Consider the following 115,343-nt stretch of genomic DNA (forward strand, 5'->3'; position numbering starts at 1 on the left):
TGGGACAGCGGAAGAAAAAACATCTGATAATTCCACACCAGCGGGCGAATCAACTACCACGGTTCAAGAAGAGCAAGGTAACTCTAACCCAACTGAAACAGGAGAACCCGGAACTGGTGTGCCCGAGTCTTCAACGGAAGATTCAACTGCGACAGAAGAAGAACCTGAATCTTCGGAGAAGGTTTCTACAGAAGAGAAAGTGGAAAAGACGTATCATATGAATGAAAATTATTATATTAAACCAAACGATGAAGCGAGCCCAAGCAAAGTGGTCTTGTTAACTTTTGATGATGGACCCAAAGAAGAAAAAATGATTACTTCACTGATCGACACTTTAGATAAACATAACGCTAAAGCGATATGTTTCGTCAATGGATATCGGGTGAAAAGCCATCCGGAATTGCTCAAACTCATACATGATCGGGGTCAGATTGTAGGCAATCATGCCTGGGATCATGAGGATCTCAAAAAAATGTCCAACGCTGAGGCGGCAAAACAGGTTACAGATGTCCAAAAAATAGTGAAGGATACCATTGGTGAGGAACCGCAATTCTTCCGTCCACCTTTTGGTTCGGGAAATGATGCACTGAAGGCTGCTGTGAAGAAAAATGGCATGTTATATATGACTTGGTCTAATGGTTCTCTCGATTGGGATAAAAGCACCAAAGACAACCCGGAAAAAGTCATCCAAAATGTACTCGATCAGTTAAATCCCGGAAGCAATATTTTGATGCATGAGTTGCCATGGACGGTTGAAGCATTGGATGAGTTGCTGACCAAGCTCGAAAAGAAAGGTTATTCCTTTGTTGATCCGCGTGCAATTGAATTGGAAGCTCGTTAAATTGTAATTTTGCGCATTAAAATAAAACAGCCTTGATCCAATGGATCAAGGCTGTTTCTCTGTGAGTGCTTTTTCCGCGGGCACTCTTAACGTGATGATATGCATCTCCGCAGGACAACTTAGTCGGAGAGGAAGATGATTTGTACCGTATCCTCTGCTAACAAGCATTTTGCCTTCTTGGTAAATGTCCTCCGGACTTCGCTTCAGGGAGTACCACCCGTTCGATACGGGACGATACGCTTTGCTCAGGAACACAGGTCCGAAAAATGGTAAAACCAATTGTCCGCCATGTGTATGACCGCTTAAAATAAGATCTGCATTTTCTTCCAAGCGAAGGGCCTGCAAAGGATCATGAACGATAGCAATTTTGCAAAAACGGTTACTGATCTGCTGTAGTAATACATCGCCCTGTTTGGAACGATAGTCTATGCCGATCAGGCTCAATCTGTCGTTGCCCCTTTGCAGATATTCTACATTATCCTGCAGGAGCCTAACGTCCGATTCCCGAAGGATTCGCGCAAGTTGAGCGGTACCAGCCCTCTTGTCATGGTTGCCATACACCGTAAATGAAGGAGCAATGTTCGATAAAATTTTCATGTTATGTCTAACTAAAGACCATGAGATTCCTTTTTCCGCAACATCCCCACCGATGAGAACCCAGTCCACTTTGTTTTTAACGTTTGCCAGATTCTTCTGCTTCAGCTTGCGCTTGTGCGTGTCGGATACATACAAAATCTTAGCCCCGTCAAAGGATGTTGGCAGATGAGGCACTTCAACCTCTTCTTCAATCATTAGATGAATATGGGCTTCACGCCACATATGAAAAAGCAGTAAAACTCCCATCAAAATGATTAAACCTGCGAGTAAAAGCATTACCACGGCAAGGGAAGAAACGTATTGAGAGCGGGTGCCCCTTCAACCCCCCACCAAACCAAACTAATCGTTAACATGACAAAAATAAAAATGAGTGAATTGACAAACCTCTTGCTCAATTTTAACCGACGTGAAGGATGTAATTCTGTCCGTGTAGGAAGCGAACCCGCTTCGGGGATCGATTCTTCCGTTGTATTTGGCGTTTTCTTGGAGCGTGATGGTGCCCTTTGAGGAAGTACTGGACTTTCCAGTTTTTCTGTATAAGGCTTGCGCTGTGATCTAGGTAAAGAAACGGAAGTAATTGGTGTGATTCCGCCAACCTCAGCAGCTGCTGCCGTTTCAGCAACGATGCTTACTTGAGAAGCCACCTGACGCTCGGATTTCTCTTTTTTATCCGATTGACGATGGCGCTGACTGCCATATGTCTTCATTCTACTTAATGGCTGATTCATGATCCCCTCCGAAAACGTATCGCTAATCCGGACACCAAATCAATTATAAAGTGACATAATATAGGCGCCCATAATGTGCCGGACTGCAAGTAAATCCAACCTAATCCATAACTTGAGACAAACACCCAGCCTGTTGGAATCCAGTGGCGCAAATAACGAATATGGATAACTGCAAATAAAATACTTGTCCAGTAAGGACCGATGGCATGTTGGATGGCTCCACGGAATAATAATTCCTCACACACAGCAACAATGGCTGCTATACATACAATGTGCCAGATCGGACGCCCACGGAACAGCATCTCGTTAATTCCACCGTCATCCATGCTTTCCTGAGGTATAACATACGACAGTACCAAGTCCATAACAAGCATTATTCCTGCAAGACCCAGACCCCACCATATAAATTGGTAATTGTCAGGCCATGCGAGTACATCTAACAAGTTTCGTTTCTGCAATAAGATCCATACAACTCCGATAATCAGTGTCAGACCTTGTGTAAAGTATAGATTGATTAAAAGCAAACGCTCGGTAAGCTGCTGTGGCTCAGCCTTCTGAATCTTGAACTTGGGAAACTTGAATTTTTTCATCGGATGCGTCTGTCCTCTTGAGTTAAATTTGATGGATAACAATTACGTTGTCCAATCGGATAGTATACTAAATGATAGCCAAAAAACCAATTAGGTTCAAGACCTGCCCCAAGTCCTGGTTATATGTCCGTGCCATTACTTCATTAAAGCAGTAAAATTCAGTTCACCAAACAGCTTACTTTCCATCTTCTTGTGATAGGTATATTAACTATTGTATTACTTATGGTGACTCTGTTTATGTGTGAATCTAAAGACATCTGCAAAACATTTTAAAACATTTAAGCCTATTGACATGCTCATGTCAGCCATGATACATTATGAAAAAATTAGTCACGTTAAACACGATGATGGAAAAAAGACGTTGCTTCGTCTTACAGAGAGCCGATGGTAGGTGTGAATCGGTGGCAGGCAAATGGTCTTGAGCGCTCCTGAGTTATTGCATTGAAATTGGAGTAGGTGCAATCGGTTTAGACCCGTTATCCTCTTCGGTCTTCATTGACCGCTAAGACTGTCGTTGCGAAACGGCGGTGAATTAGGGTGGTACCACGACAACTCTCGTCCCTTATTGCGCAAGCAGTATGTGGATTGAGAGTTTTTTGATTTATTTTAAAGGATATCTGTGGGATCACTCTATTTGCTTCACCTTCCCCCTCTGTTGCGACACCGCGTTGTTGGGCGGAAGAATCAACCTGGTTTTAAGGAATACCTCTTCGCTGAGGTCAGACCTTGACGATATAGATACACATACCTAAGGAGGAAGAAACCATGTACAAAGTGTTAGTGTCGGACCCAATCAGTGATCTGGGGATCCAGCAACTGGTGGATGCAAATGATGTTGTTGTTGAGAAGAAAACCGGTCTTAGTGAAGATGAACTTGTTGCCATTATTGGTGATTATGATGCCCTCTTGGTTCGCAGCCAGACTCGTGTTACAGATCGTATTATGACGGCTGGTACCAACCTTAAGGTGATCGGACGTGCAGGTGTTGGTGTAGATAACATTGATCTGGAAGCTGCTACACAGCGCGGTATCATCGTTATTAATGCACCTGATGGCAATACCATCACAACCTGTGAGCACACGTTTGCCATGATGATGGCATTGGCACGACACATTCCTCAGGCATATGCCAAGACTATTCAGGGTACGTGGGATCGTAAAACCTTCCTGGGTGTGGAATTAAGAAATAAAACGCTCGGTGTACTGGGTATGGGACGGATCGGTAGTGAAGTTGCCAAGCGCGCCAAAGCATTTGGAATGGACATTCTTGCTTACGACCCGTTCCTCACGGAGGAGCGTGCCGAGAAGCTGCAAGTGAAGCTGGCTAGTGTAGATGATATCATTCGCAATGCGGACTTCATGACCGTTCACACGCCATTAACACCGGAAACACGGCATATGATTTCACGTCCACAATTCGAAGTGATGAAAAAAGGCATGCGTATCATCAACTGTGCTCGTGGTGGTGTAGTTGACGAGATGGCACTTGTCGAAGCCATTGATCAAGGTATTGTTGCTGGTGCAGCATTTGACGTATTCGAAAGCGAGCCGCCAGCCGCTGATCACCCGTTCCTGAATCACCCAAGCATTATCGTTACGCCTCACCTTGGTGCGTCCACAGTAGAAGCGCAAGAGAACGTGGCTATCGATGTGTCGGAACAGGTGCTTCACATTTTGCGTAACGAACCGTTCAAAAACGCAGTTAACATGCCGGCTGTTGCACCAACCGTGATGAACAAATTGCAACCGTATTTCAAACTGGGTGAAACGTTGGGTAGTTTTGCAGCACAGATTACACAAAATGCAGTGCAGGAGATTCGGATCGACTATGCTGGTGAACTTTCTGAAGTAGATACTTCTCCTCTCACTCGTTACATTGTGAAAGGGATTCTCGCCAGACATTTGGGTGGGGAAGCCAACATCGTTAACTCCATGCATCTGGCCAAAATCCGTGATCTGAATGTGGTTGTAAGCCAAACCTCAACAACTAAAGGATTTACTAACCTGATTACCGTAACATTGGTTACAACTCAGGATGCTGAGGAACGTCGTGTAGCAGGTACATTGCTTGCAGGTTATGGAGAACGTATTGTTCGTCTGGACAAATTCCCGGTAGATATCGCTCCGGAAAGTCATCAAATTTTGATCTCCCACAACGATAAACCAGGTATTATCGGACGTGTAGGAACCCTGCTTGGACAAAACGATGTCAACATCGCATCCATGCAGGTTGGACGTAAAATTATTGGTGGTGCAGCGATCATGATTCTGACCGTAGATAAAGCTGTTCCAAAAGATGTGCTTGTGCAGCTTGCTGCGCTGCCTGAAATCAATACTGCTGTTGAAATTGTTCTGGAATAATTAAATATACTTCTATATGTAAAAGGAAAGACGGGACCCTAGTGGTTCCCGTCTTTTTTCATGTACTCGCTGAAATATCGGTGAAGAAGCTTTCAAACAAAATATTAGTGGAATTGGATATGAACTCCGCTTCTTTTGCTCACTGGGAAATAGTCTTAATACGTAATCGAACTATTAACTTAATTGAATAATGTTTAGTGTAGACCCCGGAGGAGACAGAACGGCTGCGCCAACAAGCCCGAATAATTGTAACTGTATTGTAGAACCAGCGGTAACGGTAACCATAAAGTCAGACTGCAGCTGACTGAGAGAAAGTACTGGAGATACTACACTCGCTGGAATTGCTGCACCGTTAAGTAAAACCCGAGATTGGATAGCAAGTGCAGCTGTCAGATTTATTTTGTATGAGATATAGTAACGACCTGCATTGGTCAGTGTGAAGGTGTCATTAGCTCCATTGACGGTTATACCTGTGCCAATATTTTGGTTATTCGGTAATGGAACAAGTGTACCACCCAATATTACAACAATTGTACCATTAGTGTTCTCAGCAAAAGCCGAATTAGATGTTACAGATGTTCCGGTTGCACCTGTTGCTCCGGTAACTCCTGTACTTCCGGTACTTCCGGTACTTCCGGTACTTCCGGTTACGCCGACTCCCGTTGCTCCTGTTATACCTGTCGCCCCGGTTTCACCAGTGACACCAGTTACTCCAGTACTTCCCGTTACGCCGACTCCCGTGGCTCCGGTTATACCTGTCGCTCCGGTATCACCAGTCGCACCAGTTGCTCCGGTACTTCCCGTTACACCGACTCCCGTGGCTCCGGTTATACCTGTGGCTCCTGTTCCTCCAGTCGCACCAGTTACTCCAGTACTTCCTGTTATGCCGACTCCCGTGGCTCCAGTTACACCTGTCGCTCCTGTTTCCCCAGTCGCACCAGTTGCTCCGGTACTTCCCGTTACACCGACTCCGGTGGCTCCTGTGACACCTGTGACTCCGGTTTCACCAGTCGCACCAGTTGCTCCGGTACTTCCTGTTATGCCGACTCCCGTGGCTCCGGTTATACCTGTCGCTCCGGTTCCTCCAGTCGCACCAGTTGCCCCGGTACTTCCCGTTACGCCGACTCCCGTGGCTCCCGTTATACCTGTTGCTCCGGTTTCACCAGTCGCACCAGTAACTCCAGTACTTCCCGTTACACCTGCTCCCGTTGCTCCTGTTATACCTGTTACGCTTACTCCCGTTGCGCCAGTCAATCCCGTTACGCCTGTTGCTCCTGTTTCCCCTGTAGCACCAGTACTACCTGTTACACTTACTCCTGTGGCTCCTGTGATCCCCGTCGCCCCAGTCAACCCTGCAACACCGGTCGCTCCTGTTTCACCAGTTGTCCCGGTTAACCCTGTAACACCAGTCCCTCCTGTTTCACCAGTACTTCCGGTCACTCCAACTCCAGTTGCACCGGTCACACCTGTTACGCTTACTCCCGTTGCGCCAGTCAATCCCGTTACGCCTGTTGCTCCTGTTTCCCCTGTAGCACCAGTACTACCTGTTACACTTACTCCTGTGGCTCCTGTAATTCCCGTCGCCCCAGTCAACCCTACAAGACCAGTCGCTCCTGTTTCACCAGTTGCCCCAGTTCCTCCAGTTTCTCCTGTTACGCTTAATCCCGTGGCTCCTGTAATTCCCGTCGCCCCAGTCAACCCTGCAACACCAGTCGCTCCTGTTTCACCAGTTGCCCCAGTTCCTCCAGTTTCTCCTGTTACGCTTAATCCCGTGGCTCCTGTAATTCCCGTCGCCCCAGTCAACCCTGCAACACCGGTCGCTCCTGTTTCACCAGTTGCCCCAGTTCCTCCAGTTTCTCCTGTTACGCTTAATCCCGTGGCTCCTGTAATTCCCGTCGCCCCAGTCAACCCTGTGAGACCAGTCGCTCCTGTTTCACCAGTTGCCCCGGTTCCTCCAGTTATTCCTGTAGATCCCGTTACGCTTAGTCCCGTGGCTCCTGTGATCCCCGTCGCCCCAGTCAACCCTACAAGACCAGTCGCTCCTGTTTCACCAGTACTTCCCGTTACTCCAACTCCAGTTGCACCCGTCACACCTGTCGCTCCTGCTCCAGCGATCAACGTGTAGTCTGGCGAAGTCCCCGGCGTTCCCGTTGGCGATGCCACATTTGCAATATACGTACTGCCGTTGAACGTTACAACCTGACCCGCTGGATACGTCGGGGCTACGGCTGGATCGAATGGCACGATACCACTTAAACCTACGCCTGTTGCTCCCGTTACCCCTGATGCTCCTGTGACTCCGGTACTTCCCGTTCCGCCAATGCCGGTTGCTCCTGTAACTCCCGTTGCTCCCGCGCCCGCAAGCAATGTGTAATCTGGTGAAGTCCCCGGCGTTCCGGTTGGTGATGCCACATTCGCAATATACGTACTGCCGTTGAACGTTACAACCTGACCCGCTGGATACGTTGGGGCTACGGCTGGATCGAATGGCACGATACCACTTAAACCTACGCCTGTTGCTCCCGTTACCCCTGATGCCCCTGTCACTCCGGTACTTCCCGTTACTCCAACTCCAGTTGCACCTGTCACACCCGTTACTCCAACTCCAGTTGCACCTGTCACACCCGTTGCTCCTGCTCCAGCAAGCAACGTGTAATCTGGTGATGTGCCCGGCGTTCCGGTTGGCGAGGCCACATTCGCAATATACGTACTGCCATTTAACGTTACAACCTGACCCGCTGGATACGTCGGGGCTACGGCTGGATCGAATGGTACAATACCACTTAAACCTACACCTGTCGCTCCTGTTACGCCCGATGCTCCTGTCACTCCGGTACTTCCTGTTACTCCAACACCAGTTGCACCCGTCACACCTGTTGCTCCAGCGCCAGCAAGCAACGTGTAATCTGGCGATGTGCCCGGCGTTCCGGTTGGCGATGCCACATTTGCAATATACGTATTGCCGTTGAACGTTACAACCTGACCGGCTGGATACGTCGGGGCTACCGCTGGATCGAATGGCACGATACCACTTAAACCTACGCCTGTCGCTCCCGTTACTCCTGATGCCCCTGTGACTCCGGTACTTCCAGTTACTCCAACGCCAGTTGCACCGGTCACACCAGTCGCTCCTGTTACGCCCGATGCTCCTGTAGCTCCGGTACTTCCCGTTCCACCAATGCCGGTTGCTCCTGTCACTCCCGTTGCTCCTGCGCCCGCAAGCAATGTGTAATCCGGTGAAGTCCCCGGCGTTCCGGTTGGTGACGCGACATTAGTTATATACGTACTGCCGTTAAACGTTACAACCTGACCCACTGGATACGTTGGGGCTACGGCTGGATCGAATGGCACGATACCACTTAAACCTACGCCTGTCGCTCCAGTTACTCCTGATGCTCCTGTGACTCCTGTAGGTCCTGCACCTGCAAGCAATGTATAGTCTGGCGAAGTACCTGGCGTACCCTTTGGCGAAGCGACATTTGTAATATAAGTACTGCCACCAAACGTGACGATCTGTCCAGCTGGATATGTTGGTGCTAATGCGGGATCGAATGGCACGATGCCACTTAATCCTGCACCTGTGGCTCCAGTTGCACCAGTCGCCCCCGCAGCAGCGATTAATGTGTAATCCGATGAAGATCCTGGTGTTCCTAGAGGACCAGCTACACTCGTAATGTAAGTACTACCGTTATACGTAATGACTTGACCTGCTGGATAACCCGGGGCGAGCGCTGGATTAAATGCCACGGCTCCTGTCAAACCAGCTCCGGTTGCTCCCGTTACTCCAGTCGTTCCTCCCGACAGCAAAAGAGTGTAGTCTGGAGAACTTCCGGGTGTACCCAAAGGACCATTTACATTGGCAACATAAAGACTACCCTCGTAGCTTACTACTTGGCCCTGAGCATAAGTTGGTCCCAGTGCAGGATCAAATGCAGTAATATTGTTCAAACCCACACCTGGTGCTCCTGCCGGACCCTGTGCTCCCTGTGCTCCCTGTGGACCAACTGGGCCAACCGGTCCTACTGGTCCAAGTCCTCCCGGTGTGCCAGTAGCCCCTTTCACCCCAGGGACTCCTGGGACACCTGGTACCCCCGGGACTCCTGGCACTCCCTGTGGGCCGGCTGGTCCGGTAATCCCTCCAGTTCCAAGAGTTGTCGTCGCACGGCTTAGCGATATGGAGATCGATCGAATTAATCCCACAAGTTTATCTTTTTCTGCAGGAGGTACTTCCAGAAGCAGCGTCACACTTAACAAGTCATCCAGTAAGTTTTGCAAGTTACCTGCGAGATTAATAAGAGGAACAGGGACAACCTCTGAACCTGCAATCGTTAATTCCAATACGGCTTGTAATTCAGCCTTTACTCCGGCACGAAATCCGGATTGATTTACAAAAGTAAGTAACTGGCGTAATCCATTCTGTAATGACAGTATATTGGCTGAAGTCGGCTGACTAATTGCAGCAGGAATAGCCACAGCCAAAGAACGCAGTATGGATTCAAACTGCTCCAGTTCGCTTGTGGTTATTGGAATAAACGGAGAGCCTGCTCTAAAAGATCTGCCTTCCAGGAAAGCTTTAATATTGACCCTTTTTCGATCATCGGACATGCTTAACTCAATCCTCCTCTATCTTGCTTGCTTTTCAAGCTTATGTCACATAGGAAGGAAAATTATCTTGGACACTCTTTTTAGTCAAAAAAAGACCATTCTTGTTCCACGTTGAACAAGATTAAACGGTAGTCTTCAACAAAAAAACACCCTCCATAAGAGGGTGTTTCCGCACTTTTTGTATGAAATTCAGGCTATTTCGATGAATCCAAAGGAAATTGCAAAATAAACTCTGTTCCTTCGCCAAGCACACTATTGACGGTAATCATGCCTTGATGCGCATCAACAATATTTTTCACAATCGCTAAACCAAGCCCCGTACCTACACTTTCTCCCCGAACACGAGCCTTGTCTGCTTTGTAGAATCGTTCGAAAATAAATGGCAAGTCGGATGAAGGGATACCTACTCCCTGATCCTTCACAGAAACTCTGACAAATGGAGCACGAAGATAAGTGACCCGCTCGGCTGAGATCATTACATTTTTGCCAGTAGGTGTATGTCTAAACGCATTATCCAGCAAATTCGTAAATACTTGCTCAAGTCGATCCTCATCTGCCTGTTGAAGTTCAATGGTTGGTTGTTCGAACTTAAATTGCAGTTGAATTCCCTGTTCTTTTGAACGCACAGAGAACTTCCGATATACACGTTCAAGTAGTTCTCCGAGGTCAACTTCCTTCATCACCATGTCCGTGTGTCCAGCTTCCATCCGCGCAAGATCAAGCAAGTCTTTAACCAATCTGCCCATCCGTAGAGACTCATCATGAATGACTTGGATCAGTTCTTCGCTCTCTTCCGGTGAGGTTGCCATACCGTCCAAAAGGGCTTCACTGTAGCCTTGCATCATGGATAGCGGAGTTCGTATCTCATGAGATACGTTAGCCACGAAATCACGCCGCATTTTCTCCAGACGCACTTCTTCTGTTACATCTCTTAAAACAGCCACAGCCCCTCTGACAACACTGTCAGCGTACAACGGTGCCATCTGAACAGACCAGACACCTTGCTGTACGTGAACATTGGAGTTCTGGTCCCCGCCTTGCTCCATCACCATTCTGAACAAAGGAAGAAGGGGCTCAGGTACATCCCGCGAAGTCTTGTCAGACTGCTCGGATTCTTGTCCTTCGTCCATTTTCGCCCAATCGAGATCATACCATGTCTGCATGATCTTCTCTCCAGGCGGATTCGTCAGAATAACTTTGCCTTCACCATCGAATGTAACAACAGCATCAGTCATGCTGCGAAGCACACTCGCCAAATGTTCCTTCTCATGGTTAAGGTTTCGAATATTATCTTCCAGTTGGGCAGCCATATGATTAAATGTGTTGGCAAGTTCACCAATCTCATCACTCGTTACCAGGGAGAGACGTGTTCCGTAGTTCCCTTTGCGAATCGCATTGGCTGCCTGAATCAATTGCTGCATAGGCTGCGTTATTTTGGTGAATAGAAACAATGCAAAAAACGTGGTTAAACTGAATCCGATAATACAGATATAGGTGAACAACCGCTTAATATCTCTGGATTCGGATTCTGCAAAGTTCGTATCAATGTAGGGCAGCAAAAAGAGACCCAGCGCTATAAGTACACAACCCACAAGGCAGATAATAGTGATCCATAACTTCCCGACCAGTGATCTCCAGAAACTAAAACTACTTCGGTACTTCCAGTTTATAGCCCACACCCCACACCGTCGTAATCATGGCCGCCGATTCAGGCGATACCTTGTTAAGTTTCTCGCGAAGACGCTTCACGTGCGTATCCACGGTACGAAGATCGCCAAAGAATTCGTAATTCCATACATCTTTGAGCAATTCTTCTCTGGAGAAAACTTTGTCGGGAGATGTTGCCAGGTAGTGCAGCAATTCATATTCTTTTGGTGTAAGACTAATCTCTTCGCCACCAGCGGTTACCCGGTGGGCGTCATGCTCAATAACTAGATGCGGGAACACGATGTTGTTACTCGAATTGCTCTCCTTGGAGAGATAAGCTGTCGCGGAAGCTCGACGCAAAATCGCTTTGACGCGATAAATCACTTCACGCGGGCTGAATGGTTTTACAACATAATCATCAGCGCCAACTTCGAAGCCCTGAACCCGGTTAATCTCTTCACCTTTTGCAGTGAGCATCAAAACCGGCGTTGATTTCACCTGACGAAGACGAGTACACACTTCAACTCCATCCATACCCGGCAACATCACATCAAGCAAAATCAGCCCGTAGTCCCCTGCTGTTGCTTTACGCAGTGCAGTTTCCCCATCCTCAGCTTCATCGATTTCATAGCCTTCTTTTTCAAGATACATTTTCAAAAGCCTGCGGATTCTCTCTTCGTCATCCACGACCAGTATACGATTCTCATGTTCAGCCATGCCTCTCCAGCCCCTTTGCAATAACTCCTCATCACTTCTATTATGTTCGATCTGGCGAACAATATTTGAATACCCTTCAATAAAAAGGTACATTTGTGTTTCCCGCTTCTAAACTCAACCTTTGCAATACGAGTCTGTCCTAGTCAGCTCCAGCATAAGAATGTAATCCGGCAATGATCAGATTCACTCCAACCAGCGTAAACATAACCACCAGGAAGCCAAGAACTGCAAGCCATGCAGACTTCTGACCTTGCCAACCTCTGGATAAACGCAAATGCAGATACACACTATAATATAGCCATGTAATCAATGCCCACACCTCTTTGGGGTCCCAACCCCAAAAGCGACTCCAGGCAATCTGAGCCCAGATCATGGCAAAAATTAATGCTCCCAGCGTAAATATCGGAAAACCAATGGCAATCGCGCGATAACTTATCTCATCCAGATCATCAGCATCGATTCCATCCATCATTGGCTGTAACGCTTGTCCAAGTGGTCTGCGCACAAGAAGTCGTACAATTCCATACAGGATCAGACCTACAATAAGTGACCAAACCACCGTATTCAGCTTGCGCCCGGCATTTACCCCGTTCATCCAGGAAGGCGTCTCAAGTAAAGGTTTTTTCATGCCAAGAAACGGTGTCATGCTCTCCACTTCGCTATTATATGGTGCAAAAATCGGAGGCATGCGATAAATCACTTTCTCTATTGTACTATTTTCCTGTACCTCTGTGTCAATGCTGACCGTTTTCTGTACAAAAACCGCCTCGTAACCAGCTGTACGAAAGGCAAATACCGTTCCGATAAATCCGATGACTACAACGATCGTAACCAGGGTGAATTCAACCCATCCTCGTTGACGTCTTGAAGATTTGTCTTTACCACTGAAATCAACGGTACGGAGCAAATACATGAATCCTGCGGCAAAACCCACGGCGAAGAATGCTTCACCAAGCGCAGCCAACGTCACGTGAATTTTCAGCCAGATGGACTGAAGTGCAGGGATTAATGGTTGTACCTCCTGAGGAAATACAGCGGCGTACGCCATAATAATAATGGTAAGTGGTAAGGCAAACAAACCCAGTAATGACTTGCGGTATATGGCATATACAACAATAAATGCAACCATGATCATCATGGACAGAAAAGACATGAACTCATACATGTTACTAACCGGGATATGACCTGCCCCAGCCCATCGGGTTACAAAAAATACGAAATGCGCCGCCAAGGCGACAGTCGAAGCGATGAAAGCTCTTTTACCCCAGCGATTCATATGGTCCAGAGGATCACGATTACTCCATTTTTTTCCCATGACCGCGACAGCATATAACAAGAATGCAGCACAATAGAGAAAGAAAGATACGATAAATGCGTCGCTGCTGAAATCCAATAAATTCATGCCTGGTTCCCCCCGTTATCCAACGACTTCTCTTCCACTTCCAGATTCATCTGTTTCAAGACGCCCGCAACTTCACGTCTGAAGCCAAACCAGTTTTTGTTGGTATGTCCACCCAAGGTGAGCTGTCTATCATCAAAACGAATCCAGATGCGGCGATGATGCCAATAAAAACCCATGACCAGACCCAACATAACAATACCGGCTCCTACCCAGACAAAAGGCATTGCCTTATCCACTCTTATATTGAGATAACTTACGGACTGAATAATATCGACCTTGTCCATGCTGTCTACTTCCAGCTGTAAAGGAATGTCAGCTCCAATCAACTGTTGATTAATCGCATCTTGTTGAAACCGTTGTTTATCAATCTGCTTCGCAAAGTACAGATATTGTATCCCCTCTTCGGGCAGATCCGGTCCCTTGATGAGAAAGAGAAAAGCAGGTGCATTAGGTGAAGGCGATTTTGATTTGGGCTGACCATTCTCATCTAATCCAAAGTCCATAAACTTTTCTTTTACCGTGAGCTTATAAGGACCAGCTTCAAATGTTCTTTGGGTATCTACCATATCGATCTTAATTGGCCCATATACTTCACCCGTCTTTGTATTGACCAGATCAGGCGTTACGGAACGAATGGTGGGTGTTAGATCATAATCAAACTGATATGCTTTCAGACCGTTATAATTCAATGGATGATTCACGCGTACATCATGTCTGGCCACCTCAGCTAACTGAGGTTTCTTCGAGAGATCCGAACAATCTGCTGTACATTCATACAAAACAACTTTTGTTTCGAACAGTTTTGGAACGGTCTTATTCAGGTTACGGAATTGCTCGGGTACTTCGTCCTCACTGTAGAATTCAACATTAAACTGTTCATTTTGCAGATACATCGATGTATTCGGGATCTTTTTGATCTCCCCTTCAGGAAAAGCAACGTGCTCGTCCAGATTCAGACCAGGAAGTCCTCGTGCGAGTACCGCCAGCAAAAATATAATGAGTCCAATATGGATGACATATGGGCCCCATCGACTGAATCGTTGTTTCTCGGCAAGTAATGCATCCCCCTGGGTGTGCACACGGTATCCTTTCTTTTTCAACGGCGTAACCGCTTTCTTAATCCAGTCTTCTGGTGCCTCTTCGATGGTACCTTGGTACACCAGACGCTGTCTTGTCAAAAATTGCGTATGCTTACGTATTCTCTGTTTATTCAGTGCTTTGTAGAGCGGTAGGACGCGATCCAGACTGCATATCACCAATGATGCCCCAATCAGCACCAGCAGTAGAATAAACCACCAGGATTCGTATGTATGGGATAAACCCAACAGATAATAGATATGACCCAATTGACCGTATGTTTCTTTGTAATACACGGAAGGATCAATATTCAAGAACGTACTTTCTTGCGGATAGATTGTACCAAGCATAGAACCTACAAGCGTGAAAACAATCATATAGACGGCAATTTTAACGGAAGAAAAAAAGTTCCATATGCGGTCAATGATATTAGGATTACTACGCTGTGAACGGCGCGCCATGCCATCATAACGCATTTCCAGCACTTCATCCGATTTAGCTTCAGACTCCAGCAGCGGTTTTCCACATGCTTCACATAGTACAGTGCCTACCGGATTCTGGTGTCCGCACTCACATTTGGTATTTTGGAACACGAATAGACCTCCTGTCAGGGCTGCTTCGCCAGTTGCGAAATTTGAGCGTCAAGTGTGTCCAAATCAAGTTGCCCGATATGAATGGTAGAGATTTTGCCCGTGTCGGATACAAAGAATGTCGTTGGCATCGGAGAGATCCCAAAATCACGAACCGAGTTTTTGTCCCGGTCAAGCATGATTGGAAACGTAACCCCAACCTGCCGTACAAAATTATCCACGGTCATCTGGTCTTCTCCAACATTAATTCCGACAAATTGTACTCCCTGATCCTTCCATTTGTCAGCTTGTGCCTGAAGTGCAGGCATTTCTTTAACACAAGGTTCACACCATGTGCCCCAGAAATTGATCACCATCGCTTTTCCTTTGTACTCATCAGACGTATGAACTTGACCATCCAGGCCCAGCAGTTCAAAAGAAGGAGACTTGTCCCCTTCCTTTGGCTTGCCATTCGAGCCGGATACCGATGTGGTAATCGCATATCCGCCCAACACCAGGATCAATAACAAAATGACGATTTGCACCGTTCTTCTTGATTTCCCCATGTGCTGCTCCCCTTTTAAGTGACTGTAGCATTCGCATCTTATTGGTATAAGACAACTGTGAACATCCTATGAACAATTATAGCGAATTTCGTCACAAAACTGCGGCGGTTTTATGAAAATTATGTGTCCTCACATTACCTTTTTTTCATTTTTTTGGCTGGCTCTGATTGTGCGAGGGTAATCAGGTTGTTGACTTCCTCTTTGGTCAGATGACGTGTCAGACCACGTTTCAGGTTTTGTAGCAAAATACCACCAAACGAAATCCGTTTCAGGCGGGTTACCGGATGGTTGATTGCCTCGAACATACGTCTAACCTGACGGTTACGTCCTTCATAGATCGTAATGGAAATGACCGACTCATTAGCCGCTGTATCCACATCTTTGTACTCTACCTCTGCAGGAGCAGTCATGCCGTCATCCAGCATAATGCCTGTCTTTAATTTCTCCAAAGCTGTACCATGTGGCACACCTTTAACCGTTGCATGATACGTTTTGGGTACGTGATGCTTAGGATGCGTCAGCAAATGTGCAAACTCACCATCATTGGTAAGGATCAATAAGCCCTCTGTGTCATAATCCAGACGACCTACAGGATATACGCGTTCCTTGACACCTTTCAGGTAGTCGGATACAATTTTCCGACCTTCCGGGTCAGATGCACTTGTGATTACGCCTTTTGGCTTGTTTAACATCAAGTACACTTTTTTCTCACTACGGATCGGTTTTCCATTAACCGTAATCATATCCTCTTCGGGGTTCGCTTTTGTACCCAGTTCGGTTACGACCTCCCCGTTAACTTCTACTTTGCCGGACAGGATTAGTTCCTCGCTCTTGCGGCGGGATGCAATGCCTGCCTGTGCGATAATTTTTTGTAATCTTTCCATGTTTGTCATGTCACCTCACACTAATGATACCCATCACGCAAGGAAATCACAAGGATAATCCATGGATTTTGTAAACTGGAGACACGAATATCCATTTCTGGCTACCTTCCTCCCCCAGATTGCCGCAAAAAAAAGCCTACCTTTACACGACCTGTTGAACACAGATGGCGTAAAGATAAGCCTTTTCCTCAAATCATTTAATTGGAAACTTTGCCGGCAACTGCAACCTGTTTTTTGGCAGGTGTGGTACTCTCTTTAATGAAAGTCTGCAATGTCTTGGAAGTAATATAATAGGTACGTCCACCGTACACAAATGTCATCATACCAATGACCCGGTTGTTCTGATCCAGAACAGGGCCACCTGAATTACCTTGGGCCATGGATTTCACAATACTGCCAATTCCCTTTTTACCTGGAACGTCCAAAGCTTGGGAACTAAACACTCTGCTTTTGGCTATCGTATTGAAGGTAGAAGGAAAATCTTCATCCAGGATGACAAGATCACCAGCAGGATTTTTGGGGAATCCAATCGTATAGACAACCTGGTTATCCCTTGCATTTGCAAATGCGACCGGTTGGGCGTCTATTTCCTTGTCCAGCTTCAGCAGTGCCATGTCTGTGACCGGATCTGTCTTAATAATCTTCGCCTTTACAGGCTTGCTAAGGGAACCCGGACTTGCAACAGTCAGTGTACCTTCATCACCATCAGACAGTTCAGCAAAACTCTGAACGACATGATAATTCGTGAGCACTTCATCCTTCGAGATCAATATTGAGGTACCAACATCATAATATACCATATCGGGTTCATCCTGCTTGACCAAACGTACATTCACGACTGGAAAAGAATCCGCTGTGACTGCCATTTGTGCACGCAGCTGTTTATCGAAGTAACCTGTAAAATGTATCGTCTGAACGGCTTGAGCTGCCGCCAGCCCCGTTGACCCTGCGAGCATTGCAATAGCAAGCACGCCTGACATTCCGACACGGAGCATTCGTTTCCAACTCTTCTGCATGTCTCACTCTCCTCCGCTATTATTCTAGCATATCTAATATATCGGAAGGAAAGGAGATATCTTTTAACCAAAAACGAGCAAACAAATGGCGAGGGCAGCAATAAAACCAACGACATCGGAAAACAACCCTACTTTGAGTGCATATCGACCGTTCCGTATGCCTACAGCCCCAAAATAGACAGTCAGCACATATAACGTGGTGTCTGTACTCCCCTGAATCGTAGATGCCATACGTCCAATCATGGAGTCAGGGCCATGGGTTTTGATTAGATCGGTTGTAAACGCCAGAGAGCCTGTCCCCGTTAAAGGACGCAGTATTCCGAGTGGCAACACTTCGCCTGGAACACCCATCCAGGACACCAGCGGAGCAAACAGACTAATCACAAAATCCAGTGCACCCGAGGCACGAAATACGCTGATTGCGACCATCATGCCCACGAGATGTGGAATAATACTGATTGCAGTGGAGAAACCATCCTTGGCCCCATCAACAAAGGATTCGTAAACCGGGACCTTTTTGGTAAACGCATATAATGGAACAAACGCGATAATAACCGGGATGGCCCAGACGGAAATCCAGTTGATGAAGGTTAACAAAGGTGCTCATCCTTTCATGCCGGGATTGCCACTTTTCTGTATGCGCGGCGGTTTGTGTAAAGCCCTGTTTCGATACCAGCGATCGGCGATTATAGCAGCAAGTGTAGCGATAATGGTAGCCATCAATGTTGTTCCCACAATCTCTGTTGCATTGGCGGAATGATAGTTTAAGCGGATGGCGATCAGCGTTGTCGGAATAATGGTAATGCTAGCCGTATTCAGAGCCAGTAAGGTGCACATCGCAGGAGAAGCGGTTTGTTTGTCCGGATTAAGCTCCTGCAGCTGTTGCATGGCTTTGATTCCCATCGGTGTAGCCGCATTTCCTAGTCCCAGCAAATTGGCACTCATATTGGAGAGAATATAACCCATCGCCGGATGATTTTTGGGCACATCGGGGAACAGGAAGCCCACAACCGGACCGAGCAGCTTGGCAATCCGAGCCAGGAGACCCGCATCTTCAGCCATTTTCATCATGCCCATCCAGAACACAAGCACACTAATCAGTCCAAAACAGACCGTGACTCCCGTTGCCGCCCCATCAAAAGCGGCTTGCGTGACCACTTCGATATTGCCGTTGACGGCTGCAAAAACAAATCCGATTAAAATCATGAGCAGCCAAATTAGATTAATCATGGATTATATCCTCCCTTCAATGGCGATTTAGCTAAGGAGACAACAGGTGGCTTAACACGGCACGCCATGCAGTTGCCCAGGAAGAGACATCACCGATTCCACCCAGCGTTGCATCTTCTGTCTTCGGTTCAGGAGGAATATAACTGCCTTTGCGATACACGGGAATTGAGCCCACAAGTTTGCCGTCAAGTTGCATATCAATGCGACCTGCCAATCCAAACGAAGGATCTGTCGATTGTTCCTTGCCTTCCGTTTCCGACTGTCCTCTATTTTCGTGTAGTATCAATTTCTTGGTCAATGAGCCTTCTTCACTTTTAGCCAGTGGGTACCAGAATCCCCGGCCCGTAACGACATCTGTATTTTGCACAGGCTGTTCTTGCTTGGCGACCTCTACTAACGGGAAGTACTCAAAACCGAAATCTAGCATCCGAGCATGATCGTTCCAATCGTTTCCGTCGTTCAGCGTTACTGCGGCGAGCTGCTGTCCGTTACGTGTAGCGGAACTGACCAAACATCTGAAAGCTTTTTTTGTGTAGCCGGTTTTCACTCCATCCGCACCTTCATACATCCGCAACATTTTATTTTTATTGTGCCAAGAGTATTCCCAGCTTTCATTGGGGTTCGGTGCGGATTTGTCCTCCGTGGCTACGATGCGTTTGAACACCGGATTGTGCAATGCATATGCCGTTAATCGTGCCAAGTCGTTAGCTGTTGAATAGTGACCTTCTGCATCCAGTCCATGAGGGTTCATAAAATGAGAATGCGTCAGACCGATTTGCTCCGCCTTTTTGTTCATTAACAGGACAAAGCCTTCTTCCGATCCACCGACATGTTCTGCGATCGCAGAGGCCGCGTCATTGCCTGAACGGAGCATGAGCCCGTACAACATGTTTTCAAGTGTCATCTCTTCACCTAACTTGAGATAGAGAGAAGATCCTTCTTTGGCAAAAGCCGAGGGAGACACTTTCACTTTATCATCCAGCTTGCTGTGTTCGATCGCTACGATCGCTGTCATGATTTTGGTCAAGCTGGCAATTCGCAGTTCTTTATCCCCATCCTTGCTGTATAAGATCCTGCCTGATGTGACATCAATGAGAGCAGCGCTTTGCGCATGTGTAGACGGACCTTGAATCGTTGCCTGGGCTTGAGTTGCCCCTAATGAAGACAGCAAGAAGACAGGGATAAGCATGCATGCAATGACTTTCGTTATTTTTCGCATCAATTCATTCCTCCGGGTCACTTGGAATCTTGTACTATCTTATGTCCGGACAACTTGGAGTATGTCCCATAGGGCAAAAACAGCAAAAATCCCTCACGCTTGGATGCGGGAGGGACGTTATGTATGAGACATTATATAAGATATGAAGTGCTTAGACGACAATCAAGCCTGATCCTTTTTATCCAGCATTTTAGCTACTTTTCGCATAATTCTAGAGACTCTCATCTGGCTAATGTCTTCCATATCTGCGGTCTGGGTTTGATTAAACCCTTCAACACGATGCTTCAGTACAGTCACTTCTTTCTCACTAAGCTTGCGCTTGACCGAATCAATAACCGCATCAACGTATAACTTGTCCAAAATATCTTCTTCAATATTCTCCCCGCTATAGATGGTATCCATCAACGTCACGGATTGAGTTTGTTGATCATCAGCACCTACAGGCTCATCCAGGTATTTCACACCTTTACCCACTTGAAGTGCTTTATTGATCTTCTCTTCTTCCTCATCAAGCAACAATGCGATTTCATGTGCTGGTGGGAGGTAGCCCATATCGTGCTCAAGTCGATTGATTCGGTTAATTAATTCCGTAGCTGTGCGAGTTGGACGAATAATGCTTGCACTATCTCTCAGAAAACATCTGATTTCTCTGACAATCGCAGTAACACTAAACGAACTGAATTTTACGCCACGCCCCGTATCAAATGCTTTAACCGCTTTGATGAATCCCAGACGGCCCAGTTGAAGAATATCATCCTTCTCCACACAATGATTCTTAATAATCATTTCGGGCTTTCCAATATACTTATGAACAGAATGCCAAATCAAGTTCTCATTGACCAAAATACAATCCCCGAGGAAATGCTCATCGAGCTTACAACGTTCAATATTTTCTACGTCATCCATTGTGTAATACTTCTTGTCTGCCTGCAAATTCGTGCTAATATGTTCTGGAAATTTTCCCATTTGGATCTCCCTATGTAAAATTGATAAACGAATCTTATAGTATTCAAATTCTATTGTTAAATGATGTTTATTGACCTTTTTTGATTATTCCAAGCATCTTGTTATGATGCTCCTGCACTTGATTGTAGTACCAGGAGCGAGCCTTTCCCTTAGCTACATTGCCTTCTCCCTGATTGTACGCAATAATTGCCGTACGAAGATTTCCGTCGTACTTATCCATAAGATATTCCAAGTATATAATGCTTGTCCTGATATTCGTTTCAGGCTGATGTAGCTCCTGTTTACTCACTCCAAACGATTTCGCTGTGCTAGGAAGAATCTGAAGTAAACCAATCGCTCCATGGGATGATACACTTTCCTCTAACATCCGGCTCTCTTGCCACATCATAGCCAGAATCCAGACGGAATCGATATCCGTATCCTTCGAATATTGAACTACCCACCTCACATACTTCAGCAGCTTTGTCCGGCTCACTGTTTTCTCATGGTGGAGTTCTATATACTGTTCAAGCATATCCGTCATTTGTATGTGCGCAGGAGCAACCGATTTAACTTGTTTTTGTTGTTTCTGTTGTTTTCCCTGCTTTTCTTGCTTCTCTTGTTTTTCTTGCTTCATTGGTTTTACTGGCTGTACCTGCTCTGCTTCCGTTGCTTGGTATTGTGAAGCTAATACCACCACCGCAACAACAATACCTATTAATCTTTCTAAAGTGAGCAACAGATTCGCCCACCTCCTTACCGAAAGCCTCTATATTATAGAAGGAATAATCTCATACATACGTTAGGATTGGTCTTGTTCACTTGGCTGATATACAATGATTGCTGCAAATTCCAACGTGTTACTGGATGGATCAACGGTGGAGGTAAACTCCAGTCCGGTAACGAACGTGTGTGGTTTGGATAACATCCATGCGTTGATTAATTTTTCCACACCTGTAGCGCTAGCGGACACAAACGTTTTTACAGCTAAATCCGAGGCGTAGTTTAACACCTTCATTGCTCTTCACCAGATGAGTCTTGTTCCTCTTCCTTTTTCTCTTCAATGAGTTGATTAAACTCCTCTTCGGTCAGTTCATGTATCTCCAATTCGTAAGCACTTGTCAGAATGTACCCCATACCATCCGTTAAATGAACGTTATAAAATGTTTGTGGTTCTTCATGGAAGGTACCCTCTTCGTAGTTGAATCCAATAACGGCTTTTTCGTAACCAGCTACACGACCAGCAAACCATACGTTGGCTTTTGTTGTTGCGCCGGTTGGCGTCTGGATTTCATGCATATTGGTCGGCGCGTGGATATACTTTCCAATCATACTGGCAACGATTTCTTCCGTTAATTTATCATCTTTTGCTTTGATCATATGTGTCATCGAATTATTCCTCCATTAAGTTAAGGTTTAGCGAATATTCTTGCCCTTACATTCTCTATACGTCATATCGGAGCGACAGTTAAATTGGAGGCGCAGATGATGTACTTGTTCCGCTGCTTAGGACCATATAGTTCGTCCGCATATGGTGTACAGCCACGTCCAGATCAGCCATTCGTTTGGAGACAAAATCTTCGATGACAGGCTCCAATGGCCTAAAACCCACACCCAAGATCGGTTTTTTATGTATATAAGCATGATGCATGATCACAATATCAGTAGAGGTCAAATGATCCATATCCAGATTAACCAAGACAGCATCAGCTTGTACCACTACTTTCTCAATGATCAAGGCATACTCCCTGTTGCTTAAATCAGAAGCTGTCGAAGAATCATGACTTGCCCAAGCGATATCCGAATACCCCTCTAGACGTTCCACAGAAAATCCTAAAACCACCACACTAAGCATCCTTGTTCCGCCTTTCTTTCTGTACTAATCTCTCTATACGACATAAAAAAGCACCCAGTTAAGGGTGCTCTCTCTGTTCTATGTATGTTACTGAATCTATCTTCATCAAACTTAGGCTATTAATTGCCACTTATGACTACAAAGCTTCGTATTTCTCACGAATCGCTTTCCATAACTGGGATATACGGGCCTTGGATACACCTAGCATTCCTGCAATCTCTACAAATTCATACCCCGAAGTCCGAAGCTTAAAGATTTGTTTCTCACGTTCGTTCAGCCTCATATTTTCCATAATATCTGTTACAAACTCAAAATTCTCATAAGCAAACCCCGCATGACCAAGCGCTAATGCGATGTCTGAGCTTTCCGATTCATCGCCACCACCCTGATCCGTGCACATGATCTGTACAGCATTAACCACACTGAGATTTTTCTCAGACATACACTTGCGGTACATGTCCTTAATTTTATTTTCGATAAGATGATCAACAAACGTCGACATTTTGGCCTTTTCTGCATCATACTTGTCCAGGGAGTTAACTAATTTGATCATAATCTCCTGGGTCACATCTTCTTTCTCCATCCCGGCAAATGTTTTACCTCTAAGCTTGTGACGACACTTCTCCTGAGCTTTGTTCAGGAACATGTCTATATCCCCAATCTCAAATAAATCATCAAAACCCATAGCAGTTGTAGCAGACATTATTCATTTCCCCCATTAACTATTTAATTATCAGTAATCGTATTCTTTCTTCACAATCTAGTCGTTATCCAGCATGATCTTACTCTACATTCCCGCTTTTGCTCCCGAAATCTCATATACCATATGTAGTCTTGTTACACACAATTGAAGCTAATGAGCCTAATTACACACAAACAATCAAGAAATCTCCCTTTGATCCGCCTCCCCATTCCCATCCTATTACATTCAGAATAACAAATACGAACTAATGTTCGCAACATTTATTTATTTCGTTCGCTTATCTGCCTTTTACTGACTATATACGAAGTATACGGTGAAAGGTAAAGCAGCATTTTTTACAAACAAAAAGACCAACACAGAGCGCACCACTGGAAAATACCAAAATGGTGGAATGTGTCGGTCTTGGTCTGACATCTATTTCGTCCCAATTACCGAAGATATGGCCTTCAAGTTCTTTAACAAGGTTATAGGCTTCGTCAAGATTATTAATCTATTCGATCGCCATAAGGGTAGTATAAGGAAATATGTAGGATATTGTCAACAACAAAATTAGTTCCTAAGAACCTGTCCAGTATTCAAACGTTAGTTAATAGATCTTAAGGCATGTTAATCTCATCATTTTTCAGCAGCACTTCAACATCCTTGTTCATCTTGAAGACTGTAATCTGCTCTGCAAAATCATGACCAAAAAATGTTGTTTCGATGTCTTCGATCTTCAGACCCATGTTGATATAGGAGAAAACGGGGTTGAAATCTTCTCTCATCATATGTGCTAGCTTCATCTTGTATTCGGCGAAAATTTGACTTGAGTGTGATTGCATATGTTCCAGCATGAATGCTTCAGGCTTGGTGAATTTTGCTGTAAACTTTAAGATGATAAAATGATTCATGATAGAGACTCTGGTATCTACCGGCCCGCGCTCAGTAAAATCTTTTCTTATTCTGGATGCCAACTTTGCGAGCTCTCTTTCCAAGTCTTTTATCTCAATGTCCCATCCCTCCTTGCCAATCATCCTGACCCCTTCTACTGCCCCTGAACATATGAATTCAACCTAGTTTAATCAAAACTGCTTGTACAAGACAAGTTTCAATGGATGCATTAAATCAAGTCACTATCAACTTTTCATGAAAAAGGAATAGACCCCAGAACTAGGCTTGGGGTATATCACTTTATTAACTATATTTTATAATTATTCAAATAAACTAACACTTGGTGCTGAAAAGCTAACATTAGTTAGCTTTTACGCTTAATTTATCATTTCATTGGTAAGCTCTATTTTGAGCAGGCTAAACGCAACCAGATTCAAAACGACATTGGCACCATAGTCTTTTTCGATCAAATCAAATGCTTCTTCCGTAGCTCCAACCAGATCCTCCTTATCCGATGTCATCTCCGTAGTGACAATTTCCTCATCATTCAGTGCAAAGGTCAGCCTGTACAGCATCTGTATTCCCCTCCTTAGAGGTCAATTCAATATTTCGCACATCGGTAAGATCAATGATATGAACCACATCGTCTGTATCTTCCAACGTGATCGATTTCCCCTCGTTCTTGTGTTTAGTGAATAGTCGGCGATATTCTTGCTTAACCTCATCCCCAGTTAACGGGATTTCGCGTACGACCTTATCCGAATCTTTCTCTTTCTGTTGTAATCTAGGATTATCTTCTATCCAGTTCACCGTTTTTTTCTTCCCACTTCCCTTGAAATAGAAATGAGCAGTAAGTTCAATATTCATCGTATACTACCTCCCGGAATAATTACGTTCTCATACTACTTTCTCTATACGTCTTGACCAGTTAAATGTTAATGCTAATCTTCAATGCAGATATGGGATACACAAACTATTTCGTTGTTAAAAGAAAAAAAGGACAGCATATGCTATCCTTCCGTATTAGTATTTCTTAACCGCTATACGATTGCCGTATGAGTCATATATATATTGGAAGTTAGTTTGAACAGGTGTTGTTCCCAACCTGGTGATGGACTTGGCCACCAATCTTCCCTCATCATCATACTGATAGATGACATCAACCAAAGTAGGAAGCTGCACGAAGTCTAGACCATCATATCGATATATCTCACCAATCGAAATGACCAAGAAGGAATCATCCTGTGCATAACCTTCTGGAGAAGCCGGCATGGTAAGTACAGGTTCTCTAACAAGCTGCTCGGTGTAGTTGTCTGTAACGACTTGTCGAATAACTCTTCCCTGATTGTCAAAAGCAAAATATGTAACCACATCCGTATAATCTACCAAATCGCTGATCGATTCCCACGGATCAATGACATTCAGGCGTTTTCGTTCACCCCAAGTCATGCTCACATGGGTTTCTCCATCGCTGATCATATCGGCACTGTGTGTGTCAGGATGTGTGTAATGATTGGCCTCAAGCTCGATGTTGGACAACTTTTCACGTTCGTTCAGAGTCATGATAACGTTATGACTTCCATCTGTTAACATATCAGCACTGTGTGTATCAGGATGGCTATAGATCACCGTTTTGGCACCATTAAGATTAATCACTCCATTCTCAGGATGGTTCGAAACTCGATCACCACCCACCTTTACATATTTCCCACCGATGTATGTATAGGTCGTTGATTCATTTTGATTGCTTGAGTCTTGGCGTACCAAATACAATCTTCCTGCTTCACCTACGGTTGGAAGTTCTGTTTTGAGTCTGACCGAGACCACGTTCCCTACTGACACTGCGTCCAATCTGCTATCAAGTGAGGCATAAGAATCCCTGGCTTGTTTAACTTCACGTTCTACTTTGGCAGCTTTGCTGTATGAAACAATATCCATGTGGTGGTCCTCCTCTCACCTTGTAGTCAAACCAACGACCTCAATATCGAAGTTGGCCACATCTGTACCCAGATTTTTTAACGACAAGTGAAGTGTTGAAGTCCCATCTACGTCCTCATATGGCAAATCGATCATATCGTAAATCCCTTCCATAAAATTTCCCGTCGAGTATTGGGCATTGTTGAAATAGAGAACCTCTGGATGTGGACCCGCACTGTTCAAAACATGAACTTCCACATTCGTCTCTCTGGACGGAATGACCCTAATCGTTTTGATCATGAATCGAGGATGTTCCATGGGAATATCAATCATTGCCTTCGCCCCACCGCCAACATACTCTACTCTTTGGGCAAACGATACCGGCAATAGCACTTTTCTCATCTCCTCCATCAGTTTCCATGTCCTGTTCAAGAGCCTTCCCTCCTTCTAGGAATATGTGTATCCGGATACCGTCGTGGACGAAGATGACTATCAGATGTGTTGCCACTTCCGCTGTAGGACCAATCCCCCCACGTTTTCCCCACTAACCCAGCCTGCTGGACAGGAATCTTGACCTTAATACACCAATCGAGCCCCGCATAATTTTGTTTCACTTTGAGGCCTCTTATGGTATCACGAATTAAACCTACTCCACTGGACTGGGTCAAAAATTTATGCTTGAGTATCATATTTTTTTCATCAGGAACTCCCACTCTGGTTCGTGGCCCATAAATATATTTATCCGTAACGTATCCAATCAATTGATCATTATGGTTGTCCAGCATCCTCCATGTACCCCAACGGTAGATGTCAATTAATTCAGCCGTAGTGGATAACGTTCCTAATGAATAGACTATTTCCTTACCTTCAATGGTTAACGGAACAGCATCAAGATCGTATCCAATGCCATGGAGAACTGCCGCCTTACTCTGGGTATAGAGAGAACCGCTCTCGGCGGTCCCTACAACTTTCCCTTGATGTATAGTCATGTCCATCACCACCTTAATTCATCAGGACAGCAACCGTAGCGCCTGATAAGAAGCTCTGTCCACCAATCGACAGCGAGTATACCTTATATGTTTTAGTGCCCACTTTGATCTCATCTCCATGGGAAACTCCGGCAGAAGGTACCGCATAAATATCAATAAGTTCGCCTCTAGGGCCTTCCACACCATTACACATAATAACTGGAGCAAGATGATAAAGAGACCCCCACCCTGGATTAACAGGAAGCATGGCAGAGTAAGCATCATAAATGTTATTCACCATCTGTTTATCTTTATCACGCAACGTCCGGATACCGTTATCCCCGTTGTAGCTGAGGCCAACACTCAAACTCGAGGAATCCGTCTCTGTGGCATACCTGTTCAGAATTCCGAAGTAACCCAGATTGGATATACCGGTAACCGAGTTCACATCCCCCTGCAAATAAATAATAATACGGTTTGGTTGTACTGAAACTTGGTAATCGATTAATAGATTCGTATCAACGGCACTTGTATGACATAGGAAGTCCTTATTCACTTCGGCTCTGCCCAAAGGAATACTACCATCTGTTGCCATCACATCTTCAGCCACACTCACGGTCAATTTGTTTCCCGTAGTTCCCTTCGTGTTTCCAACCTCAAGTCTAAAAAACAGTTTATCTGAACCTGTTGTGCCCACCGATTTCAGCACGATTACACTCGCTGTCTCGTAAAAAATGGACCAGGGAGATCCCGCAATCGTTTTAAAGCCTTGAACAATATTTGCGAATAATTCATTCATCTTAACTTTGCCTGTGAAATTAGCCATTCCTCATAAACACCTCCTATATTTGGAAAAGTAACGCTCTTTGTCCACCACCAAGCAGTCTGGCACCATGGAAGAACTTCGGCCTTGAATACACAGGAGCTAGGTTCGAATTGTAGTAATAACGTCCATAGTCTGTATTCGGATAATCCTGATCTACGACATGAAAGACGTAATACTTGCCATCATTGCCAAGATCGAGGATCGATCCGTCCGGGTGCTGCGCACTGTTTTTAAATACAATGGAACGCATACCCTTGAATTCACCCCTAGCTCCTTCAGATGGATGATAGACCATGAAAGGCGTAACATAGTATCTTGAACCTACACCTGGAGAAGGGATGGACTCTGTCCCAAAATTGTACAGTGCGTACTCCGTTCCATTCCGTGAAGTCATAACGACACCTCTCGGCGTATCATGATCTGATGTGTTGTTATCCGAAGCAGATAAAGGCATATGTGGGAAAACGCCATAAAATTTATTGGCAATCGCCGGGTCTTCTTGCTCTAATGGCTCGCATTTACCTAGGAATATTCGTACTGGGTAAGCTCGTTCCGGGTAGTTCAGACTCTCTCCATGGATAAACAGAATATCCTCATTCGTTATTACAGACCACTTATAGTTCACATTGTACTGCACGTTATGACACAAGAATGGCGTTTCCGTCATGAATTTATCCGTGTCCACTGGCGAATTTACGAATAGATCTGGTGATGCCAAATTGCTTCCCAGGTTCTTCAGTCCCCAGCGAATGTTGACTCCCCTGGCGTGTGCAATCACACACATGGTAAATCGCATGGATGTATTTTTTTTATTGGTAAGCAGCGCATTTCCCCAGTTGGCATAAGTCGTTTCGGCCGTATGTATGGTATCCCAGTAAGGATCGAGTGCATCTTTCAATGTGTTAACAAGCGTTGAAGTAAATAAGCTTAGCGTACTGGTAAACTCGTGTCTGCGAATCATGGTCATGCACTACACCTCCTTCTCGATCTCGAATAGCAGCACCCGTTGTCCGCCACCGAGAAGTAACGCTGAATCGAAGAAGTAGGGTTGACCATTGTAGTAAGCTCCATTAGTTGCAAAAAATCCCTGATGAGTTGCCGGATGCTGCTGAACATTCACATGGAATACATAATAGCGCTCATCCCCCAGGTCAAGAATTGAACCATCCGGGTACATACTCGAATTTCTTAGTACGGCAGTACGTATACCGAAGAACTCTCCCCTTACTCCTTCCGTTCCATGCCAGACATAAAAAGGAGAGATAAAGTACCTTCCACCTAAACCCGGAGAAGGAACTTGAGAACTCGTTGAGAAATGATATAACGCATTACTTGTACCATTTCTTGATGTCCTCACGTAGCCTCTGCCTGTATTATGCTTCAATTCAACACCAGCAATATTCATCCCAACTGGATAATGACCAAAAATTCCCACAAAGTCATTTGCCACAAGTGGATCTTCTTCCTCAAAAGGCTTCATTCTGCCAAGATATAATCTAACAGGATAGGCTGCATCGCCAATGTAATTTTGTGCCTCACCAAATAAATAGATGTAATTAAAATTAGTGAATAGAGTCCACTTCCAGTAAACATTAGGAGCATTAGATAAATTTGAATACGCTTCGTTAATACAAGTATTCAGAGGAATTTCGGTTACAGCTCCTACATTGGTATAAAGATCAGGTTTCACAATCGAACCATTATTTCTCAAACCTGTTCTAAGCATATAACTCCTAGTGCAATCTCTGCTGTAATTGGGTGTATAAAACCTAGAAACATTCATACTAATTGTGAAGAACATACTTGGATCTTTTATATTTTGAGCCGTAAGAGTGCCCAGATTTGCATCACTCCTACTAGGATGAGTCCAACTCCTTGGAATTGAATATTCATTAGATGGTTCATAAGTCCAGTTCCAATGTATATCCCCATATAAATCTTGACTAACTGTTTTGTAAAGCTCTGCAATCAAATTAGAAGAATAAGAATAAAACTCATAGCGACGCAGGGCACCTAACAAAATATTTTCAGCCAACTATCCCACCTCCTTAAGCACCAAATCGGATTTTCATTTCGTGAAAGATGTTCTCTTTAAGTACGGTTAACAAGACTGTTTTCACCATGTCACTTCTCTCTGTTATGAAATTCTCTTGATAAGACTGCTCTTTGTCCCCAGCTCCATCCTCTGTCTCCACACCACTAGCAGCCTCATGAATTTCAGGTAGCCCTTTAAGTGAAGGCAGAAACTTATGAGCCACATTATCAAACAGAATATTGCTTTCAAAAGCAAAGATTAGAATTTCAATTTCCTCTGTACTGAATGGCTCTAAGTGATTGCCCACTAATTTATCCATGATGGTATGTAGTGCAAACTTCACATCCTGCACGGTCCTCGTCACGTCAAATCACAACCTTTCTAATTTTTACTTGTTTGATGTTACCGCTAGCATCATATTCAAATCCCTTCTGAACTCCTTGGCCATCATAGATCAAGGTCTCAGTCTTAACGGTACCGTCTGCATTGTAAGTAAACGATGTTTTCTTCAATAGCTGTGGAGTCAATTCTAATGAGAACACTTCTTCTGACTCAATGTCACCATTAGAGAAGTAGTTATATATGACATCCAGCTCAAGTGTACTTCCTTCAAGAAAGACAAGTCTCCTCCGGATGTCCGTGTCATCGAAGGTAGCACCTCCTTGAAGCACATAATACTCTGCACCATTGTTGATTTCGCGCAGTACTCTACCCGTAATGTCACGCTGATACTCAATGGACTTGATCTGTCCGTTACTCTCAGTAACCTCCTGTCGTTCCAGATTTCCATCCGGGCTATAGAAGTGCTCAATGGTGCGGTTGATCCCTCCATCAATCTTCTCCGTATGCACTTTTCCATCTGGATAATAGGTATATTCGGTTACCGAAGTGGTGTTAATAATTGACCCACGACCAATGACAGTTACTCGGGCTTCTTTGGGCACATCAAAAGTAAACCGTATAAGCGTATCATTATATTCAATGTAATCGTCTCCTGCATCCATGCGTATTCCATCCAGAAATACCTCTGCAGAATTTGAACCAATCACATATCTGGGCACTTGAAAATCTCTAGTCGTCGACAACCTGCTGTTAGGAGCAGAAGTGAAATGGAATACGGATTGATGCTCCATAGTGCCTCGACTCTCAGCGAGTTCAAGACGACTCTGCATGTTGTCGAGTCTGTCCTTGAGAGCATCATAGACGACTCCATTTTTGTCTTCTCTTGAAACCACAACTTCTTTAGCAGTTGCTTCTAATTGGGCTTCCATCGCTTTGATCGCCGTATGATGTGTAACAATTGTTGTGGTTTGCTCACCAACGGTTTTTTCCAGATCATCTACACGAATTCCCAATGCTGACATGTCATTTTCAACAGATCCCTTTGTTAAGAAATACCTGAAATCCAAAGCCGTGAGTGAAGTTGTTGGAGAAACTCCAACATCGAGTCCACCAATGATCATGGCATCCTTGGGCTCTTCTTGATCTGAACTGTAAGAGTACTGCCCATTTTCATGAAGAAAAATATAATATGTCGTATTTGCCACAATGTCTGGAATGCTGAATGTCTGGGTAAATTGATCTACAATAACCTTGTTGATACTGGCTCGTCCTGCATTAATCGTAACTTGGACACTGTTATTTGCATCTAGGTACGTGGGGTTGGTAACACTGAGATCCTGAATGGGTTGCTTCGCTACAACTTCAATCGCTTTCTCCAACGTGTCAAATCGATGATCTATGGATGCCTCTGCTCCACGTGCTTCTTTTATCTCCGTCTCCGCAAGACTCAATCTCTTCTCATGGTCATCCTGACTCTTGGAAATGGTATTGACATCTGCTCTTGCCGTCAGAATATCCTGCTGAACATCATCCAATCGTGAGCTGTTTGAAGTAACCTTAGTCTCGACATCGCCTAATCTCTGCTCATGATCTTTTACTGCATCTCGGCTATCGTGTGCAGATTCTTCTACGAGTGTGATTCGGTCACCTAGACTGAGCGCAGACCCTCTGGCTTCTTCCAACTCTGCAAGATAGGAATCAATCTCATCATGCGTACGGACCCCAATATCACTTAATTCCTTATGACTCTTGGCGGATGATCGATGAGACTGGTTAATTCTTACTGACATTTGACCACCTCCATTCATGCCTTACATGATCTATACGTAATTACTCCAATACGATTAAGTCATATGTATGTCGAATACATCTGTAGCGAAAATTTGACCTGGGAAGCATACCTGTCTTGAGATTCTTCCCTTTCCATTCGCAGCCAGAATGGATAGGACGCTCCTGGTAGAATGGTAAACGCGGTGATCGAGTAGCTGAAAGACCCAGGAATGCCTTCAACATCAGGCGCAATCTGCACTTTATCCGTCCCGTTTGTGAGCGCAAAGGTTACATTTTTAAAGTCTCCTGAAATCATGGGGTTCTTGGCAAACATTCGAACTTCTTGTGTAGCAGAACCACCTGCCGTTAAATAGCCTAGAAACCGATCCGTGTTGGGATAGAGAAGCACATCGAAATCTTCTCCTGTTTCAGGATTTGATTCTTTGTAATATAAATCTGGTGTAACCTCAAAATACATTAGGTCTCCCCTGTATAACTTTATAGAATCCATGGCCTGAAACCGATTTCCATCCGGAAGCCTAATCCCAAAATTGCCCTCAAACGGATATGAATATGGATCCATGTTAAAATGTACAACCGTTTCTTCAGATCGGCATACCCTGGACTCAAGCACAACACCATTCTGATCGATTAGATCAACCACAGTTCCTTTGGTTAGATTGTCTACGGTAATAGATGTTCCTTTGTTGATTCGAATATACTGAATATGCATGGGGTGATCCCCTTCACCCTTCAGATAAAGACCAATTTTAGGGACTCCCACCAGTTCTACAGAACCAATGATGTTCCAAATCACCCCATCATCCGACCAATACGCCGTATAATAGTTATAATCTCGAATCAAACGTATCCACGGGTAAGTCTTAAGCAAAGGCTTTGGCAAGGACATATCCAAAAACTCTTCAATCTCCATGTAGTTATGTTCATCTACAAACACGATAACTCCACCGTAACATCCCTCTGTATCGGGATTGTAACTGTTCTTCACATCCATGACGAATTGCTTCATATCTGTCAAAGGTTTATAGAACATATACAGCGGATCTTGACCATGTTTGAGCACCAGGCTGCCACTACCCGCTTCATAGCGAGTAGCATCGTTAGGGAGTACTTCCCATTTGGAATCCAGGTTGGAGCTTACGAACGCATCCTCATAAATCCTGCCTGACTCTTTCAACCTCACAACACCCATACAGAACCTCCTTTCTTTACGTGAATAGCCAGATACGTTTACCGATCACACACATCTTGGGCCTTGCTTTCCAAACTTCCAGCAAACATTTAATAAGCGCTTCAACACACTTATCTCCACCACCACCTTCGCAGTAAGGAATGACATAGACGTCATCACATATCCAGTTGGTCAGCTCCATCCAGTCCAGATTAGCATATTCGTAACTACGCGTACCCACTTCCTGAAGTGACGTGAACACCCATTTGAATTCATGTTTGCCTTTGGGCACTGGATGTGAAAATGTATAGTATCCACCCTCTTGGGTGAATGTTTTGATCAGCTCATCGTCAATGAAGAAATCGAGCTGACAATCAAATGGCTCAGGTACCCACACCCATCTTTCGTAGGCTTTGAAGTCATGCACCCGGAAGGTGGTTAGATATCGTTTTCCTGTCCAATCGCTGATTTGCCCCTTCTGATCTATTGTAATCTCCACCTTATACTTGCTATAAGGCTTGGGAGCCAGATTATTCAGTTCGAAGCCACGATACCCATCCCCGTAATACTTTTCATCCCATAACACTTTTCCATCCTCGCGGGTAATTTTTACGCGCATATTACTGTTATCGCAGCCGCCCATCCAGATTGGTTTGTTATTCCAAACTTCAAAGTGAGTCACCTCAGCCCAGGATGGATCTAATTTGCTAATATCGTCAAGTTGCATCGATCCGCCCCAGATCATCGCTCCATCTCCCGGGCAGCCCTGTTCAAATCGAATGCGAACCTCATAACTTTTCTTCTGATCTGATGTATTTTCTACCTCAATAGAAATGATTTGGTCATCTTCATTTGTGAATGGTCGAGTATCAATTACTTGGCCTTCTTCAAGAGTTTCGATGACAATTTTCGTTCCGGAACAAGCTCTACTTGTATTTTTATATAAACGAATTACATCGAGCCAGGCATGACTTCCACCATCTGGCGCAGTCGTAACTGGTCCGGGCGGATTCCATGAGTCTTCACTTGGATGTGGAGACTCTCCTTCTCCATACAGTAATCCCTGAGCGTCTCCGCAGAAAGCATCCCATGTCTCTAAAAAGCTACCTCCGCTGAGAGTGAATCCACCAGCATCCAATCCAGAAGCCGTAGTTTCACCCCTTTTTTTATGAAGGGTGTACTCAATTCGATAGGTATGACCAGGTGTTAAAGTTTTAAAGCTGTCTGTAAATTTTCTAGGCTCTCCGTTTAATAAATTATAAGTGGCACTTCCCGCTTGCATATCTAGTGTTAAATCCCATATTACTGCTTGTACTTTCGTTTCATAATCATAATCGGGATACCCAATCAAACTATTTTCATTTTTACTGTAAGGGTCTTCAGTATGTATCTGCAAATTACCAATAGTCGCATGATAGCGGACATTTTGCTTGTTTTGATCATTATCTGGATAGGTATCCGTAACTCCAATACTTACTGTATACCTACCTGGTCGGGGTACATTAATTACATCAGATTGATAGGATGCTGCCGATTTTTCCCAAAATTCATTGGTGAAACTGTCATAATCAACAGTGGTACTATTGTATCCTCTGTTGTTATTCTCTTCATGGATTAGCTTTTTTTGTTTTGACTGACCTTCAGGATAGAAATATACTCTAAGTTTAGCTCTTGGGTTCTTGTCTACAAGGTAACTAATAAATTTATAGTTAAGTCTGAATTTTCCTTCACAATGAAAAGAAATTTCTATTTTTTTCGTGTATTTACTATCAAAATCAGAATTATTATCTCCTGGCTCTGTACCTTTAACGTTTATAGAACAATAAGATGTTCCCAAAAATTTAGGATATCTTACTCCTGAACTTGGAATGATAGTTGGAATAATTTTTCTTAGACCTTGAACTTTTTTATTTTTCACCGGATAAACGGTAATTTGCTCATTGTATAAGATACTTCCAGTAGGTGGAGCTTTAAAATACCGTGTGACTGTCTTACCTTCATCCAGCACTTTAATACCCTGCATACCATTATCACTATAAATTAATCCATCGTTCTTCCATCCCCACTGGCTAGACTGTGCTGAGTTTCCGTCATATGGGACTTGCCCATATTGAATTTTGTGAGTTTGAGTACCTGCTGGAAAACAGCTTTGTCCAAAAGGATCGGTGACTACATCTCTTATTTGCTCATTTGCTGTACCATCTCCACCGGTATTTCCAGAGCCTCCGGAGCCTCCTGAACTTCTCGCACTAGGAGTATATGCCTTCCCATCCTGGTATATCCAGCGGAATATATGATTACCAGCAGGGAGGGGATACATACAATCTGTACCTTTATCACCGTTGGATTGACTTCCTGTCCATACGCTGATGCCATCTATTTGTAGTTCCAACTTCTCCCCCGTATCAAAGTCGCCACCATACTGCCAGCATATATATCCAGAGTTATTCATTGAAGCTGTAAATTCACAAATAAAATTTTGGTTATGTCCCTGCGCCCACATTACACCATCTCCAACCGGGATTGGATCAGGGGGATTGTCAGGGTTATATTGCGGAGGTTTGATATCTTTCCATTTCCAACCACCAATAAATTTCAAAGACGGTTTATACACATCCTTTTTATTAAATAATTCTCCAAATATTTCGATGTCTCTTGAAGTCCCTTTATCTGGGTCATAATTGGAATCCATTGCAGGATAGATTCGCATGTGCTCTTTAATTTTTAATTTGGCACCAGGATTGAGCTCTGCGCTGTATGTAATTGTATCTCCATTTGTTTGTGTAGATGCTCCAGCATCGGTTACATCCCATCCACGTGTCACATCAACATATGAACCTAGCGGTGACGTTGTACGGTATGTATTACCCGTGTTATTACCATAGGTGAACAAATGATTCTTCTGATACTTAAATGGCTCCTCTGTCAATCTATCTTGAATATGAAACTCTATGATGTTGTGTCCAGCCTCTAATGGAATACGCACTAGTTCCCTGGCACTTTGCATGGACGTATAATGTACTAACATTCCGTTAACTTTTACTTCAAAAGCTTCAGTAGGTCTAAGCAAATGCGCGTAACTGAATACAAACCACCCCTCATGATCTAATATCACCTCTGTCTGTGCTATCATATTCCCTTCCGTTGGTTCATCCAAACGTAAAATATCTTCTTTACGGATCCATCTCGGATTTCCCGACATTAACCATTGATATTTTCCAATTCCTTGTCCATAGTGAAACGGTTCCCAATGATCAATCTCTCGCGGAGGACAAGTTACTTCGAGCGAACCTCTCAAGTCCACGGTCGTATCCGGCCCTGCAACAATTTCATATTCGATTTTAGCCTGGTTAGTCTCCGTTTCTGAATATTCCCCATTCAGTCTCCACTCCACACCATGCACTGATGTAGCATAACTGCCATGATCTCCATCCCCGCGCTGAGTGCGTTCAAGCATTTTATCATCAAAAAACAACTGATAATCATGATCGGGATACGGCTCTTCATCCACCCCCATCTTGTAAGCAAATGAAACCGTTCCATCACATTCGTTATCCAGATCCATCGTCATGGTTTTCTTACGCAAATCATCCGTAATGAACTGTCCTTTAAAATGGGCCTGTGCCACACTTTGCGGTGATCTTACAACCCAGTTTCCATACTCATATACGTCCTCACCATCCAGATCGTAATCTTTCGGAGCAGGCGGCTTACGTGTATCCACAATCTCAACGACTTCAACATCCTTAATATAGATGCCATTGTTCTGCCATACTTCAGGTCTCATTTTGCGAATTAACCAGTCGAACTTGTACATCTGTCCTGGCTGCAACGTAAAAGCCGCTTCCTGCCATCCGCTATTCTCGCTCCATTCGCCCCCAACTTGCTGCCCATTAATATAGAACAGCATGCCATTACCGCGCTTGGCACTAGCCAGGTACTTGAACCTGATCTGTCCATAACGCTTCACACGCCAGTTAAATGTGATTTTGGATGAGTTGCCAATCTCCAGAAGCCCTAAATCCAGTTTTAAGATCATCTCTGATCCAGATTGTTCATTTCGGCCTACGGAGTGGACAGCTACCCATTCCTGATCCTCCGTCGATGATACATATCTGAAGAAATCAGGGAATTTATTCGAGAACGGGACGTCCTTTTTCATTGAAAAGAGTGGAATCTCATATACGGTTGCATCAAAATGATTAAAGTAATTCCCACTAAAATGATGGTAGTAGGGTGCCGGACAAACGGGCAATGATACACCATGATGACTACCGCCAGGCTTCTGAGCATTTTCAAGAATCTTGTGAATACAATCTTTAATCATCTGCAGTACTCGCTGATATTGTGTTTTATCTGGAGGCTGCTGCTGTTCTACCCACCATTCAATCCTGCGATACATATTCCACAGTGCTTCACGGCATCGTACACTCGCATACCACGACTTATCTTTCAGATATTGCTCAATGATTTGATCAATACTATTTTCCAGTGCATCCAATTGAACCGTCTGCCATCGTCCTATCTGACCGTAACCTGGATCACCCAGAATAGGATTATTTTCTTCACCATGCCGGTCCGTTTCACTCCTCGGTGCATTGGGACTCTGCGGTAAATACGCAGGGTTATTGGGGTTGCCGTAACTTTCGTCCGCAATCTTCGCTCTCATATTGGCGAACAATACACCTTTCTGTGACTTGGAGAACAAACCAAATGTATGACCCATACCAATCACCTCCCAATCTCTCTATACGACAAAAAGAGCACCGAGTTAATCGGTGCCCGTCAGATCATATTGCAATTTCGAATCTGTGTAGATCTGGAGTTTATTTTTCATGACCGACACGGACAATGTATACCATTTTTCCTTCTCCCACTTAAAGGGTTGCATCGGAGAACCCACTGCAGTTGGATTGCCAGCAACGATTTTATATAGCTGCATCGGCGTTCTCATATCCAGACTGTTATCGCTATCTCCTCCGTGAACCATAAACATCCAATAATTATTTTCATCGAAGTATTTGAAAATAATTCCTGCGCCATTCCCATCCGTACTTGCATCCACCTTGAAATCAATGGAGAACTTATACGTCTCAGCCAGGAAATTATTGCGGTACCATCCACTGATGTCCTTCGTATCTGCCTTAGAATAAAACTTTCCAAGCAATTGATCCCGATCCCAATCGCCTTGACCGAATTTAGTCCAATCGTCAGACTGGGATAATTCCAGCGCATCCATATCCTTGGAATACGGATAGTACACATTAAATGGATCATTCGGATCATAGTCCTCCGGCACACCCAAACCACCTTCCCAATCTTCAGGATCCATCCCTCGATCGAGCAGATCTTCCGAGTAATCGAATATGAGACCCTGTGCCATGGTGTCCATCATCGGAATGTAAGCATCAGCGGATTCCCGTTCAGCCACCGGATGATCATTCAGTGTGAAGCTCTCACGTGGTTCCATCTTGGCTTCGTGATACATTTCCATAAGATGAGCTGTTCTCTCGGGAAGAAACGCGTGCAACTGTTCCAGATACTCTGCTCGTTTCTCAGGTCTTTCAGCGAAAATAAAACCTGTCATGACTTGAGAACAGCGTTCTTCAAATGAAGCCATGAGAGAATCAGGATCTTCAATTTCAGACAATCTGGCGTTTGCTGTTCCAGTCGGCCACTCTCTTTCTATGCTGGATTCACGTTCCTCAGTTATCCCTTTAAAAACATCTTCACTAAGATAACCCGGGTCTATTAACTTACTGCCAAAGCTCTGGCCGTCATTAACAACGTAACTTGTGTATGGCAGACTATTTCCGTAACTTAACTCGTCTCCTGAGAATGCAAACCTCTGAAGCGTGGTCCCGTATATCCCATCGAAATGCTCACCAGCTCGCTCACCCCCAACGCCACTTTCCATTTCATGTGAATGACCATATCGATCTATTTTCTCCGCTGCGAACTGCTCCCAATCCAGAGTCGTGCTTCTTAACAAGTTCATTCCAGAATCCAATTGATGGTTATACGCGTCATAAGAACTTCTGGAGCTCATGAACGAATTATCTTCAATATGAACGTCTCTCGTTTTAAGGTAAGCATATTCGCTTCGGATCAGGTCTAGCTGTTTATATTGGAAGCCAACCAGTTCCATGTCCAAAATGGATTCATTAAATTCCTTGTTTCCGTAGAACATGTCCTGATCCAACGATCCATTTCGCAGTTTCACTACATCATTGATCGTCTCATGGGTATGCGCCCATCTTTCAGCTTTTACCCCCAAAAGGTTGTCATGAAGGAATGCTGACCTATCCTCTTTATTTAACTCAAGCGTTTGGATCAAATCAGCTTCATTACCGTTTTTAAACGCATGAATATGCTCATCAATAGTGGATTCTTTGGCATTTTTCAGACCGTACATGTTCTCTTCCAAATATGCATATTGCGGTTTGTCGGCGAGCAGATTCTCTTCCATATTGCCGTACTGGGGTTTGTCCGCTGAGAGTACAATCTCTGTTGTTCCATACTTCAAGTTTGTTCCACCAACAATCTCAACCGGAACATCACCGTACTTCAGATTTGTTCCGCCAACAATCTCTACAGGTATATCTCCATAAGTGAGCCCCGTCCCACCCACAGATTCCACTGGAACATCTGCATATTTCAGATTTGTACCGCCTAGTGGTAACGTGAGGTCAAGGTAACCATTTTGCGGTTTATCCGCTATAAGTTGTTCTTCAAGATTAGCAATCTTTTCAATCGTGCTATCAGTTGTCTCATGAAGGTAAGCGTCATGAGTATGCTTGTATGCAAGAATCACATCATGATCCAGTGCTGAATCCTTTTTACTCTTTATCGAATCATAGATCAGTTCGACCAAGTCAGTATCTCTGATACCTTTACCACCGTACCAACCCTCACCATGCAATTCACTCAAGCGTAACTTGACAACTTCACTCTCAATTTCATGAACTGATGCCTCTTTCACGATTCTTGTAAAATGGTTATCTTCAAGCATGAGGGATAATCTGTTCATGTTATCCGAAATGATTTCAACGTTCAATTGTCCTTTGCGCATGATTGAATGAGCCGTCAGCATATCGTCAAGATTCGCAGATTTCATTACAGTAGTGGCTAGAGATATCTCATCTTGCACCGATCCATATCGATCTACCCTAATCGCTTCAGGAGTAATATTTACCAACGTGGATTCCCAAGCTTGCCGCATACCTTCGTTAAACTCAATATCCATCGCACCTTCTCTTGCCCACGATGAACCAAGCGTATATCCAATCTCAGCTACTCCATCTCGATATTTCGAGCTGCTTATGGAATAATCCTCGCTGAGCAGCGCAGATCTCCATTCCAAAGTCGCCAGTGAGTGATCTATATCAATAGCTGCCTGACGTGGTTCAATCATGCCAATAGAATAGCTCTCATTCAAATACAACTGTCTGATCTTGGCTGTGCCTATGGAGTACTCACCACTGATTAAACCTTCTCTTATTGGATTAGTAGCCATAAGTTGTTGATCATACGAGTATCCCTCACGAGTCTTTGACGTTCCAATAGCATATTCGCTGTTCAAAAGCATCTGGCGTAAGTTCGTGCCACCCATGGTGTATTCATCATCAATTATTCCATATCGATACCGGGAAACCCCGCCCATATTAAATTCGGTATGAATCACACTCTCACGGTTCATGTTGGAACTCACGATATGATGGTCGAGAGCCATTCCGTCCCGTTTATATTTTGCGCCTATCCCGTACTCATCAAAGGTTTGTCCTCTGCGTTCAACTTGACTTCCTTCATACGCTGGGTCATCCGGGAATAATCCCCCTCCAGGATTCAGGTAACCTAATGAATCTTCAAACTCAATAATAGCCGGTCTTGCATTAAAATCTGCGCCGTAAATGACTTCCGTAATTTCGCCATGCTGATCTTCCTTTACTTTCACTCCCTCGAAAACGTCTGTCTCTAGAGTAGAATTACGTCTGTTCAGTTCAGCCGATGGAGATTCATCCTCAAGTACTGTTATGCTCAAATCTTTGGATGCTTCTGAGAGTTCCGTCCCTATATCACCAAGCTGAGATTCCTTCACACCTTCGAAATTAAAGGAAATGATGCCTGATCTGCTTCCTTCTTTATCAGCTGTTAAGATCCCACAATCGATTAACGCATCTACCCGCTCTCTAACCCCAGCCAAAAACGGTTCATCAAAATAAACCGAAGCGTCTGCATTATTCACAGCTTCCATCATCATTTCCAGGATGACTGCCGGACTGTTCTCCAAGATCTCCCCTACGATAAATTCCTCGTCCAGATATCCAGGGTATGCTTTATTCCCCAACCATCCTCCACCAACCAAATTGTCCAAAAGCTCATCCCGAATCATGGTTGGTCGGCTATTATCTCGGATGGATTGCAGGATTGTTTCCAGGTGTAGCTTTTTAGACTCTCTATGTGATACAAGTGGTTTGTCAGTCAGATGTACATACTTCTGTTCATCGTTCTTTCCATACAAATTTAGCTTTTCGAGCATGGTAGAACGTAATAATTCTTTGTCAGCCAAATGGTCCTCAGACTCAGGTAACCACAAATCATGAGCCAACGCTCTTTCTGCCGTTGTTGAACCAGCCGTATAACTTTCAAAGGATGCTTTTCTTTCTGCGCCTTCCTCGCTGTTCGGGATGAACAAATTCCTTTTTTCTGTTTTTGCAGTATGGAACTTGTCCTCAATATAGCTATCGAACTTGCTTTCCCTTTCACCAAGTGATTGCTTGTTGAGTATTTCAAGAGCCTCTGCAGTCACTCGTTTGCCTAACCTACTCTCCTTCTCTACATACCCAGGAACCTTACTGATCCTTCTGCTCTCCTGCAAATCTCTGAAAACAAAACCGTGCTCCTTACTTTCACGATAAGCCTGTTCTGCATGACGGTCCACCTCACTATGAACCACATAAATTCGTCGTGCCTTAGGACGCTTATGCTCAATATACATTTTCTCCACATAAACTCTTTGCCCCGTAGTCAAATCACCTATGACGTTCATATCTTCTGCTTGATCTCGAACAGCCCAAGGAAACTGTCGTTCCACATCCGTAATAGTCCCTATATCTCTGGATGCCAAAATGATACCGGATGCTGTAGTTGCCGGATGTTTGTCTATAATTCTGTGAGCTTGGAGCGGATGCCACAGGGTATCACTCGGACGAAAGACTAATGCATTTCGATGTTGGTCACGGCTGCTATGACTGAGATCATCATGAAAGTATAGTTGCTTGTCGACTTCTCGCGTACTTCTCATTTCGGTATGCAGAACTGTGGGGTACTGACGATCCTTCAGTTTGGCAAATACATTCTCATGATTTGTCATTTCATTCTCAATTACCCGCGTAGCCTGATTCAGTTGTGAAAGAAACATATTCTCATCGATGTCTCTAATTGCTTGAACAATTTTGCCTGTAGTCGTTCCGCCAAACGTTGCTGCTCGCATAGCTGTTCCCAGTGTCCGCATGAGTGTCAATTGTGAAGTGTTATACACTCTTTGGGCTAACGGCAACGTGCGATCAAGGTGCATATACTTTATTTCCTGAAATCGACGAATATAAGCAGTTGACATATCAGAGAGAATGGATAATTGCTGATGATCATCTACCCTTTTCCCAATCATGGTAGCTTGTTCAGCAAATGTTTCTTTATGAACATCACGTAAACCTAGCAGATCCTGATATAGAATTTCCACGTCTTGTTTGCTTACCTTCCGGGATTGAAGGCTTCTCTCCAGTTCTGTACTTCTGAAGTGGTCTTGAATGGCTTCTAACAAAAAGTCATTTTGTGCCCGGCGTCCAATGATCTTCTCCACTTTCTCGAAAACCTCTGCCACATCCATATCCGGTTTATCGTTTCGAACAGAGTGTATCAATTGTTTAATCACCAGTTCAGAGCTGTTATCTTGCTCTGCACTATCTGCATAGTCCGCAATCATCCCAAATTCACTAACCCTGAAACTGATTTTTCCAGGCTCCAGCTTATCCAGATTCTTAACAAAGTTACGAGTTAAACCCAAATTACGGACAATCTTTAGCTCTTTATCGTTATCTACGCGCCAGCCCTCTGACATATCTTCAGGAATGAATGAGTCCTTTAAACCTCCGGGTCTGTGGCCCTCATCTTGATGATCCATCTCCAAAGCTTCAATTAACGCAGACCGCTGCATTTCAAACGAAAATTCCATGACATCGCCTTGCTTGGTACCTGAGCTCGATCCTTCCATGGAACTGTGCAGAAGTCCTTCTTTATCCTGTTTAGCTTCACTTAGGACAATAAATCGTTCTTCTCCTTCCAGATCCTTGCGAATCGCTTCCACAAGTTGATGATTAAATCCATGTGAGATCGATCTTGCCATGTAAAAATCAAGCATCAGGACACTTGGATACCGGCTGTAAGGCATGTATATAAATCGATAATCCTCAGGCCTGCTTCCTGTAGTTCCGACTGTAAACAGGTAACCGTACTGAGTTGTCGTGTAATCTATAACGGTGAAATCAAACTTATTGACTACTTGACTCACGTCACTGCCCCCTTCCAACTAAAAAAAGGGAACCCCTGAGTGGAGTCTCAGAAAGTTCCCTCTCACTGAATCTATACGACTCAGCTTTGATTCAGTTTAACTTACGCCGTATAACGGACTTCCTTCAGAATAGCCACACCCATACGTTGGTTGGCAGACAGATTCATGAAATTCTGCGCTGTATCGGTATCGAAGTAACGATACACTTCTTGGTCCCAGGACTTGCCTTCCACATCAATAATTAACTCATCCAGGTGAAGGATATTATGCTTCGTAACCGCGATGCAGTTATCGAATTGACCGCGGTAGCCCTCGTAAGGGTGAACCACGTAGATCGGAGACAAGTGATATTTGGATGTCCATTTGGACGCCTGGAAGCCTTGAGGCTCCAGTTCCAACCCCGTATCCCCCAATTCCGGATCTTGATAAGCTTTCCCCTTCGGTGGAGCTTGAGTAATAAAGGAAGGATAGTGCTGCTGGAATTCAATACCTGATTTGGTTTTCAACATCTGAAGTGTGTTGTTACCTGCAGAAGTATATTGACCGTAGTAATACGTTCCTGTTGTTGCAATCTGAGAGATATCTGGTTCTTCGATTACTGCTCCAGCTGTCAGCATTACATTTCCGTCTACGTCATTCAGGTTGTATTTGAACGGTTTCAATGCACCTGCATACAGGAAGGATTTTTTGTAATCAAGGAAGTTTACTGCTGGGTCCGCAACGAGAACCATCGCCAAACGATTGTTCATGACATTTACATACATGTATACAGGTTTTTCTTTATTCCGATCCGTTGGTGTATAGTTTTCCAGTGCCCATTGGTAGAGTACCGGATGTCCTGTTAGCTTGAATGTAGGGCGAGTGGTAACTGGTAGTGTAGTTGGTTCGCTGCCTTCCAATCCTTCAAGCAGCTGAACAGTCAACGTACTATGCTCCTCATAGGCTGGAACTGGTGCAACGACGCGTGGTACCAGAGCATGATTAATGAAACTAACATAGAAATGTTTAGTAATCGGTGTTGCTTGTGTTCCAATGGTCATGATCCCGCGAAGAATAAGTTCCTGAATACGGTCACTACTGTCCTTTTCTTCGTAAAATACTTCCCACAGATTTTGTTCCTGAGACTCGCCTGCAGTGGATTCAAATGGGAAACTCTTAAACCCTGTAACTTCCTCTTTCAGTTTTGTCAACACGTCCTGTGAAGTAGTGATTGTTTCTACATATTTAAAATTTGCCATTATGTAATCCTCCTTATTTTATCTCTTTCAAAAATGCAATCGTAATTACATCTGGTGATGGGGAATGCTTGAATAGATTCAACGGACTCTTGATACTGAAAAACTTGTAAACCTCTGTCCACGTACCCAACGCAGGTTTGGAAGGATCTTTCAGAATTTCTGTATCTACGATTAATTCATCGCGATTGACCAAATTATGGTCGTATATCGCAACTACACCGTCCATATAACCCCGATATCCTTCTGCCTGATGCACAAGGTAGATTGGGCTTGCGTGATACTTTCCTGTCCAGAGAGATTTCTGGAACCCATCCGTATCTACAATCAATTTCGAGAGGCCCGGGGGAAGTTTACCCACAGAAGGATAGTTCGGAAGATGCGAAATAAATGCCGGGTAATACCGCTGGAACAAGACATTACTGCGTGTCTTCAACATGGACATGGAGTCCATACCATTTGAAGTGTACTCACCGTATTTGGCATAGATATCCGGATTAAGATCCGTGAGAATATCATTTTTCGTATAACCTGTCATATCTGTTCGCAGATCACCCATGCCAACGGTGACACCAAAGTTTCCTCCATGGTCGTAATCATTGAACGGAACGATCTTGCCTATGTATCCAAAACTGCGGTAATAGCTATGAATATTCGGAGAAGGATCACCTTCCAGAACAAGAACTACTCGATCATTGTTTACCGATAAAGTGTAAGCTACCAGGTAATCCGGTCTGCGTTTTTTGTTAGGCAACCATGACGTGGTAGAATGTCGTCCGTGGAAAAATCGAGCTGCCGGGCTTACGATCTCTGTCTTGCCGTCATAATCCAGCTTCCACTTCGTGGATGGTGGGATGAAAGGTTTAATGGCTGATGAATCATTCCATGTCAAATACATATAATGTGCCTTCAATTGGTCAATGACTGTAGGTGCTTTCCCAATCGTAATGGTTGCAGGATCACAGATCCCATCATACGTTTCGCTCTGGCTTCCTTGAGCAACTTTCCCCTCGAAACCTTTTCCATAGTAGATGTTAATGTAATTCCAGTCATGGGCTGGCTGCTCAAACATGACATAATAATCACGAACTTGAATCCCTGTGGGAACCGTAGGCGTTGCTTTCACTACTGTCTGAGCAGTTACATTGTTCAGTATATCAGCTGTATAGAATAGTTCATCAAATTTGTAAAGTTGCTTTACAGGTTCATAAAAACTATCAACAATTGCTCCCCACGCCCAATACGGACTCCTGTCATAATAATTATCTGGTCTTGAAAAGTTGTATTGAAACTTTCCTTTCGGTGCAAGCTTGATTGCGTATGCCCAATCAGTTGGCATTTCTGTAACAATCTCAAACTGGTTCCACTCTTTTGATGGCTTTGTTGTTCCATCGAGTTTTCCAATTACCTGACGCACCAGATACGCTCTGTACCCGTCTGGAACTGAATTATCTAAAACAACGGTTACCAAGCAGCCAGGAACATCAACATATTTTGTTTCATTTGTCTGAGTGTCTTGGTAATTAAATTGTAAAACCTGAATTTTACGTCCTGTCTTATAATTGCCGTAAGTTTTTCCGATGTTTGCTGTGCCTGGTTGAGTCATGCCTTCCACTGCTTCGTCAAAATAGGTTTGCCTTACTTCCCATAAACATCCATCCGCATCTAGAGCAGAGTCTCCTGTGTAACTTTTGGCTTCCGTCCAATCCGGAATTTTGTATACTTCATACTGATTTCCATCCGAATGGGTGTACATGCCAACAATTCCTTTGTGATAACTTTTACTGTAGGTCACCCACTCAGCTCCGCTAGATTCGTAGACTTTCTCCCAGCGATTGGCGTCAAACCCGCCCTCTACTTTGGGAATATCAGCACCTACGATTTCATCGGCCAGCGTGTTAATTAGTTTTTGTGCTTCCGACTCTCCGTCAATATAAGCGGCAAAGTTCGTCTGCGGTTTTTGCAGTGCCATCGTCACCCTCCTTATCTCAAAAATTTGATGTTGTACCAGACCGACTTGGCTTCAGCCACCGCGTTAAAAAAGTCAAACGTGATGGTCGTTCCCGCCGGAATCGGGTAGACAATTCCGAAACTGTTACCCATGGAAACCGACTCGGGAAGTTCCTTCGTATAGATGGTACGACATACCTTCTCCGTCCCGATCATCAGCTCCCAGTAATCGCCGACACAGTAGTGGCTCGCAGCAAATGCAATGCTCAGAAACTCTGTGTCATACGCCAAGGTGAACGTATCAGACTTGGTGGTCTTGGCCGCCGGAATGTCCAACATCTGTCCCCGAATGAACGGGATCGTCTTTTTACTGAAGTGTGGGTACGGCAGCTCGCGCACTTTGTCGATGACGCCACCCGCGATGTAAGATACATTAAATGCCATGGAACCACCTCCTACATGTTATATACGACTTACGCTCGTTCCAGTTAAGCGTCCTTCGTCATCATAATTTAGACCAATATTGTAAGTGAACATGGACTCTCCACTCGGATCATATGTACGGGCCGTCACCTGCGTTAACCTGAAATACTTGTAATAATCATAATCCGGGTGGGAATAGCCCACTCCGGAAGGAAAGTCTTCCTCATCCTCTGAGCCAAACTTCATCCAGATCGAAACCTTCCATGCCGATTCATACAAGAGGTCTGCTCCAGTCACCCTGTCCGGGTCCTGTATGTGCTCCCGATATAATGTAACGGAAGGTTCACCTTCAAGGGGAAAAACATTCGAATTGGAGATACTGCTATATTTGCGAAGCTCCCGGTGGATTAGATCCAGCACGGGAAATACAATATTTTCATTCACAATGCCGGCCATTACACCATCACTCCCTTTCTTGCCCACATCATATCAATGACCTGTAACATGCCACGGTCAACCGAATAACTGGTTTTAATACTTTTAATCGTATATACAGCTCGTGTGGTGGTCGTTTTATCCGTCACAATGACGTTGTCGAGCAGATCAAGCGCAGGATTCGCAGGAATGGACACCTGTAGCGTACGGCACATCCGTTTCATATCAAAAAAAGCTCGTTCTGCCACCTGTCTCTTGGCTTCAACCGTCTTCGCCCAAGGAACGGCCAGCACCATGGTTCGGATTTCTCCTTTGAGTTCGAGTAAAATCTCCTTGTCTACGAAACTGCTCTGACTATCATTCGAGTCGATAACAACAATGTGGCTTCTTCCTCTGGACCAATCCGTGGATTTGGTAATGGAGATCAGATTGTCATTCTCGGAAAACTCTGCCACGACCGGTTTGTCATAATTCAGGCGCTCCAGTCGGTACGTACCATAACGGTCACAATAGCTTCGATAGGGAATCTCCGAGATCACCTCCTGAACAGCTTCCGTAACTTTGGCAGACCATTGCTCAAACGTCCTGCCATACTCCTCAATAAATGGATTAAGCCATCCGTTCGGTGTCAGCACAGTGCTTGCGTCCTTGACTTCAAACTCACCTTCCTGACCCGGTACGGGGACAATGACCCTGCCCGTCTTTTGATTCACTTCAATCAGATAGGTCTCGTCAATCACGTAGTCAGGATAAGAGCGATCCTCACTGGTTGCCCGCCAACCCACCATACCCGCATGTTTAACCAGATCTAGTACAACCGTTGATTTGACCCAAGCCGGCTTTTCAAATTCTACAGGCTGAGCTGGTGTTGGTGTAACTTCCGGGGTGGAGGTTGCTGTAATGTTCCAGCTTGCCGGATCTGCGAGCATCTCCTGATAATAGGTCCATACCTTGTCCACCCAATTCTCCCGATCTTGACTCCAGGTCATGGGAGCAATGTCTCCACCATTGTGGAAATAAAGTACATCGGCTTTTGAAGTCACTTTTTTACCTCTGGAAGCTAGTGCTTTGGACATCCGTTCTGCTCCGCGCTTCATTTGCTCCTGAATTCCCTTGTAAAGGGGATTGCACTCGCTTTTACTAGGACAGCCATATCCAAGAATAAAGCTACCGTTCTCATCTTTACCCTTCCCCTGTGTTCCGAGAACGGTCTCGTGCCTGCATATCGCAAGCAAAAACTTATGATCAGGCACACCATACGCTGCAGCTTGGGCCTGTGCAGCCTGAATTATGGATGATGTCCGGTCCGTGCCAACTGCTGCAGGCGGCACCGGATCTGGCACATTATCAATCTCTTCTACCTCTGGATAGGCTTTTTTCTCGGAAATGACTTTCTCGATAATGCGCTTGTACATATCTCGGGCCGTAATCTCCAGCGTGGAGCCTTCGCCATTGATGTCCACCTTGTCAATCAGTCCCGTAAATACCCGCATCATGTGCTGACCATATCCCATATATATGCGTATCGGTGTATTTTCACTCAGAACCCCGATATGGAATCCGTTTGCAAAATAAGACCATGGAGACGGTACACCACCAAGCTCGGGAAAATGAGCAGGATTATAATCCGGAGAGAAGAATCCTCTTGGATTGGAGATGGTCAGCCGTGCTTCCCGGGCTTCAGAATCAAACTGATCATCGATTTCGGCACTAATGATATTGGGAAGAACCTGCGTGTCCATATAGACAAAAGACCCGACCTGAATAACATCCGTCTCTGTCCTTCTATTATTAATAAAATCTCCGTAGCTGTTGGTTTGATAATATCCTTTAGATGGATCGAGCCCTTCTTCACTCTTTTGATTCTTCAACGGAGCAGGCACCAACTCTTGTATGCGAATATAATCAATGGCGAATTTTTTATACTTCTTACTTGAAGCAGGAACAGACCCGGTTGGGACAGTGGAGTTTTGTTTGCCCCCATACGTCACCTTAATCTTGATACTCTTGGCTTTTGCAGGGATCACAATATTATTCAATTCCGTCAGTTTGGTCAGATCATAGGCCCCGTTAAACTTATTGACATAGGCATACGTTTTACCATCGATCACCACGGCGAAAGAATCCCCTTCCGCATCACTAAAATTAGTCCCCATTCCAATACTAAGCAGCCCTTGTGTAGGCATACTCAGTTTTGTCACGTTAATCTCAAATTCAGCTACGGCAGCTTTGCCTTCAAAGGTGTATAGCAACTTGCCTCCTGAATCAAACATAGTCCAACCCGATTCAATCTTGGCATAATCCGAAAATTTCAATCCGGTTGTATAAACGTTTTTCTCATGCCAGTTTCGCTTGTCGAACTTCTCATTCAGTTTGATCTCTCCAGGATATCCTTCGACCTGAACCGGCTTTATATCAGTAAATGTTGTTTTCGCATTTCCGTGCAACTTGCGCTGTCCCTTGAAATACAATTGAGGATTAACTGCCTTACCACCTTCTCCAGTTCTGGTTGTTGGATTGACTCCTTCCCAAATTTCAAAATGTAGATGTCGTCCCTTGCCCGCCGCACGTTCAGCCGCGGACACCTTATGACCACCCGTATATACGCCACCCGTATTGCCTAGTGTTCCAATGACAGCCCCTTGAGCTACCTCATCATCCACCGAACAGAGAATTTCTTTCAGATGAAAATATTTGGTGATAACACCATTATCATGTCTTATATTTACGGCATTACCGGCACCTTCTGTTTTATTCAAGGATGTTCGGACTACTTTTCCAGCCCATGCAGCCAAAATCGGCGTTCCAATCTCATCAAACAAATCAATACCTTTATGAATTCTTGTACCTTTATCACGAGGAGAGCCAAAATTATCTGTAACTGTAATACTATCAATCGTTTTACCCTTAACCGGAAAAAAAATCTCCTGAGCATTCGCTTGAGTCGAACCGTTATACATACCATTACTCGACTCATCCACCCAAACGGATTCTGTACTGATGATGGGTACCTGCTCGGTTACGATATGCCTGAACTCTTCTGTCCGTCCCGGGATAAATGCCAGCCGATCTACTTCGACCCGGATATTGGGAAGCGCTCCTTCCCCCAGCTTCAGACGCTGGGATAGCACATTCATAACCTCATCCGAAATTGGAATCATATTGTAATCTCCCCCTTACTTGAATCGCTCGATGGTCCATTTCATGAATCGGTCCAGGAAAGCTGCGGCTTCAGCCCGTGTCATAGCGGAATTTCCAAGGAACCATATCTCTTCCTCGTCCGTACCACCTACAGGTCTTCCCATATCCGTGACTTCCGCTGCACCATCCACCTTTTTCTTGATAGGAATGCCATTAATTAGTGGATCATTGTTCGCAAATGTTTCGTCTTCCATTTCCGAGACGGCTATTTTCCAGAAAGCGTCTTTGGACTGCTCTACCCGCTCACCTTTGGTTTGATAATAAATGGCTGAAGCTTTGCCGATATCTGCAAACCTCTCGCTCAAATCTTTGAGATAATAGAATGTCACTTCGTCGCCTTCTGAAAAAGGTTGATTAAATACAACCGTGTGGTTGTCAATTTCCGAATAAGCCGGTGTTTCTGGGACGTTATCTTTTTTTTCGTCTTTAAATTTCACTGTAATTTTAAGTTTCTTTTTACCTGCCGGATAATTGCCATTAAGCCTAAACACCCGTTGACCCTGAAATGCCGTAATAGGCTGATTAATCTCCGTCGTTGGTGCTTCCATGTCCGTAAATCTGGCATAGAACACTTTGCGCAACTTGTTAATCAGATGAAATGCTTCTCCCCGCTGTATAATGGCATTAGGAAAGAAACAATTGTTGTAGGCCGGTTTGAGTGTTGTCGCTTTGATATCTTCACTCTTGAATTTGTTATTCTTCGTCCAATAATTGAACTTGCAAGTGACACCGTTCAGATTAAAAGGAAGAAACACCGATCCCCCTGGGCTGACACAATATACATCCGTTCGGTAACCAATAGCCTTTGTTGCAATTTTGGTTACCGCCGCGGCATCGCCCATGGTATCACCCCATACCTCGGAAGGAATACTGAGTCTGCGAAGCGGTTGGCCTGCTGCATACAAATATTCCTGATGATTACGACTGAATGGATCGTAGAAATAGGTCGTCGCTGCACTAAGTTCAGCTCTGGGCAGATCTCCAGTCCAGGACACGGGCGGCCTTTTCCAAGCACTGTCCAGCAACGGTTCACCATAACTACAGAAGGACACCACTTGTCCTGCTGTCACACCGGTATACAACTCTACATGGGTTAATCCCTTACTATTGGTTTCAGCCGTTTGGTAGATCGTTTGAACACCATCAATAAACACATACAGTGGATTGTCATCTGTTGGTTTAATCAGCACAGGCAGACTAAATGAGGTTTGCCCCGCTTTCCCTTTGATTTCTTCATATACAAAAGGCTTGCCTTCCTCAAACTTGTTATAGTTGATTCCTGCCACAAAGACTTCACCATCTTCCAAAACCATATTCGTGGCTTCCATAACATCGTTATAGAACCAGTCCCCTTCGTTTACATCAACCCATTTTCGTATGATAAACACCTCCTATCTTTAGAATAGACAGAAAAGAGAGTAGGTCACCCTACTCTCGAATTGTTCGTTCCAGCAAACGCTTAGTACGCATCAGGAAAGTAACAAACTCTGCTCTGGTTATGAAGTTTTCCGGTCTGAAATATAGAATGGGTGTGCCATCCAATTGTGTTACAACCGTCAGTCCCAAATCAGCCAAGCGTTCAATGGAATCTCTTGCCCAGTGGTCCTTCCCTTCTGTCGTCTGTAAATCCTGAAACTGTATCGCACTCTTACGGTCATATCCATCTTTTTTGATAAGGGTCATGGTCAATTCGACCTTGTACCCCTTCTGATCCTTATCCATCGTATCCTGATGGTAGAAAATAGGGTCAACTTTGATGGACTCTACAACACCAACATAGATATTACCCTTCTCATCATAAAATTTGTGTGTCCAGCCTACGTACATCGCGTAGTCGTGATAGGATTTCTTATCCTTAAACAAGATGTTAATGATGGCCTTGTACGAAGACACGCCCATCTGATGAAAATGTGAGGGAGCATTAATCATTTTAATTTCCCTCACTTGCGGATTGGGCGAAGGTGAAGAGTACGGATCAATAATTCTTCCGTTCACTGGCTCGAACTTCATGCCTGTATCTACATACAGCTTTCTTTTATACCGGTCATTAACTAAGCCAAACGGATTTTGCTGAGTCATATCAGATGCCCTCCTAACCTATTTTATCTGGGGATATGATTGCTTCCCATTCTTGCACCTACATTGCTGGCCATTCGGTTTGCAATACCAGGACTGTTCTGCCGTAGTGTCTTGTCCAACGTAGATGTAAGTCTCTCCACATCTTTTGTGCTGCCTGTCATATTATCGATGTTCACATGAACCGTGACATCACCTGAGCCAACCATCACACTTTTATGTGTATTGTTCGTCGTCATGTAATCAAAGTAATCCATGACCTTAAGACCTGCTGGAATGTTGAATGAAGAAATCGGTTTATCCATTTTTTTGCTAATTTCATACAAATTTTTGGACTGTTCTACACCCAATGCCTGGATTTGTTTAAAAATCTGCATATATTCATCCGAGCCCGGTTTAAACACACCACTATTCAACAGATTCTTCCAATCTTGCTTGATCGAACTTATTTGTGAGTTCATTTCAGATGCACGCGATTTGTTCAATGCAATTAATTCTGGTGCATCTTCCTTACCTCCATTAGCCGCCAGGAGATCATACATTCGTTTATCATAATCCAACTGCGTCAACTCAAACTGATCATTCATCTTGCGTCTAAGCTCATCAATTTGGCTGTTTTTGACACCATTCAGTTCAAGCTCTGATTGTGCCTTCTGCTGTTTCTTCTCATTGATCTCCAGGCCCAGTTCATCTTTATCCTTACCTTCAGCCATCTTGTCGTACGTCTTCTGTAAACTTGCAATAGCCTTATCGAAGAACTTGATATTCTCTTGCAAATATTTCTCCATTAGCGCGCGCATCTGACCAGAATCTTCGCGAACACCACTAATCAATAGACGGGATCGAGTGACTTGGTAATTGGTTTCGTTATCACTTGTCGATTTGTTAAGCTGCCGATTAATCTTGGCGATCATTTCATCAATACCATTGCTCTGTGGCTGAGGCGTATAGCCGTTAGCAATGGTACCTATTCCGCCCACAGCAGGAATATACTGCATTTGAGGTTGAATGTATTGTATCTGCGGTTGTTGTTGTTTGTTGTCCCCAGGCGGTTTTCCAGACTCTTTATCCATTTGAATCTGGGCTTCTTTTTTCTCCTGCTTGTAGTTGTATTCCTTGCCCAGTTTCTTCTCAACTGCATCTCCGCCATCTTCACTCCAAACCGCCTTAAATCCCTTCCAGTAGTCCCCGAACTTGTTATTCGTTGCATTGTTACCAAATAGGCTGCTGATTCCTCCCTTAACAACTGCATCCATTCCAAGGTTAAGGCCTTTCCACACTTTACCTACAACTGAAGACTGCTCCATATCTTTAAAATCCTTGGCCAGTTCCTCTTTATTTGTTGCACGAATACTTTGCTTCTCCGCTTCTGACTTACCCATATTACTCAGCGGATCAACAAGACCGGACACTACATCCACAGCAGTCATGGCAGCCCCAAGATAAGGAACGGCTTTTAGGGGTTTCAGTATAGACTTACCGAACTTGCCGAGCTTTGCTAATTTCCCTGGAATGTCTCCTTTTTTCTTACGCTCGCTTGTAATATCACGTTGGGTAAGGATATCTCCAGGGGTTCCATCAGGTTTATCTGGACCTCTTAGTACGTTCCCGTCCTTGTCACGAATAGGTGCATGACCGTTAAAAAATGCTTTTTTACTACCGACTTCTTTCATATCTTCGAATCTCTGTTTGATCCCTCGTCGCTTCGGCTTGTCCTTCTTCTTCTTGTCTGAACCAAAATCCATAACTTCCTCAATCTTTGATTTAGCCATATCCTTAATTACGTCATTGATAAAATCTTGATGTCTCTCTAAAAAAGGCTTGTTTGCTGAGTCTTCCTTGTCATCCTTAACAGGGGATCCAGGGGATCCAGGGGATCCAACACTTCCTGCACCTTGAGTAACTAACAATCCTCCTGGACCACTCATCATACTCGCGAGTTGAACCTGTTCAAGTTCCTTCAGTTTGGATATGTATGCTGTAGCATCGATCATGCCTTGTCTAAAAGAAGCATTTAACTCATTGACTTCGGTTCTCAATGTGGAGAGAGCGTCATTCAATAGAGTTGACTGTTTACGCAGCTTCTGGATCTCGGATTCGTAGCGCTGAACATCGGTTGAACCGTATGTAAACTCAGCATTAAGGAAATACAACTTGTTTCGTAGTTCAACTGCATCCAGGTCCATATCATCCATCGCCATCATCAAAACTCTAGCTTGGTGTTCAAGTTGCATCATTGCTCTACTCGTGTCATCCAGCTCTCGCCCAAGAAACTCAAGACTTCGCTTCGTCTTTGCAATCTGAATATCGAGTGAATGCATTTCTTCTCGCAACAGAAGAAGTTCTCGACTATACGTTTTGACTCGCTTCTCAGCTTCGTCACGTTTTTCTGCATGAATGGGAGAAGCCGCTGTATCCCCATTTTGTATAGCCTGATTGTACATTTTATGTTGATGATCTCGGTTAGTCCGTGCCTGAAGTACATCATCTTGCTTGGAGGCGGCCCTACTTTGAATTTCTGTTCTGCGATGTTCCAGCGTCTGCAGACGACTCTGCTGTCTGCCCATTTCTTGCGCTACACCAGCACGTTGCACATCCGTGACTCGAAGTGGCTCGGGAACATCGCTCCCCGTATTTTCGACTTTCCCTGGATCCGCATTTGTAGCACTGTATCGCTTCTGATCGCCTTCATTCATCACTTCACCGAACTTATCCCACGCAACCTGAACTCCGACTTCATCCATAATTCGGTTAAGCACTTCCATATGATCAACAATGCCACCCGTACGATCTCCAATTAACCGCATGACTGCGATAAGATAATCGCCCAGCTCGGCAAATTCCTCTTTCAACCCTTGCATCGCCTCATGTGTTGCAATCTGAAATGCGATTTCGATCTCTCGTTGTCGGAATTGAAGGTTGTCTCTGCTTCCAGTGCGCTGATGGACCGACGCGTTTGCATCCGTAGCCTTCAATTGTTCAGCAAGAAGATCGAATCTAACTCGATTCGATGCAAAGCCCTGCTGAGGATGATCTCCTTTTGACTGAACCAACAATCCAGCCTTGCTAATCCAGTTGGCTAATGCATCCTCTTGTGCAAGCGTTCCATCAGGGTTACCAGCCATTGGAAGGGTCTGACGCATCATATCCATCAAGTCCTGAATGCCAACATCCAACATCGTTGAAGCTCTGATCATCATGTCTGTGACTTGGGACAGATCAAAGCTACTGCTTCCCCATGCCGGAGTAACAGCTTCCAGACCTGTTGCCGTCTGTTCTACATCCATATTGCCCACTGAATGCAGCTTGGCTACTTCTTCAGCAAACGCGACAGCTTCAGATGAATGATCATAATTACGAGAACCAATACGATAGGCAAGACCTACATCTTCCTGATCCATACCATGTTTCAGTGCAATTCGTTGCAGATTTTTGACCGTTCCGGTTTGTGTGAATTTCCCACTGCCATTTGTAGTCCCAGACGATCTAAGCTCCAAATTTTGGTCGGCCCGGCTTATCTGTTGATCCATCTGCTGCGACGAGTCAAGGGATTTCTTAAGTAATGTTGTTGAATACCCCTTGGTTTCACCTGCTGAAATATATTTCATCGTATTCATCACGGAGTCTATCAACCCCTGTGAGCCAGCTGCAGATACATCCTTCATTTCACTGAACGCTCCACGATAAAAGTGCTCCAAATCGGTCGTCAGTGTTTCAATCATTTGCGACTGCATATCACTTCTGATTGTCTCCACTCGTCTAATCAGTGTGCTAACGCCTGAAGGGGAACTCTCTTTCAGTACTGCGTTTTGTCCAGTTAATTGATCCTTATCCGTTAATATTTCTTGTGTTAAGGAATGTTTATCTCCTTGTCCTTCTGTTTCAGTCAAAAGAATCACCGCCTTTATGCATAAATCCCGTTCTACCTTCATTTAGGCAAAACGGGATATCTCTCTCTTATCCTCCGAGCGCTTGTGCAAGCATACCGATATCATCTTCTGATATCTCTGCGTAATCCTCGTCATTGAAGGTTCTTTTACGTCTGACGGTCCCATCTTCTTCGACTTCCTCGCCCCCACCGCCACCGAACATGCGAAGAGGTGCTGTCATAAGCTCAACCTCAAATTGAATATATTTCTCGGCTGACTTGCACAGCTCCGCAACCTGAGGGAGTGTGTACTCCCAAATCTCCCACTTGTTCAGCCCACAGTGTTTATGGAGGGTGAAGAAGATTTCTCCCCAGTGAACAGGTTCCTGTGTTTCCGTATCACGGATTTCGGTTCCCTCCAAAGACTCCCCCTCGGTGCGTTCTACTTTTTTAAACCATTGAGTCCAATGAGCATATCAATGACTTTGCGAGCTGTGTTCAGATCAAGGTACTCATCCAGATACTCTCGATTGATGGTATACTCACCATGCTCATCTTTGGTCACGATATGTGGATAGTTTTTGAATGCCATTGCCAATACATCAAATAAATCCTGCTGCCGCTTTTCATCCAGTTCATCATTCTCAGTCGGAATGAAGTTAAGAATAATGGCATCGATATTCACCGTTTTTAGCAACTTCATCAGACGGCGGGCATCCTTCAGGTTACATGGCGGAATACGATATTTCCGTCGATCCCTCAGCGTAATAATCTCATCATCTTCAAAGAATGCACGCTCAGCAGCTTCCACTTCCTCCGGAGTCACCCGTTTGTTTTCCGGATCATCTTTGATTCGTTTCGCCGCTTCCTCATTCAGCTTTTCCGCAAGCTCACGCTCGGCTTTTTCTTGTTCTGTTTCCATGAATTTAAAGACCTCCTCAGGACATTCTCCCCCATATAATAAAAAACCTGGCAAGGCAAGGCTCTGTGAAGGGGAGGACACAGATGCCGTTTGATACCTTGCCAGGAGCAATCAACTTTATTTAGATATTAGATCTTGCTTGGTGCGCTGAAGCGTTTGATACTGCCGATTTTTCCATCAGCACGTTCAGGGTCAAGAATCTGCAAAGAGATTGCAGATGCAGAAGCGGCAGCGCGCTGGGCATTGATGCTGAATGTACCTTTTGCACGGCACATGTACAGCTCGGTTTCAACACCTGCATACGAACCATCTTTTTGCTGGAACGTCCCGTGATGAACGACAGAGATTGGGAATGGTACTTCGTCAACCAACAGATCAACCATGTCTACAATTTGATCTCGCTTGTAGTTCAACACAATCTCTTTACCGATATGGAACGCATTCAGGATGACTACACCGTTCGCTTCGTCGTAGAAGAACGCATTGGGTTCCACGGCTGTTCCTTTAGTAGTGAGTTGTTTCAGCAACGTGTTGGAATCTTTGAGACGAACCGTAATGTCACCGTTACTTCCATAGATATCACTTACATGCTTCGGTTTGGCTTCCGCAAATCCAGAATTGGAAACGCCTGCAGCCACTGTAGACTGCTCATTCAGCACCCATACATAAGACTTCACTTGCTCTTGTACCGTTGAACCCATCATCAGCTGGATCGCATCCAGATCGAATTTAGCATCTGTTGCCGATACTTCGATCGATTTCGACTTCACCAGTACATCAATGGCGAACAGACCGTCACCACCAAAGATGTCCTCAAGCTCCACGTTAAGGTCAATTTTCAGATCTTGCAGGGTGCCCAGGGTAACTACCTCAATTTCGCCCATCGGATCTTTTGGAAGGCGTTTAGCCATAAACGTACCTACACCTTTGATAATCATTTTTTTAGCCATTGAACAGTCCACTCCTTAGGATAGTATGTATTTTTAGCTACGGAGACTTGCTTAAGCCGGGATCAGGTTAAAGGACTTGATGATCGGGAGATCCATTTCGTTTAACCCGTCTGGCTGTTCGCCGTCTCTGCTTTTTATAGTGTAGAACGCTATCTTCAATCCCTAACGATAATGTAAACGAAATATATTGAAGCACGATTAGCCCCGTCATCTTTGCAAAAGGAAAGGTCTATATACGATCAAAGAAAAGACCCCTACATTAGAGGGGCCATTCTGTTTGGCAAAGCATCTATAATTTGCGCTACCTGTTCTGCACGTTCCTTGATCTCAAATTCATCGGCAGTAACCAGATGAACATGCGAGCAATATTTGCCATGCTCATAGATTCTCTCGGGTGTAATGAAGACAACGTCAGCAACAGCTTCCATCTTGTGTTTGTGCTTCTCGTACTGATCCGGATCAGTCAACGAATCAAATACGACTAGATCAGGATATGCTGTCTCGACAGAACTTGCCAGCCGGCTATCGTTCACCCAGTAGATCACGCGATCACCCTGAAACAGCGTACGGACATTCTGGCCCACACGGGCTACGACAAAGTTTGGAAGCTCCGGATATGGATACTCCAAGGCATCAACCTGATAGAACTCATCACTGGAGTTGATATATATTACATTGTAGCCTACTTCCGCGAGTGCTTTTAACAGCCGTTGTGGTCGACGCCCGAATCGTTCACTATGGAAATCGATCGCAGGCAGATATACAATCGTTGTATCCGTGTTTGGGGTGTATGTCGTAACATTGAACTCCGTCGCGTCAATCTCTATTTCTTCAAGCTCAATTGTCGGTGTAGTCGATTGGCTACCAAACATTCGTTTAAATATCTTTTTCATTTTTCATACCTCCTATGACCTGATTAATCATCTTCACGGCATCCATTGCCCTGCCATCCCAACTATTAGACTTAGCCACCCTTACTCTTGCCGCAATTTTGGAAGCACTATTCTCACGAATCGCTTTCTCCAACATCAATCCACAATTATGCTGATTCATAAAGTAAGTTACATCGCTGTACTTATGAACAATTTCCTCCATACGCGTTGTCAACACAGGTTTGCCCGCAGACAAATATTCATAATACTTGATCGGATCGCAGCCACGGATCATCTCTGTCAACTTAAATGGCACGATACAAACATCGAATTGAGCAATGTAGGCGGGAAGCACTTTATAATCTTTGTGCGGAAGACAAGTCACATTGGGATGCACAATATTTTTTTGATAGAGGGCATTGTTTCCAATCAAAACAACACGATAACCTTTATCTGCAATAGCGGTAATCAGCGAATAATCCACCCACGATGCCATTGCACCGTGGAAACCCACAATCTTTTGCCCATCATGAACATCGGGGAAGTCGGCCGGTTTGGGCAGAATTGTCCGCGCTTTCTCAAAATGTTGGTAATCTGCCCCGTTAGGGCACATAAAGATTGGTTTGCCGTCATGTTTATGTGCCTCGTACATCACCTTCGCAGTCGTCGCAATAAGATCTGCACGGTCAAAACATTTCGGGATGTAGGATTTCCACACAGCAAACTCATCAGCCGAATTATCAAGGTAATCAAATACGGTAAAATCAAACTTCCGTCCATCCGAATAATTGTACTGACCTGGATTCGAGAACCAGAGTACCTTCTTTCCTTTCACCAGGTGATCGTAGTTCACACCTTTCTGCACAAGGAACAGATTCTCATTTAACTTTTCAATCGGGCGGGTCTGCTTTCTGTACGTTTCTTCATTGATAAATATAGCCCGTATACCTGGAATATTAGAGAAGGCGGTCATCAATTGCTGCGGACGTTGGAACAAGAGGTTCCAGTCAAGTGCAGGCGGGTAAACAATGGTCATTTCTATTCTTTCAAAAACCGGATTTTCTCGTTGTTTTCTACGAAGCAGCCAATTGAGCAATCAACTCCACCCCTTCCGCATAGGCATGAACGGGACGCAACCGAGTATCTACAAACAATTGAAATCCCAATCTTCTAGCTTGCTCACAGAATGGTGTATCTTCACCTGTTGGATGGGAACCATAACGAACCCCAGCTTCGATCACTTCACGCTTAATCAAATATACGGCACCTGTCAGTTCTACCGGGAACAAACCCGCTTTGAATTCAGGTATATGTTTTCCGCCGCTCATTGCATTATGAGCCTTCAATTTTGGGTGATTCCGTATAAGCATTGCGCATATATCTTTGTCATTATCCATTAACTGCCGTAGGCTACCCTCAGGAATGATGATATCCGTATCAATTGAGAACAGATAATCACAGTCCGATTTCAGAAACTCATCTAGAAGCATATTCCTCAACAACGCCAGGTTGTGATAGGAATATTGTCCACGTATATGACCATATGTTCTCCCCAGATTATGAGTCAGATAAGGAATCTGATGACAATCAAGGATATGCTCAGTCTGATCTTCACTATCATTCAGGATGTACATATAATGCTTCTGCACTGCTTGTTGCTCAAGTGATTGCAAGTGCCGTTCCATAATCCAAGCCCGATTACGTACAGGACTACCTATAAATACGTTTTTCACAGTCCATCCCCTCTCCCTTTTTACATAGTCTAGACTGTTGCTCAATAACCTTCGCACATTGAACCAAAAAGGAGTGATTCCTCAAAAGAAGAGAGAGAACGAAGCATTTTTCCTATTCTAGTACAGAAGGAGTTGATGAATATGTATACCAAAGAAACCATTATTCACACATGGGAAGAAGGTGACAGGCATGCTGGGGAGTGTAGAACTAATCCACAACTGGTTCCAAATGGCCTCTGATGGAGAAGCCCATGCTTCTGTTCGATTTGGGGATGCTTCCAACACCATTCTGGCCCACGATACCGTTCTGACTATGGATTTCATCAAGTCTCATTACGGCTGGTTGAACGACCCTACCTATTGCGGGATAACCTTACCCAATGCAAGTGCGAGAGAAATTATCGTACACTGCCTGCGAAAAGCGGATTACGTCGGACATCTGATCCAGACAGATCACTGGTATTTCAAGCCGTTATTCGATATGTGCCTTGAATATTACAAAGTTGAGCCCAGAGAGACCTTCTATGCTTTTGAGAATAATTACATCGCCCGATTCAAGTTATTCTACGAAACATTCAAGACCATGCCTATTCTGATCTGCGGAGCCAAGGCCGAGCAATATCGAGAAGTTCTGGAGCGGAGATACGGGTGGACAAGCATCGTAGGAACGGTGGACTGCCCCTCGTGGTCTCATGTGAGCACAGCATCCAAACAAATGGAACATATCTACCAACAGACACCGTGGAAGCTTGCTTTGGTGTGTGCAGGTGCACCCGGCAAGGTACTGGTTATTAAGGCCAAAGAACTGCAAACCGTAGGTGTTGACTTTGGTTCCGGAGCAGATGTTACCATTCAAGCCGACTGCGAAAATCTGAACGCATGGGATTACAACGGATTTCCTGATTATTGGGAAGGCAGACCCAAAAAATGACCCTCTCCGGGTCTTTTTTGCTGGATAAAACTGTGATTCCAAATCCGATTTTATTGACTTAGTAGCTGTTGATAATTTAAACTATCTGCCTTATTATTGTTAAGATAACTCCTAATCTAACCTGGTTTAAACTTGCATGAAGAGGAGCTCTGCTAAGATATTCAAACCGTTGGAGGGAAATGTAATGGCGTACTCGCAGTCAAAGACCGAAATAGTAGCAACTCATTTACGAACAAGATTTATGGAAGGTAACGTGGAGGGACATGAGATCGTTGTTGCCTTGATCAGTATGGTCAAAGCTGAGAAGATTAATTTAGATGAAGTTGCCCCTATTCTCTCTACAGTCTTTTTTGAACAACCGCAAGGTATTCTATTGGCACTCGAAAAAGCTAGCACTCTGATTGATGATGAATTAATTGATTCCATTCTCCACGAAGTAAACGAAAAAGCTTAATCTTACATACAAAGGAGAGCTTATCATCAGATTTTAATTTACAACAACCAGTTATTCTCTCCACACTTTTAGATTGAATAGATTCATCACTGAGAAATTGGAATTTCTCGTTATTTTCTGTCCTCCTCTGCTTATTCTAGTAGTATTACGAAGGAGGGGACACCAATCGAGACAGTGAATAAAGCCATTTTATTTTTAGCAGTTATTGAAACCATGCTTGAAGCGCTCCACCATACAGAAGTAGATCAGACAGAACTTGTGGATTCGCTTGTCATGTTAGGTTTTGATCCCATTGAGATGTTGTATGAGACAAATACCATTAGATCTTTCCAAAAGATATGCAGGGCTTTCGCAGAACTCCATCTTACAGATGAGGCCCTGGACACGTTCTCAAAAGAGTAGTTACATAACCAGAACCCCACATCACATTCGACGTGGGGTTCTGGTTTTTTTTGAATTTGAACCTTTTTTTGAAACGGATCAGTTTAACCTTCCCCATCCTGCCTCGTATAGGTCATCTAGGGACCATGGACATCTCCATCGCCCCTGTTGACTCTGACTTAATAAACGAAAGGATGGTTGTATGAGCTCACCCACACCAACACATGTGATCGAAACAAATCAACTCGCTGTTATTGGAGTCGTCGATGAATCCTCGATTCAGACCCAATATGAACTTGAGTATCCTGATCATATCGTGATTATACAACATTTTTATTTTTTGAAAGATCCGGCACACTTTAACTCCTGGTTAACCAGCAGACAGGCATAACCTCTATATGAGATGTACTTTGGGTCAGGACTTGTTACGTCTACGCTCATCAATTAAAACCTTCAGTAACAGCAACTCTCCATAGGTTAACTTCTTCTTGCGTACCTTCTCTACCCATGCCCAATCTTCAATCACCTTGTCGTTGTAGGCATCTCCAATGTACTGATCAAGTTCATTCCAGGCCCATTGTGCATAATCCAGAACCGTATTCATATCATCATCCTCCGTGACTGCTACTTCTTGTAGTGGGTTTAATTTTATATGTACTGCTTGCTTAAATCTTTCATATTCACCTGGTTGTTTAATCCATGGCAGCGGGCATTCCTTCCATCCAACCACTTCTTTATGTGTGAAGAAGACGGGTGGAAAGCCCCGTTCCCTGATTAGGTATACCGCGAGGTCTACAACGTTATTAAATGTATCTTCATGAATACTGCCATCCTTTTCAATGCACATCTCAATGCCCACTGTACTATTGTTCGGATATGTCCCAAGTTCGGCTAGCGCTTCCTTCGTGTATGTTGCACTCCCGCAGTGGTAGGCCAGTTCATCATCCGGTAGACTGTTATATATCGAAGTTCGATCTACCGAGAAGTGTGCGCTTGCATAACGACCTTTCACTGCTTTATTGGAATCCTGCTGTGCCAAACTTGCAAAGTATTTGCTAATGTTCTTCGCGGGCGCTCCGGGAGATGCCGTATAATGCATCACAATTCCACGTTTCGCTTTTAATTTAAGTCCGGCCCGACTGTATTTATTAACAGGTATGTAATCCTTGGTGATCTGTATCATGACATCTTCTCCTTATCTTCAACTTGATCTTCATTGCCTCGAAGCTTAAAGAGTGCTGAAGTGATAAACTTCGGTACAGGCAGGCCCAGTTTCCCCATGTTCTCCAAAATACTGATTCCTTCGGTACCAATGATGAACATTAACATTGCATCTCGCATAAAATCATTGGAATTGCCTGCAACCATATCCAGTTGATGTGCAATAATGACAAAAACAAATGTCAATGACTTACGAGCAAGCCCCCACCATCCAACCCTGCTGGATAACTCCTTCCTATACCATGCAGACAGCACCCCTGTGATGTAATCCAGCCCCACAAAGATGGTCACTGCAATAAACAGGTGATCAATTCCTCCTACTAAATACACGACTGCCGATAGCAGCCAGCCAAACAAAACCATAAAAACGGTGTCTCTGTGCATTAACGTTCCCCCTTCAATAACCTATTTCATGTCTAGGTTAGGCGGATCACAGATATAAGTCTCATACGATACGGAAACGTCCGAAAAAACACTCACCATTCGCTATACAAACAGCAAAAATCCCTCACGCTTGGATGCGGGAGGGATCATGACGAAATGATTCAGCTATACGTTGATGGATCTGGTGTAACTGGTACACCTGTTGTATTCGTTGGTGTTGTATTCCGTTGGAACATGCCTTGAATTCGGTCCAAAACATAAGGGGTGGAGTCAATGAGTTTCTCAAACAGATGTGTGGAGTTATCGAGTGGTACAATGTGTACCCCCTGTTTACCTACCACCAGGAACGCGATAGGACGTATGGATACACCGCCGCCACTACCGCCACCAAATGGAGAAGCTACTTTAGCTGAACTCGCATGTTCAGCAGAGGTACCCGTAGCACCACTTTTGCCACTTCTTTCTCCATTAACGTGAAAATCACTACCACCGGCAGCAAATCCGAATCCCACCTTACTGATTGGCAGAATCACGGTACCATCTGGTGTTTCGACTGCATCGCCAACAATTGTATTGACATCCACCATGGCCTTGATATTTTCCATTGCGGTTTCCATTAAGCCTTGAATTGGATGATCTGACATTTAAATTCCCTCCAGTTTCAATGTAAGCTAGGTTTGATCTAACCATATCATCCCCAAACTTGAAGGGACTTATGTAATAAGCATTTTAAATACACTCACCAAATCCCAACCTTACATTCCCAAAAACAGACCGACTATGATGGGTTTTTATACTGTTGTCCCACTAAGTTTCTTCTTTTGCTTCTCCTTATGCCTGCGGCGCTGTTCCTGAAGAAGCTTGAACCACATCCGCCATCCGCCTTCGACTTGAAGCACACGGGTGAGTAGTGTAACTCCAGCGATCAGGACGGCTGTAATCCGAATTTTCACTCTGAAATCAAGTTCCGTTCTAAATTCCATTTCATCGGACCATACCGGCATAACCTGAAGCACAGGTGTTTCATCAAAGCGGATCTGATAGGTGAGAAAACCAATAATAATGGACTTGATACTCCACACCCAGCCCGTCAGCACCGCTGTATATGCTGCATCACCAACGCCGATGTGGGTAGCCCAGGACAGTTGGGTCATATGTACGCGTGTAAGTGTTTGCTTCAGCCACAGCTTGAGCGCGTCCGTTGCCCTAAGCATAATTTTCACATCTTTAGCCCACTTCTTGACTTTGCGTTTGTTGACCCGCTCGCTTCCCTGGGCCTCGCCTCTCGAATGATTCATGGATTGTTCGGTCTTGACCAGAAAACCTTCCTTCATATTGCGAAAAACAATACTCGGGATCTCATAGTTAATCCGCACAATTCCATAGAGAAGACGAACATTAATATTGGCGTAATCATCACTTTTATGTTTACTGAATGTAAAATGTACATGAACATTTGAGATGAGGACTGCGGCAATCAGCAATGCGAACAACAAACCGATTCCTCCAAGCCAAATCCACACAGGCCTTACCTCCAAGCCCTCAATTCTTTTCTCGTCTAGTATGGCACTCTGAATAGGAAAAAATTCACGTCTGACCTAAAAATCCCATTTAATATTTGTTTGGAAAATGTTTTACACACCATTTATCTAAGAACAATGCACAAAAAAACCGACTCCACTGATGGGTGTCGGTTAGTATTAATTTGCAAATTAGAATGATGAATCCGTATTATCGTCTTCGTTGTCGATATGACTTAGGTCATCCGCCGGATCAGCACTTTCCGGTTCCAGTTGTTGCAAATCCAGTTTGTTGAATAATAGTTGTGTCTCTTCCTCCAGGTTTTCGGAATCTTCGAACAAGCCTGGTTCCGGAAGGTCTTTAATTGTTGCCAATCCGAAATAATCCAGGAATGACTTGGTCGTTCCGTACAGAATTGGTCGTCCGATCGCCTCGGCTCGTCCCACTTCAATAATTAGATCCTTATTCACAAGCGTATGGATGGCCCGCTCCGATTTTACACCGCGGATTTCCTCAATCTCTACCCGTGTAATGGGCTGCCGGTACGCTACAATGGCCAGCGTCTCCAGAGCCGCTTGGGATAAGGACGTGCGTGCGGGAGAGTATGCCAGTTTCTCGAAATATACAGCGTGGTCAGGCAAGGTGCCCAACTGAACTACACCAGCGATCTTGAGAATCTGTACACCTCGTCCCTGCTGTGAAAATTCATGAATCATCTCCTCAATCGCATCCGTTACAAGCTCCACTCGCTGGTCAACGATCTCGGCGATTTGTTTGATACTCAGACCTTCTTCTCCGGACAAAAACAGCAGGCCTTCAATAATCGATTTCAATTTCGGAAAATCCATGATTCTTTGTTTCCCCTCTCCACTCCATAACGATATCCTCAAACATCCGTTCCTGATAACAGACAATCTGCTTCATCTTCATCAGTTCCAGCACCGCCAGAAAAGTGACAACAATCTCATGGCGATAGATATGTTCATCCATCAACTTGGAGAATAACAGCCTGCCTCCCGGCCCCATACTTTCCAAAGCGCCGATGACATCCCGTATCCGGTCCTTAACCGATATTTCATCCCGTTTGATCCGGGTTACGGTTGTGCGCTTCTCAGCCTTACGTAGCGCCTTCTGAAAGGCTGCAATCAGGTCAGAGGTGTGTAAACCCTCAACCGGATTCGATTGGGCTTCTACGGGCATATAGGGGCGCAGATCCTCGGGCTCTTTGGAAAATATAAGGCTGCGTTCCCACTCCCGTTCATGAAGATGACGCGCAATTCCCTTGTATTTGCGATATTCTATCAGACGTGCAATCAGCTCTGCACGTGGATCATAATCTTCTTCTTCCATAAAATCATAATCCTCGAAGTCCTCAATGACCGGTGGTTTGGGCAATAAAAGTTTGCTCTTGATCGCCAGCAATGTTGCTGCCATGACCAGAAATTCACTCGTAATATCCAGTTCCAGTTCCTGCATCGAATGCAGATACGCCATGTATTGATCGGTAATATCGCTGATGGGAATATCCTGGATATGAATTTCAGCCTTATCAATCAGATGAAGCAACAGATCCAAAGGCCCTTCAAAAGTCTCCAGTTTGTATGTAACTACCGTCACTAGACGAATCCTCCCGCCAGAAAAATACAAAACCCTGCTAAGCCGTCCGAATCCGGTTTCCCGTGTTCGTCTGCGCAGAGCAGGGCACTACTATTAAATAAGCACTATTTTAGCTGTTTCGTCAAGTTTGCCATCTCAATTGCCGCCGTAGCTGCATCCCAACCTTTGTTACCCGCTTTGGTTCCGGCACGTTCAATCGCTTGTTCAATATTTTCTGTTGTAACCAGTCCAAAGATCGTAGGCACGCCAGTTTTCAGGTTAATTGCTGCTACCCCTTTAGCCATCTCGTTGCACACATAATCGTAATGCGTAGTTGATCCACGAATAACGGTTCCCAGGGTAATCACTGCATCATACTTGCCGCTCTCCGCCATTTTCTGCGCAATCAAAGGGATTTCGAACGCACCTGGAACCCAGGCTACATCCACTTCATCATCCTGAACGCCGTGACGTTTGAATGCATCGAGTGCTGCGCTAAGCAATTTACTGGTAATGAATTCGTTAAAACGTCCAACGACAACTCCATATCTGGATCCTTCTGATACTAAATGTCCTTCAAAAAATTGTGGCATTCAAGTCATCTCCCTAACGGTATAATGTAATGTAAGTAACGGAAATCCCTAAGTAATCTCTTCCATAAATTACATGGTGAACGTTATTCATCTAAAATATATTTACTGTTCGTTCTGCTCGATATCATCAAACTTGAGCATATGCCCCAGCTTGGCTTGCTTGGTATGAAGATACACCGTATTGTCCTCGTTCTCCTCCATCTGGATCGCGACACGCTCTACGACTTCAAGTCCATATCCTTCAAGGCCTTTAATTTTACGAGGGTTGTTAGTTAGCAGTCTGATCTGACGAACCCCAAGGTCTTTCAGAATTTGAGCGCCAATTCCGTAATCACGCAAGTCAGCAGCAAAACCCAAACTCAGGTTTGCATCAACAGTATCCATACCTTCCTCTTGCAGCTTATAGGCTTTGAGTTTGTTGATCAGGCCAATACCCCGACCCTCTTGTCTCATATAAAGCAGTACACCATTGCCTTCCTCGTGAATCTGTTTGAGTGCTGCATCAAACTGCGGACCACAGTCACAACGATGAGAATGGAATACATCACCTGTCAAACATTCAGAGTGCACTCGTACAAGCACAGGTTTCGAACCATCAATTTCTCCTTTGACCAGAGCCACATGTTCCTTATTGTCCACAGCATTTGTATAAGCCACCGCTTGAAACTCACCAAAGTCCGTTGGCATACGCACAGCTACTTCACGTTGAACCAGCTGCTCTTTTTCGTTACGGTAACGAATCATGTCCTGAATACTGATCAGCTTCAGATCATGTTTGCGGGCAATCTCCTGCAGATCCGGAAGTCTGGCCATCGTGCCATCTTCCTTAATCACTTCACAGATAACGCCAGCAGGGTAGGAACCACACATGATAGCGAGATCTACAGCCGCTTCCGTATGTCCGGCACGCCGAAGTACACCGCCGTCTTTTGCAATCAGCGGGAACATGTGACCAGGCTTACGGAAGTCTCCGGCTTTCGCTTCAGGATCGATCAGACCTTTCACGGTAATAGAGCGTTCATGTGCCGAGATACCTGTTGTTGTATCTTTGTGATCCACAGAGACGGTGAAGGCTGTTCCATGGAAATCCGTATTTTGTTGAACCATCGGTTTCAGGTTAAGTTCGTCCGCACGTTGTTGTGTAATCGGAACACAGACCAGACCTCTACCTTCAGTAATCATGAAATTAATGACTTCAGGCGTCGCCTTTTCGGCCAAAGCAATAAAATCGCCTTCATTCTCCCGATCTTCATCATCCACAACAATGACGGGTTTACCACGCATGAGATCATATATGGCTTCTTCTATTGTGTCCAGAATGGATTGTTCTGACATTGGTCCACCTCCAGTTAATTTCTGTTCTCTATTTATGCAAATCCGTGATTGGAGAGAAAATCTTCACTGATACTGCGCGGCTTGCCAGCACCCGTCTCCCGATGTCCTCTCCCATACTGGAGCAGATGATCCACATATTTGCCCAAAATATCGCATTCGATATTAATGGTATCCCCTGTCTTTTTCACATTTAGTACAGTTTCACCAATGGTATGCGGGATAATGGAAACCGTGAATGCGGTATCCGATGTATGGACAACGGTCAAGCTAATGCCATCCAGTGTAACTGATCCTTTGGGGATCAGATATTTGAACAACTGGTGATCATCAGGCTTGATCTCAAACACAATTGCATTCTGATCACGTGTTATACTGCCGATCACTCCAGTACCATCAACATGGCCCTGAACGATATGGCCGCCAAAACGACCGCCTGATTGCATGGCCCGCTCCAGATTAACTTTACTGCCAGATTGCAGCTGACTGAGATTGGTATGGCGATAGGTTTCAGGCATTACATCGGCGGTAAAACCTCCACCTTCGAGCGTTGTCGCAGTTAAGCACACGCCGTTCACTGCTACACTATCACCAATCTTCAGATCGTCCATAATGGCGGAAGCTCCGATATTCAGGACCATCGCTTCGCCTTTCCGACCAATACGCCGGATCTGACCAACTTCTTCCACCAAACCGGTAAACATGCCGCCGCCTCCCTTTTTCAAGTTATAAAGAACCTAACTTTCTACTTTCAAATCCATTTATTTATTCAGGCCACACCGGAATACCGCCAATGCTGATATTATCTCCAACTTGTTCGATCTCCAACTGATTCAATTGAATCGCCTGATTCATACGTTCCACACCCTCGAAGCGGAAGCTTCCAGGTGTATCATAACCGCCTACAATCTTCGGAGCGATAAACATGAGCAGTCGATCGACCAACCTTGCCTCCAGCATGGCTCCATTCAAGGTGCCTCCACCTTCAAGCAAAATTGATCCTATATCACGTTCACCCAACTTGCTAAGTCCGCTCAACAGATCCACACGTGGTCCAGGACCACAGCGTATAATCTCGACGCCGTAGGCTTCCAAACGTTCAGCAGCTTCAGGACTGGCTTCGTCTGTTGTCAGCACCCATGTTGGAGCAAGACCATCCTTAACCATTTTGGCACCTACGGGAAGACGTAACTTGGAATCCACTACAATGCGCACTGGACTAATGCCTTCGACTTGCAAACGGGTAGTAAGTTCCGGATTATCGGCGATTACCGTGTCGACGCCAACCATGATTCCCTGGTGACGATGACGAAGGGCATGCACAATCTCACGAGCGGGCTCGTTAGAGATCCACTTGCTGTCTCCGCTGCGAGTAGCAATTTTCCCATCCAAAGTAGTAGCCGTTTTCAGTGTCACAAAAGGTAGACCCGTTGTAATAAACTTAATGAATTTTTCATTCATGCGTCTTCCTCGCTCACGCAGTACGCCAACTTCAACTTCAATGCCTTGTTGACGAAGCATGCTTATACCCCTGCCGGATACTTGCGGATTTGGATCTTCACAACATACCACAACACGTTTCACCTTTTCATGAATCAGACGTTCACTACAAGGTGGCGTCTTGCCATAATGACTACAAGGCTCAAGTGTAACGTATACCGTACTTCCCTCTGCATCACTGCCTGCCATGTTAAGTGCATGCACCTCTGCATGACCGGTTCCACGTTTCAGATGGCTCCCCAGGCCTACAATACGGCCTTCTTTCACAACTACACATCCAACAACCGGATTAATCCCCGTCTGTCCCTGTGCTCGTTCCGCCATATCCAATGCCAGTGCCATATAAAATTCATCATTGATCATTTCCAAATCCGTTCACCCCGCGGTTTAAAGTCTTGTTTATTAAAAAATCCCCGTCGAACAATCAGTTCGATGGGGATGATGAGAGACAAATGTCACCAGCAGGAGTGAAATGGATACAGCACGCCAACACTTTGCCCAAAACTTCATTTCGGGCAAGTGAAAATAGACACATACCTTAATGAACATCATTTACAGGTAAAGAGCTTTTATAGTGCGGCATATGTATGGAACTGTCCGGCGTATCCGGATCTTCCCTGCACAGTGCAAGACATCATAAAATCGTGACTGTGCAGCAATACTCCTGCTGAATGCAAACCTGTTAGGTCTGCACCTCTCCTTCTCCCATCCAGACTATACTGTCGGTTCTGGAATTACACCAGATCAGCCATCTGCCAATGGCAGACAGGTCACGGACTTTGCATCAAGTGCTGGACACATAGGTCCTTACACTTCCTGCATCACCGCCGGTAGGGAATTGCACCCTGCCCTGAAGGATTGCTTTCGTTATTACTTGGATGTTAGCACTTTAATGCCAAAAAATCAATTGTTTTTTGTTCCTTTTTGTCACATACTAACTTTTAATAAGCTAAGAAACAACAAAAAACCGCTTCCTCTCAAGGAGGCACGGTTTTTGCTTGGAGGCACATTTCACATCCATCGTATCATTCTACATATCAGGAAAACACCAGCTCGCCATATGCTTTAATTCTTTGGCATTATGGAATGGAGTGCGATCAGGTTCTTGCAGGGGCGAAGTCGGAAGCGGGAACTCTCTTGCCACCCTTCTGACCCAACTTGTGGAATCGATCGCAATAGCCGAGCATTTCCAGCGTCCATTCGCTCTCGGTCGAAACGTCCCATGCAAATCTGCTTTACCCGGCATCTCTGGAAAGACACCATCCAGATATTCAACGATGACGCGCTTGTCTCTGACTTCATGACAATATACAGTCACCCATACACCTTCTCGGACCCGAACAGCATACACATCGCCAGACTGTACCTCCCCGGTACCTGCATCAGGAGATGCCTTTGGTACTTTTCCACGAACACTTCTCTTCTTCTCCAATGCCCCTAAGATCGTGTCCTTTAGAGCTGGACTCTCATCAGGCTTATCCGCAAGAGATATATTATTCAGATCAAAATCATGAAATATCTTGTTCAGGTTGTTCTCATTAATTCCGACAGATGAGTCCCACCACGCCAGAGGGGCCTGCACTTCCACCCGCACATTGGGGCGTGCGTCACGCTGCATATAAGAGGTGAATTCCGTGATCATTCCGGGATGTTCCGGCGTATCCAATATGCCAATCAGAGCTAACGTCTCAAGCAAATCACGGTAAGCATATTCCTTCTGTGTAGGCAAAAGACGTTCCTTCTTGAGCGCTACTGCTGCCTTGCTGTAACGTGTTTTGGGAGGTAATTCGCGCAGCACCGTTAACACCGCACGGAATGTCCAGCGGTCGTACTCATTGGGTATTGGAAGCTCCTGTGCGGTAGCCAGCTCTCGAAGTGCCAACACGCATCCAAAAGGATCACCGTCCAACGGGGTTCCATTGGTCATCCGCCAATACCATTGCAGCGTTGTGTCGGTTGCTTGATCTACACTTAATCCGCAGATCTTACAAGTGTTCGAAGATGGATATGGCGTATGTTCATGACTTGGCATACTGCTCGCAATAAGCTTGCCCGTAAGCAACGAGCGCCAGATCATGGGTGCTGACCACAAAGAGGATACAAAGGCCTGCGCTGCATCATTGATCGTCCATTGATTCGCAACTTTTTTCAGCTCAGTAATCGTTTCATCATGTTGCGGACATACAAAGCGATTCGGTTCATGCCCGGCTGTCTCAAGCGCTTCTCGATCCTTTACGGATAGACTATCCGGAACGACATGGCGCGATGCCTGCAATTCTTCATCCCACAACGTGCGCTCACTATAAATTTGTTTTAACAAGCTTAGCTGAGTAACCATATCCAAGGTTTTATTCATCCTTTCTAATTATCGATTTGAAGTATGTAAAAATAAAAAAAGTGCTTCTATAAGAGAAGCACTTCATGTTTGGATCCAGTTAAGGTGAAGGTATTAAGCTTCTACAACTTCAACAGTTTCCATTTTGTCTTTACCTTCTAAAGCGTCCACGAACTCCATACCTTTAGTTACTTTACCAAATACAGTATGTTGTCCATCCAAATGTGGTTGCGGTTGGTAGCAGATATAGAACTGGCTTCCACCTGTGTTACGGCCAGCATGTGCCATAGCAAGTGTTCCGCGCTCATGTTTGTTTGGGTTAATTTCACAGTTGATTGTGTAACCTGGGCCACCTGCACCGCTACCGTTAGGGCATCCGCCTTGAGCTACAAAGCCCGGGATAACGCGGTGGAATGTAAGACCATTGTAGAAACCGGAATTAGCCAGTTTCTCAAAGTTTGCTACTGTGTTTGGAGCTTCTTGATCGAACAGATCGATCAGAACTTCTCCGCCGTTTGCCAATTTAATTTTCGCTTGTTTCGCCATATGTAAATGACTCCTTTCGTATTGACCATCGTTAATGGTGCCAGAACGCATGACCCTGGGCCAAGCATTACAGCACTTTTCTTAGTGTACACCGAAAATGTCTGGATCGCAAAAAAAACGGCAACTTTTTTCATGAATCAGCTTAAATACGCAAAAAGCAGACGAAAAAGGAAGTTCCCTTTTCATCTGCTTCAACTGTAAACGAACTAGCGAGTTACTGGCTGTTTGCCAATGCGCGCTGGTACCAGGTCATTCTGGATGATATCTTGATACGTCTCACGGCGTACCACGACATCTCCTTGACCGTCTTTGACAAATACAACGGCCGGACGACGAATCCGGTTGTAGTTGCTCGCCATGGAGTAGTTATACGCGCCTGTGCAAGCTACAGCGAGTAGGTCGCCGCTTTCCACTTTTGGCAGGTCCAGATCCCAGATCAACATATCGCCACTCTCGCAGCATTTACCCGCAACGGATACCGTTTCCTGAGCAGCCTCATTCGCACGGTTAGCAAGCACAGCTTCGTACTTGGATTCATACAAAGCAGGACGTGGGTTATCGGTCATACCACCATCCACGGCAACGTATTTACGCACGCCTGGAATGTCTTTGCTTGTTCCAACGGTATACAGCGTTGTTCCCGCTTCACCCACGATGCTGCGGCCTGGCTCAACCCAGATCTCAGGTACGGCATAGCCGATTTGAGCAAAATGATTTTTAACGGCATCTGTAATAGCCTTCACGTATTGTGCAACTTCAAGTGGCGTATCTCCATCGATATAACGGATTCCGAATCCACCACCAAGGTTAACCACTTTGAAAGCAACATTAAGACGCTCATATACACTTGCTGCAAATTCAGCAACACGTTGAACCGCCATCTGGAAGCCTTCAACTTCGAAGATCTGGGAACCGATGTGGGAATGCACACCGAGCAATACCAGATTAGACTGCTTGGAAGCCAAGTCAATCGCTTCAAATGCCGTACCATTACCGATATCGAATCCAAATTTCGAATCCGTCTGACCTGTGGAAATATATTCATGCGTATGTGCCTCAACACCAGGCGTCACACGAAGCAAAATGTTTACTTTACGATTTTTGTCCGCTGCTACAGCCTGCAACAGATGCAATTCATTGAAGTTATCAACAACAAAGCATCCAATCTCTGCATCAAGAGCCATTTCGATCTCTTCCAGCGTTTTGTTGTTACCGTGGAAGTGAATGCGCTCAGCCGGGAATCCTGCTTGCAGTGCAGTAAACAGTTCACCGTCAGATACGACATCCAAGGAAAGTCCTTCTTCAGCTGCAAGGGCACACATCGCCATTACACAGAATGCTTTACTTGCGTAAGCAACCTGGAAGCCAAGTCCGGAAGCACGGAATGCTTCCATGTACTCTCTGCAACGCTCACGAACCAATTGCTCGTCCACAACGTACAGGGGAGTTCCAAATTGTTCTTTCAGATCTGTTGCATCAACTCCGCCAATCTCCAGATGCCCTTGCGCATTTATTTTACTTGTACCATGTAAATACATAATCTGCATTCCTCACTTTTTATATACTGGAACAATTGATATTCCAATGATTTTACACCAGTATATCAAATTAGGCAGCGAGATGAATGGATTTTTCGGAAGATCATTTGTGTTTTTTACTTTTTTGCAGTTCCCCGTCCGGATCATCCGACATTTTGGTGTTGTCACGGGTTTTATTGAATGATGGACGTTTTTTATTTTCCAGCAGCGGAAGCCGGAATAAAAAGTTGCCCAAGGCCTTCGCATTAAACGGTATAAAAGGCCAGAGATACGAAGAATTGTACGACCGGTGAACGGTGAGCGCCAATATGAGTAATGTACAGCCCACGACCAACCCCGGAACCTTGAATATCGCAACAGCGACTAGCAGAACCAGCCTGACCAGCCTATTGGCGAGACCCAACTCGTAACTCGGCGTGGCAAACATACCGATGGCTGCTATGGCCATATAGAGCACAACCTCATTGACAAAGTATCCTGTTTTCACCGCGATATCCCCGACTAGAATGGCCGCGATTAAGCCCATAGCCGATGCCAGAGGTGTAGGCGTATGGACCGCTGCCATCCGTAATAAATCGACGCCTAGTTCGATCAGGAGAAACTGTAGAATCAGCGGTAGCTTTACATTTTCCTGTGGACCAATGAAGTCAAGTCCCATCGGTTTAATCGAAGGGTCAATAACCATGAGAAGCCATAATGGTAGCAAAAACAACGAGATGAGAATCCCTGCAAAACGCACCCATCGTAAATATGTTCCCATCAAGGCCGTCTGTCTGTTCTCCTCCGCATGCTCACATAGGTCGAAAAAGGTCGTTGGTAGAATCATCACACTGGGGGAAGTGTCTACGAAAATGACGACTCGTCCTTCCAGCAAATGAGAAGCTGTAACATCTGGTCGTTCCGAATAACGAACGAGTGGGAACGGATTCCAACCCTTGTTGATAATCGCTTCCTCCAGCTGTTTATCGGCTGCGGGAATACCATCGATATCTACTCGCTGAATTTTTTCACGAACTGAATCGACCTGCACTTTATCCACAATATCATCAATATACACCACGCAGACATCGGTTTGTGTTCTCCGCCCTACCTGCATAATCTCAAACTTCAGTCCCGGGTCGCGTATTCTGCGACGCACCAGGGTCACGTTAGTCAGGAGTGTTTCGGTAAAGCCGTCTCTGGAACCTCGGACTACCCTTTCCAAGGAAGGTTCTTCGGGTGAACGTACTGGATAACTCCGGGTATCCATAATTAAGACCGAGCGGTCTCCTTCAACGAACATTGCGCTCATACCGGTAAGAACCTTGTTGATGACCGCACTCATCTTCTCGACTTTCTCCACCTGAATATGGGGAATGTAACATTCAAAATAAGATTTGAGAGCATGTCCGGACACGTCATCCGGCGTGAGATAGGTCAGTCTTTTCAACACTTCAAGCAAAATCTCATCCTTGGCGAAGCCGGTGATCATCAGCAACCCAACGTGCTTGCCACCCAGAACCATTTCCCTCATATTCACGTCGAAGGATTCTCCGAGCCCCAGTACCTGTTGCAGTGTATATCTATTCTCACTCATGCGTGGGGAGATATCATCGTTTTCCTGCCAATATTGTACAGATTCCTCAATGCTGTCGGACATCTCATTTTGTTTTTTCTTACTGTACGCTTTCTCCTCTTCTTCCTTCTGAATCTCATAAGCAGACTTGTGTAACATCTCTTCCGTTATACCTTCACTATTTTCCTGGCCTGTGTGCTCCGTTCGTTCATCCATCTTCCATCCTCCTATGGCCACGAGTTACCGTTGATATATAAAAAAATCAAACAGGGAACCTGTCATTTTACCCAAAATCATGGCGAGCAGTAATCCAAACAAATAAGGTTTCATGCCCAATCGTTTGGCTAGCACGGGCAGTACATTGAGTACCTCGGTGAGCGCTGCGGCGAGCAGACCGATGAACACGCCACAGAACAAACCAACGATTGGGCTGAGCAGCAGCACCCCATGCATTTTCCAATGCCAGAAGTCCGCCACCGTCCCGAGCAGTGAACCACCAATTAGCGCCCCTTCGTACCAGTGAGTCTTGTCATAAGATTGCGTAAGTTGAGCCAACCTGGGAATCATATCGAGCACCAGAATGAGCGCAATTACGCCGCTCCCTACGGCAATTCCACCTGCAATACCCAATACAATGCTGATTGCTCCATTAAGAACGCTCATCCGCATTCATCTCCCTGCGTTCCTGCTCATGCATCCGTTCGCTCTCTTCAATCACCACATATTTATCTACATTTTGCTGGTATAGAAACATCTCCACTTCTAGCGGGGTAGGTTCCTCATTCCACTTTTTCTTGAACAAATGATTAAAAAATACTGCCATTCCGAATCCAATGCCAATGGAATACGCCACTTGGAACAGATAGGGATGTTCGTCCCGATGCCCAGTAAGCATCTCCACAATACGAATCTGTACTTCCTGCATGTTCACATCGGCATGAAAATTCATAATGGTTAAGGCCGATCCGAAGAACAGCAGCAGCCAAACCAATATGAACAGAGACTTGGAAGGTTGACCATTTCCCGCAATGACTTCAACCAACGTATGGCCTGATCCTATCAGTTCCACACTTACCTCCGGCAAGATGTGCCGAATTTGGGGAATAATCTGCAATATATCAATGAGGATCAGATTGCCATCCTCTGGTCCAGGGCTTAGCAGTTCAAGCTCCAATAGCCTGCCCTCTTGGTCTTCTGAAGAGGTCAGTACATGTGCAATGTCTCCAAGCTTGACTGCTCTGCCCCTCTGGATGCGAATACGGCTGCGCAGACGAATATAGACCATTGGAGTGGGTGTCTGGGACATCCATAGCACTCCTTTACTGCGTAATTTAGGTTAGTATTTGAAGAATGTGCAAATTTATTACAAACTGGTTGGAAAAAAGGTGGAAGGCTGAGTTGGCGCTGCGGGATGGATCGGTCATTGGTCGCTGTTATCCCCGGATTTCTTGAACTCTCCTTTTCAAGGAGGAAATCCAGTGCTAAAGGCGAACGCTTCGCTCCTTTTGACCGATTCCATCCCTCCGCTACCCATCGTCCTCCCGTTTCCAAAGGTTTGTAATAAATATGCTGGAGGAGTAGGCAGGAAGGGAATTGAAAGATGAGCTTTTTGGGGTTATTTTGCGCAAAATTCTATGACTTTGGAGTTGTCTTCTGCATGCGTCTTAGACTACAGTTGTTTAGAAAATTTGGAGACAAAGGCGCACGCTTCGCTTCTTTAGGTCTAATCTGCCGCCTGCGTTGCTTATGTATCCTTAGATGAACCCTCACGCTTCGCTCCTTGTGACCGATTTGAGGCGCAACTGAGTGTGAAGCATTATTTTACATATCAAAAAAGGTCGCCGTATGGGCGACTCTTCGGTATTGGTAGATAGGTCACGGATCATATACAATAACTCAAGAATTATGTTCTTTTTCTCTTTTGTTCAATTCCCTTCTAAATCGTAAAGGGGTTGAATTCATTGTTTTGCGGAATTGGTTAATGTAATAACTCGTGCTGTTAAAACCGACCTCATAGGCAATTTCGGTGATGCTACGCTTGGAGGATTGCAATAGTTCAATGCTTCTTTGGATGCGGTACTCGATCACATATTGCATGGGTGTGGTTTTCAGGATTTGCTTGAAATAACGGCATGTCTCCGATCGACTTAACTGTCCAGCCTTTGCAATATCTTCAAGCTTAATTGGATCGGCATAATTGAGATTAATCCATTGCAACATGTCTTTCATTCGGTTGTTTCTGCTCATCTCTGATGGATCATGTTCAAGAGAATATCCGTTCATAATCAGCAGTTTCCACATATTAAGCACCGCCGAAGCAATATTCACTTCGTAAAAAGGAACTTGGTGCACTAGCTCCTTTCTAATCCATGCAACAGCATCCAAGATCTGTTCTCCCCAAGCGTTAGCTCTTTCGATATACAGAAAAGGCAAATTAGTTGCTGTTACATATGGATGTACGTACTTTATATACAAATCCGCAGGCATGATAACGTGTGGGGACAAATTCAGACATAAATAAATGCAGTTCTCGCTCACCCCGTGATCTTCGGCCATATGCATTATTCCACTGTTGATAAAAACCCCGTCACCTTTGGACAAAATCATCTTTTGATCGTTGATATGGAACAACGCCTTACCCTGAAGAACGGCAACAAACTGCAATTCATCATGCCAGTGGAGAGGAATATGTCCGTGAACATTTTGAACAATGGTTGTCTCATAACAGGCTATAGATAATGTATCGGTACGGTGTTGCGTCATTTCTTTCAAATGTTGATCAATGATAAATTCGATCTTCTGCATGGCCCTCATCTCAATATAGTTATATTTTTAAGTGTAATATTGATATAAATGTATCGCGTTTCTCCTTAATATAACACTATTCTTATATTTAAGGTGAGGCGAACAAGAATGACAACTTCTGCAAAATCCAAAATTTCAGGTATCGTACTCGTTCTGACGGGAGCCATCTGCTGGGGCATTGGGGGTACGGTATCTCAAAAACTGTTTCAACTGGATGGAATTGAGGTCAATTGGTATGTCACTGTACGATTGTTGATTGCTGGGTTACTATTACTGGTTATTCAATCGTTTACAAATGGACGATTTCAGATTTTTGATGTATGGAGAAATAAAAAAACGGCTGGGCAGATGATCATTTTTGGATTGGTGGGCATGCTTGCCGTTCAGTATACGTACATGGCATCCATTAAACACGGCAATTCAGCGGTGGCTACACTCCTGCAGTACCTGTCCCCTATTATGATCATGATTTACATCGCACTCCGTAAGCAGTCTGTCCTCACACGCAATGACCTTGCATGCGCCGTTCTGGCTCTCAGTGGGTGTTTTCTCCTGCTCACGAATGGCTCGCTCACGCAGTTATCTGTCTCCTGGCTCGCAGTGATATGGGGGCTGTTATCCGGGGTTTCAGCTGCATTTTATACGCTGTATGCCGTGCAACTGATTAAAAAGTTCGATTCACTTGTTGTGGTCGGATGGGCTATGATCATCGGTGGTTTGGGAATGAGTTTTATTCACCCGCCCTGGAAAATGAATTTTGCTAGCATCACGCTTGAAACCTACGGTTATTTGATATTTACGATCCTTTTTGGAACCATGATTGCTTTTTGGTTTTATATTGCGAGTCTCAAAAGTCTTACACCCAAGGAAACTAGCCTGCTCGGGAGCGCAGAGCCACTTGCTGCTGTTGGAACAACTGTCATATGGCTCCATGAACCTTTTGGCTTCTATCAATGGATTGGTATGGCATGTATTCTTGGCATGATGCTGGTCATGCAGTCCAATCGTTCAGGGTCCAACCATAGTAACAACAAATAACCTCCCTCGCCATAATGCGCGATAGAAGGTTGTTAGTTGTCGTATATTGGTGCATAAGCGCCAATATTGTTGTTGCAATCCATGAAATCACTGCGCGATCTGGTCGCGGATGGATTGCAGTATTTTTTTCTCCAGACGTGATACCTGCACCTGAGATATACCCAACCTGCTGGCAACCTCGGACTGGGTCTGATCCCGGTAATACCGAAGATAAACGATTAACCGCTCCCGCTCACTGAGACCACCGATCGCTTCGTTCAGGGCCAGCTTGTCAAACCAACGTTCCTGAGACTCGTCGGCAATCTGATCCATTAATGTAATGGGATCGCCGTCATTTTCAAATACGGTCTCATGGATGGAGGTCGGTGGTTTGTTCGCTTCCTGGGCAAATACAACTTCCTCCGGGGTTACCCCCAGCTCTGCGGCAACTTCCTTAATCGTTGGCAGACGATCCAGATGTTTGGACAGTTCGTCCCTTTTTTTACGGACTTTATTCGCCATCTCTTTCAGTGAACGACTGACCTTCAGGGTACCGTCATCCCGCAGGAATCGCTGGATTTCTCCGATGATCATCGGTACCGCGTAGGTTGAGAACTTCACGTCATAACTGAGATCGAATTTGTCCACTGACTTGAGCAGACCGATACAACCAATCTGGAACAGATCTTCCGGATCATATCCCCTGTTCATAAAACGCTGTACGACGGACCAGACGAGTCTGATGTTGCAGTTCACCAGCGTATCCCGTGAGACATGGTCACCCGACTGACTGAGCGCAATCAGCCGTTTGACCTCGGCATCGTCAAAATAGGTCTGTGAAGATGGTTTCACTTCAGCATCCATAAGAATACCAACCCCTAATTATACAATGCTTTCTTGGATTCAATCCTTTTTTTCATCTTGATGGAGGTGCCTCTGCCGGGCTCACTGCTGACTTCGAATTCATCCATAAAGTTTTCCATAATGGTGAAGCCCATGCCCGACCGCTCAAGTTCGGGTTTGGACGTATATAGCGGCTGCTTGGCCAGTTCAAGATCTTCGATTCCTTCACCGCGGTCTTCCACAATAATTGTAATCATGTCTTCCCGAATCTCGGCCTGGATGGACACCACACCTTCGGAGTTGTTGTTGTATCCGTGGATGATGCTGTTGGTCACGGCTTCGGAAATGACCGTCTTCAGGTCACTGAGCTCGTCCATCGTTGGATCAAGCTGGGAGATAAACGCAGCAACGGTTACCCGTGCAAACGACTCATTCTCTGACTTGGCCGCGAATTGCAGATTCATGAAATTTGTCCCTGTTCCTTCATTCATGAGACGACCTCCAGACCTGAGAGAGCAGTTCCCTCATTTTCGTATATCGGCATAATTTTAAACAGCCCCGACATTTCCAGCAAACGGTACACTGGCGAATTGACGTCACAGACCACCATCTTGCCACCTTTATTCTTAATGAGCTTGTATCTTCCCAAAATGACACCCAGACCTGAACTGTCCATAAATTGCAGATCTTTCAGGCTGAGTACGAGATGCTCGCTTTGTCTCCGCTGGATGGCTTCATCCATTTGCATCCGTACCATGTCAGCTGTATGGTGATCCAGCTCCCCGGATAATCGTACAATCAGAATCCCGCGATGGTGTTCCATTTCCACATGCAAGTTCACGTTTGCTCACTCTCCTCCCTGTCTTAGAACAAGGATTTCTACGCTTCCGAAGGCTTTTCCTGCCCCCCGACAAAACTAGAAGAAAACCCCTATTTAACTACAAAATATGTTCGAAGGATGCGTGCAACTCGCGGAAATCGCCGTTTAGTCAAACAGGTTGGACGTTGTCCGCTTGAACAGCTTCCACCAGCCAGCCTTATTCACATCCTGCGGAGCCTGAATGTCGAACTCCTTAATGACGTCATTACCCTGATAAACCACCAGTTTACCTATACTTTGCCCGGCTTTGATCGGAGCTTTCAATTCTTTGGCGACCAGCAATTCATGCCGGATGTCATTGGATTTGGCTCCTTTGCGCATCAGCACACTATAATTTTGCGTGGCATTCAGAGGCAATTCGGCAACTTCACCTTTTTCGATCTTCAGACTGCCCAGCAGATCCCCTGCCTTATAGAGAGCCTTCATCGTATATTGACTGAACGCATAGTCAAACATCGAAGATACTTCGCTGTTCCGTGTTTTAGTATTTGGTTCACCAAGTACCACGGAAACGACACGCAATCCATCCTTGGACGCTGTTGCGGACAAGCAGAATTTCGCTTCGGATGTGTAACCTGTTTTCAAACCGTCTGCCCCTTCATAAAAACGAACCAGCTTGTTTGTATTCACCAGCCAGAATGGCTTTTCCGTATCTTTGCGAAGGTAATCCTGATATGCACCGGTGTACTTCGTAATCCCGGAATGTTTCAGCAGTTCACGGCTCATGACGGCAATGTCATGGGCGGAAGAATAATGATTATCGACCGGGAGGCCGTTACAGTTGGCAAAATGAGTATCCTTCATGCCAAGCTCCTTCGCACGCTCATTCATCAGCTGTACAAAGGCCTCTTCCGAGCCAGCGATCTTCTCAGCCATCGCTACCGAGGCATCATTGCCTGAAGCCATCGCGATCCCTTTTAACATATCATCGACTGTCATTTCTTCCCCAGGCTCCAGGAAGATCTGCGAACCGCCCATGGAAGCTGCATATTCGCTTGTTCTTACTTTGTCCGTCAGCTTCAGCTTGTCTGAGTCGATCGCTTCAATTGTAAGCAGCATGGTCATAATCTTTGTAATGCTCGCTGGAGGCAGCTGATCATGACTGTTTTTCTCATAAATGACCGTTCCCGTGTCAGCATCCATTAAGATCGCAGAGCGCGCCGACGGGGCCAGATCAGTTCCTCCCGCTGCCTTCGGTGTTTCTTCAGCCAATGCTGTTGATGCCATAAGGGACAGCAGGATACAAAGGGTCATGAACGATGCCATTATTCTTTTCTTCACAAGGTTACCTCCTCAAATGACTTGCTTACTGCATGTTCCATGCATGTACTGCTAATCATTGTCGGCCCGTTTCCAGTAAATTATTCCATGTAAAGCATGATTTCCCGAACTTTTATTGAAAATGTGGTCAAAGCCAAAAAAAACGCACTGCACTCAAGGAATGAGTAACCGTACGTTCAACACAACAAAAAAAGGTTACCCCCCTATGATTTCTCATCTAAAGAGGTAACCTTATCTACTCAAATCTTGCTTACATTTGTGGAATAACTGCCACTACCAGCGCCAGGAACGACTCACGCACACGTTCCGTCGTCTCCATAACCTCATCATGTGACAGCGGCTGGTCCAGAATTCCAGCAGCCATGTTGCTGATACAGGAAATACCGAGTACTTCCAGGCCCGCGTGGCGTGCCACAATCACTTCAGATACAGTGGACATGCCCACTGCGTCTGCGCCCAGTGTGCGCAGCATTCTGATCTCTGCCGGTGTCTCATAGTTCGGACCGAGCATACCTGCGTATACCCCTTCACGTACGTTAAAACCTTGTGATGCAGCCGTATCCTTCGCCAGCGCACGCAAACGGCGGCTATATGCTTCGGACAGATCCGGGAAACGCACGCCCATTGCAGCGTCATTTGGTCCGATCAGTGGATTTTTGCCTGTGAGATTTAAGTGATCCGAGATCAGCATCAAGTCTCCAGCTTCATACGACGTATTCACACCGCCTGCAGCATTGGTTACAAGCAGGCTACTTACACCCAGTTCTTTCATAACCCGTACCGGGAAAGCTGTCAATTCCGGACCATATCCTTCGTACATGTGGAAACGGCCTTTCATCATCACGACTGGACGACCTTTAATGGTTCCGACCAATAGTTCACCTTCATGTCCTTCTACTGTGGACACCGGAAAATGCGGAATATCCTGATAAGCAATACTTACGCCATCTTCAATCAGTTCTGCCAGTACGCCAAGACCTGAACCCAAAATCAAACCGACTTCCGGCTTGATGGAGCTTTTGCTTTGAATATAAGATGCTGCTTCCGAAATCATTTGTTGGTTTAATGCTGTCATGCGATGTATGTTCCTCCTTGAGTTGAAACGATCCGTCTTATGTATAACGGCGTTTGGATGTATTCAATTTATTTTATCCTAAATCGGCCCAACGTTCCGCATTTATTTGTGAATGCCATGCGTCAAATTCTATCTTGCCCTCGGATGATGGGTTTCATAGATTTCTTTCATGGTTTTGCGACCATGATTGCCATATTGTTGTCCAGGCTGCTCCACGTGACCCAGCATGTCTTGAACCGCACGTGTATCCGCCCCATTGGCAATCAGGTGTGCTGCAAACGAATGACGAAGGGTATGCGGCGTAATTTCTTCCGAGATTCCCGCATCCACCGCCGCTTTTTTGAGCAGCTTCCAGAAGCCCTGCCGGGTTAAACGTCTACCAGATACATTCACGAATAGTGCCTGCTCGTCCGAATCGGTTTTGAGCAACTTGTTGCGGAATTCCTCCACATATACACTTGCCCAATGTGCAGCTGGTGCACCAATGGGAAGGATACGTTCCTTGCCCGCCCCACCGCATCGTATAAAGCGCATCCCTGGCTGTACATCCCGAATGTCAAGGGCAATCAGTTCCGAGACCCTAATGCCTGTAGCATATAACAGTTCAAGCATCGCTCGATCTCTCACACCCTGCGGTGAACGAGTATCAGGCGCTGTCAGCAGTTGTTCGATCTCTTGGATACTTAACACCTGTGGTGGCGTCTTGTCCGCCTTGGGAGCTTCCACATCAAACGTAGGGTCCTGTATAATATCACCCCGCCGCATCAAAAAATGAAAGTAGGAGCGCAGAGATACGATGCTGCGGGCAATGGTTGCATTGGCACGTCCTGCCTGTTTGAGCTGACCTGCAAACAGGACGACATGTGTACGTCTGACCTGGTCGGCTTCGCGTATGCCATATTCCTTATCTGCAAATTCAATGAACTTGTCCACGTCTCGGAGATACGATTCAAGCGTGCTGCTCGACATCCCTTTATCATCTTCCAAGTATAAGGCATAGGCGTGTATCGTCTGTTTCATGTACAACGCTCCTCAACTGACAGATCTGCCGCTCTGGCAGACTGCTCCCGTATTTGCATCCCTGGCTGTTCGAAGCTACTCTCCGTACCAATAGAACAAACGGAGACGCTCTGCCATCGTAGGACGTCCTTCTCCATTACCCGGCCAATCCGTTTCCTGAAATACTTTGATTGCATTGCCAGTCGGCATCTGATACTGATCCACAGGTGAGATCCAGCCATTAAACAGATCCAGAACATGATAGAACAGATAAACTAATGCAGCAAAAAATATGATAAATCGAATAAAACGGAGCCCTCTCCGCACTGATATAATCATGGGCGCGTCCCCTCCTGATTCGAATCCGGTATTGTCCTTGAATCAGGGTATGTCCATAAACACAGGTTTATGCCATTCGGGGGAAACTCCAGATCATGTCCGGTGCCAAAAAAGCTCTCCCGTCAAAACCGCCGGTGAGAGCTTGAAGATATGCTATGTTATTCTTCATCTTTGGGTTTCTGTTCATTTTTAGCTTTGCAACGATAACAAATTCCATGAAAGTCCAGTCGGTGATCTACTACCGAAAAGTTGAATTCCCGCTCCAAACGCTCTTCAAGCGGTCCAAGCCAGTCTTCACGTATTTCATCCATACTTCCGCATTGAACACAGATTAAGTGATGATGGTGATGCTTGGATGTATCTCCGCGCAGATCATAACGCGCTACACCGTCGCCGAAGTTGATTTTCTCTACAACATGCAGCTCACTCAGCAGTTCGAGGGTACGGTACACGGTTGCCAGACCGATTTCGGGAGCCTTTTCTTTAACGAGCATGAATACATCTTCTGCGCTCAGATGATCTTCTTCATTCTCAAGAAGTACTCTTAAGGTGGCTTCCCGCTGGGGCGTTAATTTATATCCTTGGGACTGTAGTTGCTGCTTAATTTTATCAATCCGTGCTTCCATTTTCTCCCTCCCCCTAGGAAATCACTGCACACTGCAACTTAACCCACTCTTTTCATTATAGGGGGAGTGCGTAATTAAAGTCAACATTTTACACTATACGGTACACGTTAGGCCGGTAGTAACATTGGCGTGACCCAACGCATCATTGCAGGTGTAACCCATGTTTCAAAAGACGCCACACCGAGCAGCAGTGCAGCCATAACCAAAGTTAACACTATATATGAAGCAAAAGGCCTTTGTCGGCCAGGTGTTCGCTGCATCAAAACACGATTACGAATGATGTATAACGAGAACGTCATCGCCGCTACACTGCAGATCAGGAGGATCGGAATGACAAATAGATTATGCGGTGCCACGGACACCAGTGCAAACAGCAGCCCTTTCCAGGAATACTGTCCAACAAGGTACCCCACTGTGAATCCAATGAGCACACCTTTCAAAAAATCCAGAACCAGTATACCGGGTAGTCCAACAACGGATAAACCCAGAATAAAGATCAGACCCACCCATTTCAGATGGAGCATGGCAATGTCCCAATATGCCCCGGTCTCAGTCACTTGTGCACTGTGCTGCACGGTCATGAAGAAATTGCCGAGATAGCCCTCCAAATCCTGACGTTGCTCGAGAGACAATGCGTTGACCATGAGCGCGCCAAAAATCACGCCGACCAGAAACAAGACAGCCACGAATACATATAACGAAGTCTGACCTTTAAATGTAAAGTAGGAAGAGCGCATACAGATACGAGTCCCCTTTCCGGTATCATGCTACAAGGATTTTCATTTACATCCTCATAGTCATTCTTATGAACCGGAATGCACCTGTATGACTTCTTGTCCAGATTGGACCTCTGTATAGCGAAAGCTATATGAGTTGAACTAAAGATTATTTACACCGGTCACTCCGAGGCTTTTTCCTGAACAGCAACCTTTCCGTACGTACCGCCACCTCCGGAGGACAGCTCCAGTTGTCCGTTTCGTGCAGCCACAATCAGGCCTGCCAGCACAGGCCCAACAACCGCAGCAAGTACTTCCTCACTGGTGCGATGAAGTACGTTCATTTCCGTACCAAAATGGTCCAGTAGCTGGCGCAGTTTGGCTTTGCCAAGTCCCGGAATGAACTCCAGTGGCACCTGATAATGATAGGCTGGTCTGTTTGCAGGAACATGAGGATTCTCCCGATCAGAGATCGTCAGGATGCGATCCAGCACCCCCTGCACCAGCTTCAGACTGCCACAGTGCGGACAGCGCTCTGCTGACATCGCTTGCTCATCCATAATGATGCCACATGCTGCACAGTAGGTACGATGATATTTGCCCAGCCTTGGATTCAGTCCATAATTGGCAGCAATTTTCCTGCCGACTTCTCCTTGAAGTGCCATACGGAATTCATCAAAAGAAGGGGCAGCCACTTGCAGTTCGTTATACTCCCGTCCAATCTTACCGAGAGAGTGGGCATCCGAATTGGTCAGGAACGGAACATGATCCAGCTCCCGAATATAACTTGCCATGGATGAGTCCGAGCTTAACCCCAGCTCTACCGCATCCACGAGACTAGTATCCAGCACATCGCCCATACGGGATGCCGTACTGCCATAGATGCCTTTATGCGGTGTAAACACATGTGCAGGAACAATAAGTCCACCACGTGCCTTAATCTCCGCCTGCATCTCAAGAGCGGGCACGTAGACACGCTGAGAACTGAGGTTCACATTTTTCATATAACGTTTCATCCAGTCCGTGAAGGACTTCATCGTTTTCAGATCACGGAAGTACGCCAGCATATGGAACTCACGCATTCCAGGCTCACGCAGCTCAATCTCTGTACCCAACAGAATGGTCGTGTCCTGGTAGGCAATGCCGCCGCCCTCAATCTCGGACATGGTACCACTCTCCAGCAATTGCTCGATATCCATCTGTACAACCGGAGAATGACAATCAATAACACCAAGCAAATGAATTCCTTTATGATCCGATGCTTCCCGAGCAATATTCTCAAATGTCAGATCCCGACTGCCACTGATTTTAACAGCCTCACCCCGAGAGGTTCGTCCGATATGGATATGCAGGTCTGTATAACAGGGCTCCCACATTGTGGACGTTTCCAGTTGGTCTTGCATGCCTAGAACCGTCCTGTCGTTCTGTAGAGGTCCCACGCGTACACGGCCATCATCGTTTTGGCATCGCTAATCCGGTTCTCGTCCATAAGCGCATAGGCTTCCTCCAGAGTTATTTCGGCAACTTCAAGGAATTCATCTTCGTCCAGCGCCATGTCCCCTGCTTCCAACTCTTCAGCGATGTAAAGATGAATGATCTCATCTGCGAACCCCGGTGACGTGTAAAACGAACGCAAATGACGCAGCGACTTGGCTACATATCCCGTCTCTTCTCGCAATTCACGTGCTGCGGCAACCTCTGGCTCTTCTCCCGGGTCCAGTTTTCCCGCAGGAATCTCCATTTCGGTGCGTCCCATTGCCTGACGATACTGATCCACAACAAGCATGCGATCCCCATTCAGAGCGAGTACAGCTACCGCTCCAGGGTGCCGGATTATCTCACGTGTAGCCTTCTGGCCATTCGGTAGTTTAACGGTATCGACTTGAAGCGAAATCACTTTGCCCTCGAAGATTGGCTTAGTGGATACGGTCACTTCATCTAGTTTTGGATTGGCAGGTTGCGCCGCGTGGATGGATTGGGCAGATTGATTTGGTTTCATTGGTTCTTCAACTCCATATCGTAGGATTATATATAAATGGACTAAAAATATTTACACTAACCACTCCGATGACAGAACAACCCTTCGATCGCTGTTATCCCCAGATTTTTTTGATTTTCTTTACTAATAGATAAAATTTGGTGATAAAGGCGAACGCTCCGCTTCTCTTGGTTATTTCTGTCCTCTCCGTTCTTGTGTAAAGGATTAGCTCAATTTATATATTTGGTGAATGTATAAATCTCTGATTTTGGGCATATGGTGAGCGTATAGAACTCTCACAGCAAATATAAACGAATCAGGGGGACTTTCAATGAATAGTTATATGACGCCTCAATCCTTACACGTGGTAGGACAAGCCCGGCAAGTACAGCTCATACTCAAACAATGGTTGCGCGAGTGGGGCCCGGATGCCAAGTTAATCGATCTCCTCGCTGGACGCAAATGAATGAGTCATTGATTTCAATTTGATCCTAAATTAACGAGTCTTCTCACTTGAAATATAACATGAATTCACAAAAAGTCCGAATCCGATACAGATAGACCGGGTTCGGACTTTTGTCTAACAACATGTGAGGTAACATGTGCTCTATATTATTTCTTGTCAGCTACCGTTTCCTGAATAATAGCTACGACTACCTGGGATAACTTCACAATGTCTTCGGCAAGAATACGTTCTTTGGTTGTATGAATATCCTCATACCCTACCGCCAGATTCACTGTTGGAAGGTCGAATCCGTTAAAGATATTGGCATCACTGCCACCACCGGAAGCAAACGTACTTGTCTCCAGCCCAATACTGCGAATGGCACGCTGTGCAAGCTTTACAACTTCGTGTTCATCATGGAAGCCAAATGCAGGGTAAAGGATCTTACTTCTGAATTCAGCTGTTGCACCGTATTTGCGACATGTCGTTTCCAACGCGTCACGCATCTGTGCAACCTGCAATTCAACTTTCTCCTGAACAATACTGCGAGCTTCCGCTTCAAGCTGTACAAAGTCACATACCACGTTGAGTGCTGATCCACCTTGGAATTTACCGATGTTCGCTGTCGTCTCATCATCAATTCTGCCCAGTGTCATCGCTGCAATCGCTTTGGCTGCAACTTGAATGGCGCTGATCCCGTCTTCCGGATTCACGCCAGCATGGGCAGACTTACCATAGATGCTCATTTGAATTTCAGCTCTCGCTGGAGCAGCAACACAGATCGTGCCTACAGCTCCATTAGAATCCAGCGCATAACCGAACTCGGCATCGATATCCTTCGGATTCATGGCACGTGCACCCACCAGTCCAGACTCTTCGCCGACCGTAATGACAAATTGAATTTTACCATGTGGAATCTTGTTTTCCTGGATCACACGAATCGCTTCGAACAATGCCGCAATACCTGCTTTGTCATCTGCTCCCAGGATCGTTGTTCCATCACTGCGAATCCAGCCATCTTCACCCAGTTCAGGTTTGATTCCCTGTCCCGGCGTCACGGTGTCCATATGACATGTGAAAAAGATCGGTGCAACCCCTTCAGTTCCTTCGGCTTCCCAGGTAATGACGAGGTTTCCGGCGCCATGTCCGGTTTGCTCCATGGTATCATCCTCATAGACATGAAGCCCAAGATCTGTAAACTGCTCTTTTAACACCTTCGAGATGTTCTGTTCATTTTTCGTTTCACTATCAATCTGCACCAGTTCCATGAACTGATCGATAACACGTTGTTGTTTAATCATAGGACTTTCCTCCCTCTCGTGGATACGGTACAATACAATTACTATGGTTTGTTTACTTTATGAGGTTGTTCAAAAAGTCCGCTTTTGATTACGAAGGATGCCTCGCGGCATCATCAGCATCGAATATGGAATTCAGCCGAAATAAGCGGGAGGCTTACGAAGTATGTTTCCTTTGGAAACATTGTGGTTGCTCACGTAGTTTTCCCTACGCTCCGCTACTCCATTTCTAGCTTCATCCCATCTTCTTGGTACTGAAAACCAGTCTTTTTGAACACACACTTTATGTTGAAAGGAGTTCTCTCATCAATGCAAAAAAAGAAATGGTTCAAAATCATCATCTATCTCATGCTGATCGCCATGATCGGGTCCACCCTTTTCATAGCTCTCGAACCGTTGCTGTTTGGATAGCAACCTAAAGCCTTTCGACGACCTGTTTACAGACGTTGAAGGGCTTCTTTTTCCGTGACCCAATTAATTTGATATTGAAAAATACGATTAAAGTACGGAACAATCTCCTGCGCTACTTGCTCCACCGCATAGGACTTGCCCGTTATATCCTCCAGTGAGGTAACGCCATACTGTTCAATCCCACAAGGAACAATCCCCTGAAAACCTGCATGTTGAATGCCTGAGCTGATGTTAAAAGCAAACCCGTGACTGGTCACAAAACCGCGGCGGTGTTTGCAACGATTAAACTTGATGCCGATTGCAGCAATCTTCATATCACCAATCCACACACCCGTGTACCCCTCTTTGCGTCCAGCTTCAATGCCCTGGTCTGCGAGATAATCCATAAGCACCTGCTCAAGTTTCCGTAGATAGCCGTGCAGATCCAGGTCTTCATCCCGACCAAGAATCAATAACGGGTAACCTACCAACTGGCCCGGGCCATGATAAGTAATATCACCGCCACGGTCAATTTGAAACAAAGAAATCCCTTGCTCACGCAACTCTTCCGGACTGAGAAGCAGATGCTCCGGATGATTTTGTGAGCCGATCGTATACGTTGGTGGATGCTGTAAAAGCAACATCTGCTCCGCTCCCTCGCCCTCGTCCAATCGCTGCACAATCGCTTTCTGGCGGTTCCAAGCCTCTTCATAATCAAGCATTGGTATGTATGCAACATCCAGCGGCTTGCTCATGATTCCCCACACCCTTCTGCTTCAGGTTCAGTGTACAATTGAGCACCTGTCCGTAGACAGCAGGAAAAGTGCACGGCCTCCGGCACATACACTTTCCCGACAACTATTTACTTAATACACCTTGGTCTCCATGGTATATCCTTCAAGGTTTTCTTTGACACGTTGCAAGAAACGTCCGCTGATTACACCATCCAGGATTCGGTGATCCAACGACAGACACAGGTTAGCCATCGAACGAACAGCGATCATATCATTAATAACCACTGGTTTCTTGACAATCGACTCGAATGTAAGAATCGCTGCCTGCGGATAGTTAATGATTGGCTGGGACAGGATCGAACCAAATGAACCGGTGTTGTTCACCGTGAACGTACCACCTTGCATATGGTCCAGCTTTAACGTACCTTCACGTGTTTTGCGAGCCAGTTCATCCACTTCACGGGCCAGACCTGCGATATTACGCTGATCGGCATGTTTGATTACGGGTGTAAGTACAGAATCTTCGGTTCCTACCGCCATGGACAGGTTAATGTCCCGTTTGACGATAATTTTGTCCACTGCCCATACCGAGTTCATAATTGGGTAGTCTTTAATCGCGTTAACGACTCCCTTCATCATGAAGGACAGATATGTCAGATTGATGCCTTCCTTACGCTTGAACTCATCCTTGAGTTTATTGCGTAGCATCACAAGATTGGTTACGTCCACTTCGATCATTGTCCATGCATGCGGGATTTCCGATACGCTTTGACGCATATTCCGGGCAATGGCATTACGCACAGGGGTAACATCGATGAAATACTCCGATCTTCCCTGGCCGCCACCTTCCACTTCGATCTGTGGAATTTTCGGACTTTCGGTTAGATGAATGCCTGAATGTCTCACAGGAACACCTGCATCGGACGCCGAGATCGCTTCTCCAGCGGTCAAACCCATTTCTCCATTTCCACGATTCACTCCGCTGAATGGAGAAGCAGACGGCATACTAGAAGGTGTATGCTGAACTGCTGCAGATGATGCTTGTGCGGACGATCCAGCCGCGTTACCTCCCTGTGCAACAAATGTCAGCACATCTTTGCGGGTAATACGCCCACCGGCACCGGTGCCTTGGATGCTTTGCAAGTTCAAGCCATGCTCTGCTGCCAAGGATTGCACTGCCGGGGAATACCGATTACGCATCGGCTGGTTCGGATCATGTCCTGCTGTATTTGACGCGGCAAGAGGAGTGGGGCTCGCATGTTGCTGCACTTGCTCCTGTTGCTGCGATACTTGTGTTACTTGCTCAGCCGCTTCTTCGTCAGAAGCTGCGACCTGCATGCGGCAGATTGCTTCACCAACAGCAATCGTTGTGCCCTCTTCCACCAAAAGGTCACCCATAATTCCATCCACAGTGGATGGAATCTCGGCATTAACTTTATCAGTGATTACTTCACAGATCGGCTCGTACTGTTCCACACGGTCGCCCGGTTTTTTCAACCATTTGCCTATGGTAGCCGAGACCAGCGATTCCGCCAATTGCGGCATAATGACCTCGATCCATTTCATACGTTCAGCCATTTGATTATCACTCCAAACTTTACTTTTAAACGATCCAAAAAACGAAATTAAAACTCGGCAAGTGTACGCATTGCAGCTTTAGCTTTGTCCTTGCTCAGCATGTAGAATTTCTCCAATGTTGGGCTAATTGGCATGGCCGGCACATCAGGTCCGCAAAGACGCTGAATCGGTGCATCCAGTTCAAAAAGACATTCCTCACTGATAATCGCGGCAACTTCGGCACCTACACCACCCGTTTTGTTATCTTCGTGTACGATCAGCACTTTGCCTGTCAGACGAGCGGAAGCAATAATCGCTTCACGATCCAACGGTTGCAATGTGCGCAGATCCAGAACGTGTGCTGTAATGCCTTCTTCACGCTCCAGCTCCTCAGCAGCCTGCATAACAAAATGCAGCGGCTGGCTGTAACCGATCACGGTAATATCCGCACCCTCACGAAGTACATTGGCCTTACCAATCGGAACGATGTAATCATCTTCAGGCACATCTTCCTTAATAAGTTTGTAGCATTTTTTATTTTCAAAAAAGAGTACCGGGTCCGGGTCGCGAATAGCAGCCTTGAGCAGTCCCTTAGCATCGTATGCCGAGTAGGGAGCTATAATTTTCAGACCAGGCGTACCAAAGAAAATCGATTCCGGACATTGGGAGTGATACAACCCACCGAAGATCCCGCCACCAATCGGCGCACGGATAACAATCGGACAGCTCCAGTCATTGTTGGAACGATAGCGAATTTTTGCCGCTTCACTAATGATCTGGTTGGTTGCTGGCAACATGAAGTCCGAATATTGCATTTCGGCAATCGGCTTCATGCCATACATCGCTGCACCAATCGCAACACCTGCAATAGCAGATTCAGACAATGGTGTGTCCATCACTCGCATTTCGCCAAACTGATCTTGCAGCCCTTTAGTTGTGGTAAACACACCACCTTTGAGACCTACGTCTTCACCAAGGATAAACACATTTTCATCCCGTTCCATCTCTTCTTTCATCGCGAGACGGATTGCATCAATATATTCCATCACTGCCATACTTACCGTCCCCCTTCTTCGCTGTCCGCATAAACGTGCGTCAGAGTGTCCTCAGGTTTAGGATATGGCGCGTTGTCTGCATATTCAGTTGCTTCTTTCATTTCCAGCGCAAGCTGGGAAGCCAGATCCGCATCCCGGGCTTCGTCCCAGATGCCGCAATCGATCAAGTAGTTCTTCATACGAGGAACGCCATCTTTCTTCCAGTTCTCCTCAACTTCCTCTTTGGTCCGGTAAGCCAGATCATTATCGGAGGTGGAGTGAGGTGACAACCGATACATCATCGCTTCAATCAGTGTCGGGCCTTCTCCGGCTATGGCACGGCGACGCGCTTCCTTCACTGCAGCATATACTTCTAATGCATCGTTACCATCTACACGAAGTCCGGGGAACCCGTATCCTTGTGCTCGATCGGATATTTTGCCGCTCAACTGTTTGTGAATCGGTACCGAAATTGCATATTGATTGTTCTCACACATAATAATGACAGGCAATTTATGCACACCTGCAAAGTTGGCTCCCTCATGGAAGTCACCCTGATTGCTTGATCCTTCGCCAAACGTAACAAAAGAAACAAATTCTTGCTTCTTCATTTTGGCAGCCAGTGCAAATCCAACAGCGTGCGGAACCTGTGTTGTAACCGGGCTGGAACCCGTCACAATCCGCAGCTTTTTGTGACCGAAGTGACCCGGCATTTGCCGACCGCCACTATTCGGATCTTCTGCCTTCGCAAAAGCAGACAACATCAACTCACGCGGAGTCATGCCTACCGCCAGTACAAAACCGTAATCGCGGTAATAAGGTAAATAATAATCGTGATCCCGATCCAGACCAAAAGCAGCGCCTACTTGCGCAGCTTCCTGTCCTACACCGGATACGTGAAAGTTAATTTTGCCAGCCCGTTGCAAGAGCAAGCAACGCTCGTCAAACTTGCGCGCGAGCAGCATGTATTTGTACATATCCAATACTTCACCATCGCTAAGTCCCAGCTGTTGATGCCGGTGGACCGCGTCTGCAGTACCTTGTGAACTCATATGAGGTACCTCCTTTTAATCAGAGCCTGTGCCACTCTTACTACCCGATCTTATAACCTGGTACTAAGACTTGGCTTAACCTTATTATAATCCCTTTTACCCAAAAAAGGAAAGGACCTTTCTCATAAGCTTGTTTGGCTTACATTCCAATGGCCTTTCCATCGACCGCCAACATGGCTTCACCCATAATTTCCGACAGAGAAGGGTGCGGATGAATGGTTTGTCCGACTTCCCAAGGTGTGGCATCCAGCATCTGAGCCAGAGAAGCCTCAGCGATCAATTCCGTCACATGGGTGCCAATCATATGTACCCCCAATATATCATTCGTCTTGGCATCTGCGATCACCTTCACGAATCCATCCCGACTTCCGTGAATAAGCGATTTGCCAATGGCCGAAAATGGGAACTTGCCTGTTTTAATGTCATAGCCACGTTCTTTGGCTTCACGCTCGGTGAATCCGATGCTTGCTGCTTCCGGACGTGTGTACACACAGCGCGGGATACGGTGGGATTCTACGGCATGTACCGTTTTGCCCGCCAGATGATCGACAGCGAGAATGCCTTCATGACTTGCGGCATGTGCAAGCTGCAAACCGCCGATGCAGTCCCCAATGGCGTAGATGTGACCTTCACCGGTCTGTAACTGTTTGTTCACAGCGATGAACCCACGCTCCAATTTGATATCTGTATTTTCGAGTCCGATATTTTCGACATTAGCCTGACGTCCAACCGACACGAGCATTTTCTCCGCTCTTAGCGTTTCCTGCTTATCTTCACCAAGCTGCACATCAATCTCAATGCCCTCTTGATCCGTGTTATATGTTTCGGTTAGAACGGTGGCACCTGTCAGGAAACGGACACCTCGTTTGCCGAGCAATCGCTGCATTTCTCTGGCAACATCCTCATCCTCGGCAGGCAACACGTGAGCAGCTGCTTCTACTACTGTGATGTCTACGCCAAAGTCATTCAGCATGGATGCCCACTCCAATCCAATCACACCCCCACCAACAATGATGAGTGATGCAGGAAGTTCATCCATACGCAGTGCTTCGTCGCTGCTCATTATGAATTTGCCGTCCGGTTCCAGGCCCGGCAACACACGTGGACGCGAACCAGTGGCAATGATGAGATTGGTTGGAACTACCGTATCCATCTCGCCATCTTCAAACTCCACAGCGACTGCTCCGCTCTGCGGTGAGAAGATGGATGGTCCGATGACGCGACCTTTCGCGTGTACAACCTGGATTTTATTTTTTTTCATCAAATACTGAACGCCCTGGTGGAGCTGTTCGACAATTGCATCCTTGCGCGCCTGTACTTTGGGAAATACAAGTGTGGCTCCATTCGTCTCGATACCATACGTCTCGCTCTCCTGAATCTCAGCGTATACTTCCGCGCTTTTCAGCAAAGCCTTACTCGGAATACAACCACGATGCAGACAGGTTCCACCAAGCTTGTCCTTCTCAATAATAACGACCTGTTTTCCCAGCTGTGCAGCCCGGATCGCGGCTACATATCCACCGGTCCCTCCTCCAAGAATTGCAACATCACATGTAATTGGCATCTCTCATGCTCTCCTCTATGAATCAAATTTCAATATAATTTATGATGGCTTAAATCATGGTTTAGCTTATACCCTCTATATGCCATTGTACTCTCCTTGAGCGGTCAACTCAAAGTTTGAACCAATCACACATGGACAGCCTATGCATTCCAAGCTATGATGGAATCAGGTATGATCTGTAAGCGTAACCTTTATTTAATGTCGACTTTGGCAGAAAGGGTATAATGCTCATGAATACAAGATTGGTCTTTGCGCGATTTTTGGCAATTGTTGTTCTGGTCATCCCCGGGTTAATGGCTATGAAGGGTTTTCTGATGATGAAAGATGCCCTGTTCCTATATTATGCCGAGCACGGGAACGAACTGATTTCACCAGGATTCCAGTGGCTTTCCTTTGGCGGTGGACTTGTCCTTTTTGCCGCAGGTATGAGTTTTCTGGGAGGCTGGATCTTGTTCCGTGACCGCAAGCGTAATTATGTAGGTCCCCGTTTCCGGTCCAAAAGTGTACCCGAAAAAGCAGAGACGCCCGGAAGGACTCCATGAGTCCGGGCTTTTTGTGTGTTTATACAACACACCGCCTACTTTACATAGACAGGATGGATCATCATGGTATCATTTCTAATCACGTTACAACGATTGCTCAAAGGCATTTTCCATGCGTTCAAAGACCCTAAGTTTCTGGCTCTGTTCGCGTTAACGGCAGCAACGTTGCTATCAGGCACTTTATTTTACACTCGTGTTGAAGGTCTGCACTGGATCGATGCGTTATACTTCTGTGCGGTTACCCTGACTACGGTGGGACATCCTGAATTTGTGCCAACCACCGGATTCGGCAAAGCCTTTACCGTAATTTACATGTTTGCAGGCATTGGTCTCACCTTTGCCATGATTGCCAGAATTACAGCAGGTATTCTATTCCCTCGCAAATTAAAGACAGAAGAGGACCCGGAGTAATCTCCGGGTCATTCGTATAAGGCATCCCGCAGCTTGGTAGACATACGTGATTCTTTGGAAGATGACTTCAAGATCGTTCTACGCAAGGTAAGGTTACTTGCCTGCAGTCTCTCCGCTTCTGCGAACAGTTCTGCAAATAACGCCTGCGCCGCTTCATCTAGAGATCCCTGTTCTTTCAGGCTTTCATATCGCTCTTGAAGTGATGATAATGCTTCACTCATACTAAAACACCTCTTTTCACAACTCCTGTTAACTAGCTGCCGTAACCAATACCTTAACATTCCATATAGTAACACAAAGCTGCGCAGATTAGTTCTGGCTCTTTCCAAAGATTTTGTGGTACTCTGTAAAGGTCGCTTTTTTTGTTGAATCCCGTATGTGAGAGGAGTAGCAGCACCGTGCAAACAGGACGTATTACCGTAATTACTGGACCCATGTTCAGTGAAAAATCCGGTGAACTCATTCGCCGTTGTCAGAAATTAATACAATTTGGCCGTCAAAAGGTTGTGGCCTACAAACCAGCCGAGGATAATCGGTTTGCCCAGGACGAGATCGTAAGCCGAATTGGTTATCGACTCCCTGCCCATTCCATTCCCCGGCAATTAACCCCGGAATCCGTAGAAATGATCTTGAACCAAACCATAGATGCTGATGTTGTTGCATTTGATGAAGTACAATTTTTCAGCAGTGCCATTATGGAACTTGTCTCGGAGTTAGCGTATTGTGGCAAACATGTCATTGTGGACGGACTTAATATGGATTACCGTGGTAAGGAATTCGGATATGTCGGTGGTTTGCTTGCCATGGCAGACGACATTGAGAAACTCTCGGCTTTCTGTGCGGTATGTGGCAGCCCGGATGCAGCCTTTACGCAACGTATCGTCAATGGGGAGCCTGTTACCTTGGGTCCGGTTGTCATGATTGGCGATTCAGAAGCTTACGAGCCACGCTGTCGTTGCTGCTTCATTCCTCCTCACAAAGTTGAATGCTCATCATAATTTCCAAAAGATCGATCTTAGATATCTTCCAAAAAGGCCCCTTGGGGCTTTTTTTGTTATAGAGCAAACATTCGTACAAAAAAGCACCGCTTCGCAGCGATGCTTCCAGAGTCACTTCCCGCTAGTCCCGGGAAACAAAATATTTGTTGGTCATGTAGTAAGCGTCACCACGCGACGTTTCCACCATTCCTTTTTTGGCATCCAAAAATACAATCTCTTTACACTTTGTACAGTACCATTTTGTGCGCTTGTATGGGGATTCCGTCACATAAGCCGTGCCACATTTACAATCAATCTTCATTAATAACTCGGTTGATTTATAAGCACTGGACAAGCGTTCCAGGTTATCCTGTTGCTGTGTAGGCATAATGGTCTGCTGATAATCCGATAAATGATTTTGAACCTTGAAGTCTGCTACCAATCCTGCATTCAATCCAAAAAACTCCTTGCCGATTTCGGTCACGAAGCGCTTCTCATTTCTGTAGCAATCCAGCCACTCAATAATCTGCTTATTAGACAGTGGAACCGTACCCTTGATACCGCTGTTTAAGGTGTAGGTCATGATGTATAAAGTATCGTCTTGTCTACCTGAGTACATTAGAATCCTCCTTCGAATACATTTGCTAATGTACTACAAAAACGCGCATAAATCAAAAAATTCTTATTTCCTGAGCGCATCTCTTCTTATTAAATGGGAAACATTCCACGTTCATCCGCTAAAGACTTACAAGAACTGCATACACCTGAAACATTTCCCTGTGGCGCGGCATAATGCACGACCGATTTAACGTTTTTCTTGCATATGGAACAGTAGTGCCTCCTTTCCTTTTTTGGGATATAATCCGATAGCTTAACCACGTTTTTGTTCGGTCGGAATCGTTGTAAGAAACCCGGCCATTTCATCTCGCTTCACTCTTTCTTGTTCGTCTACTTCGTAGTCATTTTTGTGCTCTGGGCTAATAATCATCTCGTCTTTTTTTATGTATACGATTCCAAGTTGTGCGTGCCTATCTCATAATCTATTCGACGTTTTGAGCGTTTTTCCTGTTTTAATCTCTACACATATAAAAAAAACCGACAGAACCTGCTCTCCTTTTTTTCGGAAGAACAGTATTTTAGTCGGTTCCAGCCTTATTTATAAAAAGTTCCCAGAACGTCCAGCTCTGATGAACGCTCAATTCGAAATGGATAGATATAACCCTGATTCATTCGGGTAAATTTGCGGCTCCACAGATCCAGTCCCGATGTGAACTGATAGGCCTGATATATAAACTTGGAGCAGTAATTGCGCTCAATACTGCGCAGATTGGTCTGCAAACGGTAGAATTTTACCTGCTTGTAATGGTCGTGTACCCACCCGGCTGCTTTCATTCCTGCCTCATTCAGTCTGGAACGGAATACAATGAAACGATCTCCTTCATAAAAACGCGTGAGATACCACTCTAATGAATCAGCAAATACAGGCCCATAAGGGTGCACATGATACACCTTGCCGTCGAGGCCAATAATGCCCATATGCCCGGCGTAATACGTCGATTCTGAGCTTGGCGTGTACACAATATCCCCTGGCTCTAGCTTCATCTCGCCCAACACGTTAATAGGTAAGTCCTGATGCAGCCGTTTGGCTGCTGAACGTTCACGCCGCCCTTCAACCAACAAGCGATGAAGCGCACCAGCAAGTGCGAGATACATTTCAGACCATTTGATCTTTTTTTTATCAGATCGTTTGAACCACCGCTGGATGAAGGTGAAACCTCGTTGTGGCTGTGATCCCTTTTTCATACGCTGCACTCCACTCTGACCTAGTTATTGTATCTATATAAGTTGAATTAAAGTTTATTTACACTGACACTACGATGACAGAACAATCTTCCAATCGCTGTTATCCCCAGATTTTTTCGATTCCCTTTTTCTTAAGGGAAAATCCGGTGATAAAGGCGACCGCTTCGCTTTTTCAGATTTTTTCTGTCCTCTCCGTTATCGTGTAAATGATTATTTCAACTTATATAGTGTCATTCTACAGTTTCTCAGCCTTATTATAGACATTTGGTGGTTCATGTTCAATTCTAAGCGTGTTCTATCTTGTGCCATTATGCCTTCTTATTACCCATTTTATGCAAAAAAGATGACTTCGGAATGAACCGAGGCCACTGAAAAAGTCCAACATCTATAAACAGATATCCCTCCTCATTTTTTTGAGGAGGGATATTTGTTTTCCTGTATAATTAAATGATTAATTTCAGGTGGTGTCTCGGATGATTTCAAACCAACAATCTCTTAAGCTTAGTGCATTTATGGACATATACGATATCGTCGTACCTAAAGATAATATGCTTCGTCAAATCAATGATCTCGTAGATTTTTCATTTGTTCAGGTAGAATTGCAGCATAGATACTGCCTCGACAATGGTCGCAATGCAGTGCCTCCCATTCGAATGTTCAAATACCTATTGTTGAAATCCATTTTCGATGTATCCGATGCGGATGTTGTGGAACGTTCTAAATATGACATGTCCTTTAAGTACTTTTTAGATATGGCGCCTGAAGATGAAGTCATTAATTCTAGTTCACTAACGAAGTTTCGCAAGCTTCGCTTGAAAGATGTGAACCTCCTCGACATACTAATTCAAAAGACCATGAAGATCGCGTTGGAGAAAGAAATTATCAAAAGCAGCGCAATTATTGTGGATGCCACCCATACGAAAGCGCGATTTAATCAGCTATCACCCAAAGAAATATTAATGCAAAAGTCTAAGTTGTTGAGAAAATCCGTTTACAAGATCGATGAAAAAATGAAGGATAAATTCCCACCGAAAACAACGACGAACGAATTATCTGATGAACTGGACTATTGCCAAAAAGTTGTAGATGCAGTAGAAAAAGAAGAATCTCTCCGTGAATACCCAAAGGTGAAAGAAAAGCTGAACTACTTAAAAGAAATCATAGCTGATCACCATGAGCACTTTCAACTCAGCAATGATCCAGATGCACGAATAGGTCACAAAACGGCAGACTCCTCGTTCTTCGGTTACAAAACACATTTTGCTATGAATGGAGAACGAATTATTACAGCTGCGGTAATTACGACTGGTGAGAAAAGTGATGGAAAACAACTCCAAACTCTCATTGAAAAAAGTCGTGACACAGGTATGAAGATCGATACCGTCATTGGAGATACTGCCTATTCTGAAAAAGATAATATTCAATATGCCAATCACAACGAACTACAATTAATATCAAAATTAAACCCTAATATCACACAAGGAACTCGTAAAAAAGAAGATGAATTTGAGTTTAATAAAGATGCATGTATGTACGTTTGTAAAGCTGGACATATGGCGATTCAAAGAGCGCGCACAGGTAAGAAAGGTATGAATAATAACCAAAAGAATACCTACATGTTTGACATTGAAAAATGCAAAGTATGCCCAATGAAAGACGGGTGCTATAAAGAAGGTGCGAAAAGTAAAACCTATTCTGTAACCATCAAATCGACCGAACATAAGGAACATGAGGCATTTCAAAGTAGCGATAGTTTCAAAGAAAAATCGAAAGAACGTTATAAAATTGAAGCGAAAAATAGCGAACTCAAGCACAGACACGGGTATGATGTTGCATCGTCCTCGGGTCTTGTTGGCATGCAAATGCAAGGTGCCATGGCCATATTTACTGTTAATCTCAAGCGAATCATTACACTCATGGAAGACTCAAAGTAAAAGGATAGAGAAAAAGGCTATATTCCGTTCCAATGTGAACGAAATATAGCCTTTTTGATTTAAAATGAATCTTAACAAATTAAAATCGTAAGTTTTTCAGTGGCCTCGAATGAACCCGAAGTCATCTTAATATAACCGATCGCAGACCTTTATTCTTCTACAACGCCAAGGGCTTTATTTTTCTCTTTAAAGCGACTGTTATGGGAAGAAACATAAGCCACTTTTTCCGCTTCAGGGTCCATGTATAGCTTCGCACTGTTTACCGCTAGGGCTGCATCTGTGAAAGTACCCGCAATCAGGTACAGTTTGCTACCATAATCTACAAAATCGCCTGCGCCAAACACGCCGGGAATATTGGTTTGCAATCTCTCTGTTGTAGTGACATGCCATTCGCCAAGATCAAGTCCCCAATCCCGGATTGGACCAAAGTCACTCTTCATGCCATGGTTTACAATGACAGCATCGACTTCAAGCAGTTCAGTTTCACCTGTATCCACGTGTGAGATGGTCACCTGTTCAATCACATCACCACTCATACTATGCAGTGTCTCTACCGCATATGGTGTACGGACATCTACAGAGGATTCTCTCATACGCAGTACATTACGCTCCAACCCGCCAAAGCGGTCACGACGATGCACAACCGTAACTTGCTCTGCCAGGGCTTCCAGTTCATTCGCCCAGTCCACAGCAGAGTCGCCTCCACCCGAGATCAACACACGTTTACCACGGAATGGCTCCAGTTCTTGCACAGTATAGTGGAGATTGCTAACCTCGTAACGGTCTGCACCTTCAAGCTCCAGCTTGGCCATTTTATATATACCATATCCGATTGCCAAAATGACGGTACGTGTCCAGTGTTGCTCACCTGTTGCAGAAGTTAACAGAATTGTGCCATCAGGTTGACGCTCGAATCCTTCGATCTGTTGTTCAAATACGAGGGTTGGCTCAAAAGTTCTCGCCTGTTCTTCCAATTGTTTGATCAGATCTTCACATAGAATTGGCGTCACACCCCCGACATCCCAGATCATTTTCTCCGGATAAAAGAGCATGCGACCTCCCAATCTGTCACGTGCCTCAATCAACTTGGTCTTCATATCTCGCATGCCGCTATAAAAGGCAGAGTACATGCCCGCAGGGCCACCGCCGATAATGGTTACATCATAAAGTTCCAACTGCTGATTCATATTAAAAATACCTCCGTTAATTCGATCCAGAACATCGAGTATTTGATATCGATTCTCATTATCACTTAAATCCTAGTGTAATGGTAATCTTATCAAAATACAATGGCTAAAAAACAAACATTTCTTGTACAAAAATTCTACGAACACATCTGCTCTTTACTATTGCGCTCTTGGAGCCGCCAACAACTTTCCAACAACAAAATCAAGTTGTTTATTAATTGAATAGATATCCGAATAGTAGAAGAAATCAAAATCAATCTCAATTAGGCGACCTTCTTTAACAGCCGGGATGCTACTCCATATTGGATCATCCGTAAGGTTATCTGCCCCTTCATACACCGAACGAAACACGTAGTCCCCGATATACTCAGGCAGTACTTCCATGGATAAATTGGAGCCTCCCGCTTCCGAAACTACATCAATTTTCTTTTGTACCACTTCAGGTGCTTTCATCCCCAAGTATTCATATAATGCCTGAGATCCTCGGCCATATTGCTTGCTCTCTACAACGACCATACCTTTCAAACCGCCCTCCACAATGGAAATCGTTTTGTCTAATATGCCTGCGTCTGCTAGTGTTTGCTTACTCTCTTCGACTTTGCTATTGAGATTATTGATTAATGTCTCAGCTTCCTGTTCTTTTCCAAAAATACTCGCTATACTCTGGAGTCTTTCTTCTGTTGTCATTTTCTCGTATGGAATATATACCGTAGGTGCGATATCTTTTAACAACGTATACGTCTCTTCTGAAGGAACAATGATCAGATCCGGATCAAGATCAATGACAGCTTCAGGATTCGGTTCGAACCAGGTGCCTAGTGAATTTACACCTTCAAGCTCACTCTTGTAGGCAGCCCCGTTGAATACTTCAGATGTAGCAATTGGCTTAATTCCAAGCGCAACGACGTCTCCCTGGAGATATAGTACAACAACCCTTTTCGGATTCGCTGGAACAACTACGTCGCCCTTAACCGTTGAGACCGTGCGTGTTTCATTGTCTTTGTTTGTCTGGCTTCCTGTGTCTGATGATACTGCCGTACTGCTGTTATTGGAACTGGCACCCGTTCCTTCGCCAGCTGCTGGTGTTGTTGCTGTACCCGAAGAGCAGGCTGCGAGGAGCATCGTTATGCTCAATAATGCAACCATAATCATACTGGAACTTGTTTTTCTTCTTTTCATTGGTGTAGACCCTCCGTCTATATATTGATAATGATTCTCATAATCAATATATCCCGACTTCCATCTTCGGCCAATGGACGATTCAGAGATTACCAATGGACGATCCTCTGTTCTCGCTTCTTCTCTCATCTTTCGTTGATACTGTATCGGAGAGATCCCCACATGTTTTTTGAAGATACGACTAAAATAATACACATCCGAATAACCTACTTCTGCTGCAATTTCACTCAGCGTTGCATCAGATCGCAAAAGCAGATTGCGAGCCTTAGCGATTCGGGTCTGAATTAAATAATCAATGGGACTGTGACCCGTCTGTCGTTTGAATTGCATGGATAAATGACGGGAGCTGTAGTTAAACTGTTCAGCCAGGAAATCAAGCGTGACCTGTTCCCTATAATGATTCTGTATATAACGAAGTGTTTGTTTCACCGGGTCAGCAAGCTCTGTTTTGATCTCCTGCTCTGCCAATTGAACCATCATTTCATGAATGAACTGGTAAAATAAACTTTTTGTATGAAGCAGATCCAGACTGCCAGATTGACTCCATGCACCCTCAAGCTCATCAAGGTAACGTAATAACCCCAGCGGACTACTCGGTGCAAATCCATATTGCAAAGAGAACGGTGCAACTTCCGGCTGTGCCAATAACCACTTTTTACGATAACTAGGAAAGGCAAGAAATGCTCTGTAATAGAGCAGAATATATTCAAAATCTTCGTTGGTTTGGATATCTAGTGAAGATCCTTTGGCCCCATGAAGCATGTAGAACCGCTCTGCCTTGTATGTTTGTCCATCCAACTGAAGCACAGCAGATCCTCGAATCGTATATATAAAACCATTTGCCGGAAGTGTGTAGGAACTCAGTTGTGCCCCTGCCTCCATAACGATTCGGCGTATATCCAGAACCTTAACAGCGGCATGATTCCAGCATTTCATCTGTTCGTCTAATTGCATCGAATACTCTCCAATCCCAACCTCACCCGGAACAAAGGCCTTACAAGGTCATCATTCTGCCACACATCCGATAACATATGCCTAGCAGTGGTTCACTAATATACCTTCATTATAAATGATAATAATTTTCATTATCAACTGTAATTTAGAGTGGAATTGGATTTCATCTCATCAATCACTTGTTAGACTTAATTTGGTTCAGAGATCTTCGTAAACCACGCGGCCAATTCCTCTGTTTGATCCAATGTTGCAATCGGGTCAAAGTACCATGAACGATCCGGGCTCCAGATAAACACACGATCATTTTTAACCGCATCTAGTGAACTCCAGACCGGTTTCGATTTCAACTCTTCCAGGGTCAGATTATCTGCTGTTAGAATGATGTAGTCTCCGGCAAATTCAGGAATCGCTTCCGATGAAACTTCAACCAGTTGATCCTTCATTAAGATCTCTTTTTTATCTGCAGGAGGATTCAAACCAAGCGCGCTGTAGACTGCCTGACCTCCCCGACCAAAATTATCACCAAAGGCCAACGGTGCTTTATCATAGAACTGCATGACCGACACCTCGGCCTGCGGATCAATTGCCTCACCAACACGTTTCTTGGCATCTGCAATTCTTGCGTCATAATCGGCTAACCATACCTCAGATTCTTTTTCTTTATTTAGCACTTCACCGAAATAGGCAATTTCTTCGTGGGTGTTTTTCAATTCGCCATAAGGTACAACCAAGGTAGGTGCAATCTTGCTAAAGGAATCAAATAAATCAGGATTACCTGTCACAATGAGATCCGGTTCAAGTTCCAACACCTTTTCGAGAGAGATGGTTTCATATTCACCAATATTCTGCACGCCCTCAAGTGATTTGATAAAATAAGGATTTTTCAGGTTCATCTCGGGTGTACCCACAGGTTTGATCCCCAGGGCGATCAGACTTCCCAGATACAAGTCAACCACAATCCGTTTAGGTTCAGCAGGGATTGTAATATCTCCCTTCACCGTTGAGATTATACGTGGTTCAGATGTTTTGGTGTGATTATCCGCTGTTACTGTGTTTGTGGAACTTGATGTACTTTTGCTTCCAGAAGCATCCCCGCTCGAATTACTGGCAACACCTGTTGAGCAGGCACTTAGCAGTAACGTAAGACTTAGTAAAATGCTAAGCAGCATTCCCGTTCTTGTCTGTCTGTTCATATTTATTGACCCTCCGTGTTTATATTGATAATGATTATCACCATCAGTATAAACATACCTTCCACTTCCACCTCTGAAAATGTCATTTCGCGCCACACCTGATGTCAGATCAGGCCAATATAGGGGTGCTGAGGTCTTTTCTTTAAATTGCAAAGGAGAAAGACCTGTATGTTTCTTGAACATACGCCCCAAATAATATCCATCCGGATAACCGATTCCTACAGCGATCTCATCCAACGTGGCGTCCGTTTGCAGCAACATCTCTTTGGCTTTGAACAAACGAAACTGAATCAGATAATCGATGGGACTGGTTCCAGTCGACTGCTTGAACTTGCGTGACAAACTTCTTGGGCTGGTGCCAATCATTTCTGCCAAAACATGAAGTGTAAGTGGCTGGGTGTAAGAAGACTCTACCATTTTAATGACTTTGCTGACCTGATCCAACATACTTGGATAGCGATTGGATATACGAGGAATCTGTGATGAGATCTGCTCCACAAATGCATAGAACAAACTCTTGGCCTGAAAGTGCTGAATAGGGTTCTTTTGATCCCACAAAAAGTGCATCTTTTTCCATTGCTCATATAGAATGGTTGGCATATCGGGGGTAAAGCCATAGTTCATTTGGAACGGATTGATACGCTCCATTAACCTTCCCAGATCATTTCTCCCTCCACTAGGCAGGTTTGCTTTGTACATCAAGTAATATAGGTGCAATCCGGATTCGCCTGCTCGAATCATCAACTTACTCCCTTTTCCCCCATGGAAAATATAAAAGCGACTCACTTCATATGTTTGATTGTCAATCGTCACTCCAGCATCACCCTGAATGGTGAGTACAAAGGTACTTGTCGGAAATTTGTATTTCATCTCTTCATATGCCTCTAATTCCATGTAACGGATATCTGTTATACTCACCGCAGCATAGTTCCAGAGGATATAATAATCATTCCACATTTTGCTAACCCATCTCCGTCTACATAAATTGTGTCTGTCTCCACTCACTTATTGATAACCATTATCAATTATTATGATGAAGTACGCAATACAACCTATGTATATGAATCCATTCAGACGAAAAAGAGCTATTCAAATCCTTCTCTTAACATCCGATATATGTAAATAGAACCATGATAAAGCAGATAAGGAGAACAGAGGATATGAATTCAATCTCATCTGCAACCAAAAGCAGTTTCACTCCCGGGAATCAAGTCTCCAATCGGGATAAAGAAATTCAGGGACTCATGCAGCAGAAGATCCGGCTCAATGAAGAAATGCAAGGTGTAAAAACCAATGACGAGTTGGATACCAAAACCAAAGCTCAGCGAATAAAATCCCTAACAAGCTCTATTTCCCAGATCGACAGCCAGATTGCCCAAATTAAAGCTGAAGAATTGCAAGAAAAGAACAAATTAAGACAGCCCGAAAAGGCTCAACAGCAACAACCCAAACCAACCGACGAGGCACAAGCCCCTTCACTCGATCACCTGATCAAGCATAGTCAGACTTATGATCAATTGGGTAAGCTGGTCGGTTTGCGTGATCGCATGCAGGGCTCCATTCAGACCACCGAAGGAGAAACCCGCTTTGACCGACTTGTTCTCGAGATCAATCCTCCCGCAAATGATCTTGATCTAGGCAAATCAATGATGTTGGAAAATTCAGAACGCACCGTCTTTCAGGCAAAGCGAGAGACCGTCCAGGACATCAACTCCCAGTTAAATAAGGTCAATCAGAAGATTGGGGAACTGGTGGAAGAGATCCATCAGCCCGTACCTAAAAAAGGAGTACAACCACCTATCTCTGCAACATCTGGAGAAGAAGAACAGGAAGTAAATGAAGGAAAGAAAACGGGAAGTAAGGAGCACCCATCAGATGGCGGAACCACAGATCAGGAATCAGGAAATGGTCCGCAAACTACGGCTTCTACATCTCCTGCTGCTTCATATCCATCCGTTGATATTCGAATCTGATACGCATTGATCAAACATACTTATATGTGTACATACTGAGCTTAAAGATTAAAATCGCTCGTTTGCTACACAACCTTTGACTCGCATCCAATGATAGAACCGCTATTACAGGTGACTAACTCCTGATAAGTAGCGGTTTTTCTGTATTTTAACGTTATGGGTATAGAGGCGAAGCCTCAGCTTCCGAAGAAGCTTTCTTACAGAAAGCTTTTAGACCCACATCTTCAAGTTCTCTCTGTCCTCTACGTTCTCGAAATTTTATGTCTAGCACGGAGTAGTGGCGGTATCATTTGCACAGATGATACTTCCAGCAATCGCTTTACAACCTTTTTTGATGCGTGTGGCCTCATCAATAATCTGATCTATGTTTTCATATTTTCGCTTGCTATTGGTTACAACGGCGATGGATACCGACACCAGAGGAATGGGCCGATTTAGCCCGGAACGTCCTTCCCCCAGAACATATTGATGATGCCAATCATGTTCGTTGTAAAATGTCTTTTTCATTTCCTCAAAACCTGAGATGACTTCCTCACTAATATATTTGTAATCATGGTGATTCAGGATCGTAATAAAATCATCACCACCGATATGTCCAAGAAAAGCTTCAGGGAGAACAAATAGCTTGCGAAGCAAGTTAGCTGTCGCCTGAATAAGCTGATCCCCCATTTTGAAGCCGTAGCTATCATTGTAGGATTTGAATTGATCGAGATCAACGTACAGTACGCTAAATTGGTCCATCTGAAGAGCCTGAGACAGCCTTTCATCTATGATATGATTACCAGGAAGACCAGTCAGCGGGTTCATAAAAATCGCCATTTCAGCCCGTACATCAGCAACAGCGAGTAGCAAACGCCGAATACTCACAGCTCCAAAGAAACTTTCTCCTGACGTGACCAACACAAGATCATATATATCCCCTTCATCTCGATCCATGGCTAGAACACTGACATCTGTAATCTGTTCCGAATAATCCACGACCAGTGCCTGCGTATTCATCACCAGTTCTACAGGACGTCCCATATACAGATTATAGCCATACTGGGTGCCAATCTGCTGAAAGAATCGGGGCCGCATCATTAATGACACATCCTTCTCCCCCATAACAGCTATACCTTCCAGACTAGGATTGGACTTGAAAAGATGATAGACGATATCACATTTTGTATCAGATTGTACTACAGGAATTGGTTCAGCAATCTCGCCTATTTGCGTAAACATACTATTCTACTCCTCTGTTCGTAGCATCATATCCGAACTTTTCAAATATATATGTAGGTCTTTGTCAATGGTCACATCGTACCACTTTCTACTTGAAAAAGCGTTAACTGAGAGTAAAAGTTTATGAAATATTTCCTTTTCTAAACTTTGCTATAGTGAGCTTATTTTAATGCTTGATCTCAAAATTTTGAAGCAATCATGCAACACTAAATTTCATCATCATGTTCTGTGTTATTTCGTTATGCAAAAATACCGTCATTTACTGGATATCTTTAATCCAATAAATGACGGTATTCGTTGGCATATATTACAGAAGTTTATCGGCATGAAATGAACGAATTCAGATATAGGCCGCCAAAAATCCATTTGGCTAGAATCAAATTTGAATCCAAACTATACTTGCCAGCTCACTACTCCTGACCCTTTCAGCTTACCTTATGCTCAATTCTCAGCTTGTCAGCAACCATCGCGATGAACTCGGAGTTCGTCGGTTTAGACTTGCTGATGTTGATCGTATAACCAAACAAGTGGCTGATGCTGTCGATGTTACCGCGAGTCCATGCCACTTCAATGGCATGACGGATCGCACGTTCGACGCGGGACGGCGTGGTTTTGAATTTTTCGGCAATCGCCGGATACAGTGTTTTTGTGATGGCTCCCAAAATTTCGATATTGTTATACACCATCGTAATCGCTTCGCGCAAATACTGATATCCTTTAATATGCGCAGGAACGCCGATTTCATGTATGATGGACGTAATATTTGCATCCAGATTTTTGTGTTTGCCCATTGGCACAACATTGGATGATTTCATGAACATGGATGATCCGCTGCTTGTGGACATCGCCGTCTGTGTTCCCACCAGTTGACGCACACGATTCGCAAGCACTTCCATGTCAAACGGCTTAAGAATATAATAAGAAGCTCCGAGTTGCACGGCACGCTGTGTGATATTCTCTTGTCCGAATGCCGTAAGCATAATGACTTTAGGCTGTGGAGACAGGTTCAGGTCGCGCAAGCGCTCAAGCACACCCAGTCCGTCCAGGTGAGGCATGATAATATCCAGAATCAATACATCCGGCACATCCCGAGTTTGCTCCAGCAATTGCAGTACTTCTTCTCCATTGTATGCAATACCGGTTACTTCCATATCTTCCTGCTCAGATATATATTCGGCAAGCAAATTCGTAAATTCACGATTATCATCGGCCAGCAATACCTCAATTTTTTGCAAAACGGTATCCTCCTTTAAATTAAACATCGTTTCGTACATTTCCTTACACGTTTAATTTTCGACACAGCCAGTTAAATTCCTCCTGTCGAAAATTATTTTTCTTTATTTTTTTTTCTTGATCCTATATAATAAATAATTTATTTCATTATCCGATATATTATGTTTGCTTTCGACAAAAAAGAACCTCAGGGCTGTTTAGCCAGCCTTGAGGTTCTTATCGTTTTCCTTTTTCATCATAACGCCAGCATCTTGTAACATCCATTCAATGAAGCAACCGTAACCCGATTTTGGATCATTCACGAATACATGAGTAACCGCACCGATCAATTTACCATTTTGTACAATGGGGCTGCCACTCATCCCTTGAACGATACCTCCGGTCTTATCCAGCAGTTTCGGGTCCGTAATTCGAAGTACCAGACCTTTTGTTGCTGGTTCAGTTTGATCTGCCACATGAACAATGTCAATGGAGAAGCGTTCAACTTGTTGACCGTCAACCACGGTAAGTATTTCGGCCGGTCCTTCCTTTACTTCATGAGAAAAAGCGACGGGAATGCCTTTCGAATACAGACTGTGCTCAGGATTTCCGGACATTTTACCAAAGATACCAAAAGCCGTATTACGTTCAATATTGCCCAAAATTTTGCTTTCCTTGAGGAAATGAGCACGTTTTTCACCCGGATCACCGGTCTCACTTTTAGAAATGGACGTCACATTGGATTGAACGATCTGACCACTACCCACAACAATAGATGTCTGTGTGTTCATATCTGTAATGACATGGCCCAGTGCGCCATATACGCCCTGATCGGGTGCATAGAAGGTAAGTGTGCCAACACCGGCTGCAGAATCACGAATGTACAATCCAAGCCTCCACGCTTGATCCTCGGAGTCATACGCCGGAGTTAATCGTGTCTTCACCGTTTCCTTGCCCCGTTTTAACACAACATCAATACCTTTTTTACTTTTCCCTGCAAGTTCAACGGCTTCAGAGACACCTGCTACGCCATCCAGACGTTTTCCATCCATATGCGTAATCAGATCTCCGAGCTTAATGCCCGCTGTTTCTCCGGGCGATACACGCTCATCCTGACCGGAACGGACCAGATGATGTCCAACCACCAGAATGCCTGCCGATTTAACCTTGACGCCAATCGTTTGTCCCCCGGGTACAACACGCAAATCCGGTATCACATTCACATGAACTGTTTTGACCGGAATTTTACCCCACAACTTCAACGTTAATTTGGCATGTCCCGTCTGTTGAGGGTGAAGATGCAAAGGTTGTTGCCTGGTAACATGCATCGCTGCCTGATCATCCAAACCAACGATATCAGGACGATCTACAACGGCGCTTGAAGCAGCAGGTACAGCGAGCCGGACATCCGCTTGCCTGCCAGCAAACACCTGCAATTCATCCGGCAGTGAAGCATAACTTTGCACAGGCTGAATGGCCTGGCTAATCACACAAAGAAAGAAGGCAAATAAAAGACCTAGCAATTTCTTCCTGAGGGGGGAATTCAATGGCTGTCACACTCCCTTTGCTTCTTTCGCTTGACGAAAGGTGGTCGCCAATTGCGTACCTATAAGATAACCTCGCCCCCAGGCTTTTATTACTGTCAATCATTACGCCAGCCGTCCGTTTCACCCTTTTTTGGCTTCCGCCAAATTCAGCATTTCCTGTGCGTGATGCAGTGTTTTTTCTGTAATTTCCACGCCGCCCAACATACGTGCCAATTCCTTCACTCTGCCTTCGTCTGACAGCGATTCCACCTGCGTCATTGTCCGTCCATCGTAGACATGTTTCTCAATGAGATACTGATGATCTGCCATACAAGCCACTTGTGGTAAGTGCGTTATTGAGAAAACCTGACAAGTCGAAGACAAGCGGAACAGTTTTTCCGCAATGGATTGAGCTGCTCTACCGCTAACTCCGGTATCAACTTCATCAAAAATCAACACAGGTATCCGGTCATGTCGCGCAAAGATACTCTTCATCGCCAGCATCATTCTCGATAACTCACCACCTGAAGCAATCTTGCCAAGTGGTCTTAATGGCTCGCCCGGGTTCGGTGAGATTAGGAATTCCGCATTGTCCGCACCATGACGATTCAGACGAATACGACGTCCATTCCATTCAATCCCCTTTGGATCTTCGAAAGGAGTAATCTGAACACGCAGTGTAGTCCGCTCCATTTGCAGATCCTTGAGCTCGCTTTCCACCTGTGCAGCAAGTTCCTCGGCGCATTGTTTGCGAATCTTGCTGAGCTCTTCAGCAGACTCCATCACAAGGTTAAGCATTTTGTCACGTTCAGCTCGCAATTTCTCCAGCCGTTCGTCCTTGTTCTCCAGTTGGTCTGTTTCATGGCTAATCTGATCATAATAACTCAGAATAAGTTCAACACTGTCCCCGTATTTCCGTCTGAGGCCAGAAATCAGATTCAGCCTTTGCTCCACTTCTTCCAGCCTTGCCGGATTAAATTCAATCTTCTCCCGGTAATCCCTTA

Annotated in this window: 106 protein-coding genes, 1 riboswitch and 1 other annotated feature (2 of these 108 cut by a window edge); of the genes, 14 read left to right on the forward strand and 92 right to left on the reverse strand. The window is 44.9% G+C overall.

Annotation, left to right across the window (positions count from 1 at the left end):
• Window positions 1–841, forward strand: partial view of a polysaccharide deacetylase family protein gene (locus V6668_RS19175; protein WP_338706453.1) — the 3' portion only. 56 nt of this gene lie to the left of the window's left edge; only the last 841 of its 897 coding nucleotides appear in the window; the start codon falls outside the window, past its left edge; the stop codon is at window positions 839–841.
• Between the two features lie 45 nt (window positions 842–886).
• Here V6668_RS19175 and V6668_RS19180 read toward each other — a convergent pair whose 3' ends face one another.
• Genes V6668_RS19180 through V6668_RS19190 form a run of 3 tightly spaced genes read right to left on the reverse strand, consistent with a single transcriptional unit; the run spans window position 887 to window position 2,756 of the window.
• Entirely contained in the window at window positions 887–1,684 is a 798-nt protein-coding gene (locus V6668_RS19180; protein ID WP_338706454.1) for a metallophosphoesterase, read from the reverse strand.
• Between the two features lie 29 nt (window positions 1,685–1,713).
• The gene (locus V6668_RS19185; RefSeq protein ID WP_315372560.1) at window positions 1,714–2,166 is read right to left on the reverse strand and encodes a hypothetical protein; all 453 of its coding nucleotides are present in this window, start codon (window positions 2,164–2,166) and stop codon (window positions 1,714–1,716) included.
• Window positions 2,163–2,756: a CPBP family intramembrane glutamic endopeptidase gene (locus V6668_RS19190; RefSeq protein ID WP_036607728.1), complete on the reverse strand. Its 594-nt coding sequence runs from the start codon at window positions 2,754–2,756 to the stop codon at window positions 2,163–2,165. Before V6668_RS19190 ends, V6668_RS19185 begins: the two co-directional genes overlap by 4 nt.
• A gap of 335 nt (window positions 2,757–3,091) precedes the next feature.
• Window positions 3,092–3,322, forward strand: a binding site (T-box leader).
• Window positions 3,323–3,521: 199 nt separating this feature from the next.
• On the opposite strand from V6668_RS19190, the gene serA reads away from it, so the two are divergent.
• A complete protein-coding gene (gene serA, locus V6668_RS19195) occupies window positions 3,522–5,117 on the forward strand; it encodes a phosphoglycerate dehydrogenase (protein ID WP_047843574.1) in 1,596 nt (531 codons plus the stop codon).
• Between the two features lie 174 nt (window positions 5,118–5,291).
• Here serA and V6668_RS19200 read toward each other — a convergent pair whose 3' ends face one another.
• The 45 genes from V6668_RS19200 to V6668_RS19420 form a co-directional block, all read right to left on the reverse strand.
• On the reverse strand, window positions 5,292–9,722 hold the full coding sequence (locus V6668_RS19200; RefSeq protein ID WP_338706455.1) for a BclA C-terminal domain-containing protein: 4,431 nt from the start codon (window positions 9,720–9,722) through the stop codon (window positions 5,292–5,294).
• A 194-nt stretch (window positions 9,723–9,916) separates the two neighbouring features.
• A complete protein-coding gene (locus V6668_RS19205) occupies window positions 9,917–11,314 on the reverse strand; it encodes a HAMP domain-containing histidine kinase (RefSeq protein ID WP_017687665.1) in 1,398 nt (465 codons plus the stop codon).
• A 55-nt stretch (window positions 11,315–11,369) separates the two neighbouring features.
• On the reverse strand, window positions 11,370–12,086 hold the full coding sequence (locus V6668_RS19210) for a response regulator transcription factor (protein ID WP_036607918.1): 717 nt from the start codon (window positions 12,084–12,086) through the stop codon (window positions 11,370–11,372).
• A gap of 139 nt (window positions 12,087–12,225) precedes the next feature.
• Entirely contained in the window at window positions 12,226–13,488 is a 1,263-nt protein-coding gene (ccsA, locus tag V6668_RS19215) for a cytochrome c biogenesis protein CcsA (protein WP_100527214.1), read from the reverse strand.
• Entirely contained in the window at window positions 13,485–15,158 is a 1,674-nt protein-coding gene (gene resB, locus V6668_RS19220) for a cytochrome c biogenesis protein ResB (protein ID WP_338706456.1), read from the reverse strand. The genes ccsA and resB overlap by 4 nt, the downstream gene beginning before the upstream one ends.
• A 14-nt stretch (window positions 15,159–15,172) precedes the next feature.
• The gene (locus V6668_RS19225) at window positions 15,173–15,700 is read right to left on the reverse strand and encodes a redoxin family protein (protein WP_036607739.1); all 528 of its coding nucleotides are present in this window, start codon (window positions 15,698–15,700) and stop codon (window positions 15,173–15,175) included.
• Between the two features lie 134 nt (window positions 15,701–15,834).
• The gene (locus V6668_RS19230; RefSeq protein ID WP_036607741.1) at window positions 15,835–16,584 is read right to left on the reverse strand and encodes a pseudouridine synthase; all 750 of its coding nucleotides are present in this window, start codon (window positions 16,582–16,584) and stop codon (window positions 15,835–15,837) included.
• Between the two features lie 197 nt (window positions 16,585–16,781).
• Window positions 16,782–17,600 carry a S1 family peptidase gene (locus V6668_RS19235; protein ID WP_036607743.1) on the reverse strand — a complete coding sequence of 273 codons (819 nt, stop codon included), beginning with the start codon at window positions 17,598–17,600 and terminating at the stop codon, window positions 16,782–16,784.
• A 63-nt stretch (window positions 17,601–17,663) separates the two neighbouring features.
• Window positions 17,664–18,197, reverse strand: a complete 534-nt coding sequence (locus V6668_RS19240; protein ID WP_017687658.1) for a spore maturation protein — start codon at window positions 18,195–18,197, stop codon at window positions 17,664–17,666.
• Between the two features lie 6 nt (window positions 18,198–18,203).
• The gene (locus tag V6668_RS19245) at window positions 18,204–18,830 is read right to left on the reverse strand and encodes a nucleoside recognition domain-containing protein (RefSeq protein WP_036607746.1); all 627 of its coding nucleotides are present in this window, start codon (window positions 18,828–18,830) and stop codon (window positions 18,204–18,206) included.
• Window positions 18,831–18,861: 31 nt separating this feature from the next.
• Window positions 18,862–20,049 (reverse strand): D-alanyl-D-alanine carboxypeptidase family protein, encoded by a 1,188-nt coding sequence (locus V6668_RS19250; protein WP_338706457.1) that lies wholly within the window; start codon window positions 20,047–20,049, stop codon window positions 18,862–18,864.
• A 162-nt stretch (window positions 20,050–20,211) separates the two neighbouring features.
• The gene (locus V6668_RS19255; protein WP_253501438.1) at window positions 20,212–21,015 is read right to left on the reverse strand and encodes a sigma-70 family RNA polymerase sigma factor; all 804 of its coding nucleotides are present in this window, start codon (window positions 21,013–21,015) and stop codon (window positions 20,212–20,214) included.
• A gap of 67 nt (window positions 21,016–21,082) precedes the next feature.
• The gene (locus tag V6668_RS19260; RefSeq protein ID WP_338706458.1) at window positions 21,083–21,733 is read right to left on the reverse strand and encodes a lytic transglycosylase domain-containing protein; all 651 of its coding nucleotides are present in this window, start codon (window positions 21,731–21,733) and stop codon (window positions 21,083–21,085) included.
• 63 nt (window positions 21,734–21,796) lie between these two features.
• Entirely contained in the window at window positions 21,797–22,012 is a 216-nt protein-coding gene (locus tag V6668_RS19265) for a hypothetical protein (protein WP_338706459.1), read from the reverse strand.
• Window positions 22,009–22,383, reverse strand: a complete 375-nt coding sequence (locus V6668_RS19270; RefSeq protein WP_338706460.1) for a hypothetical protein — start codon at window positions 22,381–22,383, stop codon at window positions 22,009–22,011. The genes V6668_RS19265 and V6668_RS19270 overlap by 4 nt, the downstream gene beginning before the upstream one ends.
• A gap of 79 nt (window positions 22,384–22,462) precedes the next feature.
• Window positions 22,463–22,849 (reverse strand): hypothetical protein, encoded by a 387-nt coding sequence (locus V6668_RS19275; protein ID WP_338706461.1) that lies wholly within the window; start codon window positions 22,847–22,849, stop codon window positions 22,463–22,465.
• A 136-nt stretch (window positions 22,850–22,985) separates the two neighbouring features.
• On the reverse strand, window positions 22,986–23,552 hold the full coding sequence (locus V6668_RS19280; RefSeq protein WP_051447053.1) for a sigma-70 family RNA polymerase sigma factor: 567 nt from the start codon (window positions 23,550–23,552) through the stop codon (window positions 22,986–22,988).
• A 596-nt stretch (window positions 23,553–24,148) separates the two neighbouring features.
• Complete coding sequence (locus tag V6668_RS19285) at window positions 24,149–24,565, reverse strand: Na-translocating system protein MpsC family protein (RefSeq protein WP_036607758.1); 417 nt, start codon at window positions 24,563–24,565, stop codon at window positions 24,149–24,151.
• Window positions 24,566–24,799: 234 nt separating this feature from the next.
• The gene (locus tag V6668_RS19290) at window positions 24,800–24,997 is read right to left on the reverse strand and encodes a hypothetical protein (protein ID WP_036607761.1); all 198 of its coding nucleotides are present in this window, start codon (window positions 24,995–24,997) and stop codon (window positions 24,800–24,802) included.
• A complete protein-coding gene (locus V6668_RS19295) occupies window positions 24,966–25,289 on the reverse strand; it encodes a hypothetical protein (RefSeq protein ID WP_036672275.1) in 324 nt (107 codons plus the stop codon). Before V6668_RS19295 ends, V6668_RS19290 begins: the two co-directional genes overlap by 32 nt.
• Before the next feature lie 156 nt (window positions 25,290–25,445).
• Window positions 25,446–26,360 (reverse strand): hypothetical protein, encoded by a 915-nt coding sequence (locus V6668_RS19300; RefSeq protein WP_036672277.1) that lies wholly within the window; start codon window positions 26,358–26,360, stop codon window positions 25,446–25,448.
• A 15-nt stretch (window positions 26,361–26,375) separates the two neighbouring features.
• Complete coding sequence (locus V6668_RS19305) at window positions 26,376–26,771, reverse strand: hypothetical protein (protein ID WP_036672279.1); 396 nt, start codon at window positions 26,769–26,771, stop codon at window positions 26,376–26,378.
• Entirely contained in the window at window positions 26,768–27,328 is a 561-nt protein-coding gene (locus V6668_RS19310; protein WP_076328294.1) for a hypothetical protein, read from the reverse strand. The genes V6668_RS19305 and V6668_RS19310 overlap by 4 nt, the downstream gene beginning before the upstream one ends.
• A 13-nt stretch (window positions 27,329–27,341) precedes the next feature.
• Window positions 27,342–28,133 carry a hypothetical protein gene (locus tag V6668_RS19315; protein ID WP_036672283.1) on the reverse strand — a complete coding sequence of 264 codons (792 nt, stop codon included), beginning with the start codon at window positions 28,131–28,133 and terminating at the stop codon, window positions 27,342–27,344.
• A gap of 16 nt (window positions 28,134–28,149) precedes the next feature.
• Window positions 28,150–29,100: a hypothetical protein gene (locus tag V6668_RS19320; RefSeq protein ID WP_338706462.1), complete on the reverse strand. Its 951-nt coding sequence runs from the start codon at window positions 29,098–29,100 to the stop codon at window positions 28,150–28,152.
• Between the two features lie 3 nt (window positions 29,101–29,103).
• Window positions 29,104–30,168, reverse strand: a complete 1,065-nt coding sequence (locus V6668_RS19325) for a hypothetical protein (protein WP_143781244.1) — start codon at window positions 30,166–30,168, stop codon at window positions 29,104–29,106.
• Window positions 30,169–30,181: 13 nt separating this feature from the next.
• Window positions 30,182–30,487 (reverse strand): hypothetical protein, encoded by a 306-nt coding sequence (locus V6668_RS19330; RefSeq protein ID WP_179087859.1) that lies wholly within the window; start codon window positions 30,485–30,487, stop codon window positions 30,182–30,184.
• 46 nt (window positions 30,488–30,533) lie between these two features.
• Window positions 30,534–32,300 carry a hypothetical protein gene (locus V6668_RS19335; protein ID WP_036672288.1) on the reverse strand — a complete coding sequence of 589 codons (1,767 nt, stop codon included), beginning with the start codon at window positions 32,298–32,300 and terminating at the stop codon, window positions 30,534–30,536.
• Between the two features lie 59 nt (window positions 32,301–32,359).
• Entirely contained in the window at window positions 32,360–33,493 is a 1,134-nt protein-coding gene (locus V6668_RS19340) for a hypothetical protein (RefSeq protein ID WP_051449829.1), read from the reverse strand.
• Window positions 33,494–33,509: 16 nt separating this feature from the next.
• A complete protein-coding gene (locus tag V6668_RS19345) occupies window positions 33,510–38,198 on the reverse strand; it encodes a hypothetical protein (protein ID WP_076328287.1) in 4,689 nt (1,562 codons plus the stop codon).
• 45 nt (window positions 38,199–38,243) lie between these two features.
• Entirely contained in the window at window positions 38,244–44,042 is a 5,799-nt protein-coding gene (locus tag V6668_RS19350; RefSeq protein WP_338706463.1) for a hypothetical protein, read from the reverse strand.
• A gap of 101 nt (window positions 44,043–44,143) precedes the next feature.
• Window positions 44,144–45,280, reverse strand: a complete 1,137-nt coding sequence (locus V6668_RS19355; protein ID WP_036607790.1) for a hypothetical protein — start codon at window positions 45,278–45,280, stop codon at window positions 44,144–44,146.
• 13 nt (window positions 45,281–45,293) lie between these two features.
• On the reverse strand, window positions 45,294–47,249 hold the full coding sequence (locus V6668_RS19360) for a hypothetical protein (RefSeq protein ID WP_338706464.1): 1,956 nt from the start codon (window positions 47,247–47,249) through the stop codon (window positions 45,294–45,296).
• Between the two features lie 11 nt (window positions 47,250–47,260).
• A complete protein-coding gene (locus tag V6668_RS19365; RefSeq protein ID WP_076251166.1) occupies window positions 47,261–47,671 on the reverse strand; it encodes a hypothetical protein in 411 nt (136 codons plus the stop codon).
• An 18-nt stretch (window positions 47,672–47,689) separates the two neighbouring features.
• Window positions 47,690–48,106, reverse strand: coding sequence for a hypothetical protein (locus V6668_RS19370; RefSeq protein WP_338706465.1), 417 nt, complete (start codon window positions 48,104–48,106; stop codon window positions 47,690–47,692).
• A complete protein-coding gene (locus V6668_RS19375) occupies window positions 48,106–51,246 on the reverse strand; it encodes a M23 family metallopeptidase (protein ID WP_338706466.1) in 3,141 nt (1,046 codons plus the stop codon). The genes V6668_RS19370 and V6668_RS19375 overlap by 1 nt, the downstream gene beginning before the upstream one ends.
• A gap of 15 nt (window positions 51,247–51,261) precedes the next feature.
• Window positions 51,262–52,674: a hypothetical protein gene (locus V6668_RS19380; RefSeq protein ID WP_338706467.1), complete on the reverse strand. Its 1,413-nt coding sequence runs from the start codon at window positions 52,672–52,674 to the stop codon at window positions 51,262–51,264.
• A 40-nt stretch (window positions 52,675–52,714) separates the two neighbouring features.
• Window positions 52,715–53,365: an S-layer homology domain-containing protein gene (locus V6668_RS19385; RefSeq protein WP_338706468.1), complete on the reverse strand. Its 651-nt coding sequence runs from the start codon at window positions 53,363–53,365 to the stop codon at window positions 52,715–52,717.
• Between the two features lie 23 nt (window positions 53,366–53,388).
• Entirely contained in the window at window positions 53,389–57,252 is a 3,864-nt protein-coding gene (locus V6668_RS19390) for a hypothetical protein (protein ID WP_338706469.1), read from the reverse strand.
• A 67-nt stretch (window positions 57,253–57,319) separates the two neighbouring features.
• On the reverse strand, window positions 57,320–57,652 hold the full coding sequence (locus V6668_RS19395; RefSeq protein ID WP_235200726.1) for a hypothetical protein: 333 nt from the start codon (window positions 57,650–57,652) through the stop codon (window positions 57,320–57,322).
• 20 nt (window positions 57,653–57,672) lie between these two features.
• Complete coding sequence (locus tag V6668_RS19400) at window positions 57,673–58,152, reverse strand: hypothetical protein (RefSeq protein ID WP_076251155.1); 480 nt, start codon at window positions 58,150–58,152, stop codon at window positions 57,673–57,675.
• A 128-nt stretch (window positions 58,153–58,280) separates the two neighbouring features.
• Window positions 58,281–59,102 carry a hypothetical protein gene (locus tag V6668_RS19405; protein WP_076251153.1) on the reverse strand — a complete coding sequence of 274 codons (822 nt, stop codon included), beginning with the start codon at window positions 59,100–59,102 and terminating at the stop codon, window positions 58,281–58,283.
• A gap of 254 nt (window positions 59,103–59,356) precedes the next feature.
• A complete protein-coding gene (locus tag V6668_RS19410; protein ID WP_036607811.1) occupies window positions 59,357–59,995 on the reverse strand; it encodes a hypothetical protein in 639 nt (212 codons plus the stop codon).
• On the reverse strand, window positions 59,979–61,010 hold the full coding sequence (locus V6668_RS19415; protein ID WP_338706470.1) for a glycosyltransferase: 1,032 nt from the start codon (window positions 61,008–61,010) through the stop codon (window positions 59,979–59,981). The genes V6668_RS19410 and V6668_RS19415 overlap by 17 nt, the downstream gene beginning before the upstream one ends.
• Before the next feature lie 37 nt (window positions 61,011–61,047).
• Window positions 61,048–61,707, reverse strand: a complete 660-nt coding sequence (locus V6668_RS19420) for a hypothetical protein (protein WP_338706471.1) — start codon at window positions 61,705–61,707, stop codon at window positions 61,048–61,050.
• A gap of 190 nt (window positions 61,708–61,897) precedes the next feature.
• On the opposite strand from V6668_RS19420, the gene V6668_RS19425 reads away from it, so the two are divergent.
• From V6668_RS19425 to V6668_RS19440, 4 genes are all read left to right on the forward strand, one after another.
• On the forward strand, window positions 61,898–62,638 hold the full coding sequence (locus tag V6668_RS19425) for a GT-D fold domain-containing glycosyltransferase (protein WP_036672303.1): 741 nt from the start codon (window positions 61,898–61,900) through the stop codon (window positions 62,636–62,638).
• Between the two features lie 184 nt (window positions 62,639–62,822).
• A complete protein-coding gene (locus tag V6668_RS19430) occupies window positions 62,823–63,092 on the forward strand; it encodes a hypothetical protein (protein ID WP_036607821.1) in 270 nt (89 codons plus the stop codon).
• Window positions 63,093–63,266: 174 nt separating this feature from the next.
• Window positions 63,267–63,494: a hypothetical protein gene (locus tag V6668_RS19435; RefSeq protein ID WP_036607823.1), complete on the forward strand. Its 228-nt coding sequence runs from the start codon at window positions 63,267–63,269 to the stop codon at window positions 63,492–63,494.
• A gap of 181 nt (window positions 63,495–63,675) precedes the next feature.
• Window positions 63,676–63,864, forward strand: coding sequence for a hypothetical protein (locus tag V6668_RS19440; RefSeq protein ID WP_036607825.1), 189 nt, complete (start codon window positions 63,676–63,678; stop codon window positions 63,862–63,864).
• A 24-nt stretch (window positions 63,865–63,888) separates the two neighbouring features.
• Here V6668_RS19440 and V6668_RS19445 read toward each other — a convergent pair whose 3' ends face one another.
• From V6668_RS19445 to V6668_RS19525, 17 genes are all read right to left on the reverse strand, one after another.
• Window positions 63,889–64,656 (reverse strand): peptidoglycan recognition protein family protein, encoded by a 768-nt coding sequence (locus V6668_RS19445; RefSeq protein WP_338706472.1) that lies wholly within the window; start codon window positions 64,654–64,656, stop codon window positions 63,889–63,891.
• Window positions 64,653–65,078 (reverse strand): phage holin family protein, encoded by a 426-nt coding sequence (locus V6668_RS19450; protein ID WP_036607828.1) that lies wholly within the window; start codon window positions 65,076–65,078, stop codon window positions 64,653–64,655. The genes V6668_RS19445 and V6668_RS19450 overlap by 4 nt, the downstream gene beginning before the upstream one ends.
• Window positions 65,079–65,239: 161 nt before the next feature.
• Window positions 65,240–65,722 carry a GerW family sporulation protein gene (gene ytfJ, locus V6668_RS19455; protein ID WP_338706473.1) on the reverse strand — a complete coding sequence of 161 codons (483 nt, stop codon included), beginning with the start codon at window positions 65,720–65,722 and terminating at the stop codon, window positions 65,240–65,242.
• Between the two features lie 147 nt (window positions 65,723–65,869).
• The gene (locus tag V6668_RS19460) at window positions 65,870–66,601 is read right to left on the reverse strand and encodes a DUF2953 domain-containing protein (RefSeq protein WP_036672305.1); all 732 of its coding nucleotides are present in this window, start codon (window positions 66,599–66,601) and stop codon (window positions 65,870–65,872) included.
• A 189-nt stretch (window positions 66,602–66,790) separates the two neighbouring features.
• Window positions 66,791–67,447: an SMC-Scp complex subunit ScpB gene (gene scpB / locus V6668_RS19465; RefSeq protein ID WP_338706474.1), complete on the reverse strand. Its 657-nt coding sequence runs from the start codon at window positions 67,445–67,447 to the stop codon at window positions 66,791–66,793.
• Window positions 67,416–68,216 carry a segregation and condensation protein A gene (locus V6668_RS19470; protein ID WP_127551006.1) on the reverse strand — a complete coding sequence of 267 codons (801 nt, stop codon included), beginning with the start codon at window positions 68,214–68,216 and terminating at the stop codon, window positions 67,416–67,418. The genes scpB and V6668_RS19470 overlap by 32 nt, the downstream gene beginning before the upstream one ends.
• Before the next feature lie 104 nt (window positions 68,217–68,320).
• Entirely contained in the window at window positions 68,321–68,788 is a 468-nt protein-coding gene (gene ribE / locus V6668_RS19475) for a 6,7-dimethyl-8-ribityllumazine synthase (protein ID WP_017687651.1), read from the reverse strand.
• 102 nt (window positions 68,789–68,890) lie between these two features.
• A complete protein-coding gene (locus V6668_RS19480) occupies window positions 68,891–70,123 on the reverse strand; it encodes a bifunctional 3,4-dihydroxy-2-butanone-4-phosphate synthase/GTP cyclohydrolase II (protein WP_076318983.1) in 1,233 nt (410 codons plus the stop codon).
• A gap of 32 nt (window positions 70,124–70,155) precedes the next feature.
• Entirely contained in the window at window positions 70,156–70,824 is a 669-nt protein-coding gene (gene ribE, locus V6668_RS19485; RefSeq protein WP_036607839.1) for a riboflavin synthase, read from the reverse strand.
• Window positions 70,825–70,885: 61 nt separating this feature from the next.
• Complete coding sequence (gene ribD, locus V6668_RS19490) at window positions 70,886–71,989, reverse strand: bifunctional diaminohydroxyphosphoribosylaminopyrimidine deaminase/5-amino-6-(5-phosphoribosylamino)uracil reductase RibD (RefSeq protein ID WP_047843583.1); 1,104 nt, start codon at window positions 71,987–71,989, stop codon at window positions 70,886–70,888.
• A 324-nt stretch (window positions 71,990–72,313) separates the two neighbouring features.
• Window positions 72,314–72,482: riboswitch (FMN riboswitch) on the reverse strand.
• A gap of 168 nt (window positions 72,483–72,650) precedes the next feature.
• Window positions 72,651–73,940 (reverse strand): hypothetical protein, encoded by a 1,290-nt coding sequence (locus tag V6668_RS19495; RefSeq protein WP_338706475.1) that lies wholly within the window; start codon window positions 73,938–73,940, stop codon window positions 72,651–72,653.
• Window positions 73,941–74,069: 129 nt separating this feature from the next.
• The gene (locus V6668_RS19500; RefSeq protein ID WP_017687646.1) at window positions 74,070–74,501 is read right to left on the reverse strand and encodes a peptidylprolyl isomerase; all 432 of its coding nucleotides are present in this window, start codon (window positions 74,499–74,501) and stop codon (window positions 74,070–74,072) included.
• Window positions 74,502–74,707: 206 nt separating this feature from the next.
• Window positions 74,708–76,039, reverse strand: coding sequence for a diaminopimelate decarboxylase (lysA, locus tag V6668_RS19505; RefSeq protein WP_017687645.1), 1,332 nt, complete (start codon window positions 76,037–76,039; stop codon window positions 74,708–74,710).
• Window positions 76,040–76,142: 103 nt separating this feature from the next.
• Complete coding sequence (locus tag V6668_RS19510) at window positions 76,143–77,810, reverse strand: spore germination protein (RefSeq protein WP_036607848.1); 1,668 nt, start codon at window positions 77,808–77,810, stop codon at window positions 76,143–76,145.
• Window positions 77,811–77,834: 24 nt separating this feature from the next.
• On the reverse strand, window positions 77,835–78,263 hold the full coding sequence (locus V6668_RS19515) for a stage V sporulation protein AB (RefSeq protein WP_026080996.1): 429 nt from the start codon (window positions 78,261–78,263) through the stop codon (window positions 77,835–77,837).
• Window positions 78,244–78,900, reverse strand: a complete 657-nt coding sequence (locus tag V6668_RS19520) for a stage V sporulation protein AA (protein WP_017687642.1) — start codon at window positions 78,898–78,900, stop codon at window positions 78,244–78,246. The genes V6668_RS19515 and V6668_RS19520 overlap by 20 nt, the downstream gene beginning before the upstream one ends.
• 590 nt (window positions 78,901–79,490) lie before the next feature.
• Window positions 79,491–80,399, reverse strand: coding sequence for an AraC family transcriptional regulator (locus tag V6668_RS19525; RefSeq protein ID WP_338706476.1), 909 nt, complete (start codon window positions 80,397–80,399; stop codon window positions 79,491–79,493).
• 108 nt (window positions 80,400–80,507) lie between these two features.
• On the opposite strand from V6668_RS19525, the gene V6668_RS19530 reads away from it, so the two are divergent.
• A complete protein-coding gene (locus V6668_RS19530) occupies window positions 80,508–81,437 on the forward strand; it encodes a DMT family transporter (RefSeq protein ID WP_338706477.1) in 930 nt (309 codons plus the stop codon).
• Between the two features lie 87 nt (window positions 81,438–81,524).
• On the opposite strand, the gene sigF is transcribed toward V6668_RS19530, so the two are convergent.
• The 11 genes from sigF to V6668_RS19585 form a co-directional block, all read right to left on the reverse strand.
• Entirely contained in the window at window positions 81,525–82,280 is a 756-nt protein-coding gene (gene sigF / locus V6668_RS19535; protein WP_338706478.1) for an RNA polymerase sporulation sigma factor SigF, read from the reverse strand.
• Window positions 82,281–82,294: 14 nt separating this feature from the next.
• Window positions 82,295–82,750 (reverse strand): anti-sigma F factor, encoded by a 456-nt coding sequence (spoIIAB, locus tag V6668_RS19540; RefSeq protein ID WP_036672324.1) that lies wholly within the window; start codon window positions 82,748–82,750, stop codon window positions 82,295–82,297.
• Window positions 82,747–83,100, reverse strand: a complete 354-nt coding sequence (gene spoIIAA / locus V6668_RS19545) for an anti-sigma F factor antagonist (protein ID WP_017687636.1) — start codon at window positions 83,098–83,100, stop codon at window positions 82,747–82,749. The genes spoIIAB and spoIIAA overlap by 4 nt, the downstream gene beginning before the upstream one ends.
• Before the next feature lie 144 nt (window positions 83,101–83,244).
• Window positions 83,245–84,366, reverse strand: a complete 1,122-nt coding sequence (locus V6668_RS19550) for a D-alanyl-D-alanine carboxypeptidase family protein (RefSeq protein WP_338708977.1) — start codon at window positions 84,364–84,366, stop codon at window positions 83,245–83,247.
• Window positions 84,367–84,670: 304 nt separating this feature from the next.
• Window positions 84,671–85,495: a purine-nucleoside phosphorylase gene (locus tag V6668_RS19555; RefSeq protein ID WP_338706479.1), complete on the reverse strand. Its 825-nt coding sequence runs from the start codon at window positions 85,493–85,495 to the stop codon at window positions 84,671–84,673.
• Window positions 85,496–85,624: 129 nt separating this feature from the next.
• On the reverse strand, window positions 85,625–86,515 hold the full coding sequence (locus tag V6668_RS19560) for a tyrosine recombinase (protein WP_036607863.1): 891 nt from the start codon (window positions 86,513–86,515) through the stop codon (window positions 85,625–85,627).
• 75 nt (window positions 86,516–86,590) lie between these two features.
• Window positions 86,591–86,833: a DUF4227 family protein gene (locus V6668_RS19565; RefSeq protein WP_017687632.1), complete on the reverse strand. Its 243-nt coding sequence runs from the start codon at window positions 86,831–86,833 to the stop codon at window positions 86,591–86,593.
• Window positions 86,834–86,991: 158 nt separating this feature from the next.
• Window positions 86,992–87,459: a Fur family transcriptional regulator gene (locus V6668_RS19570; protein ID WP_036607866.1), complete on the reverse strand. Its 468-nt coding sequence runs from the start codon at window positions 87,457–87,459 to the stop codon at window positions 86,992–86,994.
• A gap of 107 nt (window positions 87,460–87,566) precedes the next feature.
• Complete coding sequence (gene spoIIM, locus V6668_RS19575; protein ID WP_017687629.1) at window positions 87,567–88,196, reverse strand: stage II sporulation protein M; 630 nt, start codon at window positions 88,194–88,196, stop codon at window positions 87,567–87,569.
• Between the two features lie 161 nt (window positions 88,197–88,357).
• Window positions 88,358–89,578, reverse strand: coding sequence for an endonuclease Q family protein (locus V6668_RS19580; RefSeq protein ID WP_338706480.1), 1,221 nt, complete (start codon window positions 89,576–89,578; stop codon window positions 88,358–88,360).
• Window positions 89,579–89,580: 2 nt separating this feature from the next.
• Complete coding sequence (locus tag V6668_RS19585; protein WP_338706481.1) at window positions 89,581–90,174, reverse strand: NUDIX hydrolase; 594 nt, start codon at window positions 90,172–90,174, stop codon at window positions 89,581–89,583.
• A gap of 310 nt (window positions 90,175–90,484) precedes the next feature.
• On the opposite strand from V6668_RS19585, the gene V6668_RS19590 reads away from it, so the two are divergent.
• On the forward strand, window positions 90,485–90,619 hold the full coding sequence (locus V6668_RS19590) for a Z-ring formation inhibitor MciZ (RefSeq protein WP_100527202.1): 135 nt from the start codon (window positions 90,485–90,487) through the stop codon (window positions 90,617–90,619).
• A gap of 146 nt (window positions 90,620–90,765) precedes the next feature.
• On the opposite strand, the gene V6668_RS19595 is transcribed toward V6668_RS19590, so the two are convergent.
• On the reverse strand, window positions 90,766–91,899 hold the full coding sequence (locus V6668_RS19595) for a M20/M25/M40 family metallo-hydrolase (RefSeq protein ID WP_338706482.1): 1,134 nt from the start codon (window positions 91,897–91,899) through the stop codon (window positions 90,766–90,768).
• 306 nt (window positions 91,900–92,205) lie between these two features.
• On the opposite strand from V6668_RS19595, the gene prli42 reads away from it, so the two are divergent.
• A complete protein-coding gene (gene prli42 / locus V6668_RS19600) occupies window positions 92,206–92,307 on the forward strand; it encodes a stressosome-associated protein Prli42 (protein ID WP_017687624.1) in 102 nt (33 codons plus the stop codon).
• A gap of 26 nt (window positions 92,308–92,333) precedes the next feature.
• On the opposite strand, the gene lipB is transcribed toward prli42, so the two are convergent.
• The 5 genes from lipB to lpdA form a co-directional block, all read right to left on the reverse strand.
• Entirely contained in the window at window positions 92,334–93,041 is a 708-nt protein-coding gene (gene lipB / locus V6668_RS19605; RefSeq protein WP_100527200.1) for a lipoyl(octanoyl) transferase LipB, read from the reverse strand.
• Between the two features lie 111 nt (window positions 93,042–93,152).
• The gene (locus tag V6668_RS19610; RefSeq protein ID WP_036672332.1) at window positions 93,153–94,598 is read right to left on the reverse strand and encodes a dihydrolipoamide acetyltransferase family protein; all 1,446 of its coding nucleotides are present in this window, start codon (window positions 94,596–94,598) and stop codon (window positions 93,153–93,155) included.
• Window positions 94,599–94,645: 47 nt separating this feature from the next.
• A complete protein-coding gene (locus V6668_RS19615) occupies window positions 94,646–95,632 on the reverse strand; it encodes an alpha-ketoacid dehydrogenase subunit beta (RefSeq protein WP_017687621.1) in 987 nt (328 codons plus the stop codon).
• Between the two features lie 2 nt (window positions 95,633–95,634).
• Window positions 95,635–96,663 (reverse strand): thiamine pyrophosphate-dependent dehydrogenase E1 component subunit alpha, encoded by a 1,029-nt coding sequence (locus V6668_RS19620; protein ID WP_017687620.1) that lies wholly within the window; start codon window positions 96,661–96,663, stop codon window positions 95,635–95,637.
• A 139-nt stretch (window positions 96,664–96,802) separates the two neighbouring features.
• Entirely contained in the window at window positions 96,803–98,227 is a 1,425-nt protein-coding gene (gene lpdA / locus V6668_RS19625; protein WP_338706483.1) for a dihydrolipoyl dehydrogenase, read from the reverse strand.
• 224 nt (window positions 98,228–98,451) lie between these two features.
• Here lpdA and V6668_RS19630 point away from each other — a divergent pair, with 224 nt between their 5' ends.
• Both V6668_RS19630 and V6668_RS19635 read left to right on the forward strand, forming a co-directional pair.
• Window positions 98,452–98,769 (forward strand): DUF2627 domain-containing protein, encoded by a 318-nt coding sequence (locus tag V6668_RS19630; protein ID WP_017687618.1) that lies wholly within the window; start codon window positions 98,452–98,454, stop codon window positions 98,767–98,769.
• A 63-nt stretch (window positions 98,770–98,832) separates the two neighbouring features.
• The gene (locus V6668_RS19635; protein ID WP_338706484.1) at window positions 98,833–99,180 is read left to right on the forward strand and encodes a potassium channel family protein; all 348 of its coding nucleotides are present in this window, start codon (window positions 98,833–98,835) and stop codon (window positions 99,178–99,180) included.
• Window positions 99,181–99,188: 8 nt separating this feature from the next.
• On the opposite strand, the gene V6668_RS19640 is transcribed toward V6668_RS19635, so the two are convergent.
• A complete protein-coding gene (locus V6668_RS19640) occupies window positions 99,189–99,401 on the reverse strand; it encodes a hypothetical protein (RefSeq protein WP_076318970.1) in 213 nt (70 codons plus the stop codon).
• Window positions 99,402–99,578: 177 nt separating this feature from the next.
• Between V6668_RS19640 and V6668_RS19645 the strand changes: the two genes are divergently transcribed.
• Window positions 99,579–100,178, forward strand: a complete 600-nt coding sequence (locus tag V6668_RS19645; protein WP_338706485.1) for a thymidine kinase — start codon at window positions 99,579–99,581, stop codon at window positions 100,176–100,178.
• Between the two features lie 121 nt (window positions 100,179–100,299).
• Here the strand turns inward: V6668_RS19645 and V6668_RS19650 are convergent, their stop codons facing one another.
• Complete coding sequence (locus tag V6668_RS19650) at window positions 100,300–100,776, reverse strand: hypothetical protein (protein WP_017687614.1); 477 nt, start codon at window positions 100,774–100,776, stop codon at window positions 100,300–100,302.
• Window positions 100,777–101,309: 533 nt separating this feature from the next.
• Window positions 101,310–101,960, reverse strand: a complete 651-nt coding sequence (locus V6668_RS19655; protein WP_036672336.1) for a hypothetical protein — start codon at window positions 101,958–101,960, stop codon at window positions 101,310–101,312.
• 473 nt (window positions 101,961–102,433) lie between these two features.
• Here V6668_RS19655 and V6668_RS19660 point away from each other — a divergent pair, with 473 nt between their 5' ends.
• Entirely contained in the window at window positions 102,434–103,894 is a 1,461-nt protein-coding gene (locus V6668_RS19660; RefSeq protein WP_338706486.1) for an IS1182 family transposase, read from the forward strand.
• A gap of 149 nt (window positions 103,895–104,043) precedes the next feature.
• Here V6668_RS19660 and V6668_RS19665 read toward each other — a convergent pair whose 3' ends face one another.
• The 3 genes from V6668_RS19665 to V6668_RS19675 form a co-directional block, all read right to left on the reverse strand.
• A complete protein-coding gene (locus V6668_RS19665; RefSeq protein WP_338706487.1) occupies window positions 104,044–105,081 on the reverse strand; it encodes an NAD(P)/FAD-dependent oxidoreductase in 1,038 nt (345 codons plus the stop codon).
• Window positions 105,082–105,240: 159 nt separating this feature from the next.
• A complete protein-coding gene (locus tag V6668_RS19670) occupies window positions 105,241–107,214 on the reverse strand; it encodes an AraC family transcriptional regulator (RefSeq protein WP_338706488.1) in 1,974 nt (657 codons plus the stop codon).
• A 188-nt stretch (window positions 107,215–107,402) separates the two neighbouring features.
• Window positions 107,403–109,301 carry an AraC family transcriptional regulator gene (locus tag V6668_RS19675; protein WP_338706489.1) on the reverse strand — a complete coding sequence of 633 codons (1,899 nt, stop codon included), beginning with the start codon at window positions 109,299–109,301 and terminating at the stop codon, window positions 107,403–107,405.
• A 266-nt stretch (window positions 109,302–109,567) separates the two neighbouring features.
• Here V6668_RS19675 and V6668_RS19680 point away from each other — a divergent pair, with 266 nt between their 5' ends.
• Entirely contained in the window at window positions 109,568–110,380 is an 813-nt protein-coding gene (locus tag V6668_RS19680) for a hypothetical protein (RefSeq protein WP_338706490.1), read from the forward strand.
• A 264-nt stretch (window positions 110,381–110,644) separates the two neighbouring features.
• Here the strand turns inward: V6668_RS19680 and V6668_RS19685 are convergent, their stop codons facing one another.
• The 4 genes from V6668_RS19685 to recN all read right to left on the reverse strand — a co-directional run.
• Window positions 110,645–111,601 carry a GGDEF domain-containing protein gene (locus V6668_RS19685; RefSeq protein ID WP_338706491.1) on the reverse strand — a complete coding sequence of 319 codons (957 nt, stop codon included), beginning with the start codon at window positions 111,599–111,601 and terminating at the stop codon, window positions 110,645–110,647.
• Window positions 111,602–112,026: 425 nt separating this feature from the next.
• The gene (gene spo0A, locus V6668_RS19690; RefSeq protein ID WP_036614349.1) at window positions 112,027–112,836 is read right to left on the reverse strand and encodes a sporulation transcription factor Spo0A; all 810 of its coding nucleotides are present in this window, start codon (window positions 112,834–112,836) and stop codon (window positions 112,027–112,029) included.
• Window positions 112,837–113,031: 195 nt separating this feature from the next.
• Window positions 113,032–114,360, reverse strand: a complete 1,329-nt coding sequence (gene spoIVB / locus V6668_RS19695) for a SpoIVB peptidase (protein ID WP_036614352.1) — start codon at window positions 114,358–114,360, stop codon at window positions 113,032–113,034.
• Window positions 114,361–114,480: 120 nt separating this feature from the next.
• Window positions 114,481–115,343, reverse strand: the 3' portion of a protein-coding gene (gene recN, locus V6668_RS19700; protein ID WP_338706492.1) for a DNA repair protein RecN. The gene runs 856 nt beyond the window's last position; 863 of the gene's 1,719 nt are visible here — the last part of the coding sequence; the start codon falls outside the window, past its right edge; it ends in the stop codon at window positions 114,481–114,483.

This window comes from Paenibacillus amylolyticus (genome assembly GCF_036894225.1).
Classification (GTDB): Bacteria; Bacillota; Bacilli; order Paenibacillales; family Paenibacillaceae; genus Paenibacillus; species Paenibacillus amylolyticus.

Excerpts from the sequence above, each read along its gene's own strand:
- V6668_RS19180 (WP_338706454.1), bottom strand. The coding sequence starts at position 1,684 with ATGGGAGTTTTACTGCTTTTTCATATGTGGCGTGAAGCCCATATTCAT.
- V6668_RS19185 (WP_315372560.1), bottom strand. The coding sequence starts at position 2,166 with ATGAATCAGCCATTAAGTAGAATGAAGACATATGGCAGTCAGCGCCAT.
- V6668_RS19190 (WP_036607728.1), bottom strand. The coding sequence starts at position 2,756 with ATGAAAAAATTCAAGTTTCCCAAGTTCAAGATTCAGAAGGCTGAGCCA.
- serA (WP_047843574.1), top strand. The coding sequence starts at position 3,522 with ATGTACAAAGTGTTAGTGTCGGACCCAATCAGTGATCTGGGGATCCAG.
- V6668_RS19200 (WP_338706455.1), bottom strand. The coding sequence starts at position 9,722 with ATGTCCGATGATCGAAAAAGGGTCAATATTAAAGCTTTCCTGGAAGGC.
- V6668_RS19210 (WP_036607918.1), bottom strand. The coding sequence starts at position 12,086 with ATGGCTGAACATGAGAATCGTATACTGGTCGTGGATGACGAAGAGAGA.
- ccsA (WP_100527214.1), bottom strand. The coding sequence starts at position 13,488 with ATGAATTTATTGGATTTCAGCAGCGACGCATTTATCGTATCTTTCTTT.
- V6668_RS19225 (WP_036607739.1), bottom strand. The coding sequence starts at position 15,700 with ATGGGGAAATCAAGAAGAACGGTGCAAATCGTCATTTTGTTATTGATC.
- V6668_RS19230 (WP_036607741.1), bottom strand. The coding sequence starts at position 16,584 with ATGGAAAGATTACAAAAAATTATCGCACAGGCAGGCATTGCATCCCGC.
- V6668_RS19235 (WP_036607743.1), bottom strand. The coding sequence starts at position 17,600 with ATGCAGAAGAGTTGGAAACGAATGCTCCGTGTCGGAATGTCAGGCGTG.
- V6668_RS19245 (WP_036607746.1), bottom strand. The coding sequence starts at position 18,830 with ATGATTAATCTAATTTGGCTGCTCATGATTTTAATCGGATTTGTTTTT.
- V6668_RS19250 (WP_338706457.1), bottom strand. The coding sequence starts at position 20,049 with ATGCGAAAAATAACGAAAGTCATTGCATGCATGCTTATCCCTGTCTTC.
- V6668_RS19255 (WP_253501438.1), bottom strand. The coding sequence starts at position 21,015 with ATGGGAAAATTTCCAGAACATATTAGCACGAATTTGCAGGCAGACAAG.
- V6668_RS19265 (WP_338706459.1), bottom strand. The coding sequence starts at position 22,012 with ATGAAGGTGTTAAACTACGCCTCGGATTTAGCTGTAAAAACGTTTGTG.
- V6668_RS19270 (WP_338706460.1), bottom strand. The coding sequence starts at position 22,383 with ATGACACATATGATCAAAGCAAAAGATGATAAATTAACGGAAGAAATC.
- V6668_RS19275 (WP_338706461.1), bottom strand. The coding sequence starts at position 22,849 with ATGCTTAGTGTGGTGGTTTTAGGATTTTCTGTGGAACGTCTAGAGGGG.
- V6668_RS19280 (WP_051447053.1), bottom strand. The coding sequence starts at position 23,552 with ATGTCTGCTACAACTGCTATGGGTTTTGATGATTTATTTGAGATTGGG.
- V6668_RS19285 (WP_036607758.1), bottom strand. The coding sequence starts at position 24,565 with ATGATTGGCAAGGAGGGATGGGACATTGAGATAAAAGACTTGGAAAGA.
- V6668_RS19290 (WP_036607761.1), bottom strand. The coding sequence starts at position 24,997 with ATGCTGTACAGGCTGACCTTTGCACTGAATGATGAGGAAATTGTCACT.
- V6668_RS19295 (WP_036672275.1), bottom strand. The coding sequence starts at position 25,289 with ATGAATATTGAACTTACTGCTCATTTCTATTTCAAGGGAAGTGGGAAG.
- V6668_RS19300 (WP_036672277.1), bottom strand. The coding sequence starts at position 26,360 with ATGGATATTGTTTCATACAGCAAAGCTGCCAAAGTAGAACGTGAAGTT.
- V6668_RS19310 (WP_076328294.1), bottom strand. The coding sequence starts at position 27,328 with ATGACTATACATCAAGGGAAAGTTGTAGGGACCGCCGAGAGCGGTTCT.
- V6668_RS19315 (WP_036672283.1), bottom strand. The coding sequence starts at position 28,133 with ATGGCTAATTTCACAGGCAAAGTTAAGATGAATGAATTATTCGCAAAT.
- V6668_RS19320 (WP_338706462.1), bottom strand. The coding sequence starts at position 29,100 with ATGACCATGATTCGCAGACACGAGTTTACCAGTACGCTAAGCTTATTT.
- V6668_RS19330 (WP_179087859.1), bottom strand. The coding sequence starts at position 30,487 with ATGGATAAATTAGTGGGCAATCACTTAGAGCCATTCAGTACAGAGGAA.
- V6668_RS19335 (WP_036672288.1), bottom strand. The coding sequence starts at position 32,300 with ATGTCAGTAAGAATTAACCAGTCTCATCGATCATCCGCCAAGAGTCAT.
- V6668_RS19340 (WP_051449829.1), bottom strand. The coding sequence starts at position 33,493 with ATGGGTGTTGTGAGGTTGAAAGAGTCAGGCAGGATTTATGAGGATGCG.
- V6668_RS19345 (WP_076328287.1), bottom strand. The coding sequence starts at position 38,198 with ATGGGTCATACATTTGGTTTGTTCTCCAAGTCACAGAAAGGTGTATTG.
- V6668_RS19355 (WP_036607790.1), bottom strand. The coding sequence starts at position 45,280 with ATGGCAAATTTTAAATATGTAGAAACAATCACTACTTCACAGGACGTG.
- V6668_RS19360 (WP_338706464.1), bottom strand. The coding sequence starts at position 47,249 with ATGGCACTGCAAAAACCGCAGACGAACTTTGCCGCTTATATTGACGGA.
- V6668_RS19365 (WP_076251166.1), bottom strand. The coding sequence starts at position 47,671 with ATGGCATTTAATGTATCTTACATCGCGGGTGGCGTCATCGACAAAGTG.
- V6668_RS19370 (WP_338706465.1), bottom strand. The coding sequence starts at position 48,106 with ATGGCCGGCATTGTGAATGAAAATATTGTATTTCCCGTGCTGGATCTA.
- V6668_RS19375 (WP_338706466.1), bottom strand. The coding sequence starts at position 51,246 with ATGATTCCAATTTCGGATGAGGTTATGAATGTGCTATCCCAGCGTCTG.
- V6668_RS19385 (WP_338706468.1), bottom strand. The coding sequence starts at position 53,365 with ATGACTCAGCAAAATCCGTTTGGCTTAGTTAATGACCGGTATAAAAGA.
- V6668_RS19400 (WP_076251155.1), bottom strand. The coding sequence starts at position 58,152 with ATGGAAACAGAACAAGAAAAAGCCGAGCGTGAGCTTGCGGAAAAGCTG.
- V6668_RS19405 (WP_076251153.1), bottom strand. The coding sequence starts at position 59,102 with ATGGCTAAAAAAATGATTATCAAAGGTGTAGGTACGTTTATGGCTAAA.
- V6668_RS19410 (WP_036607811.1), bottom strand. The coding sequence starts at position 59,995 with ATGAAAAAGATATTTAAACGAATGTTTGGTAGCCAATCGACTACACCG.
- V6668_RS19415 (WP_338706470.1), bottom strand. The coding sequence starts at position 61,010 with ATGACCATTGTTTACCCGCCTGCACTTGACTGGAACCTCTTGTTCCAA.
- V6668_RS19425 (WP_036672303.1), top strand. The coding sequence starts at position 61,898 with ATGCTGGGGAGTGTAGAACTAATCCACAACTGGTTCCAAATGGCCTCT.
- V6668_RS19430 (WP_036607821.1), top strand. The coding sequence starts at position 62,823 with ATGGCGTACTCGCAGTCAAAGACCGAAATAGTAGCAACTCATTTACGA.
- V6668_RS19440 (WP_036607825.1), top strand. The coding sequence starts at position 63,676 with ATGAGCTCACCCACACCAACACATGTGATCGAAACAAATCAACTCGCT.
- V6668_RS19445 (WP_338706472.1), bottom strand. The coding sequence starts at position 64,656 with ATGATACAGATCACCAAGGATTACATACCTGTTAATAAATACAGTCGG.
- V6668_RS19450 (WP_036607828.1), bottom strand. The coding sequence starts at position 65,078 with ATGCACAGAGACACCGTTTTTATGGTTTTGTTTGGCTGGCTGCTATCG.
- ytfJ (WP_338706473.1), bottom strand. The coding sequence starts at position 65,722 with ATGTCAGATCATCCAATTCAAGGCTTAATGGAAACCGCAATGGAAAAT.
- scpB (WP_338706474.1), bottom strand. The coding sequence starts at position 67,447 with ATGGATTTTCCGAAATTGAAATCGATTATTGAAGGCCTGCTGTTTTTG.
- ribE (WP_017687651.1), bottom strand. The coding sequence starts at position 68,788 with ATGCCACAATTTTTTGAAGGACATTTAGTATCAGAAGGATCCAGATAT.
- V6668_RS19480 (WP_076318983.1), bottom strand. The coding sequence starts at position 70,123 with ATGTCAGAACAATCCATTCTGGACACAATAGAAGAAGCCATATATGAT.
- ribE (WP_036607839.1), bottom strand. The coding sequence starts at position 70,824 with ATGTTTACCGGTTTGGTGGAAGAAGTTGGTCAGATCCGGCGTATTGGT.
- V6668_RS19500 (WP_017687646.1), bottom strand. The coding sequence starts at position 74,501 with ATGGCGAAACAAGCGAAAATTAAATTGGCAAACGGCGGAGAAGTTCTG.
- lysA (WP_017687645.1), bottom strand. The coding sequence starts at position 76,039 with ATGTATTTACATGGTACAAGTAAAATAAATGCGCAAGGGCATCTGGAG.
- V6668_RS19510 (WP_036607848.1), bottom strand. The coding sequence starts at position 77,810 with ATGGATGAACGAACGGAGCACACAGGCCAGGAAAATAGTGAAGGTATA.
- V6668_RS19515 (WP_026080996.1), bottom strand. The coding sequence starts at position 78,263 with ATGCGGATGAGCGTTCTTAATGGAGCAATCAGCATTGTATTGGGTATT.
- V6668_RS19520 (WP_017687642.1), bottom strand. The coding sequence starts at position 78,900 with ATGTCCCAGACACCCACTCCAATGGTCTATATTCGTCTGCGCAGCCGT.
- V6668_RS19525 (WP_338706476.1), bottom strand. The coding sequence starts at position 80,399 with ATGCAGAAGATCGAATTTATCATTGATCAACATTTGAAAGAAATGACG.
- V6668_RS19530 (WP_338706477.1), top strand. The coding sequence starts at position 80,508 with ATGACAACTTCTGCAAAATCCAAAATTTCAGGTATCGTACTCGTTCTG.
- sigF (WP_338706478.1), bottom strand. The coding sequence starts at position 82,280 with ATGGATGCTGAAGTGAAACCATCTTCACAGACCTATTTTGACGATGCC.
- spoIIAB (WP_036672324.1), bottom strand. The coding sequence starts at position 82,750 with ATGAATGAAGGAACAGGGACAAATTTCATGAATCTGCAATTCGCGGCC.
- V6668_RS19550 (WP_338708977.1), bottom strand. The coding sequence starts at position 84,366 with ATGGCATCAACAGCATTGGCTGAAGAAACACCGAAGGCAGCGGGAGGA.
- V6668_RS19555 (WP_338706479.1), bottom strand. The coding sequence starts at position 85,495 with ATGACAGCATTAAACCAACAAATGATTTCGGAAGCAGCATCTTATATT.
- V6668_RS19560 (WP_036607863.1), bottom strand. The coding sequence starts at position 86,515 with ATGAAACAGACGATACACGCCTATGCCTTATACTTGGAAGATGATAAA.
- V6668_RS19565 (WP_017687632.1), bottom strand. The coding sequence starts at position 86,833 with ATGATTATATCAGTGCGGAGAGGGCTCCGTTTTATTCGATTTATCATA.
- V6668_RS19570 (WP_036607866.1), bottom strand. The coding sequence starts at position 87,459 with ATGGAAGCACGGATTGATAAAATTAAGCAGCAACTACAGTCCCAAGGA.
- spoIIM (WP_017687629.1), bottom strand. The coding sequence starts at position 88,196 with ATGCGCTCTTCCTACTTTACATTTAAAGGTCAGACTTCGTTATATGTA.
- V6668_RS19580 (WP_338706480.1), bottom strand. The coding sequence starts at position 89,578 with ATGCAAGACCAACTGGAAACGTCCACAATGTGGGAGCCCTGTTATACA.
- V6668_RS19585 (WP_338706481.1), bottom strand. The coding sequence starts at position 90,174 with ATGAAACCAAATCAATCTGCCCAATCCATCCACGCGGCGCAACCTGCC.
- V6668_RS19590 (WP_100527202.1), top strand. The coding sequence starts at position 90,485 with ATGAATAGTTATATGACGCCTCAATCCTTACACGTGGTAGGACAAGCC.
- V6668_RS19595 (WP_338706482.1), bottom strand. The coding sequence starts at position 91,899 with ATGATTAAACAACAACGTGTTATCGATCAGTTCATGGAACTGGTGCAG.
- prli42 (WP_017687624.1), top strand. The coding sequence starts at position 92,206 with ATGCAAAAAAAGAAATGGTTCAAAATCATCATCTATCTCATGCTGATC.
- lipB (WP_100527200.1), bottom strand. The coding sequence starts at position 93,041 with ATGAGCAAGCCGCTGGATGTTGCATACATACCAATGCTTGATTATGAA.
- V6668_RS19610 (WP_036672332.1), bottom strand. The coding sequence starts at position 94,598 with ATGGCTGAACGTATGAAATGGATCGAGGTCATTATGCCGCAATTGGCG.
- V6668_RS19615 (WP_017687621.1), bottom strand. The coding sequence starts at position 95,632 with ATGGCAGTGATGGAATATATTGATGCAATCCGTCTCGCGATGAAAGAA.
- V6668_RS19620 (WP_017687620.1), bottom strand. The coding sequence starts at position 96,663 with ATGAGTTCACAAGGTACTGCAGACGCGGTCCACCGGCATCAACAGCTG.
- lpdA (WP_338706483.1), bottom strand. The coding sequence starts at position 98,227 with ATGCCAATTACATGTGATGTTGCAATTCTTGGAGGAGGGACCGGTGGA.
- V6668_RS19630 (WP_017687618.1), top strand. The coding sequence starts at position 98,452 with ATGCTCATGAATACAAGATTGGTCTTTGCGCGATTTTTGGCAATTGTT.
- V6668_RS19635 (WP_338706484.1), top strand. The coding sequence starts at position 98,833 with ATGGTATCATTTCTAATCACGTTACAACGATTGCTCAAAGGCATTTTC.
- V6668_RS19640 (WP_076318970.1), bottom strand. The coding sequence starts at position 99,401 with ATGAGTGAAGCATTATCATCACTTCAAGAGCGATATGAAAGCCTGAAA.
- V6668_RS19650 (WP_017687614.1), bottom strand. The coding sequence starts at position 100,776 with ATGTACTCAGGTAGACAAGACGATACTTTATACATCATGACCTACACC.
- V6668_RS19655 (WP_036672336.1), bottom strand. The coding sequence starts at position 101,960 with ATGAAAAAGGGATCACAGCCACAACGAGGTTTCACCTTCATCCAGCGG.
- V6668_RS19660 (WP_338706486.1), top strand. The coding sequence starts at position 102,434 with ATGATTTCAAACCAACAATCTCTTAAGCTTAGTGCATTTATGGACATA.
- V6668_RS19665 (WP_338706487.1), bottom strand. The coding sequence starts at position 105,081 with ATGAATCAGCAGTTGGAACTTTATGATGTAACCATTATCGGCGGTGGC.
- V6668_RS19670 (WP_338706488.1), bottom strand. The coding sequence starts at position 107,214 with ATGCAATTAGACGAACAGATGAAATGCTGGAATCATGCCGCTGTTAAG.
- V6668_RS19675 (WP_338706489.1), bottom strand. The coding sequence starts at position 109,301 with ATGGAATTAGAGGCATATGAAGAGATGAAATACAAATTTCCGACAAGT.
- V6668_RS19680 (WP_338706490.1), top strand. The coding sequence starts at position 109,568 with ATGAATTCAATCTCATCTGCAACCAAAAGCAGTTTCACTCCCGGGAAT.
- V6668_RS19685 (WP_338706491.1), bottom strand. The coding sequence starts at position 111,601 with ATGTTTACGCAAATAGGCGAGATTGCTGAACCAATTCCTGTAGTACAA.